Origin of the sequence: Butyrivibrio sp. YAB3001 (genome assembly GCF_900112195.1) — a bacterium.
Lineage (GTDB): Bacteria > Bacillota > Clostridia > Lachnospirales > Lachnospiraceae > Butyrivibrio.
The window spans coordinates 55,584-170,926 of the sequence record NZ_FOKR01000007.1 but is presented as its reverse complement, the minus strand read 5'-3'; the positions used below and the strand labels follow the sequence as shown (position 1 = coordinate 170,926).

The following is a 115,343-nucleotide window of genomic DNA, read 5'->3' as shown; positions in this document are numbered from 1 at the left end:
TGGCACAACTTTAGGAAGTACTTATGTAAAGCAACACCCCAAAAAGGTGCAGGCTTATATTGGCATAGGTCAGCTTGTATCGATAGAGGATGCTGATATATATAGCTATCATGATGCTATTGCTAGGGCTCAGTTGGTAGGAGATGACACAACTGAGATGGACAATGCTTTCAAGGACTTCTGCGATAACCCTGGTATTCCAACATTAATTGCGTTGAGAGGATATACTTCTAAATATCATCCTGTAGAAAATGAGTCAGGACAAGTAGGACTAGCATGGTTTTCGCCATATACAAACATTGACGATTTGAAGTGGTTTTCAAAGCAACTAGGAGATGTTGATAGCTTCGTAGAGCTAAACAAACCTTTATATGACACAATAATGACATTTAGCGTATATGATGATTCATTAGATTATGAAGTGCCAGTTTGTTTTGTTTCAGGCGCGGATGATTGGGTTTGCCCAACTGACAAGACTGCAGAATACTATGAAGCAATTACAGCTCCACAGAAAAAAATGTATGTAATTGATAAATGTGGTCACGATGTTCATTTTGCTAGTCCAGAGGAATTTGATGCGGATGTAAAGGAGTTTCTGGATTCAATAGAAGAGTAATGGATTGCGGTGGAAAGTTGATACTCCTTTGATGTGATATACTATCACATGGAGGAAATTTGAACCGCCTCCTACTCGATCGTTCAGCTTATGCGTATGTGCCCTCTGGAAAATCAAGCGTCTGAAAAAATGAGACTATAAAGACATCATCACTTACATTATTGTCTATAAAGAAGTCTTCAATGGCAACCTTATGTAATTGACCATTTTCATCTATCTGCTTTACAATACGCATCACTTTTCTTTCGCCACGATTATAAGCTTCAAGAAGACTTTTTCTATTAAAGGTATTCTGTACTTCTTCTCTTGACTCTGGAACTGTCATATTTACGACCTTTTCAAGACAGTCATCATATAATCCGGTTTCTGGGATGACAAGATCTAAGAAGTTTTCACGCTTCATGAATGTATATGAATTCTTACTTATGTTCACAAATTTAATAAGAGAGAACTTCATATATACAGAATCTATGAGCATCCTGACCTGTCCCAGAACTGATTGACTTGCGAATGGATCAATTTCACCAACTTCTACGGGTGCTTCTTCCATGCACATGTTCAAAAAATCATTCTTAGGAACGGGCTTTGAAAAAATAAATCCCTGTATATAATCACAGTCACATGTATTTATAAACTGGAGCTGCTCATTGGTTTCTACACCCTCGACTACAGTAACAAGCCTTAATCTATGAGCCATATAGAAAACTGATTCGAGCATCTGTCTTCCTTTATCCGACTGGCAATTATCATTAAGAAATGACCTGTCGATCTTAAGTACTCTTGCCGGTACATCTTTTACAAATGAAAGAGAAGACATACCTGAGCCAAAATCATCTATAGATACAGTATAGCCGGCTGCTTTAACATCGTTAACCAGTTTGATGACAGCATCTCTGCTTGTCGCAATATCAGACTCTGTTATTTCTATACCTAATAAGTCCTTGTTTATGCCATAGTGATTAACAAGACCATCCAGCATTTTTACAAAGTGTTCATTGTGAGCATGTTCTCTGCCAAAGTTAACACTGATCCTTACTGCCTTATCACCAAGACTAACAATCGTTTTACATGCTTCTTCTGCAATAAACCAGTCTACTACTGAGAGTTTGCCTTCAGCTTCCAAATATGGAATGAAGTCTTTGGGTAAAACAACAGTACCATCAGCTTTTACCCATCTAACCAGGGCTTCTGCGCCTCCAATAACACCTTTCTTTATGTTGTACTGAGGCTGATAATACGCCTGCAGTTCTCCGCTCTCCATAGCAGAGACTATTTCGTTAACCAAATTTCCGTGCATAAAATCCTCAAATCTAGCGTTTTTCACATCACAAAAACAGCTTTCAAATTATAGTATTGCGTTTTATTAGTGTCAATGAACTGAATACACTAATAAATTTTGGATACTGGCTTATAATTTGTTATTTTCAACAATAAGTCAGATTTTATGCACATTTGCTGTTTGGGTTTCAATGATCTCTCGGAATCTTGAGTGATCATGCCAGCTAAATTCTGGCAATTGAACTTTGACAAGTGAATATTACCCAAGATGAAAAAAAGATGCAAAACAGGGCATGAATAATAGACATAACACTGTTGCTATGCCTGAGAATGCTGTATGATATTTACGAGATCATGCTACATTACAAACCAACTTTCTCAGGGCGGATTCGTAAGGCAGATCCCATGCATCCAAATGTTGTAACATGAGGATGTGATAGAGGCGGCAGTACCACATCTTTGTTGAGCGGTGCCTGCCGCTTTCTAGTTTGAAGTCTATTTTCTCACGCTTGTTTGAGCGTTCAACAGAAGTTCTTGCATTATACTCGTTTTTCCATTCATCACTATCTCTTGGCGGTATGTTTATAAGGCGCGGATTATCTTTCATGGCCAAATGAACAGTACGACCATATTTGGAATTCGAGCATGGTTCACTACAGGAACATCCAAATTTTCTGCTTGCCAAGGGACAACGGAATTTAATGCGGTATTTGGAGCTTTCAACACCATCATGGTTCATTTTTCTTCCAGCCTTGCATACAGGAACACCATCTTTACCAATGGTGAAATCATTCTTGTATTGCACTTTTATGCCACGCTTTTCGTTTAGATCAATAAAAGGGGTTATGTGTTCCTTTTTACAGTATTCATAGTAAGGCATGGCATCATGAGCAGAATCCAGTAATAGTTTACGGACGTTATAATCCGGAAGAAATGATTTCATCCTGAAGAAGGAATGAAGAAAGCCATGCGAATCATGCATTGAGGCTGGATTTAAGAGCGGGAATACGGGGAGATCACTTTCTGAGTCTGACGCAACAATCATATATAGATCATATCCGTGATAGAAGCAGTCTCTGGAGGAATCCCATCCGATGTCACAATCAGGCTGAGAAAAGTATCTTTCACAGTCGCAGTCAGTAATACCTTTTTCGGCACAATCACAGATGCGATGTTTGCGTTCTCTTGCTGATGTGACAACAGGAGTTCCGTCGACGGCAATAGATAGATTAGAACTATTTATCAGACCTTTACGGACAGAGTTTTCCAGAAATTCTTTCTTAAAAAGTTCAAAGAGAGAACCATAAGGTTGATCCTTAATAGAGAACGTAGTTCCTTCGAGCTGCTTAAATAGTTCATCGACAGTAACTTTATCAATGGGTTTGGCTTTAGAACCTTTTTTACCAGGTTTTTTAACAGTGGCTTTTAGTTTATGCAGATGAGAAGACAGGTTATTATCATTCGAATCCCACAGCCTGGAAAAGAAATCATAGAAAGTTCCAATTCCGGGCGTATCACCTACTTCAAAACCGCTGAGAATGGCATAAAGAGGATTGATCTTTAATTGTGAAACCCATTCGGTAATAGAATCAACTTTGAAGTCAATGCTAAGAAGGTAAGAACGATGCATGCAGGAAGGAGTTCTGGGAGCAGGACCAAATTTAGAATACTTGGAGATCATGTTTTGATCAGTGTAGGAAAGATCAAGGTTCCAAAAGCGGTCTATGATATCCCAGGTGCTTTGAGATATAGCATCTGGATCAGGGTAATATTTGCGGAGATTTTCAACAACAAAGTTTTGGTAGTCGGCATGACTGCCACAATTAACAGGTAACATAAAATCGCCCTCCAATCAAAAAACTTACGGCCGCGCCGTAACGACACTTCCTTTTTAACAAGGGCGCGAAGCACCGCATTTTTGGAGGTAAATGTCAAGTGTTTTTTGATAAAAAAGTGGGGAATTTTAATAAAAAAAGAATCTGAAAGCCGCATTGTTACTGGCTTATAGATTCCGAGAGTATATGATGGTGAGTGGAGGTAATTACTATGTTTTTTGGAAAAAAATATAAGGATGTAAGACTGACAGATGGTCAGTACAAAAAACTCGTAGGCAGCATGAACAAGAAAGAGCGTAGAGAATTTGAACGCAGGCAGGAGGAACTTCGTCGCGGAAGGGAAGAAGACAGGCTCCTTGGATGGTTGGAGTTTGAAGATGAGCTTGATGATATGTAAGAAGGACGTGTTCCATGGGGACTAAAGAGCGGCCAAAATCCGATTGATTCAGATTTTAGCCGCTCGATTTTTCTTTTATATATACCACACAGGAACTATCAGGTTATTGCTGTCTACTGCTGACAGCTCAGGTCTAATGCATATAATCGCGCCAGAGCCTCTTGGTGTCGTTGCTTTGTCTAATACTGAGAAAGCACCTACCAGCTCAGTGCCGGGATTGACCGATCTTTTGACCTCTATTGGATGGAGCATTCCATCACTTTCAAGGATCATATCCACTTCTTTATTGTCTTTATCCCTGTAATACCAGAAGAGGCAGTCCTTGGCTGCGTTTTTATAGGATTTGATGATCTCCATGACAACGTAGTTTTCAAGGATATGTCCTGCCAGAGCGCCATTTGCAAGGATCTCCGGGGATGAATATTTTGTCAGGTAAGCCACAAGGCCGGTATCAAAGAAATACAGCTTTGGCGTCTTGATCGTTCTATGGAGCAGGTTGTTGCTGTATGGACGTAGCAGTGTGATGATCTCTGACTTTTCCAGTACCTGTAACCAGCGCTTTGCGGTATCATCGTTTATTCCGACGTCTCCTGCTATGGCATGTACATTAAGCACCTCGCCTATCCTTGATGCAGCTGACCTTATGAAGTCCTGAAATAAGAGCTTGTCTACTCCCTGGATCAGGTCGCTTACATCTCTTTCGATATATGTCTGGATGTAACTGCTGTAGTAAACATCCCTGTCAGTAAACTTTCCGCTGATAAGACCGGGCATTCCGCCCATCCAGATGCGTTCATATATTTCATCCAATGAAGCAGGCGCATGTGTCTTTTTACGTTTCTTAAGCGCGCTTAGATCAACAGAAAATGGACTGGAAACATCTTTTCCATATGCTTCGTGCTGCGAAAGAGGAGGGAGCCTGAGTATTGCAACTCTTCCGGCCAATGACTCCTGTGCCAGGTCCATGAGCTTGAAGGCCTGCGAACCTGTAAGCCAGAATGATCCCGGGGCAGCACCTTTGTCTATTGCGATCTTGATATATGAAAAGAGCTCCGGAGCATACTGTACTTCATCGATCATGACAGGAGGTTCATGGATCTGCAAAAACATTGCAGGATCTTTTTTGGCAAGAGCACGAGCCTCCAGGTCATCTAAGGTGACGATCTCTCTTTCTTCTCCCTGTTCTTTCATTATGGTTTCAAACAAAGTGCTCTTTCCAACCTGTCTTGCACCTGTGATCAGGATGGCAGAGTACTCTTTGTTAAGGTCTATTATCTTGGATTTAAGATCCCTTTCGATATGTCTCATGATAAATCCTTTCGGCTAAAATGTGATTCAATCATATTTTAGCCGAAAATGGTTGCCATATCAATAGGCTTGCGGAAATTAACAATTTCATGCGCAAAAATTTCCACATGCCTTCTTTTATCATGAAATCACAAGAACAGAAAACATAAGAGTTTATCAAAGATAGGAGCAGATGATATGGAGAATGTTAAATTTGTTCGTTCTGAAGAAAAAGGTAGAATCTTATATCTTTATTTTAAGATTCATGATAGAGTAGCCGACTTTATCAGGAAGCATATACATTATTATGAGACTCTGCTGAGCGATTTCTTGGATACAGAAGACTATGATCAGGGCCAGGTAGATCTTGAATGGTGGACGGCTCATTTCTTTATTTCACTTAACAATGTGATCTTTGATGATCCTTATCCAGATGGAGGAGGCGCTGGGGCTGTGCCTGAAGGGGCGTGCAATGTGGCAGCATCTTTTTCTGAAGTTTCGGATTTTCTCAAGATACTCAAGTCCATCGATAAGATAGTAGTTGTCGATGATGTAAGGAAGTATGGACCGGAAGAAATAAAGAAGCTACGTGATGAGCTAAAGGATGAGAGTACGGAAGACAAAGTGATTGTTATTGATGAAAGGAATAGGTGATGATATGCAGATATCTATGGGAATGTCGGTTTTAACACAAAAGAAGATTGAAAAGGCTGAATTTGACAAGCGTATGGAAGAGCATACTAAGTGGCTCAAAAACAATGAGGAAGGAAAGCGTGCAGATTTTAGCGATGTTGACCTCAGCGAGATGGATCTGTCTGGGATGGATTTTTCATATGCAGACATGATGGGGGTAAATCTTAGAAGCTCTAATCTTGCTGGAGCTAATTTGTCTAATGCAAACCTTTGGGGAGCTCATATGCACAATGCGGATTTGACGGGGGCTGTAATTGATGGCACCACTTTCTACAACGTAAACTTAACGCTCTCTAAGCTCAATGAGTGCAAAGGTAAAAAGGCATGTTTTAGCTTTTCTTGCATGTGGGACTGTGAGATAAAGAATGCTGTTTTAAAGAAGGCAAATTTCTTTGCGGCAGAAATCTGTGATTGTGATTTTTCAGGATCCGATCTGGAAGAAGCGCGCTTTTGCTGTGCTGACTTTGATGATTCAACCTTCGTGGATACGAGGCTCTGCAATGCCAATTTCGATTTCGCCAGAAGGACGTACTGGACCGATTTTACAAACTCTGATATGACGGGACTTAGCACTGCTGAAATAAATTTGAATCCTGACAATCTGAAGGGCGTAAAGGGACTTCATATGCCTATATTCTGTCCGGAAGAGGGATCGTTTATTGCATGGAAAAAGTGTAGGGAAGGGAAGATTGTGAAGTTACTGATCCCTGAGCATGCAAAGAGAAAGGGAAGTACTTTACATTCATGCCGAGCATCCGAAGCGGTTGTCTTGGATATCTTCGACAAAGAAGGAAATTCTGTCGATGAAGCTGTAAGCCGGGTAGACAAAGAATTCAAGTATATCAAAGGTACTAATGTTATTGCGAAGGAACTTGACCCTAAACGACATGGGGATGTTTCAGGAATATACTTCGAATTATCACGCAGGGAAGCTGAGGCACTTGCAGATAAGGATGAGGATGAAGAAGATAACAACTAATTCGAAATGGGTACTGTTATACATGCATGTTTCAAGATTCTTTATGATTTCTTAATTTGTCTATGTGGAAAAAATTGCCCATAATTGTTAGTAGAATGGTAGCTGATTAAGGAATGCACTTTCCGGTAAAAAAGGAGCTGACATGGGCACAAAACAATCAAAGAAACTGATGCTTTTTAATCTCTTAGACATACTCAGGAAATATACAGATGAGGATCACCGCTTAAGTCAGAAGGAAATAGAGGAGCGGCTTAAGGAAGAATATGGCATGGATGCTGACAGGAAGTCTATCAAGACAAACCTGATGAAGCTTGAAGAGTTCGGCTATGACATTGCTTATAGCGAGTCAATCCGTATGGTTAAGAACCCCAAGACCGGAGAGCTGGAAGAAAACTACATTCTTAGCGACTTCTATCTTGTAAGGGATTTTGAGGACAGTGAGCTGCGGCTTCTTATTGATGGACTTCTTTTTTCCAAGCATCTTCCATACAGTCAGTGCAAAGAGCTTGTTGAAAAGATAGAAAAGCTCTCAAATATCTACTTTAGGTCCAGGGTTAAGCATATTGCTACAATGCCAAAGGACAGGACAAATAATAAGCAGCTCTTTTTCAATATTGATGTGATAGATGAAGCTATAAATGAAAAGAAAAAGATTGCCTTCAAGTACGTGGAATATGGAACAGATCTTAAGCAGCATCCTAAGAAAGATGAGAATGGGAAGGACAGAGTATATGTTGTAAGTCCGTACCAGATGGCTGCAAAAGAAGGAAAATACTATCTTATCTGCAATTATGACAAGTACGAGGATATCTCAAATTACCGTGTGGACAGGATTGTAGATATTCAGAAGCTGGAAGAGACATCAAAGCCTTTTAGTAAGCTAAAGGGTGCAAATGGTCAGGCTCTGGATCTTTCAAAATATATGAAAGAGCACGTTTATATGTACAGCAGCGATACTTCCAGAGCCAAGCTCAGGATAGTTAATGAGATGATAAGCGACATTGTGGATATGTTTGGAAGCGATGTTCGATTCTACAATCAGGATGCTACCCACGTAAGTGTTGCTGTTAATGCCAATGAGACCTCTGTACTGCAGTTTGCCAAGAACTATGCTCCGGATGTTGTGATTCTGGAGCCGAAGGAGCTGAGGAATAGAGCGATTGAGGATTTGAAGAAGGGGCTAAAAGGATATGAATAATACTGCTATAGACTTTTTGACATATAGTTATTTGGGTGTTACACATGATCAATGTGATTGGGAGATGCTTCTAGCTAATTCTATAGATAGGGCATGTAAGGATGCCACTAATCAGGGGGCGTATAACACAAGAGTTAAGGAATATATGAGAAAAAAATCTGCAGAGCAGAAAGCGGAGTCTAAAAATGAATTGCAAGATATTTTCAGGGAATTGTTTTCTGACAAGAAGATGGTTTATGACGAGTGGCATAAAAAAGCATGTAGTAGGCTGCTAGAAGGATTTAAGGGGTTGCCATTTGAATATGGAAACGCTCAGAAATGGGTGAATATGACATCAAAATATCTCTATATAGCTTATAGCCTGGATTTGCTTAAGGGACACGAAAAAGATGTTTTGGAAAAGTACATGAGGGACTTCCATGTTCCGATTGATAGTTATATCCTGGAGGGCTTGAAGTACACGGATATAGATTGCCAGATTGAATCTAGTACCTGGAGTAGGTGGAAAGATTCTGGGAAATATTACGAATTACAGGATGTTCTTAGAAAGCGCTTTACAAGAAATGAAGGGACGGTTCTTGTCTGGGAGAACAAATTATGGACTGCAGTTGCGCAGTATAGGAAGACAACTGACAAGGCTTCGATAAAAGAAACAATCAAAGATCTGGTCCAATCGTCGGAGAGCGTAGAGGTGATTTGATGAAAACAGTTAAAATCGGAAGGTATCGTTTCAAAAAAAGCAGTATGGATATGAAAGCAATAACCAGGATTGTATTAAATGAGACATTAGAAGGGAAAATGCTTTTGATTAGTAAAAACTGCATTGATTCAATGCAGTACGGAGATGAAGACTACGAAAATGATAAGCTTGAATGGGAAAACAGTTATGTAAGAAACTGGTTAAATGATTATTTCTATCGGTTTGCATTTAGCAATAATGAATGCGAAAAGATGTATCCTATTCAAGTGCAAACTCAAGGGGGAAAAGTTTTAGAAGATATGGTAATTCTTTTTAGTGCAGAAGAAGTGGAAAAGTATCTGCCTAATATAGACGATCGCAAAGCTAAACCTAGTGGGTGGGCAAAGCATTCCTGGGAAGAGGACTCCTTATGTACAGAGAACGGATGCTGTGTCTGGTTGCTTAGAGATCCCTCATAACTATTTGAAGGGAACTGGACCGGCATTAGTCCATCAGGGGAATTAGATCTCGTTGGAGGAGATTTTTATCTGAGCGGAGTACAGGGTGTACGACCAGTGATAATGGTAGACAAGTCATATAAAGAAAGCATTCCTGTAGATTTTGATATAGATAAAGAACAGCTGGCTCCTAGTAAAAAGCCGAAAAAGATTGATGATGGGGCACTTGATGAACTGGCAGATTCAATTAGGGAGCATGGTAATTTGATTCTTATAGAGGTTTATGAAAAGGATGGAAGCTACATTCTTATTACTGGAGAACGTAGACTTAGAGCTGCACAGAAGGCAGGTGTGAAAAAGATTAGTACGATTATTCGGAGACAGAGCTAGTACATGAACAATATTCATACGTGGAACTACTGCTATAGAAGTGTTTTCTTGTGGGACGATGCGAAATGCATCGTCCCATTTTAGGTCAACCAAGCTGTTGTCGCGATACTCTGATAGTATCAGACAAAGGTTTGGGCATTGGGGATGCCGGAATGACCATGTTTTGCATGTACAAAAAATTCCGCATGCCTCTATCTATAATGACACTATAAGATAGCAGAAAGGCACTAAAACACTGGAGATATGGAATGTGTAAGGAAGGAATAAGAGGAGTGTTCTGGCTGGTAGAAGATGAGTTAATTATTTCCAGATATGAAGAGGGGATAATGGAAGGGCTATCCAAAGCAGGAAATAACTACAATCATGAGAAGTTGTGGGAGTCTGTGAAGCCAAAAGGCTGTAATAGGAAATACAACTACTATCCTCGTGGAAGAGTAGAAGTTTCGAACAAGGGGAAGCCGCTTGTTTATATGAGTCCCTATATAGGCCATGAGCAGGTACAGGCTGTTTTGGAGACCCTTGGTATAGATGCAGAGCCCATTATACATATAGATGGCAGCAAGCATTACCATTGTCACTTTGATGAGGAGAATTGAAGGCTTTACAGCAGGAGGTAAAGAGATGGTTTTTTATGAGTTTTTATATAGCTATACAAGAAGGGAAATAGTTGAAGAAGCTGAAGAAAACGTATCTAAAGCACGTAAGAATAAGCGGAACGAATTTGCGGATTTTGTGAGTGATTTAAATTCGCAGCTCGGGCCAGAATGCGGCTTAGAGGGTAATATATCTATGCTTATTGTTGCTGTAAATGAAAGTGAGCTGACCGTTCTTGCTGGTTGTAGCCTTGAAAATGTATCTCTGAAAAAATGTAAGGATTTTGTTAGCAAGAAAATAGCGGATTCTGATAAAGCTATTGAAAATGTGTCATTTAAATCGCAGAAAGAAATATGCCCTTATGAGGTCAATGAACTGTATAGGAAGGCCAATCGTCAGGATTTGATACCATGGCAATGTAGGAACTTTACTGATGAACTTCTTATAGACTATTTCCATGGTGCAAACAATTTCAATGTCAAAGAAAAGTGTATCAGTAAAAAAATGACGTATAAGCAGGCTGTAAAGAAAGCAGAAGAGCTGATGGCAGATGATACGCTGATAGAGGAATTGAAGAGGATATATTCGAACGATAATTCCAGGAAGTACTGCGGCAATCCTGTTCATTACAAAATCATTGTTGGCGATTACCAGGCTGCAGAATCAATCAGCGAGCTGCTTATCAGCGCACTTTGGTCAAATAACCGAGTTTTAGGTACAAGAATAGAAAAACTGACTTCCATTGGTGAACGGGCATATCGAAATGAAGATGAACTGGATAAGATTTTTCAGGTTGCACAGGGAAACGCTGTTTCAATCGATATGTCAGGTGATGATGGCATGCATGGTGTTTATGCATCTGCTTACGAGCAGGTTACAGAGCAACTTAACTCTTTTGTAAAAGAGTATGGACTGTATACATTATGCTTCTTTATTGAAAACACATCTAATCCTGGCTTCTCTAATGCTATGATTTCTAAGGCAGTTGAGAATATAAGTATCATAGAGCTAAAAGAAGGTGCGGGAGATTACGACAAGTCCTTCAGATTCTTTCAAAAGCTTGCAAAAGAACATGATAGCGTTGTGATGGAAGAAGACTTCTATAGCGTGCTTTCTAAGAAAAAGCTTTATACCGTTGCAGAAGTTTATAAGGCGTTCAATACCTGGTACGGAAGAAGCCTTAAGGAGCGGATTTATAAAGCCTATAAGGCTTGTGATGTGGTTAAGGTGGATAAAAAGGGACCTGAATCAGAACCATATAAAGAGCTTAAGGAAATGATAGGTCTTTCAGAAATCAAGAATGTTGTCGATCAGATAATCGATTCTGGAAAGGCTCGAAAGTTAAGGTCAAAGATGGGACTGGATACATATTCGAACTCTATGCATATGATATTTACCGGCAATCCTGGCAGCGCTAAGACTTCTGTAGCAAGACTTCTAGCCCAGATATTAAAGAAAGAAGGTGTCCTTGAGAGCGGAAATTATGTGGAAGTAGGACGTGCTGATCTTATTGCCAGGTATGTAGGATGGACAGCAAAGACTGTATGCGAGAAGTTTAGAGAAGCTAATGGAGGAATTCTCTTTATTGATGAAGCGTATTCTCTTGTTGATGGTTCAAATTCTTTTGGCGATGAGGCAATAAACACTATAGTACAGGAAATGGAAAACCACAGAGAAGATGTGATTGTGATTTTTGCTGGATATCCTGAAAAAATGAAAGAGTTCCTTGATAAGAATGAGGGCCTTAGAAGTAGGATTGCATTCCATCTTGACTTCCCGGATTATAAAGCTGATGAAATGTGGCAGATCCTGAAGCTAATGGCTGAAAAGAGAGGATTTAAGCTTTCTGAAGACGTTGAACCAAAATCTATGGAGATATTTAAGGAAGCATGTGCCCATGAGGAGTTTGGTAATGGACGATTTGTCCGTAATCTATTAGAACAGGCAGAAATGCGCCAGTCACAGAGACTCTTTAGGGAGAACAAGGGTAAAAAGATCTCTAAGGAGAAGATCATGCAGCTTAAGGCTGAGGATTTTGAAACAGTAGTCGGAAATCAGTTCAAGGAGAAAAAACAGGGAATTGGTTTTGCAGTATGACAGGTGGACATTTCTTGTCCTCACTGTATAGTAAAGTATTATAAGGCTTTTTAGGGGGCAATATGTCAACGTATGTGGTGGCAGATATACATGGACAATTGAATACGTTTCTTGCTGGACTTAAGGCTATCGAGTTTTCGTCAGAAGACTACCTATATGTCTTAGGGGATGCAGTAGACAGAGGCCCTGATGGGATCAAGATTCTCCAGAAGATTATGGCAGAGGCTAATATGGACCTGATCATAGGAAACCATGAGTTCATGATGCTAAATTCAGTAGATCCTGGCGGCAAGAATGTTTGGAACGGGAAGGACTGGGACCTTTGGCTATTTTACAATGGTGGCGACAAAACGTTCTCGCAGTATGAGACCTTGAAGAAAGCCGAAAGGAAAGAGCTTTTGAAATGGCTGGGCGACCGGTATGTCATGATGACAATGGATGTGGAAGGCAGAAAAATATGCCTTTCCCATTCATATTATAAGAAAGGTCTTGAGAACCTTAAGTACAAAGATATGAGCTACCAGGATGTTTGGAATATTGTCTGGACATCCATATATCGTGATGATTTTGAGACTAAAGGGGAGAACATATATGGTGACTATGATTATACATTTGTCACAGGTCACGTTCCGGTACAGAGAATCCGAAAATGGATTGAGGTTGAGGAAGACTTTGGGTGCCTGAAGTCTTTTCGGAAAGGAAATCTAATCGATATCGATGGAGGCTGTTCTTTCGGAGAGCTCGATGAGGTTGATAACGGATTGATATTCCTACGGCTCGAGGACATGGTGGAGTTTCCAGTTCCGTACGTTGGTTGATTAAAGCCAGGTTTCCCTGGCTTTAATGGTTTAGCTTGGCTTATGGAGTAAAAACTCTGGAATCTGCAGTTGGACAGGCATCGGCTTTGGTTTTGACTGAAGAGTAGAAACAGTCGGTATGCCTGATGCCTGTTTTGCATTCTTTAGGAAGTCCAGATTAGGATTTATCTGAGGAGTGGGCTCTTTAGGCGTGACAAGTACTTTTGAAGCAAATTCTTTTGGGTCAGGAGTTGAAGACTCCTGAACAGTGGAAACCTGCTTCATTCCTGTCGCAATAACTGTTACGACTATTTCCTCAGAAGTTGGATCGCCGCTTACAGTACCCCAGAAGATGTTAACATTGTCGCCAGCCTGTTCTCTTATGTAGGAAACAGCTTTATTAAGAGCAACAAGGTCGACTCTTCCGCTAGTGTTCAGAAGTATATTGGATGCTCCGGTTATTCTGGTGTCGAGAAGTTGAGAGCTGATGGCCTTTTCTACTGCATCAACTATTGTCTCGTCTCCAGAAGCTATTCCGATGCCGAATAAGCCATAACCTTTGTCTTTAAGCGTGGATCTGAGGTCGTTAAAGTCAAGGTTTATTGTTCCGTGATTGAAGATGATATTAGTGATGCCTTCGACTGTGTATCTCAGAACTGAATCACACAGGGTGAAGGCTTCATCAAGAAAAAACTGCTTATCAGTGATTGTGAGGAGCTTGTCATTTGGAATGACCAGCAGAGTGTCGATGTTCTGCTCAAGTTTTTTTAACCCCGTCTGAGCTGCATAGACTCTGGGCTTGCTCTCGAAAGAGAAGGGCATTGTAACTACTGCAACGGTAAGGATTCCCAGGTTTTTACAAATCTGAGCTACGACCGGAATGGCGCCGGTTCCAGTGCCGCCGCCCATTCCGCAGGTTAGGATTACCATATTTGCATCATGGACGAGCTCTGCTATATCTTCCTCGCTCTCTTTTGCGGCGGACTCCCCTACAGTAGGGTCGCCGCCGGCACCGAACCCTTGCGTGAGTTTTGTGCCGAGCTGAAGTCGTTTTGTGGCTGGACATTTATCCAGAGTCATGGAATCAGTGTTAAGTGCTGCGTATGTAACATAATCGGATGCCTTTTCAATCATCCTTGTTATGGCGTTGTTTCCCCCACCGCCAATGCCAATGACCATGACTTTTGGCATGGTTTTGCTGTTTGCAAATGATTCTTTTATTTCAAGCATATCTACCTCCCGTTTGCACAAGTGCAAGTGTGGCGTGAAAATGATTTGCATTTATGCAAATATTTTATGGTTTACAATATAGCGTTTATGCAAATCAATGTCAACAATAATTTGCATAAATGCAAATTTTGGTGTATGATGTAACACAGATGAGGTAACGCATATGCAAATTGGTGAAAGACTGAAAAACAAAAGAAAAGAACTGGGAATATCTGTAGAGAGTATTGCAGAGCAGCTTGGTGTGTCCTATACGACCATATATCGTTATGAGGCATCAAGTATAAGCAAGATTCCAGTGGAAACGTTTGATAAGATTTGCAAGATCTTAGGTGTCACACCGGCTGAACTGATGGGTAATGAAGAGGCCACTGACGCTGACAAAGAAGAGATTGCAAAGCTGCCAAACCACTTTGATAATCCGCAGGGAGCAATTGAATTTATTCTTAAAACACCGACGCTTGCTGCGTTTGGTGGTTATGACCCTAACCAGATGGATGAGGAGACAATCGTCGAATTTGCAAATGAGCTACTGGGCCATTTAAAAGTTATGAGTCATAGATATCAGACAAAGGGGGCTCCGGGGGATGAGAAAGCAGGAAATCGTTGATTTTGCAAATGGACTGAGGAATACATATCATACTAATGACCCATTTGAGCTAGCCAAGATTTGGGGAATAAGAATAATAGAGCGCAATCATGGATTCAAGGGCTTCAAAGCTCAGGCTGTTAAATTTCGTGGGTACGCGCCATACATAGCTATAAACTCTAATTACACGGAGGCATCAAAAAAGATCTTATGTGCTCATGAATTGGGACATATCTTTTTACATGATGAGACATTGAATTACTTCGCTGATATTGGCGGAAAGATAAATATGCAGTCAGAATATGAGGCAAACCTCTTTGTGCTGGCGCTTTTAGAGGACCAGGCAAGACTGAAGGTGGATATGACAGAGATTCCGCCGTATCTACTTCAGAATATTGTAGAACAGAGCATAGAGCTGAAAAAGTGAATATTTGCAAAGTCCTATCCGGGGCATGCGACAAAAAAGTCGCATGCCCCTTGTTATTGTGTGGAAAAGGGAAGAAACAACCAGGAGGAGTGAAGTGCAGAAAAAGCAGCCACCGTACTTGAAATATGTTCAAACCAGTTACTGGAGTCAGATCGATAACAAGGATAGATTTGAGGATACGCTTGTTATTTGCATTAAGAGTCAGCCTATTTCTCTGTCAGAATTATTGAAGATGGACTACTGGGCCATTGCTTATTTCATGTTTTGGACAGAACGTTATGCTGCAGAGTTCGATAAGGCCGAGGATTTTTTTGAAAGAATAGCGAATGAGGTTTTACCTGAGTATGATCTTGGCTATTGCTGCTTATCTGGAGGCGGTGGGTCGCATGAACCCATAATGGAGATAGATTTTAAGAGGAACTACGTTTATTACAAAGAGTACAGACTGGTTATGGTTATAGAAAAACGATTTACGCTAGTTCCGTTTGGCAGAAAGAAGAACGATGAAGATCCCCAATGTATCTATGCAAACGAGAAAAAGCTTAGAACATATGAGGACTTGGAGGCATATATAAGGGAGTGGCTTGCGAAGATAAAGAAAGATACGGACCCCTGTAAATCTGATAAAGAAGGATGCAACCATGAGGATAAAGAGGAAAAAGCGTAAGGTTAGGCAATTTACAATTCATATCCTTGCCGTTCCGGCATTTTCTGAGGATATGTTTGATGTCCCGCATAAACAGTGTGCGATTATTCTCCTCACGACTAGAACTACGCCTTTTCTTGATAGAATCGACATACCTAAGTTGGTCATCGATATCATTGATGTTGAAGATGAGAAGGAATATGGGGCCTTCAGGAGATACCATGCTAAAAAAGTTATTTCTTTTGTAAGGCATTTACCCAAAGAGGTTACCGATTTATATGTATCGTGTTCTAAAGGGGGCTCTCGGAGCCCCGGGTGTGCAGCCGCGATAATGCTAATGTCAGGGAGAAGCGACAAAGATGTTTGGCTGAATCCATTTTATACCCCCAATGTGCTAGTGTTTAAGGTCCTGTGCCGTGAATTCGGATTATTCATGCCTGATATACTGGTGGCAATAAGGCAACATATGAATGAACAGGCCTATAGAAAAGCGCAAAAGTTCAAGAATGCAGGTAAATATGAACGGTGGCAGATTCTGTGGTGATATCTTCAGCGTGAATCTAAAAGATTCACGCTGAAATTATGATGGCTTGTCATTTTCAATTGTATTTGCAATAGAACGGAAGCGCTCTTTAGTCATAAGTACTTGTATATGGTGGTTGCCAGCAGCAATGCTTACCACACCTGCTTCGCTAAGCTGATTCATGATTCTTTCAGCTCTTCTATAGCTAATCTTGAGCATTCTTTGCAGCATTCCTATAGACGCTCTTTGCCTTTCTGTGACAAGGACTCCGGCCTGTATAAAGTATTCATCCGGATCTGAGTTGTTATATATTGGCAAGTCAAGATAGTAGTCGCTCTCGTCAAAGTGGATTTTTTTGAGTTCCTGTTCTATGTCTTGGTCATATGGAGAGCAGAAAGCTTCTTTCTTTATAAACTCAGTAACATTCTTGATTTCTGTATCTGATACATATGCGCTTTGAATTCTCATCGAATGACCCAAAATACCTTGAAAACCTTGAGAAAATAGAATATCACCATTTCCTAAGAGTTTCTCAGCGCCATATTGATCTAAAATGGTGCAAGAATCAACTTTATTGGACACGGCAAAGGCTAGTTTGCATGGAATATTAGCTTTAATAAGGTCCGTAAGGACATCAATCGAAGGGTGCTGAGTTGCAATTATCAGGTGGATACCTGCTGCTTTTGCAAATGAAGTCAATCTATATATGGCGTTCTCGACTTCATAGGCGGATAACATCATAAGGTCAGCTAACTCATCTATTACGATTAGTATTCTTGGTATTGTTTTAATACTTAAGTTGTTACTTGCTCGAATATGATCGTTATATGCATTAATGTTTTTAACTCCTGAATTAGCAAATAATGTGCATCTTCTGACCATTTCACACACTGCCCAGCGCAAAACGTCAATTGCTTTAACTGGATCTGTAACTACAGGAAGTAAGAGATGAGGAATTCCATTATAGACTGAAAACTCGGCTATCTTAGGATCAATCAGTACCATCCGTATATCTTCAGGACTCGTACTAAAAAGAATACTCATGATTATTGTATTTATCCATATAGACTTTCCTGATCCTGTGGAGCCACCAACGAGAAGATGCTGCATAGAAGAAATGTCTGAAAACACGGCATTTCCAGCGGAATCCTTTCCTAAGGCAACGGTAAGTTCTGATGTGGAGTTCTTATGCTCAAGCAATTCTAATAGCTCTCGAAGTGCAACTATATGCTTTTTTTGATTGGGGATTTCAAGACCAATAGCAGCCTTTCCAGGAACAGGGATTTCCATTCTTATGTTTTCCGTAGCCAGATGAAGTTTTAATTCATCCTCCAAACTTAGAATTTCACTGATTCTAACGCCAGGTTCTGGTTTTAACTCAAAGCGTGTGACGGTCGGGCCTTGACTCATCTCTAAAATCCCCATCGGTATATTGAATGCTTTGAGTATGTCTTGTAGTTTATTTGCAGTTTCTATCAGCTCTTGTTTACTAGTAGGATTACTAACTTCTTTTCCTTTTTCTAGAAGGTCAAGAGGGGGATAAATATATTCATTACTCATTGTTGATTCTCCTTATGAATGCTATATGAATGAATACTAATTTATAGCATGCGACAAAAAAGCCGCATGCCCCTTGTTATTGTATAGAAAACGACAGAAACACTTAAAACGTATAAAGAAAAGAGAGGAGACATTCCATGATAAAGATGACATCTGCATATGCGAACAAGCTTATTAAGAAACTAAAGGAAGACAAGGGCTGTTTGTGTTAGGTTCAAATGTTAGTGACAATGATTATTCTGTTATTTGTTATTATGTATGGTTTATTGTTCAACAAACCCCTTCAGTATTTACAACTTCACTGCCTATGTGCCAAAAACTTCCTTCTTCGTGGAGGTGGCATGGAAGTTCGGTTATACATGCCAATTCTCATTACTGCATGGACAGCATTTGTCCGACAAGCATTCTATACTAATGCTTAGGAGACATGGATATATGAGGAAACTAATCAAATCAAAAGACAAATTCATTACCTGTTCATTAGAGAATCTGTCTCTAAGAGCAGTTTTAGGAAAGCACTTTGTTCTGGATGATGGCGTGTACAAGGTTTCGGACCCGCTGTTTAAGATCGTCCCTAGTACTTCTGAAATCTTAGATGGAAATCTGACACCATTGGATGTAGATCTTTTCATATATGGCGGTTACTCCTGGTACATTTCGTATTATGGAGAGATGGAATTATCTGAAAGTGGCTTTGATCCAAGAAAGGTTTATGCAATCTCCGCGTTCTATGAAGAGGAAGGCCATGGAAATAAGATGACATTTTTGGCGAGGAGAATTGTTGCTAAGGAAGAAAAAGACAGGCAGGCCAACATTAATCTTAAGGATGATGTAAGTAGAGCCCTGTATGAGCATCTTTCATATTTGAGGGATAAACGTGTAGGATGGATCGAGGCTACGGGTGACTTGGAAAAGTGCGTCAGCATGGTATATCCGCTAATGGATATCATTGATCCTGAGGATCTGATGTTTGAACGTGGCTTTGAGGAAATGCTTATTAGTCTGGATCAGTTTCATTATGATAGAACCTTAAGAAATGGCGACGTGGCCTCTTGGCTTATTGCCTATGGGAATAGAGGCTGAAGAAGAGGACCTGGATATGAGTAAAATCAAACGGGGAAATTCCTGCTTTGAAGAAACTACCCGGTATCAAAGGCTTCACGAAAAACCTACGAACAAGGTGAAGCGATGGATAAAAAATGCTAAACATGTTTATCAACGTGCCAAGTATGGCTTTTGCGAGGCTGATATCTGACAGTAGGCATGGAGAGCATCTTGATATTAGTTTTGAAACTCCTTGGGGATGGCTTCTATGCCCTGCAAAAAGAGGAAGTTGCAAAAACGGAAGAAGAAAAAAGAGTATGCGATATGCTCTATGCGGGCAAAGGCTATATAGATTGCATGCTCGCATCTACTATGTCCCATGATGAATTCCGGGATTTTTATTAGAGGCTGGGAGATTGGGAGGTTGCTCATTGCGGGAAATAGTTGTTGTGGATAAATGAACAATAGCACGTGAGGATTTTAATTGTTTTTTAATAATACAGAAAGACTATAAATAGTATGATTGTTGGTAGAAAGGATTGAGACATGAGCGTTAATAGCAATGATATCCTAAAAGGACTTAATCAAATATTTGATTTTCTTGGACCATACGGAGGGAGAATAACTATTGATGAGGACTGGGAATTTATCTGTAAGGTCTATATTGTAGATGGAATGTATGAGGTGAATATGTGGTCTTACGGTGGGGAAGAACACTGGAATCTTATAGATCCGTCTTTTAGAGCAGTACGGCAAAAAATAAGGACTCAATAAAAAGGTACTATATCATTCTGTATATATTTGTGGTAGTTTCAAATCAAGAACGAAGGATGCGTCACTTCCTATTCGAGGATCTGACCTGATACGAGTATTGAAAGGAGAACTGCCATGAAAAATATAAGATTGGTTCTAATCGGAGAAATGATACTGTTTATTGTGGTATTCATGATTAGTGTTCTGGGTGGTAGCTATGGAATGTCTGCTATCTACTGGTTCCTTGATCTTCCGTCGTTACTGCTTATAGTATTGATCCTTATTCCCGGATTACTTATCATGGGGGAATGGAAGAATTTCATAAAAGCTTTTTCTGTTGGCATCAAGCCATTTAGTCTGCTGGAACTTAAAAATATTATAGGGGCCGTGGTTGCGGCGCAGAAACTTACTGTACATGCAGCTCTTTTTGCAATAATCATATCAGGAATCCTTCTGATGGGGCATCTGGATACTCCGGAAACAATAGGCCCCAATCTGGCAGTGTGTTTTCTGGCCGGATTGTATGCGGTTATTATTGAGTTCCTGCTCCTTCCGCTAAGACTAAATGCTGAGCGAAAAATGAATGAAGAAATGGATCTTGGAGAATGATGGAAAATGAGATAACAAAACAGCATTATCTCAAAGTTGCTCAGAAATACGGCTTTACAAGACGTGAGCTGGAACTGGGCTTTCTAAAGTTGTCCGGATTCTCTAACAGAAGAATAGCATATATGCTTGGAATATCAGAACAGACCGTTAAGAACCATTTTACGCACATCTACGAGAAAGCGTGGGTCCCCGGAAGAAAGGAATTCCAGGAATTGTTTCTTAAAGATGATCAGGCCTGAAATGGATTAAAGAAATGAGCTCTGGTCTATATAAAGGTAATTCCACATAAAGAGGATTGTATATGGCCGGTAATGAGAAAAAAATCATTATTGTTTTGGCAATAACAAGTATCATTGCGATTATCGGAGCGCAGATTTATAGGACGGCGACTGCCTTTCATTATGAAGATCATCTGGATGAAGTTGTGATTTCTGTGGACGGCAACGATCTGACACTACGTGAATTTGGCTATTACATATACACCACCGAAGAATTTGTCCAGAAGCAGGCACTTTTATATGATCCCGAAGATCCGCTGCACTGGTGGAACACACATTTTTCAGCCGGACTGGATTCTCAGTTTATCAGTGAACTTGCTATGAAGACGGCGATAAATACGTATCTGTCCCATATCATCTACTACAATGAAGCTCAAAGGGCAGGAATGGCATTAAATACATCACAGGAAGAGACTGCCTTTAAAGAAGCCACTGAGTTATACAGTAAAATGAGCGACTTCAACCGGGAGAGAACAGGGCTTAACGAGGTTCTTATATATTCTGTGATCCGCAGGCGGGATCTTGGGGCAAAATATGCCGAATATTTGGCACTTAACATGGATTTTTCAGGATTTGATGATGAACCGGGCGCATTGCTTGCCGGGGATGGAGATTATTTCCAGAACGTTATTTTACCGCAGCACACAGTGGTGAAAAACGAAAAGCTGATTAAGCACTTGAAAATTGGAAGGATCACAGTGAATAACAGATAAAAATGGGAACAAAAAATAAGCCGTAAAAGCTGTAGAATAGCCTATATAGCTGTGATATCATAAGGCATGTACTTACTTTTCCAGTTCCTGCATGGAGCGTTATCTCTGAACATAAATGAAATAATGAATATTGATATTAATCCGAAATCGGACTATTATAATCGAAGTCTGATTTCGGATTATTTTATTTGGAGGGAAAGAATGCCTCACGAGAATAGTGAAAACCTGATGAAATTCATAAACCTGGACAAAGAGCTGAACAGTATTTATCAGAAGCAGTCCAAAAAGTTTGAAATGTCTGAGACAACAATAATGATTCTATATGCCATTAGAGCCTCAGAAAGTGGGTTTACACAGAAAGAAATAATAGATGAATATCTTTTGCCTAAGCAGACAGTGAATTCAGCTATGAAAAAGCTCCTGAATGAAGGCAAGGTGTTTGTTTCGGATAAAAACGGACGCGAAAAGAGATTTCTTCTGACAAAAGAGGGAATACAGATGGCGGGACAAAGTGCAGATCTTATTCTTGAGGCTGAGAGAAAGGCATTTTTCTCCTTTACAGAAAAAGAACAGGAAACACTTATCCGGCTGCTTGAAATGTATAACAGCAGACTTGAAGATGAAATGAATAAATTTTGAGGTTAGGTATGTTTTTGAGAAAAGAAAAGGATGTGATACAGCTTGCTGATCACTTTGATTATAAAAGATTACTGAGATACTGCTTCCCATCAATGACAATGGTAGTTTTTACTTCTATATATGGTGTTGTTGATGGACTGTTTGTTTCTAACTTTGTAGGGAAAAACGCATTTGCTGCCATAAATATCGTCATGCCGGCGCTTATGATCCTTGGAGCCTTGGGACTTATGTTTGGTTCAGGGGGAACAGCGCTTGTGGCGAAGACGCTTGGGGAAAAGAAAAATGATCTGGCCAATAAGTATTTCTCCATGATGATAGAGTTCCTTTTTGCTTGCATCAATGGCGTTGCCCAAGAAAGAAAAAAATAACGAATTGATCGAAATTACAAAAATCACGAAAATGCGTAATTATTATAACTGCTAATTGCATATTATATATTTTATTGGTATACTTCTTTTTGGTGATATCACTTCTGCCGGCGCTGTGATATTGCCTAAACTGACAATTAAGTATTGTAGAAGGGGTATATTATGTTCAAGAAAAAGAGTGTTTTGGTTTCGGCGTTATTAGTAGTAGCAATGTCTTTTAACATGATCTCATTCAATTCTTTTGCTGAAGAATTGCCCGGTGAAGAGAATGTTACAATCGCCCCCGATGAGGAGGACGCAGCAATTACTTCTGATGAGGAGAACGCAACTATCGATTCTGATGAGGAGGACGCAGCAATTACTTCTGATGAGGAGGACACAACTATCGTTCCTACTGAGGAGTCTAAAGTAACATACGTGCTGCCAGAAGCACCCGAAGAAGAGACGGAAGTTTTCCCTGAAGAGCCTGTTGTAGTAGAAGAACCTGTTGCAGCAGAAGAATCTGCAGATTCCGAATACAAGGTTACATTTGCTCTCCTTGAAGATTGGGGAGATGGATACAATGCAGGTGTTACTATCGAGAATACGAGCGATAGGGTTATCGAAGACTGGAAACTGAGCATGGCCTATGACGCTCCAGATTTTACAACAATCTGGAACGGCGTTGTAGAAAGCCATGAAAACGGCGTGTTTGTTATTAATAACTGCGGCTGGAATCAGGATATTCCGGTTGGCGGATCTGTATTCTTTGGGTTCAGCGTTGGTGCAGCTTTTAATGGCGAACCCACTGATTTTAAAAACCTGAATGCCAAGAAAGATACGCAAGAAGAAGACTACACAGTCACTTATGAAGTTATAGCAGACTGGGAGACAGGCTTCACAGGCCAGGTAACTATCACGAACAATACTGACAAGACTATTGAGGACTGGGGACTTGAATTTGATTTTGCCAACGAAATCACACAGATATGGAACGGCATTATCGAACAGCACGAGAACGGAAGATATGTTATAAAGAATGCAGTTTACAATCAGAATATTCCGGCAGGAGAATCTGTATCTTTCGGATTCAACGTAGTTGCTCCCTGGGATAATCCGGATGTTACAGTAGATTCCTCCGCGCAGATAAATGACTATGTGCTGACAAAGTATTCAGAAGAGGCTGAAGCAATTATTCTCGCAATCTATGGACGTGTTATAAATGCTGTAAAGGGATCTTCAATTGAAGGTGCTGTTGTAAGGCTTCGTGAAGGTAAAGACAATCAGGAAGGTGACTTCATTGCAGAAGCAGTCTCAACTGAAAATGGAGATGTACAGTTTGCTGTAAAGGAAGGAGATTACACTGCAGAAGTATCAATCGATGGTTTCATTACCGGATACTTTAACGTTACCGCAGTGGAGCAGGAATCAATAGAACCTGTAGTAATGGCTATTTCACCGGTGCTTCCTGAAGGACAGTACAGAATAGTACTCACATGGAATCCTACTCCCAAAGATCTGGATTCGCATCTGGATATTTATGGGGAGGATGGTGGAAAGGTCGCCACCGTTGACTACACAAAGAAAAAACTTAGCAGCAGCGGCGAAGTTGTAGTAACTTTAGATGTTGATAATACCCGCGGATTAGGACCGGAAACTATAACTATAGATATCGACAACGAATACTTTAAAGGAAAAACGCTTAAGTATGTTGCCTATAACTACAGCGGCACCCCTGTGATAGCAGAATCAGGAGCAACCGTCAACGCATACAAGGGAAGCGTTCTTGTGGACACATTTGAAGTTCCTACAAGCGGCAGCGGTAATGCATGGTATGTATTTGATATTGACGCAGATGGGCTTCATGAAGTGAACGAATTGATTCAATACAGTTATAGATAAGACTTTAAGGGGCTGTCGCACTAAACTATTAGTGCGCGGCCCTTTTGCGCTGTCTTGTTCTTCATAGTAGGCGTTGTTGATCTGAAATCTGAGACGGTTTAAGCTTGATATTCTGGGAACAGTCTACTTTGATGCAGGGTTGGACCATCTTAGTGATTATTATGGTACGTCTAAGAACAAAAAGGAATGTATTTGGCAGCGTATGATTCGAATCACGGATTGTACGCTGCTTTTACTATGTATATAATAATCCGTATCTTTATGATGATGAAATGGGCGCAGTTCCAAAGGAAAGACTTGTAGCAAAAATGGATACTATGATTTAAGATAAAATAAATATTGACTAAGGCGTTTGTTAGTATAGATAATCGAACTGATAGGATAAATAAAGGAAAGATAAACCCATGTCAGATAGAAAATACTTATATACGAAAAGGGCGCACTATATGTGTCCGAACATGCACTTTGGCATCGTGGCAGAGATTGGGGCAGAGTTTGGTGAGAACAGGATCATCGAGAGCATAGGTGTTCTAAAATCAGCTCATCCGCTTATGAGAAGTCTGATAGCCAAGGAGCAGGGAAGTTACAGGATATATTATGAGGAGCAATCGCAACTTGAAATCCCAGTAACGGTAAAAAAAGCAAACGATAACTGGCAGACTGATTACGAGGCGGTATCTTCAGCCGGTTGGAATGTTCAAAAGGAAGCATTGCTTAAGGCTTTTGCTTATCCTTCCGAGAGCGGAACGAGAGTTCTTTTTATAACTCATCATCTTCTATGTGACGGAAGAGGACTTCTTCAGCTAGTGCAGGAATATGCTCGATACATTCAATGTAAATTGGTAATGGGCTTGACCAATTTGATGCGGTGAAAAAACTAAATTATAAACTGAAGTATTAGGGGCTGAAAATTTGTGGGAATAAAACATTTCGAAGAAAAACAACGTTATGGGAATTGTGGATTTGAAAGGAGTAAGGATGCTTCACCGATGTTTATAACATCATTATGGACATAAAGAATAATTTAACTTTCAGTAGTGCGCCCATAACAAACGCAATTTTTCGGGATGAGTATTGGATTGAATTCTGGGGAAAAGAGGGGGGTAAGCCAAGAGAGTAGCATGAGATTATATCATTATTATGAAAGAGAAAAAGGTCCGTTTCGGAGTATATCTGATCTATCTGATGAGGATGGAGAAAAGGTTCTGGAACAGATTCGCAAGGATAAGCCGGATGTTTTTCTGGCCAAACGGCCATCCGATTATCTTCAGAAGCGGAGACGTTTTGAAGCAATCCTTCGAAACGAATTTATAAAAATCGGTGGAAGACCTGAGAGAGACACCCCGCATTATATGGTAGTGGAAGAAGTGCCGTTTTTTGAAAAATGGTATGAACATACCGCAAGCATTATAATTGATACCGATGAGTTAGATACGAGCATGCTCTCGTTCACTTACGGAGATTCCCACCCTACTTTCAGCGGTAATGTAAAGGATGGGAAAGAATATAGAAATAGGCTTTACAGTTTTGAAGAGATTCAGAATATCATAGACAAGTATGGGCTGCCTCAGGAATGGAATCCGGACTTTAAATATGGGCCGGAATGCTATGTAGAGGTTCAGGTCTGGACTGACCGTGGATTGGAGAAGTGGTTAGAATAAAATGGAAGAAATAAACGATTCAATAGTTATCAAATCAGCTGAAACTGATGAGGAGTTGTGCGGAAGAGGATACTACCATGCAGTACGTTATGGTTAAGCAGAGCAATGTGAAGATTTCTCATAAGAGATATATAGGATAGCATGTGATTACATAAAAGTCGTTTATGAAATGCTTGGCACTGTATTATCACATCCAAAATGCTGAACTACAGTATTTTTTCTATGTTTCAGAACGCCTGATGTTAAAGTATTAGTACACCAATTATTTTCTATAACTGCAAATTATTACAAGTTGGCCGTTAATTATTACAATTAGCGGCCTTATTTACTGCAGGAATGGTATAATTCCTTTGTGTGTTTATGCACTTATTATGCTGATGGGGGAGCTTATGAACACCTACAAAGTAGCTATATGTGATGATGAATCACTAACCTGCCAGGAAATTGAAAAGATACTAATTGAGAATTCACAACAGATTGGCGCCAAATTTCACGCTGAGATATTCTACACAGGGGAAGCACTGATAGAGAGTATAAGGTGTGGCTCGTCTTATGATTTCTTGATTCTTGATATAGAACTCGCCAGAATGAGCGGCATTGACGTTGGAAAGTTTCTGCGTGAGAAAAACAGAAACTTCCATACTCAGATCATATATGTTTCGTCAAAAGAAACTTATGCCATGAAACTTTTTTCTGTTCAGCCGCTGGACTTTCTTGTAAAACCAATCACTGAAGAATCCCTTTTTAAGGCATTGAAGCGCGGCTTTGAAATAATTGGAGAATCGGAAGACTATTTCTTTTGCAATGTAAAAAGAGAGAACATAACCATCAGCTGTAAGGACATATTATATCTTAGCAGCAACAAAAGAATAATCTCTGTAGTCTGCAGGGATGAAACCATAGAATATTACGGAAAACTTTCAGAAGAGATGAAACAGCTTCCAGATTATTTTGTGCAGATTCATAATTCATATGCGATCAATCTGAATGCACTTAAGAAGAGCGGAACTGATTATGTGATCATGAATAATGATGAGCAGATCAGTGTTAGCAGAAAATACGCAGATTCTTTTAAAGATAAAATCTTTTCCCGTTGGAAAAAAATGTGTTGTGAGGGCTAAATGGAATACTATCTGATAAATATTATTTGCAACTTTTTCTTGTTGCTTGTGATCAGACAATTTCTGGGGGATTTCCTCCAATTTGAAACAGGCAATAGAATAAAAAGAGCTGTCTTTTCCGTATGTTGGCTTGTGGGAACATTTGCAGTTAATGAACTGTTTCATGTGCCGGTTGTGAATCTTTTTACAAATGTTTTACTGATGCTGCTTATATCAAGTGTATATGAGGGCAAACTGATCAAGAAGCTGGCAGTTTGCATGATAATAGCAGTACTAGGCGCTGCCTGCGATATGTTGGCTTATGCGCTGACTATTCCTTTTTTGGGTGAGTCAGATTATTTCTATAGTATGGCACTGACAGTGGTTTTCTTACTCGTTATAGAAAGAGTTTTGAGAATTACAATCCGCAGAGGCAAGTCTTGGGATGTTGTTGGAAAAGAAATGTTGGTCCTTTCGGGATTCCCAATCCTGGCCGCAGTTCTTTTGTACTGCGTGACTGCGATGGAAGCTGGGATCTACAGACTGATTGCCTGCATAAGTGTTCTTGGAATATCTACATTATCTGTAATATTGTACAACAGGCTTGCCATCAACCTTGGAGACAGGATGAGGAAGATTTACCTGGAGCGAGAAGTGGAAGCCTACAAGCATGAGATGGAGCTGATGCGAATCTCCGATAGAAAAGAACAGAACCTGCGACATGATCTTAGGCATCACCTGTTTGAAATCGAAGGGCTTGCCAAACAGGGCGAGGATGAAAAGATCTGTACCTATATTGATGAGCTGCGGAGGACATTTGTTGATTCAAAGCAGATGGTACATACCGGAGAATATGAAACTGACAGCCTGATAAACTATCTTCTGGACAATGCAAAGAACCACCAGATTGATGTAACCTGCGACATCAAAATACCTGAAGACATAGATGTTTCAAGATGTAAGCTCAATGTTATAGTCGGAAACCTCTTGGAAAATGCTATTGAAGCTGCAGCTCAGGCTGATGAAAAGAGAATTGTGCTTACAATGCAGTTTTCCGCTGGAATTCTTTTCCTTCAGATCAAGAATACTTATAATGGCCCCGTCAGGGTTGAAGGAGGACATGTCCTAGGGAAAAAGAGCCAGAATAATCATGGGATTGGGCTTAGAAGCGTGCAGGATCTAGTAAGAGAGCAGAACGGAAGTCTTGATATATCAGTAACGGATCAGTTCTTTGTGGCAGAAGGAATGATTCCGGTGGGGTAAATTATTAGTGATTGGGAAGGAATAAATAAAAGTATGAGAAAACTTAAGGGGAGCTTGGGAATTATTTGCGCATTAGCTTTTATTTGCTGTGCGTGTGGAAAAACTGACTCAAATCTTGGAACGGCTTCATCATCACCTGTGAATGATAATACAGCCGAAGCAGAACATAATATTTACAACTTGAACGAAATAGAGTATGAAAAGCCAAAAGGGGCAAATATTTCTTATCTTTGTCAAAATGAGCAGGGAATATATGGATTGCAGTCTGTACACTTTGACAATGAGCCTACTACCTATAGTATTATCGCAATTTCAGGAGAAGAAGTAGGAAAAGAAATTACTCTAAAAGTAGATGAGGACGCGTGGTTTAATTCTCTTTCAGTGGATAATGATGGTAATTTCTATGTGATCGAAAGAGTATACAGCACGGCTCAGGATATAGATAAGGAACCGGAGATTGATGAAGGAGATACAGATGCTGATGCGGCTATCAGTGAAGAGACTACTGATAGTAATGCAGATATCAGCGAGGGGGCTTCATATGATTATTATGAGAATAAGCAGTACATAGTCAAATTCTCGCCTATGGGCGATGTCATCTGGAAGACGCTTGTAGAAGAGGAAATCAACGAGAATTACTACGGACTTGATTCACTTGTTTATGCCGAGAACGTTGGAGCAGTGACTTCATCAAGCAAGGGAATAATAGTATTTGATACAAAGTCCGGCGTGGCAGAGAGTATTAATAGTGAATTCGTAAAGGATTATTCCGGCGAAATGTTTTCAAGAAGACAGATTATTGCTCTGAGAGATGGCAATTTTTATTTGATAGATGCCGATATGACGGGCGAAAACTCTTTTTACAAATATGATACTTCCAAAAAGGATTTTGTAGATTTTACGGATAAGATTCCAAGCGGTATTCTAGAAGGATATTCTATTTATCCGGGAATCAGATATGATTTCCTGATAAATCAATATGATGGTCTCTGTGGGCTTAACATTGACGATAAAGAGGCTACGAAGATCTGCGATTATCTCTCCTCAGATATTACTGATAACTTTGATATCAGATACTTTTTTGAGGAAGATGACGAGAATATTTTTGTTGCCCAAAATGACCAAAACTATTATGGCTTTGTTTTTAGCAGATTGACAAAGGCTAAACCTGGTGAAAACCAGCAAAAGACACAGATTACACTTGCTGCTTATTTTGCTTCTGATAGTGTACGAAGAGCGGTTGCAGACTTCAACAAGGCAAATGATGAGTACAGAATTGTCCTCAAAGATTATGGTGATTACGTCCGCAATGAAGGCATAGATGGTCTTGAAAAGCTGGATCTTGATATCGTGTCGGGGGAGGCCCCTGATATTATTGAAATTTATGGGCAGATGATTCCTATTGACAAGTATTTGAATAAGGGCTTTTTTGAGCCTCTTGATGACTATTTTGCAGATGATAAAGAACTATCATCCGGCGAATACCTTCAAAATGTGCTTGACTGTGGAAAGAAAAAAGGCAAGCTCTACACTCTCATTCCGCAGTTCACAATCTACACAGGTATAGCATCTGCAGACCTTATGGGTGGAGAGACTTTGGACTGGTCCAATTACAAGGAAATCTGTGAAAAGAGAAATATAGATCCGGCTATTATGTTTGGTGTGTATTCAAAAGGAGAAGCACATAGTTTTTATTCCATTGCTGCAGAGGAATGCGTAGATAGGGAGAAGGGAACCTGTAATTTCAAGAATCAGGCCTTTTATAATCTGCTTGAGTACGTTGGGCTCCTCCCGGAAGAATATGACGATTCTTCGTCGGGCTCTTTATATAGGGAAAAAAAGGCGATTCTTTATCTACTGGCTGTCAACAGCATGGATGAATATGTTTTTGCAAAAGAGGGATATTTTGGCGGCGATGTTGTTTATAATGGTCTGCCTGGAATTTTGGGCGGAACTTCTTACATTGAACCTGCAACGCAGCTTGCTATGAGCAGCAATTGTAAGCATAAAGATGTTGCGTGGCAGTTTATGAGATATTTTCTGACAGATGAATATCAGGATAATATAGAGTTTTATATGCCGGTTAGCCAGAAAGCCTTCAATGCGGTTCTTGAGAAAGCTCAGGAAAATCCATTCTACATAGACGAAAATGGCGAAAAGCAAGAGGTGAGCAGCTACATGAGCATGGATGATATTGAAGTGGAGATCAAAGCCATTAGTGCGGCTGAGGCCAAGCAGTTCGAGGATCTTGTTAAGTCAACAACCATTCCTTATCAGGGAGATGAAACAATATGCAGCATTATTTCCGAAGAGGCTGAGGCTTTTTATGCAGGCCAAAAGAGCGTAGAAGAGGTTGCAGATATCATCCAGAGTAGGGTTTCACTATATATTAGCGAGAATTCATAAATAAAGAATGGCGAGATATTCACTATAACAAGAGAGCGGGAATGATAATAAAATCCTGTACCAGATGTGTAAGTACATTTGGTGCAGGATTTTGTTAATTATTACAATCTGGGCGTTAATTATTACATTTAAGGCTTATACTGCTGAGAACTGTATATAATTAGAAGCATAATAATTTGAAGGTTGCTTGAATATGAAACTTTACATAATTAGACATGGCGAAACATATTGGAATATTGAGGGCAGGCTGCAGGGTAGGACTGATATAGAACTTACACCAAGCGGAATAAGTATAGCTGATAGAAGCTCGCAAGGCATGAAAAACATTAGATTTGACTATATTTTTTCAAGCCCTTTAAAGAGAGCATATAAGACGGCGGAGATTATTAGAAGAGACAGAAATGTTCCGATAATCACTGATAATCGCTTGATAGAAGTTTGCTTTGGAAACTATGAGGGGATGGTTGTAGATAACAGAAAAGGGAATTAAAGCAAATGGAACTAAAGATTGATCCTAATGGAATATGGTATCATGGCTCAAACATGGTGTTTTCAGAAATGAAAAAAGGCAGTACTATTACTCAGTGGAAAGAACTTGCAGAGGCGTTTTCTCATAAACCAAGCCGATTGAGTTATGACGACAATGGAACAATTTATCATAACGGAACAGAAAAGGGATACCTATATACAATAGATGAACCTATTACAGTTGGAATTGATATTTATCAGCATCCGAGAACAGTTATGGATGAAAATGCTGAATTTTTAACGAAAAGACCAATAAAAGTAAAAATGGTTTGTGAACTGTAAATAGGGTTTTTATAGGATTGGGGACGGCACCCATTACAAAAAACAGCATCCTCATAAAATAATAATGCAGGGGAAGAAACCCATGGAAAAAAACGTAAGTGTTATTGATGAAACTGGTAAATTTATAGGAACCACCTACCCTAAAAGGGCTAGAGGATTGGTTAAAAGTGGTCGGGCACGTTATGTGTTCTGCGATTCAATGGATACAATATGCCTAACGTGTCCACCAGAAAAGAATGAAATATCTCTAGTCGTCGGTAAATGCCGATGACTAGAGATTTGTTATAAAACTATAACAAACAGTGGAGGAAAAACTTGATGGATGAAAAATATATTGAACTTGAGAAAAGAGTACAGGTTCTTGAAGGCCTATTAAAAGGCTTCTTGCAGTCAGAAGATAATAATATCAATCTGACATTGAAGGAATGCTCTGTTAATAATCTGAACACAGGAGATGAATGTGATGTCAGATTGGATAATTGCTCTGTTGGAAACTTAAGTGTTGGTGATGGATGCGATGTTAGACAGAACAATTGCCCTATTGGAACTATGATTCCAGGCGATATAGATACAGCTGATGGTCAGATAGACGATATAGAGAGCAGAATAGACGAATTGGATGATGCGGTAGATATGATTGAAAATAGGATTGATGCTGCAGAGAACAGGGCAGAGCATTTGAAAGAATCACTGGATTGACTGGTATAGTGTAATTGGGAGAAAAAATTGAAATAGCAGGGTAGAACTTACAATCTTAGGATTGAGAGACATGAAAAGAGTAATGGTGGGCGCACTGATATTGGCTTTTATATTGGGAGCTGTAGGATGTGGAGAAAAGAAAAATGATAACGCTTCATTAATCGGCGGCGCAGATGCTTTTGGGGCAGAAGAAATTATTGTTACACCACAAGGAGTACCGGAAGAGACAACACACGAATATAAGCCAGGTGAGGGTAAAATTGAAAATCAGCCAAATACTGAAGGACAAGAAGGCGAGTGGTTAGATATGGAATATGCATCTGTATCTGATTACTTTACGAATCCACATGAGCATGAATCCATGAAAGATGGCTATACTAAAGAGGCGGATCTTGACGGAGATGGAACTCCTGAGAAGATTGTGATTGAAGATTTGAAATATAATGGTGGAGATGGAGGCTATCTCCCTCATGTATATAGGGCAAATGGAGAAGAAATAAAACTGCCCATGGATACTGAAGTCAATCCTTATGCAGCGTTGTGGGGAGAGAAAAACGTAGAAATATTCCAGGAAGATGTTGGAATAGCAGCCTTAAGCTGGGATGAAGTAAAGCAGATATATCAAAGCAAAGGATATACTGAAGAAACATTTGAGGAACTTAGAAACAATCTAAGCAAAGACGCGTGGATACGGGGTGATTTTGCCAGTGGCTTTGTTATCAAAGACGGTGGGGAAAGGCCTGAACTGATAATCAAGTTTTATATGCAGGGCATGGGCGGTCATGCGGATACTTTTGGTTATATTCTTATGCATCTGACGCTTAATAGTGATGAAACCTGGAATCATGAGAAATCTGAGTTTGTATTGGATGAGTAATGGGTATGAAAAATAATGTATTTGTCATCGTTGGGATTTTTTTAATTATGTTTGTACTTTTATGCCCGTTGCCGCCTGTCTTGGGTGTGCAAGGGTTATTATGGAGATTGGTGATCGGTTTATTAGGATCCTGTGCAATTATCAAAGTGAAGAAAAAAGGACAGTAAACTTTATATCACTTGGGGGATGTATGAGAAAATATCAGTTTTGTTGAGTATGATTGCAGTATTTACAATCGGAACAGTGGTGGTAGCAGAAGATAATAGAGAATAATAATGTCAAATATGTTAAAATGGGTTTGTAACTGATAAACGCTTGTCTATGGAGAAATGATTATGGATATAGCTGTTGAGGATAAGAAGATAGCTGCCAGAGAACGCATTAAAGATCTTATAGCGCTTCAGAGAGAACTTCGTTCTATGTTTTCCGAAGATAAGTATAATGTATTCGTTTTTGGAAGCTATCCGACAGTGCGTTTTGAATATGGCAAGAGCGATGTTGATATCGCTGTATATGCTGATAGTTTGGATCTTTATAAAGGGATAGCTGTGAAAATTGAAGAGTTTTTCGAAGATCGAGGAATAAATGTAGATTTATTCTTTATTGATATTAGTGTCCCAGCTCCTGTATTTTTGGCACCATTACACGCTCAGATACAGTTTACGGATTATTATCCCGATAAGCTCCGTGAGTTTGAAGCTGAATGTGAAAAAGAACTTATCAAAATTAAAAGGAGCATCGCGGTATGAAATTGGATGACAGCATTATTGACCAGTTTAACTTAGAACCTGAAGATGATAGAGAACCGGTTAATGTAATGAAGGTACCTGAACTCCTTGACTTTTTAAAGGAAAGTGCTTCAAGAATAGTAAGTAAAAGTAAGCAGTACTTTAGCACAACAGACGCTGATATTCAGGCGGATTGTTTGGATATTGTTGCGATTAGGCTCAATGACTTTGCGCAGGCTTTCATTGATATAATAATCTTTATAAGAAAAGCAGAAGGCAGCTATAATGGTAAGTCATCTTCGCTCAGATATTGCGTAACAAGTTATGATACATTGGTAAGTAATCAAAAAGAGGAAGAAAAGCAATTTCTTGGCGAATTGCTGCTAAGGAATGAAATAACGCACGACTATTTCAATCGAGAAATACATTTAAGGAAGTTGATTGCTCTTATGCAGAATTATTCAGATGGGGCACTTGATGTATATGAGCAACTTACGAAAATTTGCCAAAACAAGGATCTTCTTGATAAATACGTTGATAAAAATGCAAAAGTATAAGTGATAAATCAGTAGAATAGCCACTTTTGCTATGATATCATAAGGCATGTGCTTACGTTTTATGTGAGTACGTGCCTTTATATTTTTGCGGGAAGGAAAAAGGAAATTGGAAATGTAATTGATAAGAACTATCGAAGCATGGGCATTGGGGGCGAAGTTTTAGAAAAAGTAATTACACAGATATACAAGGAATTCGGCATAAGACCTATAGCCCTCGGATGCCATAAAGATAACTTTAGAGCAGAAGAGTTTTATAAAAAGCACAGCTTTATCAAAACGGAGTATATGGAAGGGAATGATTACTATTTTCTCAGGTATCCGAGCAAATATGACCATCTGGAGTGCAAGACTCTTTAAGAAAATTGAGAAATGAGGTTTTAGTAACGTGAGGAACGTAGTAACAGTAACATCGGATATTGAAAAATATGCTGCATTTGCACGTAAGATTAACGCAGACAAAGATTATTCGCAGCCACTCCTAGATTCAAATTTGATAGAGGAGAAACTTGATAGGGCTCTCACAATCAAAAGAGGCCTATACTGAGCTGTTTGACTATTTGTCACAGTACTTTAACGGATACCAGATTGATTTTTCTCCATGGAAAGGAGTATTTGACTTCGGAAGAAATGCTGTGCTACTATTAACAAAAGGAAAGGGCGAATTTTCGCTAAGGTGAACGAATGATTATTAGATAATTTGATTTAGGTGAACATGTTGATCAGGCTGCTGTTTTACAGTGGCATTATGTGTGCGCTTAAATTGGATTATCATGCATTCGGAGCCTGTTTTTATATATGGGCCTTTTTTGTATGAGTCTATTATGCGTGCGCAGGATAGGCTTATTTTTGTTTTTCCAAAACAAAAATAACGCTCCGCTATGGATGCGCATCGGCGCGAAATGAAAATGATGCATACATGCATCCGCACCTCGCGCGATAATGTCGCGAGAGACATCCTTTTTATGCCGACAAAGGAGGATTATATATGGCAAGAAATTTATTGATAAAAGCAGAAAAGATCGTTCATTCCTATGGAGAGCAGACCGTACTTGATTTTGATAGATTCTATCTGTATGAGGGTGAGAAGGTAGGACTTGTTGGAATGAATGGCACAGGCAAGAGTACGCTTCTTAAGATTCTATCGGGTGGGTTGGAACCAACAACAGGAACAGTCTCAAGAAAATGCATCCCATTTTACTTTGAACAGTTTGGTTCGAACAGTGCATATTTTGAAACTGATTATGCAGAGGCTGGTAAGATGGGAGTTGCAGATCACATCTGGCAGGAAAATGTAAGTGGCGGCGAAGATACAAGGATAAGGCTGGCACAGCTCTTTTCCAGTCCCCATGCAGTTGCCTTTTTAGATGAACCTACGTCAAATCTTGATTATGATGGCGTGAAAATGCTGATAAAAAGACTAAAAGAAATAGATACATTGGTCATAATCAGTCATGACAGGGCAGTCCTCAATGAAGTATGCGACAGGATAGTTGAGATTTCTTTTGGCAAACTTCACAGCTATGACGGAAACTACGATGAATATGTGGCTCAGAAGGAAGAGCAGCTTAAAACTCAGCAGGCAGAATTCGAGAATTATCAGGCTGAGAAAAAGAGGCTTCAAAGTGTCTACATAGAGAAAAAAGCTAAGGCAAAAACGGTAGACAGGAAGCCAAAGAACATGTCGGCAAGTGAAGCGAAGGTGAGAGCATTTATCGGCAACAGAAAACCGGAGGACAAGGCTCGTGGAATAGAACGCAGTGCAACAAACGTACTTAAACGCCTTGAACATATGGAGGTAAAAGAAAAGCCCAAGGAAGAACCTACCGTCAGACCAGATTTCAGACTGACAAATCCGCCAAGGAATCCGATATTGATCCGCGGAGAGCATATTTCTTTTGCCTATGATGATCACATTATCCTCGATGATGCTGATTTCATGATAAAAAATGGAAGCAAGGTGGCTCTTCTGGGTGGAAATGGAGCAGGCAAGACGACCTTGCTTGAACTCATCAGCAGGAGGGAAGGAGTATACGTTGTCCCGGGAGCCAAGATAGGCTATGCAAGGCAAAATATGTCCCAGATTGATCTTGGGCAGACAGTCCTTGAAAATGTTCGCAGAGTCAGTATACAAAGTGAGAGTATATCAAGAATAGTTTTGGCCCGGCTTTTGCTTTCGGAAAGAGATATGAATAAAAAGGCAAAAGAACTTTCAGGTGGAGAGCGCATGAAACTGTCCTTTGCAATGCTGTTTGTATCGGACGTGAATCTCCTTATCCTTGATGAGCCCACTAATTATCTGGACATCCCATCTGTCGAAGCTCTGGAAAAAATGCTGGTGGAGTATGAAGGAACATTGGTATTTACATCTCATGACAAGACATTTGTAGACAGGATTGCCACAGAAAGGTTATACATCGACGATGCGAAGATAAGACACGAAAAGTAAGGCATGAAGACTTTGAAAAAAAGTTAGTAGGACAATAGGCTTATTTATACCTAAAGAAACTGCAAATTATTACAATCTGGCGGTTAATTATTACATTTAAGGCCCAAGGATGAAGAAACTGTATATAATCTGAGGCATAATAATCTTATTTTTTTAACCAATGCATGAGGATAGGACAGTTAAGAAGAGGGACGACAAAATGGGTTTTTTTATCAAGAAAATCAAATGTCCAAAATGCAAGAGTATCAATTATACCAAGATTGACATGGAGGATGGAAATGCTGGAGTAAGTGGTGTTTTGCTTAATGCTTTTGATGTCGGAGGCAGATCTCGCATGGCCAGCAGTACACCTGTCGTTAAGGGCAATTTTACAGAATACTTCAAATGCAACGATTGTGGAAAAGTATTTCCATATACAAGAGAAAAATAAACATTAGAGAACTAGAATAAGACTATATAACTTAGGAGAGGTTTGGGAAGTTCTTTTATGGAAAAAATACAGAAAATGATATCCGAAGCGAGGGCATTGTTTGATGATGAAAAATATGAAGATGCGCGGAAGTTGAGGAAATAATGAAATGATGAGATTGCTGGAATTTTATACATTGGAATCCTTGGACTTTTCGAAACTAATGGAAGTTTATCGTGAAAGCAATGAGGATAATGCTTCATATTTTTATCCAGAAGAGACTGATCTAGATAAGGGACGTCATCTTGTGGAGCAGAAGTTCTATGATTATTTGAAAACTGGATTTTACAATAAACCGGGAAATAGATATTATGCCATTGAAGACAATGGGGAATGGCTATCGGCTATCCGTCTTTTTCCCGTAGAAGGCAAAGACAATAATTTTTTTGCTGAGGCACTTGAGACTATGCCCTCTCAAAGGAGAAAGGGCTATGCAAGAAAAATGATGGAACTGTTATTTGAAAAACTTGGAAGTGAAGGTTTTTTCGAAATAACAGACACTGTAAATAAGAGTAACGAGGCCTCTTTGCGGTTCCACTTAAACTGCGGATTTGAAATATTTAAAGATCCAGCATGCTGTGTGCTGAACGGGAATGTAGATGAAAAAGCCTTTACCATGCGCTATGTGGGGAATTTAGTAGCAGTAACATCGGATATTGAAAAATATGCTGCATTTGCACGTAAGATTAACGCAGACAGAGATGTCGGACAAATTTGTCGATGGTGCTGTAGAGACAATAATGACGATAATTAAACCGATGATTGGATGAGGCGACACAGAATCTGCCATCAAGTACTATAAGAAAAAGAAACAGCTCCTTAAGACCGAATGGGGTGTAAAATATGGCAGAGAACTTGATGAAATCGATAAGACCATCGAGGAACTTAGCAAATAACATACATAAGGAACATTAACTAGCAATGAAGTATTTAAAGCAATACAAGAATTTAAGCAAAGAAATCTACGTCCTATTTTTTGGACGCATAGTAACAAGCATGGGTTCTCTTATCTGGCCCATAATGACACTGATTCTCAAGAATAAGCTTGGTTACAGTGCTACAACCATTGCAACTATAGATATGGTACTGGCAATATTCCAATTTCCAATTGTAATACTGGGTGGAAAGCTTGCCGACAGTGTTAGTAGAAAAAAGATTATAGTTTGTTGTGATATGGTAACTGTAATCTGCTATTTTATCAGCGGTTTGATTCCACTATCCTTTGTCAGTGTCGCTCTTTTCTATATTGCAGGTCTTTTTGCAGCGGTAGAAGGACCATCTTATGATGCGCTTATCGCTGACCTTAGTGATTCTGACAACAGAGAGCAGGCATATAGTCTTCAGTACCTTGGCATGAATCTGGGACTTGTGCTTGCACCTACGCTTGGCGGGTTATTATTTGAACACTATTTATGGCTTGCCTTTTTGATAACCTCAGTAGCGACGTTTTCTTCAACACTTTTAATTATTCTTTTTATCAAGAAGCTTAGTGTTGAAAAGAAAAATGTAAGTGAGTATGAGGAAAAACGCGAAGGAGCAAAGCTATTGGAAATCCTGAAGGAGCGTAAAATACTGCTTTTGTACATTGCTGCCTCGGGATTCTGTAATCTGGTTTACTCGCAGTTCAATTATCTTTTGCCGCTTCACATGGAGCACCTTTATGATGCTAAAGGTGCAACGATATTTGGACTACTAACCAGTACAAATGCGATAGTGGTTGTAATTGGAACTCCGCTTATAACAACGCTTCTTGCAAATATTATTGATGTCAGGAAATTCCTGATTGGCGAAGCCTTGATCGTAATTGGTCTTGTCAGCTTTAATTTCTTTGGCAGATGGATTCCTGTTTATTTCGTGCTGATGACAGTGTTTACGATAGGAGAAATCTTCTGTACCATAGCCAGCTCACCCTACATGACAAGGCGTGTGCCTTCAACACATTGGGGAAGGGTAAACTCAACAATCAATATCTTTTGTATGGCCATAACGTCTCTTGGAAATATCCTAATAGGAAAATTGTTTGATACATATGGCTTTAGTAGTGCCTGGCTTTTTGTTGCTGTAGTTGGTGTCATAGCAATTATGCTGATTTTACTACTGAATGTGTTTGATCGTGCAAGTTTCCCGCTTTTGTATAAGAAGGCAGACGAATAACGAGGACGGAGGCGTATACCATTGAATATTGGTAGGTATGAGAATAGTAATGTTGATGTCAAAATTAAAAGTATAGTTGCGACAATATTGGGAGATGGACTTTTTGAGGATATAACAAGAATCTGCGAGCGTTATAGTGAAGAAGAGGACGATTTTCGCGAATATGATGTTTATAAGATCAGGTCAGCAAATGGCATAAAAATCTTGAAAAAAACATCTGAAAGGGAAGTGACAAATTATGCAAACTATCTGCAGGGACATGGTTTTAAAGTTCCTGCATTCTATGGAAACTATAATGACGGGAAAGATATTTGGATCGTTATAGAAAGTATTGAGGGTGATGACCTTAGAGACATGACAAATGAACAGGCTATAGCAGCTGCAGATAGCTTGTCAGAAATACAGAACACATTCTGGAACTGCTCTGACACAGAGCGATTTGATGTTTCTGGTCACAAGTATTTTCCTTCTGAGATGCTGATGAATTTTATCGATGTAGCTGTAAACAGGATTGGAAGTCAGTTGGAAGAATTTGAATGCTATGCCTAAGTCATGGCTTATTGTAAATTGCAGTTTTATGTTGGAGGGAAATGAGTGGGAAAAATCGAAATAGAACCATTTCGAATGGATTATTTAGAAGATTATTTCAATGCGTTTACCGAGGAGATCACAAAGTATCAGTGGCCAGATCCGTTTGAAAGTTTAGAGGAAGCAAAAGATCTGCTGCAGAGTTTTCTTGATGAAGCTGAGCATGGAGAAACAATCTTGCTATCAGTAATATCTGAAGAGGGAAAGTTTGTCGGAAGTTCAGAAATACATGGCCTTTCAGAAGTGTGCCCTGAGGTTGGTGTATGGATTAAAGCATCTGAATGGAATAAAGGCTACGCATACGAAGCATTAAAGGTGGCACTTGACCGAGCTCGTGATAAATACGGGAAAACTGAGTTCTTTTACGAGGCTGACGTACGCAACATTGGCAGCATGAAGCTTCTTCGCAAGTTTGCAGATGATTATGAAATCATAGATCAGGGTATAGAGAAGATGACTACTGATTCCGGAAAAGAGCTGGAACTTCAGGGATTTGTACTCAAGGCTGTGAAATGATTATGATTGTAGGATTATCTTCCTGTATAGAAGGAGAATTGTAGTTTGAAATACATTTTATATTTTTTAATTGGATATATTGTTTTATATGCGGTTGTTTGGCTGCATGAAGTGGGTCATGCATTATGGTATCGCAAATATAATCTGAAAAATGATTGGTGGAGGGTACAGGTAAAGCCATACATATTCTTTTCGACACCAGGTGGTGTAGATGCTGAAGTGTGGGAAAATCTTAAACCAATCCAGTATGTGCTTAGCGCTTATGGAGGACTGATGGCAAATGCATTATTTGCTATAATCTCTGCCGGGATTATTAGGATTGTTGGAGAGGCTAATGAATTCTTCTGTATTGCGTTATGGCTATTTATGACGCTTCATATAGGGGAGATTGTGTCTTATCTTTTTGTGGGACCCATTTTTCTTGTCAGCGATATGGAACTTGTTAATCAGCATATGCCGAAATTAAGAATTCCCAATTTGCTTTTTGGATCCATACTTACAGTGGCATACGTTTATATGTTAACCCTTGTACCGGAAGAATTCCGTGTATTTGTTGTTATATGGAATATAGTTACAATCCTCTCGATGTGCGCTGGTCGAATGATCTTTACAGCTATAGCGAAGAGACGAACTCAATAAATACCACTTTATAAGGATGATGCGATAGTAAGTTATCTTACAGTAAAGTATACTATCGTAGGGGGAATGTATGAAAAAGGTATTTAGTAAGATTTTTGTAGTAATAGGAATTACGATAGTATCGATTCCAGCTCTGCTTTTATCTCTTTTTGTAGTAATAGAGGTAGTTGGATATATAGCCAATCATGCGGCAACAAACAAGCAGACAAAAGAGCTAACGGCATATATAGAGAAGTCTATAGAAGATGCAAGTATAGTTGATACATATTCTTTTACCGGAAACACTTCTGGAACAAGTAACTATGTTGAATGTCAATCCAAGGTCACATTTAATTCAAATATGCCTGAGGATGAGGCGGACAGCATATTTGAGGCACGATATGAGTATTATGCGTTGGAAAAGAATGATGGGAGTTATATTATAACTATTTATGGTGATGCACCTTTCCCAGACAACATTGAAGGGCATTAAAGTAAGCAATATATTGCAGGATAATCGACCAAGAAGAAAAGGATTAAAAAAGTCATATGACAAAAAAAGATCTTTTAATCAAAGCGGCACAGCTTTACGGATTCGATACTGCCTCAGCCAAGGAAGTCCACGGGCATGAGGGCGGCAGGAATTTGGTATTTATGATTGGAAATGATTCGGTTCTCAGAGTGTCTTCTCTTTCAGATAGAAGCATTGAGGATTATGAGGCGGAAATCGAGTATGTACATTATCTTTCTGAAGGTGGAGCCAGCGTGGCAGAATCCATCCCCTCAGGGAAAGGTAACCATATTGAAATTATCGATGAGAAGGTAGTAACCATGTTCGAGATTGCAAAAGGTGATCAGATAGCCGATCATGGTTACAAGTATATTGATGGAGTTTCGATAAACGAGTACTTCTATCTTACCGGCAAGGTTTTAGGGAAAATACATGCTCTTTCAAAGAACTATAGCCCGATTCATAAGCGTTTTGATTTCTTCGAGAAGTACAATGAAAACTATTTCGAGAGCCTTATCCCGGATGATTTCTGTTGTTTACATATGGAGATGGGGCGTCGGGTAAAAGACAGGCTGCATAAAATTTTGGAGGAACTGCGAAAACTTCCGCGGAGCTCTGAAAACTATGGAATGGTTCACTTTGACTATAGCGATGGAAACTATAACATTGAGTATGATACAGGGAAAATCAATGTATTTGATTTTGATAACTGCCGTACTTGCTGGTATTTATATGATATTGCCAATTTATGGTCTCATGGTCTTGGGTGGATTGCCTGGAATAATGACGTGAATGAAAGAAGGGCATATATGGAAAAATATATGCAGACGGTCATTAATGGATACCGGACTGAGTGTACCATAACCAATGAAGAACTTGAGCATCTGGAAATGATGGTCAATGCAGTATTGATGGAAAATATCATTGATGTCTTTGAGGTAAAGAAGGCTTCAGGCGAAGAATTCGTTTTTGATGAGGAAGAAAGCTACAATGTGAAGTGCCTTGTGGAGGGGCTTAGCTGGTTTGGTTTCTACAGTGATATTTTTGATGTTGAATCACCTTTTGAGGTAGAGATGTAAGATTCCGGTATATTGTACCACTTGCTTGGCACGAAAAGAGGTTTTTAGAAGAAATCACTTTAAAAAGTCTCTTTTTTATATGCCTTTTGGCATAGAATCATTATAGCTATGACAGCAGTTTACTAGTTTCAAGTAACGGGAGGAGACAATGAAAGTTCTTTTTATTGGAAACAGTCATACATATATGAATGATATGCCCGAGCTAACAAGACGTATGCTCGAGGACTCCACAGGGCAGCCTTGCCTTGTTACTATGTTAGCCTATTCTGGCAGATCTCTTAAATGGCACATGGAAGAGGAGTACTTTTCAGAGCGTTTTAGCATACTTCACGGCGGTTACGACTACTGCGTGATCCAGGAACAAGCCCATCCAATGGGAGATGAGCCGGATACTATAGCAAATGCTGGCAGGATTATAGAATTGTGCAAAAAAGTTGGGACAAAACCGGTCATCTTCGAAACCTGGGCTGAGAAGAGAAAGCCTGAAAACCAGCAAGAAATGAATCGAAGATACAGAGAACTGGCCGCAAGTCAAAATGTACTCCTAGCTCCAATAGGAGAAGTGTGGAGCGCAGCAATGGAGGAACATAATATTACATAATTATTGGAAAAAATATACCGGTCTTACCATTATGATTACAATGGTAAGACCTCTTTGTTTTATGGTGAAATATGTTTTGCCCGGTATTCCTTTGGAGTCATATGATACTGTTTTTCGAATAGAGAGTAAAAATGTGTCCGGTTGGAGAATTGCAGGTTCTGTGCAATTGAAGAGATGGATTCCTTTGTGTTTACAAGATCCATTGCTGCTTTTCGCAAGCAGAAGGTCATTCCATAGTCGTAAAGGCACATACCTGTAAATTTATTCACTATTCTATTAAGGTAATCTCCGCTGTAATTAAGTACTTTCTCAAGCTCTGAGCGGGTTACTCGTCCATTTCTTTCCGTCATAAGGTGTTCGACACGGCTAAACAGGAGCTGATCATTTCCCATACCCATTTCTACTTCGGTGCAGTGGTAATTGTCTGTGCTTGAAATAAAGTAAAGCAGTTCAGATAACAGGCTTCTCATCTTATATGAAGATCCAAAGTGAGGAAACATCATTGTGTTCAGCATTTCGGTTGAAAGATTCTTTAACTGCTCAAAGCCGGTAGCCTTTGCGAAAGCGGGTATCATATCCAGATATGCTTTCCGATCAGGATTATCGAGATCTGAAATGATAAAACTGTATAGGTTGCTCTTCATAAAATCCTTTTCAGAATGAAAAGAAGAGTGTTCTGCAACCGTAAACAGTTCACCAATCATACTGGTTGACAGTCCTACGAACAGGATGCTTGACTCTGTATCAAAATTTTCTGCATGTCGTATGCCTCTATTTATGAGACAGCATGTGCCGGCAGGGTATTTGTAGTCTATATCTTCTATGCGCTGCGTCACAGTTCCACTCAGAACTATCATGATTTCGTAATAATCGTGGAAATGAAGGGGATGATCATGAAATGCTTTGTCATGGCCTTGAAAAGAATCCCTGGCGTAAAAGAATTCATCTTCTGAAAATGTTATAGCGTTCATATAATCATCTTCTTCGGTACCGCTACAGAATTCATATGTGATCTGGTAGGGCAGCTTTAACTGATAATAGTTTGAATCGCTGCCAGTATTTATGCTGAATGACGCGTTTGGTTTTGCACTTGTTATATAGTCTTTGGATACTTCTCTTAACATAATTGTCTCCTAATCATTCCCATATATGTTACAAATTTTACCACCAAAGTCGTTTCGTGTCATTGTTTGTCCTTTTGACGAACGATAAAATCAAAACATATCAAAGAGCTTGAAACGCTGATATTACTGAATTTAGAAGGAGTTTGACCATGGGGAGAGGAGAATATCTGGTAAAAAATCTTAAACGGCACTGGATGTTATTACTGATGCTATTACCGGCACTCATATATGTTATAGTATTCAGCTATATTCCAATGACCGGCATAGTTATGGCATTTAAGAAGTATCAATATAACGGAGGAATATACTTTTCACCATGGAATGGGCTGAGTAATTTCAAGGCACTTTTTATTTCAGGGAAGCTTCTGCAGGTAACAAGGAACACGCTTTTGTACAATATAGCATTCATCTTTTTCGGAGTTGTATTCGAAATGGGAAGCGCCATCCTTCTGAATGAAATTATCAACAAACTGTTTAAGAAGACGGTGCAGTCCCTTATGTTTCTTCCATACTTCATCAGCTGGGTTGTGGCAGGAGCAATAATCTATAACGTCTTTAACTACGAGCGCGGCGTATTCAACAATATCGTAACATCTTTTGGAGGAACGCCCTTTGACCTTTATAACACGCCAGGGGCATGGCCCTTTGTCCTGATATTCCTTAAACTGTGGAAACAGACAGGATATGGCTCAGTAGTATATCTCGCAGCAATCACAGGAATGGATCAGGAAATGTTTGAAGCTGCATCAATCGATGGTGCTTCTGCATGGCAGAAGATCAAATACCTTACAATTCCTTCCCTCCGTCCTACGATGATGATCCTGGTACTCCTTGGTATCGGAAACATCTTCCGCGGTGATTTCGGGTTGTTCTACCAGACCGTAAAGAGCAGTGCACTCCTTCAGCCGATGACTGATGTTATCGACACCTATGTCTTCCGGTTGCTCATAGACAATGGAAATGTAGGAGTGTCTGCAGCGGCTGGGCTATACCAGTCAGTTCTTTGCTTTATCACGATTATGGTATGCAATAAGCTGGTGAAAAAAGCCAATCCGGATTATGCACTGTATTAAGGGAGGTAATAAATGTCTGCTGAAACCATCAGCCTTACCGAAGGCACAATAATTGAAGAACAGAAACTGTCGGATAAGACAGTGATAAGAAAGAAAAAGAAAATAAGCAGCGATCAGCTCTCAGTAAATATTGTGGGGGCACTTGCAGTAGGAATATTCGCACTTATATGTGTGATCCCTTTCTACTTGATAATAGTTGCGTCATTTACCAGTGAAACCTCACTGATAAGAGATGGATATCCTATTTTGCCAAGGCTTTCAGAACTTAGCCTGCAGAGCTACGCATTATGTTTAAAGAATCCTACAGCGATTCTTAAGGCATATGGGATGACAATAAGCGTTACGGTAATAGGAACTTTTCTTTCTGTGATGCTTGCTACGATGACGGGATATGTACTTAGCAGAAAGGATTTTCCGTGGAGAAACCAGTTTTCGTTTTTCTTCTTCTTCACAACATTGTTTAATGGTGGCCTCGTGCCATGGTACCTGATGTGCACACGTTATCTTAATTTCAAGAACAGTATTGTGGGGCTTATCCTTCCGCTGATGTTCTCTGTGTGGAACATGATCATTGCAAAATCATTTATGACAGGAATTCCTGCAGAGATTTCGGAATCCGCAAAGATAGATGGTGCAAATGACATAACCATATTTGCAAAACTTATATTGCCACTAAGTAAGCCCCTTATCGCAACGCTTTCTCTTTTTGCAGCACTGGCATACTGGAACGATTGGTACAACTGCATGCTGTTTGTGACAAATGAGGATATGTTTACATTGCAGTATTACCTTCAGAGAATCCTTGGAAGCGCAGAAGCGATGAGGATTGTTGCTGAAAAATCAGGTATTGCGCTTCCTTCAATTCCACTTGAGGGAATGAAAATGGCAATGACCATAATTGCGACAGGACCAATAGTACTTCTTTATCCGTTTGTGCAGAGGTACTTTGTCAAAGGACTTACCATCGGAGCTGTTAAAGGCTGATATTACGAAACTGAGTGTAACCCTTAGGGGAGAGTAATAGAGAATAAAAGGAGGATGTTCTAATGAAAAAGAAGGTATTATCAATTGTGCTGAGTATGGCAATGACAGCTACCATCCTTGCAGGATGTGGCTCAGCAACAGGCAATGCGCAGTCCGGAGCAAACACAGGGGATACAGTCATTGCTGATGAAGCAACAGCAACGGCAGGGGCTGTGTCACTTGAAGGACTCCCTGCGGCTATAGGAGAAGGTATCGTAAAAGCTACACCAGAAATGTATAAAGATGTGGATCTGTCTAAGCATAAGACTGTAAACATCACACTCATAGGAGATACTCCTACAGCTTGGAGTGATGTCCTTGCTAAAACAAATGAGTATCTTGAGCCATTTAATACTGATGTTGAGGTGAGTTTTCTAAGCTGGTCCGATTATCAGCAGATGTATTCACTTACACTTACAGGCGGGCAGGTTGACCTTATCTTTACTGCACCATGGTGCTTTATGTATACGGAAGCTGCAAAGGGATCTTTCTATGTTCTTGATAATGCCTTTGTAGCAAAGAACATGCCACTTACAAATAAATATCAGGCACCGGAAAGCTGGGATGAAACTACTATTTCAGGTCAGATGATAGCTGTTCCGTCAAACCAGGCTTCTCCAATGGGAAAGCTTGTTGCTATAAGACAGGATCTTGCAGATAAATATGGAATCAGTTCTCTTAATAACTGGAACGACTATATGAATTTTGCAAAGACCATCGCTGAAAAAGAGACACCTGAAAGCGGTATCTATGCTCTTGCAGCTGCCGGTGACAATAACGAGCTTTGGGATGTTTACAGACAGCAGGAGGATACATTCCTTGCTCTGGACAGTGATTACTTTGATCTTATCTACAATTATAAAAAAGGTGAATTACCTGATGCTTCAGATATAAAGCTTGTTTATGAGACAGAGCTTTTCAAAGAATATGCAAAAGATATGAAAGAACTTGCAGATGCTGGGGCATGGAGCAGAAGTGCACTTACAAATACGGTTACAGATGATGATGCATTCGGAAATCTTCAGGGCGCGTCAATCGCATGGAATACATCAGTATTTACCTACATCGAGCAGGCAGAGCAGACAGATGGCGTTGTAGGAGCAGCATATGATCTTACAAAGAACAACCTTGTGGGCTGTGAGAATTATTCAAATAATGACATGGCAATAGCTGCAGGAAGTGCTGACCCTGCAAGAGCTGCTATGGTACTTGATATTTTAAAGTGCGATACATATATAAATCATCTCTGGATACTTGGTGTTGAAGGCGAGCACTATACCGTAAATGACGCCGGAGAGTATACAGAAACAGATAAGGCAGGCGACTTTGCAGCATATGCAATATCTGCATCATGGGCTATCAAAAATGGAGACCTTAAAGAAGCTGGCGGAGACCCAAGAGCAACAGAAGTAACTGACAGCTGGGAAGAGAGAGTAGTAAGTAATCCTACAGTAACATTTGTTTTTGACGATTCAAATGTGGCAGATTATAAAGCTGCGGTAGGCACAGTACTTAAGGATTACGTTCCAATGCTTGAGCTTGGTCTTGTAGATGACGTTGATGCCACGATAGAAAAGATGATCAAGGAATGCTATGACTCCGGACTGCAGAATGTTCTTGATGAATTTGATGCTCAGTACGAGGCATGGAAAGCAACAAGATAAGATAAAAATGGGAAAAGCCGCTGTTAGATGCGGCTTTTCCAAATATAAAACATAAGGGATTATGCGTGATGAAAACTAAGTTTGCATATGGAGCAGACCTTGGCTGGATGACACAGCTTGAGGACAGGGGCTTTAAATGGATAAATGAAAAAGGAAAAACGGTATCATGCCTTGAAGCGGTCAAAGAGAAAGGAGCAGATTCAGTGAGATTCAGGATATTTGTAAACCCTCCTGAGAAAAGCTTTGTAGAAGAAAAAGACGGTACAATGGTAATGCTGGGGTACTGCGATGCCAAAAGAGTAGTGGAGGCAGCAAAGAGGGCAAAGCAGGCAGGTATGCGGATAATGCTGGACTTTCATTATTCTGATGAATTTGCGGATCCAAAGAAACAGTACATTCCTAAAGAATGGGAAGGTCTGTCTCATGAAGATCTTTGCCAAAAGGTAAGTGAGCATACAGAATATGTTCTTGGGATCATGAAAGAGCAGGATATATACCCTGAGTGGGTTCAGGTGGGCAATGAAATAAACCCCGGAATGATGCACCCCATGGGAGATTTAGAAAATCACCCGTTCCAGCTTGTTGAGTATATAAACAGCGGCTACCTCGCTGTAAAGAAAGTATTCCCAGACTGCAAGGTTGTTCTTCATCTGGCAAGCGGTCAACATCCAAACTGGGTAATGCCGTTTTTGGAGAACTTCTTTGAAAATGGTGGGATGACTGATGTTCTTGGCTTTTCCGATTATCCTTACTGGTGCGATCTCATAAACAAAGAAACTCCGGAAGAAAATGTTGATTCAAGCATAGACAATTGGACAAGGTGCTTGGATATGTACAGAAACAGATTCCATAAGCCTGTCATGATTGCTGAGATAGGTGGCCCTGAATACGAAGAGAAAGAAACAAGGCAGCTTATCGGGGACACAATAAGAATGCTAAAGCGTGTGCCTGAGGGTGAGGGGCTTGGGATATTCTACTGGGAACCGGAAGTATGTTCAGAAGTCCTTCCTGATGCGTATCCGCTTGGAGCATCAAGACTCGCTAAGAATTATACCCTTCAGCTAACGGAAGCACTGTCTGCATATAAGGATGCATAAATATGATCGTCATGTGTGAACTACGCAAATGATAATTGAAGATGCTATTGTATTTTTCGGGAGAGATTATATATGAAAATAAGAAATAGAATTATTAGTATTGAAAGCTATTAAAATATAGGGGTATGAATAAAGGAGAATCCAGATTCTATTTGAGGAAATGGGATCTTAACAGTGATTGATATGAGAAAAAAAGTAGTTGGGACACTGATGCAGCAAGAATGCTTGGAGTTAGTCGAAAAGCATTATCGGAGCTTGTTAATGAGAAAACGTCTCTAAGTCCTGAAATGGCGATTAGAAAAAGCAAGGCGACTAATACATCAGCAGAAAGCTGGATGAATATGCAGCAGAAACTGTCATTGTGGATTGCATATCAACACGAACCTTCAAATGTAATACCTTTTTTTAGAATGCAGTAGATGAGGGATAATATCTATAGCTCTGGAAATTCCAGGGCTATTTTATTTTCGTCTGGAACAAGGTATGATTATTCATAAGTTGTCTGAAATACATGATATGGGAGGAATACGGTATGTCATCATGGATGGTACATCATTAAGCACCATCATAAATTTTTATGATAATTCTTTTGGCTATGATGATTTTGAAAGAATAAGATTTCTGATGCCATGGATTGTGGAATTTAGTTTTGATGAGCTTGGAAATTGTGTGGACATCAAACGCCATTCTGTGTGATAGACAATAAGTGTACTAAGGGTGAGGACGTATTGTGAAGATATATTTTGCGAGACATGGACAAACAGATTGGAATATATTAGGAAAAGTTCAAGGTACGACTGATATTCCTTTGAATGAGAATGGAATAGCGCAGGCGCAACTTCTTTGCAAGAATCTTGAAGATAGAGATATTTCTTTTGAAAAGATATACACCAGCTATCAGGCTAGAGCTGTAAAAACTGCGCAGATAGTAGATGAGCATTTCCATACAGGATATGAAATAGTTAGAGGCTTGGAAGAAATGAATCTGGGATTGTTTGAAGGGCATACCTGGGATGAGATTCTTTCTTTATATGATGAAGAGCATAAGCTGTGGCTATCAAATAAAAGGTACAATCGTAGTCTTGGTGGTGAATCATACCAAATGGTAATGGAGAGATTATTCAATGCGCTGGATTATATTCTTGGGCAACATGATGCTTCTTCAGACAAAAACCTACTTATAATATCGCACGGTGCTGTCATTATGACGCTTCTTGCTATGAAAAGAAATATACCATTTGAGGAGTCGCATACGATAGAGGTTGATAATGCATCGCCTATAGAATTCAGTATCGAGGAACTGAAAGATATAAGAACACGGCTTTAATGGAGATGGTATGGCTGGCATCCTTCCGTAGATACATATGAAAAGTATTATAAAGAACAGGAGGATGGTAAAAGATTTGTTTTTATCGCAGAGTATGATGGCAGAGTCTCCGGGCAATGTACTCTGGTTCTGAATCCTATAGAAGGTCCTTGGGGGAATCAAGGCTATCCTGAAATTGAAGATCTGACAGTTTTCTTTGATGTTCATAATAAAGGTATTGGAAATAGGCTTTTTGCAGCGGTAGAAGGACCATCTTATGATGCGCTTATCGCTGACCTTAGTGATTCTGACAACAGAGAGCAGGCATATGGCTTTTTGTTGCTGTAGTTGGTAGCATGGCGATTATGCTGATTTTACTACTGAATGTGTTTGATCGTGCAAGTTTCCCGCTTTTGTATAAGAAGGCAGACGAATAACGAGGACGGAGGCGTATACCATTGAATATTGGTAGGTATGAGATTGGTAATGATCAACATTGACGTGCTACGGGTATTAAAATATCATTGGTATGCTTGCAAGTATTATATTCCAATTATTGGCTTGGGGAACTTGGGAAAGATGTTATTGACGCATACCAGGCTTCCAGCATATACTGGAACCAGGTTCATGGTTTTACTGCTGAGGATGTAAAGAAGGATCTTGAAGGGCTGCAGACAATGAGGAATCTTGCAAGGAATATGGCGTTCATGATAAAGGCATTTGCAGATGCGAAGGAGAAGTACGGCCTCCCGGGAGTGGAGAGAAATGCATTTACAAGTTTCCCAGATGGAAAATAATTGATTGAGGACAGCCAAAATGGAATTTAAAAAGGTAGTAATAATTGGTGCAGGAGCAGTGGGATGTTATATCCTTTGGGGGCTTTCTCAAAAGGAGAACATAGAGCTATCTGTGATTGCATCAGGCAAGCGTAAGGAACGATTTGAGAGAGACGGCTTTTTCATAAATGATGACCTATTCAAGCCGGTTGTAAAGACTCCATCAGAGGCATACGGAGCAGATCTTGTTATTGTGGCGGTTAAATATAACGCATTGCAGTCGGTGGTTTCAGATATAAAAGAGATTGTTACTGAGAATACTGTAGTAATGAGCCTTATGAATGGCGTTGACAGTGAAGAAGTGATAGCTTCTGCAATCGGCGAAAAGCATATTGTACCTGCTCTTATCAAAGTTGCTTCGGAAAGAAAAGAAAACAGAGTATTTTTTGATCCTGATTCTACAATAGGAATTGTATACGGAGAAAAAGACGGGAAAAGCACAGAAAGAACCGAGGCTCTGGCCAGACTATTTGAAGAGACAGGTCTTCATTACAGAGAAACAGATGTGATTTGGTCAGAAATATGGAGCAAGTTCAGGCTGAATGTGGGTAATAATCAGCCCCAGGCAATGCTCGGAGTTGGAGTAGGTGCGTACAGCGATAGTGAACACGTTGCAGCCATCAGGGAAGGACTTGTAAAAGAACTGGATGCTATTGCAGAAGCGAAGGAAATAGATATATCTAAAGCTGATTCTTCATCTTTCAGAGGATCGAAGGTTTCCAAGAGAGCGAGATATTCAACCCTGCAGGATCTGGATGCCGGGCGACATACAGAAGTCGATATGTTTTCCGGTACTCTTATACGCATGGGAAAGGAACTCGGAATCCCCACGCCCTATAATGAAATTACGTATCATATGATAAAGGCACTTGAAGAAAAGAATGATGGGTTCTTTGATTACGAATGACCATTTTATAAGACATCACTCCATTTGGGGAGAGGTGTCTTATTCTTTACCGCTTCACTGACCAGAGTGTAGAAGCGGTTTTTTTCTGTAGAGGCTCAAGACCGGCCTGCAGAGCTTCCATTGATTCAATGGTCTTTGCTTCCTGTGAAAGAAGCTGCTGAGATTCTGGATTGAAAAAGCTTTTGGAAAACAGGAATCAAACCCTGAGTTATGACAAAACAGTTACGGAAGGAGTATTAACTAATGCAGACAATTAACATAGCAAATGGACCTGAAAGTGCATCAAGACTGATTCTGGGATGTATGAGAATGCCTGCCCTCAGCACAGAGGCTGCAGCAAAAATGATCGAAACAGCCGTATCGCTGGGTATTAATTACATTGACCATGCTACCTGTTATGGCGATGGTGAGGCGGAGACCAGATTTGGCGATGCTATTGCGCTTACAGATGTGAAAAGAGAAGACCTGATCATCCAGTCAAAGTGCGGACTCAGATTCGACAAGCAGATATTTGACTGGAGGAAGTCAAATATCATAGAGAGCGTGGACGGGATTCTGAAGAGACTTAAGATGGAGTATATTGATGTGCTCCTTCTTCACAGACCGGATCTTCTCTATGACCCTGAGCAGATAGCGGAGGCCTTTGATGAGCTGGAAGCTGCAGGCAAGGTAAGATATTTCGGCGTGAGCAATACCATGCCGATGCAGATTGAGCTTTTGAAAAAGTATGTAAAGCAGCCTCTAAAGATCAACCAGCTGCAGCTCTCTCTGGAGCAGTCACAGCTCATTGATCAGGATCTTTACATGAATAATAAGACCACAGATATGTCTGTTATGCGCGATGGTGGGGCACTTGATTACTGCCGTTTAAGCGACATTACCATTCAGGCATGGTCTCCTCTGCAGCATGGAATGTTCAAGGGAATGTTCATTGATAATCCTGAGTTTCCTGAGCTGAACAAGGTATTGGGAGAACTGGCAGAGCAGTATGGTGTTACAAAAGCTGCAATTGCCATAGCCTGGATATTAAGACATCCTGCGAAAATGCAGGTAATAGCTGGAACCATGAACCCAGTGCATCTGACTGAGATGGCAGAAGCAGACAAGATTGAACTTACACACGAAGAGTGGTACAGACTGTACCTTTCTTCCGGGAAATTTTTACCATAACACAGAATAACAGGGTGGCTTTAACTATGAAAGAATGAAGCCCCAATACAAGCTTGCCATGAAGATGTTTGTGTCAGCTCTTAAGAACAAGAAAAATGCTACAGAGAAAGAAAAGGAAGCGGCTGAGATTATGTCTTCATCCTACGATATCTCCGATGTTAAGTACATAGAACCTATCGTAGAGTATCTTGGAGAAAAAGACAATGAAAAAGCTGTTTAAAACTTCTTTGAGATAGTAATTGACAAATGCATTTTTTAAGACATGATGGAGAAAAATATGGCTGGGACAATTAAAGACTACAGAAACATGGTAGAGCAGCCTTGGGGAAGGATGTTCTATGATTTGATTTATAGACAATTATATTTATAAAAATGCTATAAACCGCACATTTTCAAATTATAATAGTGATATAATGAACGAGCATGGGGATATATTCTATCTCCATGCTCATTTTTTATAGAATAGGAAATTTCTATTCAATAAAAAACGCTCCGCTATGGATGTGCACTCGCGCTCGGCGCGAGAATGTCGGCAATTGTTTTAATAAAGGATTTATGTATGGAATACATCAGTTTTCAAAATGTTACAAGACAATATACTATGGGCGAAGTCACCATCAAGGCAGTTGATGAAATCTCCTTCGAAATTAAAAAAGGAGAATTTGCAATAATTGTAGGGCCTTCCGGAGCAGGTAAGACCACTGTACTTAACATGCTTGGAGGCATGGACAAATGTGACAGCGGATATATATATGTGGACGATGTTCAGATATCTGGGATGAATGCAAGACAACTGACAAAATATCGCCGATATGACATTGGATTTGTGTTTCAGTTTTATAATCTGGTGCAAAATCTTACAGCTCTTGAAAATGTGGAACTTGCAGCCCAGATATGTAAAGACCCTTTACCGCCCAATGAAGTATTAGAACATGTGGGACTTGATAATCGCCAAAAAAATTTCCCGTCACAGCTTTCCGGAGGTGAACAGCAAAGAGTTGCGATTGCAAGAGCTCTAGCTAAAAATCCCAAACTATTGTTGTGCGATGAACCTACGGGAGCGTTGGACTATGTTACCGGCAAGCAGATATTAAAGCTTTTGCAGGATACCTGCAAAATGAAAGAAATGACCGTTATTGTTATCACTCATAACACAGCCCTGTGTCCGATGGCTGACCATGTTATTCACATTAAGAACGGTAAGGTGGATAAGGAAGAGTACAACGATAACCCAATGCCGGTAGAACAAATAGAATGGTAAAAGTCTAACCTATAGCCGTTTGCTTTATAAAGGATAATTCGTTGAAAAAAGCTTTAATAACAGATTTTTTTAGAGAAATTCATAAAAGCCGCAGAAAATTCTTTTCTCTGTTTGCTTTATCCGGATTGGCAGTAGCCTTTTTATCAGGACTTAGGGCTACCAAGCCGGATATGTGGTACAGCGCAGATAAGTATTTTAAGGATTATAATTTTATGGACATCCGTATACTATCTACCTTGGGGCTTACAGAGGATGATGTAACAGCTTTTGAAACTATAGAAGGAGTAAAAGAAGCTGAGGCGGTTAATTCCATTGATGCTATTGCTGATGGGCTGACAATTACTATTTTGTCTGAGCCTGACAGCATTAATATGCTGCGGCTTAAAGAAGGCCGCATGCCTTCCCAAAAGGGCGAATGTGTTACGGAGCAGAGCTTTTTGGATGAACTTGATCTGAAAATTGGAGACAGCTTTACAGTTGATCTTGCCGATCAGGAGGACATTCTGCTTGATCATACCTACACTATCGTAGGAATTGCCGACAATCCATTATATATATCTTTGATTAGGGGCTCATCTTCAATTGGGACGGGTTCTGTTTCTGCATGGGTTTGTGTTCCTAAGCAAGAGTTTGATTGTGACTACTGTACAGGAATTTATCTGACGCTGGATGGAACTGAAGACTTATATGCCTATGAAGATGCTTATGATGAGCTGATGGAAAAGATGGTTGATAAGATAGAGCCTATAGCTGAGGAAAGGCTTACTGTAAGACATGACGGCATTGTAAGTGATGCTCAGGCAGAGCTTGATGAGGCAAAAGAGGAATATAATGACGCCAAAGCAGAATCGGATAAAGAACTTGCTGATGCAAAGAAAGACTTGGATGACGCTGCAGCTGAAATTGATGATAATGAGGCAAAGCTTGAAGAAGCCTCTAAAACCATAGCAAGTAACAGAAATAAGCTGAATAACACTAAAAAGCAGCTTGATGAATCGGAAAGTACTTTAAATCAGACCAAAGAAAGCCTGGACGCATTACTGGTACAGATTGATAGTATACCTGAAGGCACTAATGATGCCATGAAGGCAGTGCTTCAGGCTCAGTATGCTGCCGGTATGCAGGAATATAATGCAGGTTTGGCACAGCTTGAAGAAGCTAAAGCTGCTTATAAATCCGGCATGTCACAATTGAATAAGGCACAAACTGAATATGAAGAAGGCATCGAACAGCTGGAGGAAGGAAAGAAAGATTATGAAAAGGGCTTAAAAGAATATGAAGATGCACGAGCCGATGCGGAAAAAGAGCTATCTGATGCCGAAAAGGAACTTGAGGATGCTCAGAATGAGATAGATGATATAGAAGATGGCGAAATATATGTTCTGGATAGGAATTCCAATATTGGTTATGTGGGGTTTGGTCAGGATTCAGGGAGAATGGGCAATCTTGCTAATGTCTTTCCGGTTATTTTCTTTTTGGTGGCAGCTTTGTCCTGCCTGACAACTGTAACAAGAATGATCGAAGAGATGCGAACTGAGATAGGAACCTTTAAGGCTCTTGGATATAGTAAACTGTCTATTTCAGTAAAATATATAGGGTATGCGGCTTTGGCTTCTCTTTTAGGAGGTATAACTGGTGCTGTTGTAGGCTGCATAGGAATTCCGTTTTTTATCTATACAGCATGGCTTATAATGTATTATCTCCCACCTATCAGCTACAAAGCTCAGTGGGACGTGGTAATACCTGCTATTTTGACCTCAGTGGGGGCGTTGTCAGTGACGGCAACTCTTGCATGTATGTCAACTTTGACCGATACACCTGCCAACCTTATGAGACCTAAGGCTCCCAAACCCGGTAAAAGAATATGGCTTGAAAGGATTGAGTTTATCTGGAAGCATATGCGTTTTACTCATAAAATTGCGTCCAGAAATCTTTTCAGGTATCAGCAAAGATTCTGGATGACAGTAGTGGGGATTGCAGGCTGTGCAGGACTTCTTGTAACAGGTTTTGGGCTCCATGACAGTATTTATGACATTTTGGATGATCAATTTAGCAAAATTAATCCTTATGATGCTTCAATAGGTCTTAGTGACAATATTTCCATGGCTCGCCTAGAAGCAATTACTAAAGAATTGGCTGAGAACGAGCTTGTAGAAGAATATGGAGCTTTTTACCAGGGAACCACTGACGTTTATTCAGAGGATGGTCTTGTGGAAAGTGTATACTTAATGCCTGTTACAGACATGGATAGCTTTAGCACCTTTTATAAACTGAGGCACAGACTGGATGAGGAAAAAGTGGCTTTTGATGACACTGGAGCCATATTAAATGAAAAGCTGGCAGACGAACTGGGGGTAAAGGCAGGAGATACTGTTTCCATAACTCTTAACAATGACAAAAGGGTGAGTATTAAGATAACGGATACCTTTGAGAATTATGTATATCATTATATTTTTATGACTGAGTCTTATTATAAGGAAATATCAGGAAGTGACGTTCCGGATAGCAATCTTATAATGATGAATCTCACAGAAGGGGCAAACCAGGACGAACTCTCTTCCAAACTTGTATCTATGAAGGGGGTATCCGCCTATACCAATGTCAGTGAAGTGGTAGATCGCTTTACAGACAGCTTTAACAGTGTCAATTATGCAGTAATGATAATTATTGTATCCGCAGCGGCGCTGGCATTCATAGTTTTGTATAACCTGATGAATATCAATATCACAGAAAGACTGAGGGAGCTGGCAACCCTTAAGGTTCTGGGCTTTACTGACGGGGAAACGGCAGCCTATACTTATCGTGAAAACATGGTGATGACAGCTATTGGAATAGTGGCTGGAATGATATTTGGTAAATATCTTCATGGATGGCTTATAACTACAATAGAAATAAATCAGGTCATGTTTGGAAGGCATATTCATACTGAGAGCTATGTAAAAGCAATAGGTTTAACCATAATATTCGCTTTAACAGTTAATGCCTTTGCGTTTATTGTAATAAGAACTATCAATATGGTCGAATCTCTTAAGAGTGCCGAGTGATATTCAGGATTTCATCACTGAAAATGAAGAAATCACCGGACAACTTTTATCCATGGAATGTCATAGAAATGGAAATTAAGAAAGAGGATTGGGCAAAATAACAATGCTTAAATACAGAGAAATGACAGCGGCTGACAATGCTGCAGTAGCTGCACTTGTCAGGAACAACCTGAAGCAGTTTAATCTTGATATTCCGGGAACGGTATACTTTGACGAAGGACTGGACCACCTTAGTGATTACTATGGCAATAATGAGCGTAAATACTATGTAATCGAGGGTGATAATGGTGAAGTTATAGGTGGAATCGGATTTGCCAGATTTGAACCGATGAAAGATACTGCTGAGTTACAAAAGCTCTATCTTACGGATGCGGCTAAAGGCTTAGGATTTGGTTCCGAATTGATAGACTATATTGAAGATAGGATGCGAGAAGCTGGGTATAAGGTTTCATATCTTGAAACTCATGACAATCTTCAGGCCGCAATTCATATCTATGAAAAGAAGGGATATAAAGAGATTGAGCGCCCGAAAGAGGTGGTTCATAGTACCATGAACAGATTCTTTAGGAAAGAGTTGTGAGGAAATATAAAGGCATCAACTAACAGAGGTGTATGGAAAATATATTAAAAGCATTGCTTATAAAATATGATTTGGGAGAACTTGTGGGTGATATTTCTCCTGTGTCAGGCGGCTTAATGCATCAGATGTATATAGTAGAAACAGATAAGACATGCACGGGATAAACTTAATGAAGCCAGAAAACTGCTTCCTCAGATGAGAGCAATAATTAATGATGACATGGATCCCAAGAATATCATGTGGGATAAGGGGGAACCTTTTGTAATTGATCTGGAATGCTTGGGCTATAGTAATCCGATTGCATCTAGTGTACTGCAGTGGGCAGGAACTGTTAATGAGAAATTCAATGCAGAGAGGGAGCGGAAGTTTGTGATACATTTTGGGGTGTAGAATATGGAATAATGGCTTGTGTAAAGACCTTCAGAAAGTCAGTTTTTCGAAGGTCTTTCTTAATGGCTGTTATCTCGATGGTTGTGGTTTGAAAATTTTTTTGATTTTAACCGCACATTTATGTGGACGAATCCGTTATATTACGTATAACGGTGTCCCTGTATCGGAAGAGAGCTACAGAGATGTATTGGGATATTTGCCACAGGATTTTGGCTATTACCCGGAGTTTTCCGGATGGGACTTTATGATGTATTTTTCTTCACTTAAGGGTTTGAGTAAGAGAGATGCTATAGCCAGATCAAGGGAATTATTAGAAATGGTCTCTCTTTCTGATGTTGCTAAAAAGAAAATCAAAACTTATTCCGGAGGAATGAAACAAAGATTGGGAATCGCGCAAGCACTTATTAACAGACCGGAGGTTCTGATATTGGATGAGCCGACAGCAGGTTTGGATCCCAAAGAACGTGTAAGATTCCGTAATCTAATCGAAGAAATAGGAAAGAGCAACATAGTACTTTTATCAACTCATATTGTGTCGGATGTTGAACATATTGCCGACAGAGTGATAATGATGAAATCAGGTCAAATCATCTGGCAAGGTAAGTGGGATGAGTCAGATGGAAGCTTGGAGGATTTGAATAGAATCAGCACAGTAAATGGTGCTAGGTTTTATGAAAATAGGGTTGAGAAGATTGATAAAGTCTTGAATGCTGATTACTCTTATGGCAATTATACTGACAAAGAAAAAGAATACTGGTTAGAAAAAGCTGAATCAATAAATACGCCATTTAAGTGGGGAAGCAGGGAAGCATGGGACAATATTTGGAAAAGTATTTGCTTTCTATGCTTTGAGTTAGTAGTCATCAGTGTTTGTATTGCCCCGGTATTCGCAGGTGAGATCTATGATCGAACAGATTCTTTGCTGTTTTGCTCAAAAAATGGCAGGACAAAACTGGTACATGCAAAAATAATAGTCGCCTTTGTCTTTACAGTATTTTATATGATGGCATGTTGCCTGACGGGATCGTTGATTCATGTTGCTATATTTGGAATAGATGGTTGGGATTTGCCGGTACAATTATGGAATACCATAATTCCGTATCAGTTGAATGCGGCGCAAGCATGTATGCTTAATCTGATTATCATTATTTTGCTGGCAGCATTATTAACTGGAATTTCTTTGTTTATCTCTGCGGCTTGTAAAAACCAAGTTGCAGTATTAGCGATTGATATGTTTGTCTTTTTTGGAACAGTATTTTTGCAATCATCAAAAACAAGCAGATTATGGAATCGTATTTGCTATTTATTCCCCCTGCATGTGGTAGATATGAGGGATGTATTAAAAACGTATAACAGTTATCAGATCGCAGGCCATGTTTATTCGTATATTGAGATGATAATTATTGTGTACATAGTTTTCACGGTGCTTTTTACAATATTTGCTGGACATATATTTAAGAAGCATCAAGTGGCATAGTTTTGAAGCACAGCACTATTTTTTGAAACCTAAAGAATTTGTTGGGATAAGGCGATAGTAAGATATCTTACAGTTTAAAATGGTTGTTATTTGCTTCACAAGCGGTGTATAATCTGCATAATAATTCATCCGGGCGCATTGCCCGGATATTTTTTCTGATAGCATATATACGCTTGCGTATATATAATTCTAAGTATATAATAAAGGTGGAAGGAGGATGCGACTATGTACATTAAGCAATATCTTGAAGACAACAGTATATCTATATATAAAGTGGCGAATAGCGCTCTGGTTGCTTATCCTACGGTTTTTAACATTGTTAATGGGAAGGTGGATATCCTTAACTGTGCTCTTGGCGTTGTGAAAAAGATAGCTGATGCTCTTAACCTCACAATAGATGAGCTTCTTACGTTGTGCGATAAGAATCATTCCTTCAACCTTTTCAGAAGTGAGCAGTGTCATCTAGTAAATCGTATTGGTGAGATAGATTACGTTATCGACCTTTTGGAAAAGAAAAAGATAGATTATTACTGGAAATTGGATATGAAAGCAGAAGCTTTTTATCTTCTTGCAATGCTTGATTATCTGAGCAAGCGGAACGACCTTCCAAAGTGTACTGAGTACGATGAAATCAGGAGGTATAAGTTGGAAAAGCCGGTTTTTCCCGCTGATACAGAGTTATCAGAAATGCTTTTGGGAAAAGATGCGCAACAAGAAGCTTTGAATCACGCAATTCCCGAGTTCCTTAATTTTAATATAGTAGAATGCGAGATTATAAATGGATAAGGTTTTATTTACGAAAGATAATATAGACAATCTGCTGTTCCAACTTGCAAAAGAGTATAAGAAGATCAATAGAAAAAATACACCGGCAGAGATTGTTATCATAGGTGGAGCAGCAATAGTGTCCAAATATGGCTTCCGGGCTTCTACAACGGATATTGATAGTTTGATTTTTGCCTCTTCTTCAATGAAGGATGCAATAAATACCGTAGGCGACAAAAATGGACTGCCAACAGGTTGGATCAATGAGGAATTCAGAAAAACAAGTTCATACACTGAGAAGATCAGGCAGTATTCCAAGCATTATAAGCTGTTTGCAAATATTCTGGAAGCGAGGATGCTTCCTTCCGAGTACGATGTAGCAATGAAACTTGCGTCATTGAGACCGTACAAGTATGATATGTCAGATGCTGTCGGTATCATAAAGTCAGAGAATATCACAAGAGAGCAGATAGAGAAAGCGGTCGTGGATTTTTATGGAGGATTTGAAAATCTGTCCCATCCTGATGAAGCAAAGAAACTACTTGAGAGTATCTTTGCTGCTCATAACCTAGATGAGCTATATGACAGTACCAGAACATCAGAATCGGATAACCGGGTAATTCTCAAGGATATCGATGATAATTATCCGAAACTTCTTAATGAAGGTAATCTGGCAAGCGTGCTAGAGGCTGCAAAAAGGAAGAAAGACAGTAAATAGTAATAGTCTCATGAAATTTTGAGACTATCATGAGACTGAGTTTTCTTAGGAGCTTCACTATGGGGCTCCTTTTCTTTTTGGATTCATTATAATGACCTCAGAAGGAGGTACATTACCTATGATGAATCAGGAAACTATTAACTTTATCTTGCAGAGAATGGTAGTATTTCTGGACAATGCTCAGATGCTCAAGCTAAAGGATATCTTGGACGAGATAGCCAGGCAGGAAGACACAACCCTGTTGACGAAGAGTTCTGAGGAGCTTCTGGAAATGTTCCTCGCTACCAAGAGGCTGGAGGGCAGGTCGGAAAACACACTTTTTCTCTACCGCTTCAATATAGGAAAAATGCTTGAAAAAGCCGAGAAGAATGTTTGTGTCATGAATACTGATGATGTGCGCAGTTATTTGTCTTCTTATCAGGAAAACAATGGTGTGAGTAAAGCTACAGTAGATAATGTAAGAAGAACTCTGTCCAGCTTTTTCAGATGGCTTGAAGATGAAAACTATATTTTCAAGAGTCCAATGCGCAGAATTCACAAGATAAAAACATCAGTTACGGTTAAGGAAACGTATTCGGATGAGGAACTGGAACGTCTACGGGATGAATGCAAAGCTCTCAGAAATCTTGCCATAATAGATATGCTAAACTCAACAGGGGTGCGCGTTAGCGAACTTGTTAATCTCGATATAGATGATATCGATTTTGAAGAGCGTGAGTGTGTTGTTTTGGGAAAAGGCGATAAAGAACGCATAGTCTATTTTGATGCAAGAACAAAGATACATCTTCAAAAGTATCTGAAGATGCGTAATGATCCAAACCCCGCACTGTTTGTCAGCACAAAGAGCCCACATCATAGATTGAAAGCGGGCGGAGTGGAAATAATGCTAAAGAAGATGGGGGATAAGACCAATGTAACCCACTGTTATCCACATAAGTTTCGAAGGACTATGGCTACAACTGCAATTGATAAAGGTATGCCGGTAGAACAGGTACAGAAATTACTTGGTCATGATCAGATCGATACAACCATGCAATACGCTATGGTAAAGCAGAGTAATGTAAAGCTGTCACATAAGAGATTTATCGGCTAACATATGTTTTTATAAGAATCGTCCATGAAAAGAGGAGCCATATAGCCTTGGAGTGCCGAAGCTAACGCAATATTTATAGATTTAGCAAAATAATAAGGAATTACACACCTGGTTTTGGAGATTTCTGAAACCAGGTCTTTTATTGCTTTAATTTCCCATGGAAAACTATTAAAATATAAGGGTATGAAAAAGGAGAATCCAGATTCTATTTGGGGAAATGGAATCTGAACAGTGACTGATATGAAAATTAAAGTAGTTGGGGCAATTCTTATTGGCATGCTCATAATGTCTGCATGCTCTTTTTCCAATTCAAAAGAAACAGAACAAAATTCAGTAGAGAATTCTTCAGAAGAAACTTCTGAGGTATTTATTTCACCTGATCAGGCTCCAGAAGATGAATTTAATCCTCAGATGCCGGTACATTCTGGAATATGGCAAGCTGTTGATTATGGCAGAACAAATTATTATTATGAGTTTTCTGAAGGATATATTGGCAGACGTCTTGGCGCAAATGCAGGAGATGTAGAAGAGTTTTCTTATGAAGTAAATGATGGCGATAATTTGGTAATACATTATGCAGACAGAGATGAATATGCCCATTATAGCTTTGGAGATGATGGAAAACATCTTGTACTTACCTATCAAGACTATCAGCAGAACCTTCAGTGGATGTCACACGGAACAATGGAGGACATGGGAGGTTTAGGCTTAACCTTTACAGTAAAAGATATAACCCCATTTGGATGTACTCTGCAATACACTCAGAGCGACGGATATGTCACCGGGGAAATTACTGCAGATAAATATTTTAGTCTGATTGTTCATTCTGAAGAAGATGATGATGAATGGGGAAGTACGGATTATTTTGGTACAGAAGGTCAGACATTCACTATTGAAAAAGACTCATCAGGGGAAATGCAGATTGATTGGACAAGTAAATTGGGAATGCTTGTACTGGGGGATTATGTATTGACTTTTCGGATACGGGATATCAGAAACATTGGTGGAGACTGGGATTCTTTTGACTATAGGGTTTGGTTTTCTGTTCTCGCAAATGATGGTGAAAGCCTTATAGAAAAAGTTGTTACAGAAGCCGGTGCTGATATTAGTGATGCCAGATACTCCGTTGTTTATGATTTTGACAATGATAGTGTCATGGAAGCTTTTGTATATATAGGAAATGCTCCGGATGAATATGCAACATCCGCTGGAGAGGTTTGGTATGTTGACGGCGATAGATGTGCGATGGTAAAAGAGTGTGATAATTTCTTTGTGCATGGGGATAAAGTAATAGACATGTATCCTACCGGGGATTCAGTGGTGGTTGAGCTTGAAGAAGCGTACACAACCAGCACGGTTTCGTATCTCTTCATGCTGGAGAATGGCGAGTGGAAAGAATCGGCCATCTCAGGCATGGGTTATTTCTTTAAACCTGATTATGTCAGTGATTATTGTGTATCAGTGAGTGCATACGATTACTGCGTGGATTATGAAGATGGTAAGGAAGATGATGCTTTATATACTGGTCACACTTGGAAAAACTATTATTTTTACTATGATGAGAAGGTAAGCGATTTCAAAGAGTATGTTGGAAAAGATATATCTGAAGGTGAGCTTAAGGCAGCTTGTGGCTTTGATCTTGCAGCTGAGATCAGAGAAGCGGGATATCAGGTAGATGATATTTTCAAAAGAGAAAATGGCATAATTAACGTCAATTATTCAAAAACAGAAAAAGGTGATGCCGGCACCGTTTATAAAGAATTCCATAACGTGACATATAATGAACTGAATCAGCGATATGCTGACGCTTGGGGAACAAATGGCAATTCCTGGCAGGACTCTGATTTTGGAGGAACATACCTAAAGGCCATTACAGAAAGATAATCATAAATGTTAGCTGGAGTGAGAAAGTGAAGAAGAAGGGAATAATCATATTTTCAGTTTTGGTGGCAATCTTAGCTGTATTAACGATTGCTTATGCTGTACTCAAACATAATGAGACGCCAAATCGTGTTCTCTATAATATTTACTCCGACATTGCTATGTGGGGCATTGTTGTTTGGCAGATTGTTGTTATTGCTTTTGGCATTCTGTTGTGGATAAAGGTGTTTAGGAATGTGCCAAGGCCTGCACTATACATTGGAAGAGGAATGACCGTTGTCTTTTGTTTGTGGGCGATATTGTTCCTTGCCGGGAAATGGCTTGCATTAGCTTTTGACGATACTGATTCGGTTGTTATGGAGCGGGACAGGCTTTTACTTGTAAAAAACATAGGGTATAACGACGAAATCAGCTACTCTATATGGTCAAAGGACGGATTCTTTTACAGAAAGCTAGAGATAGACATCGGGTATTATGCGGACTCGGTAGCAGAGGGCGTTTTTTATTCATATGTCAATGGATTCGCTGATAATACGGGCATTGATCTGAGTGCTTTCAATGAAGAGGAAGTCAAGACAGCGGAGACAAAGAAAAGAGAATATGAGCTTCTCAATAAGTTTATAGAGATAACAGAGGATACGTATCCTGAGAAATTTCAACGTGGTCTTTACTGGCAGGAAAAAGACTGTGCAGACAATAGTATTGGTACCACGCAGGTTCCGATAATTGATGAATATGGCACCCAGGATATGTCATGGTTCTGCGAAAATATCTGCGACTGGCTGAAAGAATGCCTTGAAAAAGTTCCGTACGAGGATGCACCATGGCTATATAAAGAGATATCCATTGCAATGCCATCTGTATCAGGATCATTTGATCCATCCCCTTATATAAGTGGAAAATATGACAGAGATGCTCTTTATGAAGCACTTTATGATTTTGTCGATGGTAAACTGACTTCTGCTGATTATCCTGTAAAGAATCAGAGCTATGGTATGCTGGAATTTGTAGATAATGGGGGAGATGAGTACCTGCAGAGTATAGAACCTGACTGTACATATACAACCAAGGATGGAATTATCTATGGAATGCTTCCTGTAGACAGAGCTGCTGGAAGTAACTATTACTGCTTGGTAGCTTATAAGAAAGTTGGCGGTAAACCATCAGAAGTAAACGAGAATCCTTTCAACGGAATGGGTGGAGAGGCAAAATGGATTGAGTTTATTGATGACACCAATCTTGGCTTTGCCTGCCTTACATACAGTGGTGGAGACGAGGGTATGCTATTTAGGACTGAAGATGGAGGAAAGTCTTTTGTCCAGGTTAATTATCCTTCTGCAAAAGTAAAGCTGTCTGATGGAACAATCTACAATCCGTTTGTAATCCCTGAAAAAGTCTGGGTGGAGGAAGGCAATCTGTACCTGCTCGCAGGTCAGAGCCCATGGTCAGGGGACTATTATAGCGAAGCACTGGGTAAGCACCCATCAGGATTATATGTTTCACATGATGACGGTATGAGTTTTGAGTATGTCGGGGAACAGTAAAAAGAAAAATTGACTTCGTCGTATTGAAAAACAATTAGTCCAGATAGGAATGAAATTGCTAAGACGTTGATCCAAAGAGGAAAGTAGGCTGAATTTGATAGCAGAAATTATTTTTTCAGATCTCTATAGGACAGTTTTGTTATGCATATTATCTGTTTGCATTTCATTCTTTGTGCGAAATGCTACTAAGAGAAAAAGAGTATTAGCATTGTTGGCATATGAAGTTATTATGCTTATGCCTTTCCTTTGGATATTAGTTCTAAGTATTGTTTTTACATACTATGGTGATGGCTCATGGATGTCTCTGGTTCCATGGGAATTGAAATGGATTCTATATTTTACAGCTATTACGATACTACAGTTTCTTGCATATCAATTATTGTGGAAAAAAAGTAAAGCTCTTAAGGCTATGACATTGTTGATGAGCATTATTATTGTTGTGGCTCCATTGTATATACTTGATTTTCAATAGCTAACTGGTGAAAGGTGACTCATGAATATTGAAGATAAAGATATGAGTGAAATTATTGATAGTAATTTTGATGAGCCTGACAAGAAGAATTGGCTGGTCTGGGTATTTACCATTCTATGCATTGCTATTGGTGCTACTGTGCTTATTAAGTTCATTCCTGCCATTACCTCATCTGATGATGCAGTTACTGTGGATTCTGATGAGGATATTGTTGAACTTCCTGTTTACTATGTAGAAAACATGGATGAGCTTCATCTTGATGATACTGATTTTGACATAGCAAACTACTATTTTAGAAATGAGTATGAGTATAATCACTATTATATTGATGATGATAATGTACTTTGGGGTGTGGGTGATAACAGTGAAGGACAGCTTGGCATCGGGAATCGTTCATCTTATGAAAGCACGCCGCAGAAGATGGCAGAGAATGTTATCCATGTTGATGGTGCGGCCTTCTTTGTGATTTATCTTACTGAAAACGGTGAATTATACGGAGCCGGGGCAAACCAAAATGGATTGATGGGATTAGAAAATCCGTATGGAAAAGAATGGATTTATTATGATGATATAGTTGCAGCAACCCCTGTATTGCTTATGTCCGACGTTAAATATGCCAGAGCAAGCCAAAGCGGAATCGTTGCCCTCAAAGATGATGGTTCAGTCTGGTGGTGGGGGCAAATTAGGACTACATCTGCAAAGCATCCTGACGACACAATTGGGTGCAGCTACTCGGAGCCTACGAAAATGCTTGATGATGCAATCTATGTTACCTGCGGTTCTTTCAGCATGGCTGCCATCAAAGAGGATGGTACATTGTGGACCTGGGGCAACAACACCTTTGGAAGCTGCGGATATGACAGTAAGAATCAGGATTTCATAGAAGAACCGGTAAAGGTATTGGATGATGTGAAAATGGTCTGGATGGATGAAGTCAGATTTGAAAATTCTGAGCCATATACCGAAGAAGATGATGAATATGACTATACATATGATACCTTTGCGGAGAAAAAAGACGGCTCATTATATGCATGTGGCAAGTATGTGGACGGCGAAGGAAGTAAGATCTGGGATTTCAAACTATATGGAGATACATTAAGAACTCCTGAAGAATATATGGATGATGGACTTCATGAGCCAGTAGAACTCGTGTATTCCGACAGATTTCAGAGGATACAGTTTAAAGAAAAGAAGGACTGAATATTTATTCGCTTTTTTCGAGTAAAACAGTATTTTGTTATATGTGCAGGAAAAGCATATCGTCTTTTATATACGAAGTATACTAAACACAGAAGAACACAGAATATATGCAACCAAGTTGGTTAATTGATAAATGGGCGGAACTTTCCTATCAGGAAAGTTTTGCTCTCCAAAATCCAACACTTAGTCTGTTATGTTTCGCTATCATGCCATTTAGAATAAGGATAACGAAAACAAACGTAAGTGAGGATGAGGAAATGAAGAAAAGTACGGGTTACAAAGCAATACTCAAAAATTACCAGTATATGAAATTGCTGGTTGCAGGAATAATCAATAGATTTGGGGATTCTATTGATGCAATCGCATCAGCATGGCTGGTGTACGAGCTTACCAGCAATGCTATGTGGTCAGCGATAATTTATGGAGTCAATAAGATTCCATCTGTGTTTATCCAGCCACTTGCCGGAGCCTGGGTTGAGGGAAAAAAGAAAAAGCCAATCATGGTTGTTACTGATCTTATTAGGGCTATCTGTGTGGCAGTAATTGCTACAGGATTCCTTTTTGGATTTCTTAATGCGTGGATACTTGTCATAACGACATTTGTCATCTCGACTGCAGAAGCATTCAGGCTTCCTGCTGGTTCTGCAGTTATCCCCAAGTTACTGAAAAAAGAAGAGATAGCCTACGGAACATCTTTATCCACAGCGATTTCTACAGTTGTTGAACTTATCGGAATGGGCGCTGCAGCCGGAATAATTGCGCTTATTGGCACTGCAGGCGCTATATACATTGATATGGCAACATTTCTTTTGTCAGCACTTATCATAGCTACAATAAAGATTTCTTCAGATGAGGCAAAAGATATCAATGGAAACTTCAAAGCCTATCTTGATACATTAAAGCAGGGCTTTTCTTATATAGCCCACAGCAAAGTGGCAATGTTTCTTGTTCTTTTCGCAGCGTTCCTAAACGGAATCCTGGTTCCGCTCAACAGCTTAATGGCACCACTTGCCAATGAAGTTATTGGCACAGGTGCTGAGACTATTTCAGTAATCAGCATTGCAATCACACTTGGAACGCTTTTGGGAACTGTGATTTATCCTGCTCTGAGCAAATTCATTGGAAAAGAAGTGTTTGTAATAAGTGGAGGTATCTGCATTGGTATTTACTATCTGGCTGTAATTCTTGGCAGACCGTTATACAATAACATAGTAATCACCTATTCATATGTGGCATTTATTAGTTTTACCATGGGAGTGTTTGTTTCGCTTCTTTCAGCCTTCCTGCAGGTGGTATTTATAGAGCTTATCGATGAGCAGTATTTTGCAAGGGCTGCTTCAATAATGAATGCCATGGGAAATGCCGCTATGCCTGTTATGTCTGTTATAGTAAGCCTTCTTGCAGCATGGCTTCCAACATCTGTCATATTCATGGTAGTTGGCGCAATTGATGTACTGGTATGCCTGTATTTAATACTTTCGCATACATTATCGGATATCCTTAGTGGCAAAAGAGATGAGGCTTCCGAAGTACCTTCCAAACTAGCAGAATGTGAGTGAAGGAAAGCATAGTAGTTTATATAGTAATAAGATTAGGTATAGGGGAACCTTAAAATGCAGCACAATTTGAATGAAAACATCAAGAAATACCGCAAAGAAATGAATCTCACCCAGGCAGACCTGGCAGAAGCCTTCGGCATAACAGAAGGCGCAGTCAGCAAATGGGAGAGTGGAAACACCGTTCCGGATATATCTATATTGATGGATCTCGCAGACTTTTTTGACATATCAGTAGATACACTGCTTGGATACAGCATTTCATCTAAGAGTATTGATAGCATCACGGATAGAATGAAAAAGTTTCTTGATGAAGGCAAATATGATGAAGCTATTTCTGTGGCAGAGAAGGCCGCAGTCCGTTATCCGGGGAATTTTAAGATCCTTTATAATTGCGCTTATACTTATGAAACAGTTCTTCCATACAAGAATGAAAAAGAGTATTGCCAAAGGGCTATTGAGCTTTATGAAGCAGCGCTTAGGTATCTATCTCAAAATGATGATCCTGATATAAATGAGTTCTCTATTAAAATGCGAATAGCTTATGCGAAAATTTGGGATGATACTGATGAGGCTTTAATGGATTTCGAAGTACTGAACTACATGGGAACATCCGATGTTCAGATAGCAAGGATCTTAATGAAAAAGGGAAAGACAGATGAAGCCCTTGATAAATACACCAAAACTATGGTGAGAACCCTTATTCAAGACCTTGATCTTGCGGCAGGCATGTACATTGCTCTTATCAGTACCGATAAAAACAAGGCTTTTTGCGAAGCCTCAGAGCTAATGGACTGGTACATGGCTATCATAAATGCTACCAGCAACGGAAAAATAAGCTATTTAACAAAGCTTAAGACTATAGTCCTGGTTTTCAAGGCTATGAGTTTATCCTGTGTCAAAGAGTATGACCTCATGAGAGAGTGTATAGATGAAGCTTATGAAATAGCCAAGGAATTTGATAAAAATCCATGCAATGACTTTAGCGGCAAGATTAAGTTCTGGCATGCCGCAAAGGATCACAACACATCAGTTTATGATGAAGTGGGCCATAGTGCAGTAGATGGCATTGGTAATCTTATGGACGAGATGATGCATAAGCCTACACCTGAAAAAGTAATAAAGAAAATGGAAGCGGCAAAGAAATACTGGGAGAGCATTAAAGAAAAATAATACAATTGGGAGAATGCAATGTATGAAGAAAAATAAGCCTAATGATGGTGCAAGATATGGTTAAGTTTACGTGGTTTAAGGACTTGCTTCCGGAACAGTTACCGGTAAAACAGGTCTATGGAATAGCATTTTCAAATGACAAACGAGTAGTTTTAAGAATTGAGGATGGTAAGTACAAATTGACCGGTGGAAAGCCTGAAAATGTTGAGACTTTTGAAGAAACATTGAAACGAGAATATATTGAAGAATTGAATATTGAACTTGAAGACATATATTACCTGGGGTATTTGTTGGTGGAGGAATATTCAGATAAGTATGCGCAGGTAAGAATGATAGCGAAAATAAAAGATATTCATGATAGTCATATTGATCCGGCTACAGGAAAAATATATGGGAGAGAGATGGTGGCGGCAGATAGGATTAAAGATTATTTAAACTATGCTGATCTTGCAGGTAATGAAATGATTGATGATGCGCTGCAACTTGCCATGAATAATTATTTTTGAAAAAATGGGAGAAGTCAGGATGATGAGAACACTTTTTATTGGTAACAGCCACACATATTTTAATGATATGCCAAAATTATTTAAGGATATATGCAAAGAAAATGGAATAGACATGCAGGTAACTATGCTTACAAAAGGCGGGATGGGACTCGATTATCATGTTGAAAACCAACAGACAAGGTTTAATATTCTCTTTGGTGAATATGATTTTATAATTCTCCAGCATGTAGCTCACCCCATGGGAGATTTTTCTGTTATGGAAGAAGCAGCTGACAAGTTGATGGAGTGGATAAGGATGACGCAATCCAAGCCATGTTTTTATATGACCTGGACCCAAGAAGGTGATGAGACTTCCCAAAAAGAAATGTCAAAGAGGTACAGGAAACTTGCGGAAAAATATGGATGCAAGGTTGCGCCTGTTGGAGAAAAGTGGTGGGAGTATATCCATGAACATCCTGAAGCAGATCTTTTCTATGAAGACAGGAAACATGCGTCATTAGAAGGGTCAAAGCTAATAGCAAGGACTATCTATGAAACTCTTAAGGATGATATGCAGTAAAAGGAATAAATAGTTGCTTTGGGAATAAAGGTGAGAGTATGAACAAATAGGGGATGCTGTACCGTGGCATATCAAAATGAACTATCAAAATACCTTATATTCGTGCTTAACATCAAATTTTTTTTCTATGGCATTCATCATGATATTCATAGTCAGATTGGCCTTCTTCTCAATATCATAATGGATAGTCTTAAGACCCTTGAAATAAATATGAGGATTATCTTCACCGGAAACTACAACCAGGTCCTTGCATTTGGCATTCTGACGGATTATCATTCCCAGCTGCACACCATAAACAAGGACCTTTTTGCCCTTTAGCATAGAATAGTCACTGCCTTCTAAATCTGAGAAAAAGAAAACATTTTCTCTTGGAAGATCTGCCAGCAGGTAATCGCAATATCTTTTATTGTTGTACTTATCAATAACAAGGCAGTAATCCTCACCCAAAATCTCTTTGGCCTGTGAAGCGATACTTTCCATATCAGTATGTATCTGATAAAAAAGAAAATCGTTGATCATCATGTCAAGGCATAGGATAGGAATAAAGTACTGTCCGGACATCTGCTTGAACACAGATTCTTCCAGGTCTATAGCTATTATTCCATCCAGACCATCTATGGGCTTCTGATATTCCGCTGTGGAATCAAGAGGAATGAGCTGGCAGTTGAATCCAATCCTGAAAAACCTGCCGGCCAAAAGATTTATAAGAGAGAGAATCTCTGCGTTTCTGGAGGGAGTATCCGCCATAAGCGTATACATGACGCCGATAGTATAGGCACCCTTTCTGGCATCTATATTCTTGTACTTCTCAGGAATACTGTAGTTGAGCAGATTTGCAACCTGCAATACTTTCTTTCTGGTTACATCACTTATCTTGGTATCCTTTTTGTCATTAAGTACATATGAAACTGTAGCTACCGATACACCGGCCTTAGCAGCAATATCCCGGACAGTAGCTTTCTTTTCGTTGGCCATGATTATACGTCCTCTATAATTAAATTCTAGGTTAACAAGTTAAGTTAATGATAGCAGAGCCATCAGATATTGACAAGAGAAATCTAAAGTGATATTACTAATTTAACAGTTAAGTTAACAAACTTAACATGATGATGCAACTGACAAAAACAAGCTAAATGCTTATGCAAACGGAGGACAAAGCATGAAAAAGAATGGATTTGCAGCAAGAGTTTTAACCAGTACGATGGCAACATTATTTATATTTTGCGGACTTGCAGGATGCGGAGAGAAAGAGGTGCAGGAGGCACCCAAGGAAGAAATTACTATTACTTTTATGAATCAGGATACGACTCTTGGTACAGTTAAAGCTGCAGCAGGTGAACTTTTGGATAAAGCTTCTTATGAAGCATTTGAACAGACAGAAGATGCTGAGTTTAATGGCTGGTTTGAAACTCCATCTTATCTTGAAACCAGCAAAAAAGACCTTTCTGTAGATGCTTTTGAGAAAGATACAACTCTTTACGGAGATTTTAGAGCTAATAGTGTTGCAGAAGATACAAGACACTGGTATATCGCAGGTTCATCCAAGAAAGGAACACTTGCGCTTAACAACTGGGCAGGAAGCCTGAGCGATGAAGAAAAAGCTACATTTGAACTGGTTCCAACCGGAAATGCAACTAATGAATTTGCTCTGACTATAGATCTTTTTGAGGGTGATGAATTTCAGATCATAGCAGACTGGTCATGGGATACACAGAAGGGCTTTGGTAAATTTACACAAATAGATGAGTCTCAGATGGAAAACGCCGGAGGCCTTGCCGGAACAGATGACAAAGCAAATGTTAAGGTTCTGACTGATGGTAACTATACAATTACTCTTACAACAAATCCTGATAATCAGGCGCAGGATACTCTTTCAATAGTAAGAAATTCTGATCCATTGACTGATGGAACAGAAAATCAGTAAAAGGAGCTGTTTAAATGAATCAGTTTGCACTTTTACACATTACAGATTCGGAATACTGTTTTCCTGTATCTGAAAATGAAATTGTCATAAGGCTTCGCACAGCTAAAAATGACATTGAAAGAGCATATATCATCTACGAGAGCAAATATGTTATTGGCAATAGTCAGCAAAAGCTTCAGATGAAAAAGGAACTTTCAGGAGAGCTTTACGACTATTACTCTATCAGGCTTAAACTGGAAGACACCAGACTTGCCTATGTCTTTTACCTTTATGATGGAAAAGAATATTACTATTTTTCTGAGGATGGCGCAACATTCACATATGATTTCACCAAGGGCTTTTACAATTTCTTCCAGTATCCCTACATTAACAGCGCCGATATCCTAAAAAAAGAAGAGTGGTTATCACAGGCCAGCTTTTATCAGATCTTCATCGACAGATTCTGCATGGCAGATGGAAACAAAGATAAGAACTATATTAACCTGAAGTGGGGCGACATTCCTAATGCCAAGAGTTTTGCGGGTGGCGATCTGAAAGGGATCATCTCCAAACTCGAATATATAAAGTCACTTGGATGTGATGCTCTTTACCTTACACCTATTTTCAAATCTCCGTCCAACCACAAGTATGACATTGTGGATTACTTTGAAGTAGATCCAAATTTTGGGGATGAGACAGATCTTACGAATCTGGTAAAAGAACTACATAACAGGGGAATGAAGCTGGTTCTGGACGCAGTTTTTAACCACGTAAGTGAGCTTAACGATAAATTCCAAGATGTAATATCAAAGGGAAAAGAGTCTGAGTATTACGACTGGTTTGTTATAAAAGGCGATTATCCTTATGCTTCGCCGCTGAACTATGAGGTTTTTGCAGGATGTACATATATGCCCAAGTGGAATACATCAAACGTCCAAGTTCAAGATTATCTTATCTCTATCGCCACCTATTATATCAGGGAGTTTGACATAGATGGGTGGAGACTGGATGTATCTGATGAAATCAGCCATGATTTTTGGAGAAGGTTTCGAAAAGAAATTAAAGCAGCCAAAGAATCGGCAGTGATCATAGGCGAAAACTGGCATAATGCAAGTAATTACCTTAGGGGCGATCAGTACGACAGCATCATGAATTATGCATTTACTAAGGCTGCCTTAGATTATTTTGCTTATGGACAGTTGGATGCTCAGGGAATGGCCAATAAACTTAACGATATCCTGGCCAGAAATACTGATACCGTTAATGACATGATGCTTAACCTCCTTGATAGTCATGACACAGACAGATTTTTTAGCGAAGTTCATGAGGATAGAAAGAAACTTAAGGCTGCGCTGGCTCTTTTGTATTTGTTTCCTGGTGCGCCATCGATTTTTTATGGAACGGAGTGCTATACTGTTGGAGGCTATGATCCGGACTGCAGAAGATGTATGGATTTTGCAAAAGATAAAGAGGATACTCTTAATGACTATATAAAACAGCTGGCTGATATAAGAAAAAAGTGCAGCTTCCAGTTTAGCGGCACCCATATTTTTGCTTCGGAGGATAAAAAGCTCTTTTGCCTAAAGAGGCAGGGCAGAAATGGTGACGTGATGCTGTATATAAATGAATCAGAAAGCATTGGAAAAGAAAAAGATATTCAGGTAGCACCTGGAGACTTCAGATTATTTGTTTGTGGAGGAGAAGTTTTATGAAAGGTTTAAAAAATGCGTTCGCACTGCTTTTAATATCATCACTTGGTGTTTGCATGACAGCGTGTGGAAGTGATAACGCCAAAGCAGCAGCTGATTCTGCAAATGGTGAGGTGATCACACTGCGTATTCTTGAAAATGATACTGCTAAGCAGGAGGGATACCTTGATGAACTCTTGTCCGCTTTTAATGAAGCGTATAAAGATAAAGGAATTCAGGCGGTTGATGCGAACATGGAGGAATATAGCAACCTTGCTGAAAACGGCCCTTATGGCTACGGCCCTGATGTGCTTTATCAAGCCAATGATAAGTTGATGGCCTACGCAGAAGATAAGCACATTCTGGCTCTTAACAGGGATGATTTTGAGTGTGCAAGCCTTATCCCGGAAGAAGCCTGGGATGCCTTTACCATAGCAGTTGATGGCAAACAGTACACTTGCGCCATTCCTGTTAATGTTCAGGAGCCCATGCTCTTTTATAGAAAAGATAAGCTGCCTGAAGACTGGGAATCACAGTGGGATGAGGATGGGGACAAGACTCCGGATTTCCTTCAGAACTGGAACAGTTTGTATCAGTATTCCCAGCAAATTGTGGAGACATCTGATGGCCAGAACTATGGACTTGTTGCCTCCTGCAAGGATCTTTATATGATGGCACAGTTTGATTTTTCCTATGGCGGATATGTTTTTGGAAAAGATGAAAATGGCCTTACAAATGCAGAGGATGTCGGCTTTGGTAAAGGTGATGCTGCCAAGGGGATGTTAGGTCTTCGCCAGTTTGCAGGCCTTATGAATGAAGAGTGCATTGATGATTCTATTTCTCAGAACAGATATGCCAAGGTAGCTGATGGTACATATTTTTGCTCTATTTCAACTCCGGATACATATGTTCTTTTCCATGACAGGCTTGCAGATGTATATAAAGCTGAGGGAAGTAGCGATGAAGAAGCTGACCAGAAAGCTACTGAGAATCTGGGAATGGTTGAACTTCCCAGGAAAATGCCGGCTGATGGGGACTTAAGTAAAAAAGGAGATACCGTTGATACTGTAGTAATGGGTGGCGTTAACGGCTATGGAATCAGTGCTTATACAGAACACAGAGAAGCCTGCATTGAGTTTGTAAACTTTGCTACAAGTAAAGAAATGATAAAGAGAAGAGCAGAGATTCTTGGAGTTGCACCAACAAGGTCAGATGTTGCGCAGGAAATGGGTGGAACAACAAGTATGATCTTTGAAAGTCTTAATGCCGGACATATAAGTCTTATGCCGTCTGTTAAGGCTGTTGATCAGATATGGGATCCGATGGGTACCCTTCTTAGTGATGTTGCCAAGGATGCCTTTAGAGAGAAAAAAGGTGAAACTGTCAAATATGCAGATGAAGCTTCAATGCAGGAAGCGCTGGACAAGGCATCAAAGAGTATCTACGATGCAATTTATACTTTGTCTAATTAAGGGAGCTCAACATGAATTCAAGAAATATTAAGACAAAATGCTCCTACGTTATAATGGGACTTGGGCAATTCCTGTACGGACAGAGAATAAAGGGAATGCTTTATATGTCAGTACTTGCCTTATATTTGTGGTATCTTTTTACCGTCGGATTTGGAGATATGGCAGGTTTTTTTACCCTTGGAACTGTGGAGGGTGATCCATGGCTTGGCACAAAGGGTGATGATTCTATCATCATGTTGTTAAGAGGAATACTGGCATTTCTGATACTTATTTCAGTAATCGTGTTTTATCTTTCTAACATAAAAGATGTTAAGAACACAGAAAAGCTAGTGGAGCAGGGCAAGCCTGTTCCCGGCTTTTTAGCATCATTGATGCTGTTTGTGGATAAAAAGTTTTATGTTGTGGCGCTGTTTCTTCCGGTTGCGGGAGTTGCACTGTTCAACGTGCTTCCTATAATTTTCATGATCCTTATTGCTTTTACTAATTATGGTGGGGATATCGTTCCTCCCAAGCTAGTGGACTGGATAGGATTTGGGAATTTTATACAGATCTTTTCCCTGTCAGGAATAAAGGATACCTTTCTAAAGATACTTAGATGGAATGTGATCTGGGCAGTGTGCGCAACGACTCTTAACTATTTTGGAGGATTATTTCTGGCACTTCTTCTGAATAAGAAATGTGTTAGGGGAAAGACCTTTTGGAGAGCCTTCCCTATTCTTGCATACGCCGTTCCAGGATTTATTACCCTTTTGGGATTCAAGTTCATGTTCTCTTATGGCGGACCTATCAATTACTACCTGAAAGTTATGGGACTTGCGCCGGTGGGATTTTTGGATATTGATGCCGGATGGAAAGCCAGAATTATAGGTCTTTTAGTTAATGCATGGATATCAATACCTACTTCAATGTTGCTGGCTACAGGAATACTTTCAAACATGAACAATGAACTCTATGAGGCTGCCAGCCTCGACGGAGCAGGAAGATGGAAGCAGTTTACAAAGCTCACACTTCCTTTTGTGGTGTTTTCCACAACGCCAACACTGATCACCAGCTTTGTAGGGAATTTCAACAACTTTGGTGTATTCTACTTTCTAAGGGGAGGCCTTTATTTGGATGATTATTTCCTTGCAAGTGATACAGACCTTCTCATTAACTGGCTCTATAACCTCTCTATTGACAATAATTACTATGGAATAGGCGCGGCAGTCAGCCTTATCATTTTCGTTATTACTTCGGTGATTTCTCTGGTAACATACGTTAATTCATCAGCATTTAAAAAGGAGGATACTTTCAGATGAAAAAAGAACGACTTTCAGAAGCTGTCGTTACACATATAGTACTTATCTTAGTATCCTTCATATTCTTTTTTCCGGTGTTGTGGCTTGTATTGGCTTCATTTTCAGCCTCTGGATCAATTTATGATTATGACGGATTTTTTCCAAAAAGCTATAGCCTTGGGACCTATCTCAAATTGTTTACGGATACACAGATGTATGACTATCCAAGCTGGCTTAGGAATACTCTTTTTGTGGCTGTTTTCTCCTGTGTACTGTCTACAGTACTGGTAATTCTGACAGCATATACCATGAGCAGATTCAGATTCAAAATGAGAAAACCGCTTATGAAGACCACCTTGGTACTTAGTATGTTCCCTAGCTTTATGGGAATGACGGCTGTGTATCTTATAATGATCAATTTCAATCTGATAAACAATCTGTGGAGCCTTATACTGGTCTATTCAGCAGGGGCACCTATGGGATATCTGGTTCAGAAGGGATATTTTGACACCATAAGCAATTCAATCTATGAAGCTGCTAGAATTGACGGCGCTTCCAACCCTGTGATTTTCTGGAAAGTCACAATGCCATTGTCCAAGCCGATACTGGTATATACTGCGCTGACTTCTTTTGCCTGGCCCTGGAGTGATTTCATTCTTCCTAATTTGCTGTTAAAAAATCGTGATCTATGGACTGTTGCTGTTGGGCTTACTCATTTAGGGGAAACTGAGTTCTCAAGATTTGCGGCAGGAGCTATTTTTATTGCGGTACCAATTGTTATCTTATATTTTTCTTTGTCAGGATTTCTTGTGGCAGGAGTATCTGATGGTGCTGTGAAGCAGTAACAGTTTATCTTTTTCTTAGATATTCAGGGGCTTCTTATCGGGGCGCTTTCCGGACTTGCACAGGCGGCAGGAATCCTTATAGGAAAAAGACTTGGTGAGAAGGAATATGACAAAGCTTATAGTGAATCCCAACAGCTATGTCTATATGGCTTTGCTGGTGCGGTGATATTGTCGACTCTTTTGGTTATTTCAAGGAGTCTGTATATCGGATTGTTCAAGGTGGACTTAGATGTCAGGGGAATTGGTGGGCAGCTTCTTTTGGCTTTTGCAATCCTTGCTCCGGTGAAAGTTATGAATATGATCCTTGGCGGTGGGATTATTCGAAGCGGAGGACGTACCAAGTATATTATGATAATCGACATGTTGGGAACCTGGCTTGTTGGAGTTCCACTTGGTTTGTATGCCGGACTGGTGCTTAAGCTGCCTATTGTGTGGACATATTTTATTTTGTCACAGGAAGAGCTGTTCAGGCTGGTTATTACTATATTTATGTTTAGAAGTAAGAAGTGGATGAATACTATTACATAATCACTATGGTAAGGATGGAAGTTCCATGCTGCGGAGGACTGCAGAGGGCCGCAGAGAATGATATTTGAATTTAAAACGTCGCCCTTACCTGTGCCAGAAATTTTTCTGCAATAGGTGTGAAGGTCTGGTACTTGTTCCAGATAAGATATAGCTTTGTTTCCTGCTTGGGAGAAAGTGGACGGAATACAAGGTCGCTTTCTTCGGAGCAGTCTATCAGATGCTCAAAGGTCAGAAGTATACCCAGGCCTTCCTTGGCAAACATTGATGCATTATAAGAAAGACGGAAGGAACCTTCCAGGTGGAGCTTGGAAAAATTCTCCCCGGCCCATTCCGGGATCTCGATATTCCAGCTTTGTTCAGAGCAGAAGAGTGGCTGTCCTATAAGGTCGGCTACTTTTATGCTCTTTTTCTTTGCCAGGGGATGACTCTTTAAGATAATAGCACCCCAGCGGTCAGTATCAGGGAATGTGACATAGTCATATTTATCTTTGTTAGGTGTTTCGCAGATTACGCCAAAATCCAGTAACCCCTTATCAAGCTTTTCTGTTACCTGCTCAGTATCACCGCTGGTGATGTGGTAGATGAAGGAAGGAAATCTGTCTTTTAGCTTTTTAATCTCTCGGGCAAGATGACAGATCTGATAGGATTCCGCCAGACCAAAGTATATGTCTCCACCTGTGATATCATCCAAGGAGACAAATTCCTGCTCGATCTTATCTGCCATTAAAACAAGATCCTCAGCACGGTCACGCAGTAGCATTCCTTCATCTGTGAGTTTGATGGAAAAACTATGCCTTGTGAATAGTTTTTTTCCAAGTTCTTCCTCAAGACTCTTTAATGCCTTGGAAAGAGTAGGCTGTGTGACATGGAGTAATTCTGCGGCTCGTGACATGTTCTCTTCTCTTGCGACGGCAAGAAAATATCTTAAATTCCTTATTTCCATAAGAATCCCCTTAAATAAAGTGATATGCCAAATGCGAATAGCATGATATTCATTATAACCATTAGCGAAGAGATTGTACATGGATTATAGTGAGGATGTCAGATGAAAACACAACACAAACAGGGAATAAAGAGATGGATACAGAAGCTATCGTTGAATGCCTCAGGCATCTTGGTATTGGAGATGAAACAGAAAAATACAGCAGCACTATTGAAAATAGAGTTAGTGTATGCTAACATTTGAGATAACTGATAATGATTTTCATGATATTAAATATCTATTAAAAGCTCGGTTAGTGCGGATTTTTCTTTTGAGGATTGGTTAGCTAAAACTAACACGATAATGTTTGGCTGGAAGTGATGGCATGATGAATAATGAGCAGATTGTTGAGGCTTTAAAAGAGAGCGGTATGAGAATAACCAGACAGAGAATGATAGTTGCAGATGTTATTGCTGAAAATGATGGGGCCAGCTGTAAGGATATCTGTTGCATTGTTCGAGGCAAAGATCCCTCTGTGGGAGTAGCTACTGTATATCGCATGATAAATAACAACGTGAAGGATGTGTTTTAAATGTTTGATAAACGGCTGATGGCCATGTGCCCGGAAAGCAAAAGATTTATAGTGGGGAACATCATCTGCCAATGGACAGAGCTTATGATGAACGCTTTGATGATCTTTATCATCGCAAACGCAGTCGGAAAACTGTACAGGAAAGAGATGACTGCAAATGAGATGCTTATTTCTATTGCGATACTTGCAGGAGTTCTCGTAGTCAGATTTTTCATGACAAAGAAAACGACAGAGATGAGCTATCTTGCATCGAAGACTGTAAAACGTGTCATGAGGGAGCAAATCTACAAAAAGATACTGAGACTTGGAAATACCTACAGGGAGCATGCGACAACCGCTGAACTTGTGCAGGAATCAGTGGAAGGAGTGGAACAGCTGGAGAGCTATTTTGGACAGTATGTACCGCAGTTCTTCTACGCATTTATAGCTCCGATCACGTTGTTTGTATTGTTTGGCATAGCAGGGAGTTTCAAGGTTGCAGGTGTACTCCTTATCTGCGTTCCGCTTATCCCCGGAGCCATCATGATGGTTCAGAAAATTGCCAAGAAACTTCTTTCCAAGTATTGGGACCAGTATGCAAAGCTTGGAAGCACCTTCCTTGAGAACCTTCAGGGTATGACAACTCTTAAGACATACAAAGCTGACGCGTATAAGAACGAGCAGATGAATGCAGAGTCTGAGAACTTCCGGCGGATCACCATGAAAGTCCTTACCATGCAGCTAAACTCCATTATCATCATGGACTTCTTTGCATATGGCGGGGCTTCGCTCGGTATCGCTTTTGCAGGTTTTACTTTTGAAACAATGTTAGCAAAGCCTAACATGCAAAAATGAGGAGAATAAAAATGGGAGACCAAATGCTGATAAGATTATGCTCGCCAACGTTGGCTGGGATAAAGACAGGGAACCTTTTCACTGTTGATATTGAGGATCGTGCGAAATTTACTATTGAAGTAAGAGAGTTCAATTGTCGGTTGTCAGGAAAAGGAATACGGATGATTCCAATCAAGTATTCCGATGGACATGTGCTTATTTACCTGTACAGGCCTGAATTTTTGAAAAGAGATCTTGCAAATGAAGAAGCTTGTCGGATCCTCAAGGAAAAGGGGTACTCATACAGAAATTTCGATTTATGTGTTGCTGAGCTCGCAAGACATTTGGCGAAGGATAAATCCTTCCCTCATGAGATAGGTCTTTTCCTGGGGTATCCTGTCGTAGATGTACTGGGATTCATGAAAAGCCCCGAGGAAGGCGTGAAGTACACAGGCTTTTGGAAAGTATATGGAGATATGGATTCGGCACTCAGGACGTTTGATAAGTATAAGAAGTGTACGGAAATCTACAGCAGAGCACACAGGAACGGAACATCGTTGGAGCAGCTTACTGTAGTAAGTTGAATATACTTCGGTCAGCAGGATAATAACGAGCAGATGTGATCCTTACCCATATTGGCAAAAAGGGCAAAAAGATAGGAAAGAAGTGATTGGGAATAGTATAATAACATGTAATGATGTTGCGTTTGTTATTTATTATGGTATTCGCATATGACAAAGGTGTTTAATATGGACTTTAAAGTAGGTGTAGGAAAGTCTGATTTCAGAGACATGAGAGAAGCAGCCACTTTTTGCAGTTATGTAAACTGTGAAGGGTGGCTGTATGTTTTGTAAAAATCTTCATTGACGTACTATGGGGATTAAAATATCATTGGTAAGTATGAATTATGATGAGGAGCAATACTATTATGAAAAAGTTGATAACACGTGGACTTGCCATTACAGCAGCTGTTATGGTACTTACAGGGTGCACAAGTGGTGCTGACGATGACAAGAGCAGTTCTATTTTTGAGACACAGCCGGATATTAAGGCATCTGAGAATGCCGATGATAATTCGGTCGTAGAGACTGAAAATGCAGATAGTCAGAATGAGGTTTCAGAATCTTCATCACAGATTGATGGAGTAAGCATCTGCGATGAAACAACAGAACTCGATTATGATCATAACTATGATGATGAGATCAGAGTCGCAGTCGAAAGAGCGGTTGCTGAGTCAAATTCTTTTGCAGAAGAGTTTTCCAAGATGGATGATATCCAGGATCATATTACATTACGCAGAAGTCAGGATCAGACACAGACTGAAATGAACATTGCATCATATTACTATTACAAAGTCTGGGACTGTGAGCTTAATAACCTGTGGAAGCGATTTACGGAAAAGGTTGATATGCAGACCAAGGAAAAATATCTTACAGATCAGCGAAACTGGATTGCTATGAAAGATGAAGCCGTGCTTGAGGCTCTTGGACCAAGGGAAGAGGGAGGCAGTATATATACGTCGGAAGTGCATTCCCTTCTTGAGGAGAGTACAAAGAGGCGTTGCTATTATCTTGCAAAAGAACTTGCGGCAGTTACCGGCGATTCATTTGAAATGCCGGAAAAATCTCTGCTCGGATTATATTTGGATAATCAGGGAACAGGTGATATATACAGCTCTCTTTATATGAAATCGGGCTGGGAGTCTGGAACTGATGCAGACATATCACTGTACAGAATCGGAGAACTCCATGGAACTATTGAAGATGATGAATCCGGAAATAAACTATTTGTTTCTGAAGACGGAAATGTAAAAGGAATCATAACTTATGGCTGGGATGGAGCAACCTTCAAAGTAACAGAAGTTACAGGTGATTCCATTGTCAGCGTTAACGATGTATATGAATTTCCTTTTGTATTCTAAAAAATTGATACGGTACAGTTTTTACCGTCAAGTAGTTTACTCATAATAGGGTAATCTGGCAATGAACAGTGGAAACGAAAATATGTGTTTTAGTTTTTCTATGATAGAAAGAAATCTTAATACAAAATATACCAAACTCATGTTCTAGAAAGTCCATATCTTGCGGTTGCAAAATCGAACAGCTGTTCATATAATGTAAGTATATCGAACAGCTGTTTGCATGATGAGATGCATTGTACATAACTTAAATGTAAACTTAAATGTAAGTTGCATTGTACATATGAAAGAGAGGACATTTGTATGGTATTGGCAGTTGATTTTGACGTAACGCTCAGTTTTGCTGGGGTCGTTGATTATGAGCTCATGAAAATGGACCATGTGAGGGTGTGTTATGAGCAGAATAGTAGATAAAGTGGATGTGATATGTGAGCATAAGTCAGATGGGAATGTGATTCCAATGAGGTTCCGTCTCATGAATGAAGATGGTATGTATGAGGTGTACACCATAAAGGGCTATAGGCAGTTATACAATAAAGAAACCTATACTACACCGGATGGAGTCTATGTCTGTAGCAAGGACCTTGTGTTTGAGTGCAGGGTAATGATTCTTGATATGTACAGGACCATACGCCTTTATTTTGACAAGGAAAAGGTATCCTGGAAGTTAGCGATATGAGATATCATTTTTTTACAGTTCCTATTTTTTCAATTAGCATCATATAATGATAGTAAAAGAAACAAAAACTGGGTTCTGGGGAACAGGATTTTTCCATTGAGTTTTTTATAAAGAGGTATAAGAACATGATACTTGTAACAGGCGCTACAGGATTTGTTGGTGGCAAAATAATGGAGCTATGTAAGGATACAGTTGCGGCACCCTCACTTAGAAATGTAACAGAGGAAGAGGTCAGGCGTTTCATTGATATTTCAGAGGTCTGACATACGTTAAAGAAGTTGCTGAAAACATGGAGAAGGTTATTGCACTACCTGGTGGCATTTATAACTTCGGCAGTGAAACCAATAAGAGCATGTTTGAAGTGACAAGTGATTTTTCAAAAGCGCTTGGATTGGATCTTTGTGTTGAGGAAATCGCCCCACTTCACAATCTTTGGATGGATTGCAGCAAGGCTAGAAAACATGGAGTTATTTTTAGTGAAGTATTTGAGGGGTTACTTCGTTGTGCCAGAGATTGTGGGCGGATAAGATATATAGACAAAAAATGTTAAACGGGATAAAATAATGACGAAATCTAACGCAATCTAACACGATTATTAAAATCTAACACAAACTAACACAGCTAAAAAATGCTAACACAGATTTACAGGAGTGATTTATGTCAAAGAATAATCCTTTTTGTCTTAGTTTTGGTAAAGAACCAGACAGATATGTAGAACGTGCAGACGCATATTCTAAAATAGCAGAAACCTTCAACAGCATATCTCCATCAAGCAACTGCTATTGCATTATGGGAGTAAGAGGGATTGGGAAAACAGTACTTTTATCGACAATATCCAATGATTTCAGGGAAGATAAAGATTGGGTTGTTGTCTCTTTGAATTCTGGTCGAAACCTGCTGGAGATGCTTGCTGCAGGACTATATGAGGATGCGAAGCTCCAGAAATACTTTGTGGAGGCTTCTTTAAATCTGTCCAAGTTTGGAATTGGATTAAACATAAAAAAGAATCCACCGATTTCTGATATTCAGATTGCTATTGAGAAAATGGTGAAGATTGTTAATGATAAGGGAATGCGAATTCTGATTACTATAGATGACGTAACCAAGAGCAAAGACGTTATAAGTTTTGCATGTGCATTTCAGGATCTTATTGGGAGGAGAATGCAGCTTTATCTGCTTATGACAGGTTTGTACGAAAATATTTACAATCTTCAGAGGGATAAACGTTGTTCATTTCTTTTGCGCGCAGAAAAAGTGAATATTGGACCGCTCAGCCTTATCGGCATGAAGAATCAGTATATGCAGACTTTCCAGTGTAGTGAGAAAGAAGCTCTTAAGATGGCTGCCTTCACGAAGGGATATTCTTATGCATTCCAGGTACTTGGCTATATCATGTGGGATAAGGATTGCTCTTTAGAAGAGGCAATTCCGTTTTTTGACGAAAAAATGGCAGGTTATTGTTATGAGAAAGTCTGGGATGATCTTTCTGAAAAAGAGAAGGAGATAATAACGCTTCTTGCAGAAAAAGGAGAGATGAAAACAAGGGATATTATTGCCAAGACTGGTTCTACAGATAAGGTTTTTTCTGTACAAAGAGACAGGTTGGTTAAAAAAGGCATTGTAGATGGTACCAGTCATGGAATTGTGCGGCTCGCTTTACCAAGATTTGAAGAGTTCGTAAAGATGACGATGCTCTGATATTGCTTTCTTTAGGGATGTCTTTTTTTGAGTTGTCGGATCAAGATACAAGTGCTTATTTCAAAGATAAAGTGATTTGGAAATGCGGTGAAAAGTATACAAAGCATCAAGGAAAGTATCTTCAGTGGGTTAAATAATCTTTCTGTAAATACCATCTTAGATGAGAAATATGATAATTTCTTTGGGTTTACATATCCTGAAGTAAAACAATTATTATCATATTATGGCGTTCTGGATATTCTGAGTAAGCGGAGGATTATATTTTCAACCTAGACATAATTATTCTGTGAGATTCATGGTTCAATATTTTCAATAAAAGTAAAAATGTAAGGGCTTACAATGAATATACTCCACGTGCTACGATTCAATTAGGTGATAATTACAAAACATTGTTCGGAAGACGCAAATCACAAGGAGGGAAAAGACGTATGAAGAATGCGATAGTGGGTCAGTCGGGCGGACCGACAGCAGTCATCAATTCAAGTCTTGCCGGGGTATATGAGGCTGCGGTCAGTCGTGGAGCAGAGCATGTATACGGTATGTGCAATGGAATCCAGGGATTATTAGAGGGAAGATATGTTGATCTTACAGAAGTCTTCGAGAAACCAATTGATATTGAGCTTCTTAAAAGGACTCCGTCAAGCTACCTTGGGAGCTGCCGATATAAGCTTCCGGAGCTTTCAGCTGAGGGAGCAGGGGAAGATTATGAGAAGATCATGAAGATACTTGGCGACCTTGACATCGGATATTTCTTTTATATTGGTGGAAATGACAGCATGGATACTATTGGTAAGCTTGCTGCCTATGGAGAAAAGGTGGGAAGTGATATACGATTCATCGGAGTTCCAAAGACTATTGATAATGATCTTACAGTGACAGATCATACTCCTGGCTATGGATCTGCAGCCAAGTACATAGGCGTAGTCATGAAAGAGATTATAAGAGATGCAACTGTTTATGGCACCAAATACGTGACTGTCGTTGAGATAATGGGACGGAATGCCGGATGGCTTACAGCGGCTGCTGCGCTGGCTAAGGATTATGACTGCGAGGGCGTTGATATGATCTGCCTTCCGGAGGTTCCATTTAATGTGGACAGATTTGTAGAGAAGGTCCGCAAAATGCAGGAGAAGAAGAGCAGCATTGTTATTGCTGTTTCAGAAGGCGTTAAGCTCGAGGATGGTAGATATGTATGCGAACTGTCAGATGATGTTCATACGGTTGATGCCTTCGGACATAAGGCCCTTACCGGTACATCAAGATTTTTGGCTAATGTCATAGCAAGAAATCTTGATACCAAGACAAGATGCATTGAGCTTTCAACTCTCCAGCGCTGTGCAGGACACCTCACAAGCCGTACTGACATAACTGAGGCTTATCAGGTTGGAGGAGCTGCTGTTAAGGCTGCCTTTGAAGGTCACACCGGAGAAATGGTTGCTTTAAAGAGGGTATCTAACTCACCTTACCAGTGCACAACTGAGCTTCACCCTATATCAGATATAGCTAATCTTGAGAAAAAAGTTCCTCTTGAGTGGGTCAGTGAAGACCACACCCAGATGAAGCAGGAGTTCATTGAATATGCGCATCCTCTGATCCAGGCAGAGCTTACCCCTATCTTTGTGGGAGGCCTTCCACAGCATATTTATTTGGGAGAACCAAGGGTATTCGAACACGATGGAGAAAATCGAGTGTACGTATATGGGTCACACGATATCGAAAGAGATAAATACTGTGGCAGAAATCTGCAAAAAAACGCATAAAATAGCCCTTTTCGGCATTTATAAAAATGTTATAAAACGCACATTTATAATGGCAAATAATGATATAATGAACGTGCATGGGGATATACTCTATCTCCATGCTCTTTTTTATTTCATAGAAATTGCTCCGCATTCCTATGAAATAAAAAACGCTCCGCTATGGATGTGCACTCGCGCGAGCGACATACGTTCTTGTTTCTGAATTTATTGAAGGATGGTGCACTGCATGACAGTGATGAAGAATATTAAGTTTTATACAGTCTTTTTTGTATGCATATTCACGCTTGTGTTTTGGGGAATAACGTCTGGGGCTGAAACAGGAAATGAGGGCACGGATGTTTTGGTAATTGGTGTCCCTTCAGACAGATGCCCTGTGTTCTATCTGGATCCTGATACAAAAGAAACAGTGGGAATAGGCGTTGATCTTATGCGCGCTGCAGCGGAAGAAGCTGGTTATAGTGCGTCTTTTAAGGTTATTACAGAAAAAACAAATAAAGAAGCACTTGATAATCAGGAATATGATATCATCATGCCCTTTGGCAGCGCTATAAAGAGTTCGTCTGGGAAGGAGTCTATAGTTACAGAAAATCTTATTCAGACACCATTTACTATGGTGACTAAGGACAATAAGCAGATTCCGGCTATTAATGAAATACATATTGGAATGCTCAGTTCCCTTGCGGGAGGTGCAGAAACTGTAAAGCAACTATATCCCGGAATTACTATTACTCTTTATGATTCGATGTCGGAATGTGTTAAGGCTCTCAGATATGGTGAAGTAGATGCGCTTATGCATAATTCATATGTGTGGAGTTATGTTTTACAGAAGCCATCTTATTCTGATCTGAAGGTACAGCCAACTACCATGTTTTCAATGGATTTTCGGGCAGGGACACTGGATACACCTGAAGGAAAAGAACTTGTAGATAGGCTGAATTCTGGAATTGAGAAGCTTAGTGATACTCGTAAGCAGGCGATTGTCCTGGATTATACATCAAGACGTCTGTATCAATTTGATTTTTGGGATTACGTCTATGAGTATAGATTTATTCTGATTGCTGGAACTTTGTTCTTTGTTCTGTTCATTATAGGCATTGTACACAAGCAGAGGGCAATGCATAGGAAACAGGAAGAAAAGATACGTGAGCTTAAAGAACGGGATCCGCTTACCGGAGTGTTGAATCTGGAAGGCTTTAAAAAGCGTGTAGAGGAACTGCTTCTTACACATCCGGAGAATCAGTATCTTATTTCATTCAGTAATATCAAGAATTTTAAGTTCATAAATGAAAGTATGGGCAGAGAAACCGGGGATGAACTTCTGCGTTTCTTCGTTCAGAGGTCAACTGCAACTTTCTCTGATGAGGAAGCAATGGGACGAATCACAGGGGACAGATTTGCAGTACTTCGTAAGTTTACAGATTTGGAGCAGATGAGCAGAGATGAAAAAGAGGTATTCGAGCCTCTGAAAAATTACTTTATAGATAGAGGTAAAGAAATCCAGCTTCAAATCTGCACAGGTGTTTATGCGATTACTTCAGAAGATTGCAAAAATATTGATGTCGACAGGATGCTTGATTATGCCAGAATGGCTGAGAAGAAAGTAAGGGAAACATTAAAGACAGGATATGAGTTTTACAACCCTGAACAGTGGGAAAAAGGCAAGCAGATACTTGATATAAGCGGGCATTTGCAAGCGGCTCTTCAGGCAGATGAAATACAAGTATGGTATCAGCCACAGGTGGATTACGTGACGGGTATAATTAGTGGAGCAGAAGCCCTTTGCCGTTGGAAACACGCAACACGTGGCTGGATTTCTCCTGGGGTTTTTATCCCTGTATTAGAAGAAACAGGATTGATTTTTGATCTGGATAGCTTCGTATGGGATAAAGTGTGTCAGGACCTTCATAGATGGAATCAGGAAGGAAAACGCCGATCTGTTTCAGTGAATCTTTCACGTTCAGATATAAGAGAAGACCGTAATATAGTAGGTATTTTCTATGACCTTATTCAAAAATATGATATTAATCCTGACCAACTTAGGATTGAAATAACAGAAACGGCATACGTTGAAAAAACCGACTATCTGATCAAAACTACTTCTGAACTTCGGGAGTATGGCTTCCAGGTAGAAATGGATGATTTTGGTAGTGGATATTCATCACTTCATATGCTTAAAGAAGTTCCTGTTGATCGTATTAAGATGGATCTCCATTTCCTTACAGGAGCCGGTGACATGGAAAAGGGGCGAATCATAATCACTCAGGTAATAAAACTGGTAGAACTGCTTGGAATGAAGATGATTGCGGAAGGTGTTGAGACCAAAGCTCAGGCTGATTTCTTAAAAGAAAGAGGTTGCCGGGAGATGCAGGGGTACTATTTCTACAAGCCGATGCCAGTGGGTGAGTTTGAAAAGGTATGGGATTCTTGAAGATAGCGATATGAAATGGCGTTTTTCTGTCAATTGATATGAGGGCTGCAGCATTGCTGAGTCCTTCATTTTTGTTTTCATAATTGTTTTCTGTATGCTAGAAGTGCAATAGGGAAAGCAAAACACCTGAAAGTATTCCGCAAATTATCGATTGCATATTGATAATTTGCGGAATTCTTCTTATAATATACGTAATTAATGCGGAACAGGAGTGTGCTATGAAAACATGCAAAGAGTTAGCTGCTGAGTGGGGAATTGCTGAACGCACTATAGTCAATATGTGTAAAACAGGTAAAATCCAGGGGGCTATGAAAGTTGGCAAACAGTGGCAAATACCTGATGATGCCAAAAGACCGGTCGATGGTCGTATTGTGACTGGGAAATATATAAAGATTACATCACGAGAAGATAAGAAATCTCTTCCTGTAGGTATATCAGAGTATGTGCGCGCCCAATCTGAATACTATTATGTTGATAAAACTCTCCTAATTAAAGAATTTCTTGATAACAAGCCGATGGTATCATTGTTTACGAGACCAAGGAGATTTGGAAAAACCCTGAATATGGATATGCTTAGGGTGTTTTTTGAGTTGTCGGATCAAGATACAAGTGCTTATTTCAAAGATAAAGCGATTTGGAAATGCGGTGAAAAGTATACAAAGCATCAAGGAAAGTATCCTGTTATTTTCTTGACTTTTAAGGATGTTAAGTATGAATCGTGGGAAGCTACATTGTCTAAGATTGCAGCACTATTGCGTATTGAGTTTGGAAGGCATAGTGAACTTGAAAACAGTCCTAAACTACCAGCTTTCGAAAAAGAATATTATAAAAAGGTTATAAATGGCAATCCTACAGAAGTGGATCTTTCATCAGCGTTAGAGAATCTTTCAAGAATGTTATATTTCCATCATGGGGTAAAGCCTATTATTATCATAGATGAATATGATACTCCCATTCAGGAAGGTTATTCGCAGAATTTCTATGATGAAATTATAGGATTTATGCGAAATTTCTTTTCCGGCGGTTTTAAGGATAACAAGAATCTGTCATATGGATTTCTTACTGGTATCCTCAGAATTGCGCAGGAAAGCATCTTCAGTGGGTTAAATAATCTTTCTGTAAATACCATCTTAAATGAGAAATATGATAATTTCTTTGGGTTTACTTATCCTGAAATAAAACAATTATTATCATATTATGGCGTTCTGGATAAGAAGGAAGAGTTAAAAGAATGGTATGACGGATATCGTTTTGGCAACGAAGAAATATATAATCCGTGGTCGGTGATCAATTATGTTGCAAATCAATGTCTGCCCCAGGCATATTGGGTTAATACCGGAAGAAACGAAATTATTGCAGATGTAATTAGGATTGCATCAGAAGATATTGTCGAAAAATTATATTCTCTTTTACAGGGGGAAATAGTTATCGCCAAAATCGAGCAGAACACGGTATACCGCGTTCTTACGGATGATCCGGCAAACATATATAGTCTTCTTATGGTAGCAGGCTATTTGAAAGCAAATAAGAAAACATTGCAGGATGATGGAAGTTTTCTCTGTGAAGTTGCTATACCGAATAAGGAAATAGCCGCTGTATACAAGACCGAGATCCTGTCGTATTTGATGGAAGTAGGTGCAATCACCAATGCGACTGCCAATAAAATAGCAGAGAGTTTATATTCTAATGATACAGCGAAGCTTCAAAAAGCAATCAGTGAATATATGATGAAGTCCATGAGTTTTTACGATGCAGGTGCGGAGGGCTTCTATCATGGTCTGTTTCTTGGTCTTATCGTATTAATGGATAATCAATACAAAATAAGATCCAATCGTGAATCCGGCGACGGAAGATATGATGTCAGCATGTTTCCAAAAAAGAAGGAACTCCCAGGAATTATTATTGAGGTCAAATGGGATAATGACCTTGATGACAAAGCGTTAGATAAACTTGCAGAAAAGGCTTTGGAGCAGATTGACGATAAGAATTATGAGACTGAAATGCGTGATGACGGAATAACTGACATTATAAAATTTGGAATGGCTTTTTCCGGGAAGCATGTTTTGATCAAGACGAGATAGTAATTTCTATCAGAACCTAATGAAAACTTACTTGCAGGTAAAGATGTTACTGTGGTAGATGGATTAAAGGATATCATTCCAAAGACATATGTAATCGGTGATTGCTCAAATGTGGGAGGCACACTTTGGCAATCAGTTCGTTCTGGCTTTGAAATGGCAGAGGTATTTCTCTGCCATTTTGCGTATTATAACGAAGATAATATCAGAATCCGGAAAATATCCTTTTAAAGTAGCTCCTTTAATGTTGGTTTTGTCAACAATCATTTGTTATACTAAAAAAATAAATAGAGCTGCTTTTGATCATATATACACCTAAAAGAAGTAGTTTACTCGAAGGAAGCAGTCTGTTGTTTGAAAAGGAATAAGATTTATGATTTATGAAAAATATGAATTAAAGGAAGAAGGTTCACTTGAAGAAAGTAGCCTAACAGTATATATACAGGAGACTTCATCTCCGAAAATGAAAATTAAGAAAAGGCCGTTGGTTATTGTATGTCCTGGTGGAGGGTATAGATATACTTCCGACAGGGAAGCGGAACCATTAGCACTTTCTTTTCTGGCAAAGGGATTTCATGTTGCGGTTCTGAGATACTCGTGTTTCCCAGCGCATTATCCTACTGCACTTATTGAGCTGGCAAGGTCAGTTTTGATAGTAAGAAAACATGCTGATGAATGGTACATTGATAGTGATGCTATTATTATACAAGGTTCTTCAGCAGGCGGGCATCTGGCGGCTAGTTTCGCATGCTTTTGGCATGATGACTTCCTAACAGAAAAACTCATGATAAATAATACCGCTTCATGTAAAGAGATGCTAAGACCTAATGGCCTAATACTTAGCTATCCCGTTATTACTTCCGGAGAATATGCGCACAAGGATTCTTTTGTAAATCTTCTCGGAGATGAGCTTAATGAACTTAAAGAAAAAATGTCGCTTGAAAATGCAGTGAACGATAATGTCCCTGCCACCTTCATCTGGGCAACATATACAGATGAATCCGTACCTGTAGAGAATTCTCTTCTATTTGCTTTGGCTCTAAAAAAGCAAAACATCAACACGGAACTTCATGTTTTCTGTGAAGGTGGTCACGGACTTTCGTTGGCTAACCATCTAACAGAAGGACCTTCAGAAAAAGAAAATGTTCCTTCGTGTGAGGTGTGGATTGATCTTGCTTGCACATGGCTTAAGAATAAGTATTGCAATTGGTAGTGAGTAATGATGATAAAGATTGGGCTGAGTATGATATAAGTCCATGGAATCAGGAGGGTGAGTGAGACTTGTGCGGTAGATACTATTTCAGCGACAAAACTGCATATGAAGTAGAGGATGACTTAAATCTTTCCAGGGGAGCATTTGTTACCAGGGCAGGAGATATCACTCCTGGGATGATAACTCCAGGGATTATATGGAATAAAAGTACCAATAAAGATTTTGTGCTGTCAGATCTATTCTGGGGCATAACATCCAGAAATAAAAAGCTCATTATAAATGCCAGAGCTGAATCAGTAACAGAAAAATCGATGTTTGCTGAGAGTATTATGAATAGAAGATGCATCCTCCCTGCAGCGGGTTTTTATGAGTGGGATGCACGTAAGACAAAGTTCATGTTTAAAAGAACTGATGATAAGCCTATTTATCTCGCTGGATTTTATGATTTGAGTGAGAACAGGGACTCTTTTGTGATACTTACAACTGTGGCAAATGATTCAATGAAGCCTGTTCACGACAGAATGCCTGTAATGATAGATAGAGGTAATATCAGGGAGTATCTCAAAGATCCATCTGCAGCGATGAAAATGGTAACAGAGCCTATGCCGGAGCTGGATAGGCACAGTGATTATGAACAGCTTAGTCTGTTTTGAAATAGAATAATACGGCAGGATGACAAAAGAACTGACACATCACTTGAATAAACCAAGGAAAAATAAGACTGATGGAGGGAATTTATGAAGACATATATAAAAGGTGCAAATCCATATATGCCACTTTGGGAGCATGTTCCGGATGGAGAACCTAGGGTGTTCGAGCATGATGGAGAAAAGCGAGTGTATGTATATGGGTCACACGATATTGAAAGAGATAAATACTGTGGCAGAAACTACGTTGTGTGGTCGGCTCCCGTGAATGATCTTGCTGACTGGCATTGCCATGGTGTAGCCTATGAGACACATTATGACTCTGTTTTGTATGCGCCTGATGTTGTAAAGCGTGGTGATACTTATTACATGTATGCTGCAGAATGCTGTGGAAGCCTTATCGTGGTTGCAAGTTCAAAGACTCCCTGGGGACCATTTGAGAATCCAGTTCCGACAAAGCTTGGTTTTGATCCTGGTATTCTTGTTGATGATGACGATAAAGTCTATGCATACTGGGGTGGCTGTGCGGCACCTTGCTATATAGCTGAACTTAAAGATGACATGGCAACTATAAAGGAAGGTACGCTTGTTGAGAACCCATTGGGGCATTCTACCTGTCCATGGAATCCGGTTGATGATGGCCATATATCGCTTATAGATGGTTTCTTTGAAGCTTCAAGCCCGAGAAAGGTACATGGTAAATACGTCTATATTTACTCCAAGAGATACGAAAAACCAGTGCCTGAGCTTGGTGTTTTTACGCCGAATAATGGTTTTCTTTCCTATAGGTTCAGTGATTCTCCATTTGGACCGTTTCATGATGGTGGAGATATAAGCTTTAATGGAGGGGAAATTTTGCATGACTCCGAAGGTGTAGGTACTATGACTTACCAGTGGGGCAATAATCACGGCTCAATTATGGAAGTTGATGGCATGTGGTATGTATTTTACCACCGTCAGACAGGTTTAAACGAATACTCGAGACAGGCAATGATAGAGCCTGTTGATGTTGCATTTGGTATGGATGGGAAGCTGTATATCGGAGATATAAAGTACTTAAATGGCGAGCCTGTTTCATCAAAACCGGTTGAAATGACTTCGCAGGGAGCTCAGATAAATGGACTTGATGCCTATTCATGGATTTCAGCAGGGTATTCATGCCATATTTTTGGAAGCAAAAAACGTGCTTATATAAGACCTTGTTATGAACAAAAGGAAGATATCTCGACACCTGTTGTTGATATCACGGATGGTACAACGGTCGGATTCCGTTATGTTCAGTTTGGAGAGAATACTCCTAAAACAGTTACTGTTTGCCTTGAAGCTGCAAAGAAAGTAATAGTGAAGGTTCGAATTGATTCTTACAGAGGCCGTGTTGTAGCTGATCTTTCCTTTATTGGTGATAGCAAGGAGATGGTAGCACCACTTACTACTGGCATTGTTGGAAAGCATGCAGTGTATTTTGAGTTTTTGGCGGAAGACGTAGAAGAAAGCTTTAGTTTTGACAGATTTACTTTTGACAGGTGACTGTAGGTATGAGTGTACAGTGTCTGTGTACTAAGAAAGAAGATAGAGAATGATTAGAAAAAATAATGATTGTTTATGTATTTAATGAAAGACTGTGGAAATGCTCATGCGGCATTATCCACGGTCTTTTGATCTGAATTATTATCTTTTGAACCAAAGGTAATGAAGAATAACATCATAAAGATGAGCCCGAAACCTATTGCGTCATAGATGGTGAAGGCACTTTTTAAGACAAATGTTGAGATGAGGGCAGCGGTTATTGGTTCAGCAAAACTATAAAGAATTGCCTTTTGAGGTCCAATCTTTGATACGCCGCTTATGTATAAAGTAAAGGCACAAATATTGCCGATAACGACTACAAAGAGTATTCCCAATGTACCCATAAGATTTGGAACATAGTGAATTTTCCAGCTTCTAAAAGCTATTCCCAAGAAAATACCTCCGAGTAAAAAAGACCAGCCCTGAGCTACTATGACGGGAACAATAGCAGTAATCTTTGGAGCGAGCACATTGTAGACCATTACACAGAATGCACTACCGATACCTGCGACAAGAGCTGGAAGAGGTAGTGAGATATGCCTAAAATCACCATGCGTTGTTAATAGGAAGACTCCGGATATTGCTAAAAGAATGGATATGATCTCAAATGATCTTGGTAATCTCTTTGCAGTTATGCAAGTAAAAGCCAGTATAAATATTGGAGCAAGATCCTGCAGTATTGTTCCCATTGCAGCATTTGAAAGCTCGATCGTAAGAAAATACAGGAACTGGCATGTGCTCACTCCGGCGATTCCGTATATGAGTATCCATTTGGCAAGCTTAGCTGATTTCCAGGGCTTAAATACAGGGTCCGGATGTTTGATGAGGCAATATAAGAGGATAAGAATGCCAGCAAGACCAAGTCTTATCGGCACCAACCATTTACTATCCATCTGCTGTACGGTGAACAGGTATTGCCCCATTGATCCGGATAAACCCCAGCATGTTGCCCCAAGTAGCGTATATATAATTCCTTTTAAGTTGTTTTTCATCGAATTACTACTCCTTAACAGAAGAAATATATAGCATATTTTAAGATTGTTTTCAATTTTTTTATTGCATCTTTGAAATCTCTTTGAAATAAAAGTGGTTGACAAGTTGCTCTTGAGACCGTAAAATTTTTATCAAGTTAATAATTTAAACCGATGAAGCGGAGATAAAGGCTTTTATGCCTTCACAGAGAGTCCGGGGTGGTGAGAGCCGGATAAGAAACAGATTGTCAAATGGACCGCTGAGGGCACAGTTAAATGTTCATAGGAACAGAGTATTCTGTGACGGAAGACTCCCGTAAGCAGTCAGGGATATGTTGGTATCCTGTAGAGAGCGTAGTGTAAGCTATGAATGCAAGGTGGCACCGCGGATAAGATTATTATTCGTCCTTGACAGAAGAAATTCTGTCCGGGACGTTTTTTCGTTTTGAAAAGAGTTTCGCTAATGATGCACATTTGAATGACATTCTGATTTATGATCTCTCGGAATCTTGAGTGATCATGCTAGCTAAACTCTGGCAATTGAACTTTGACAAGTAAATATTACCCAAGATGCTAAAGATGAGTATGACAAATAGACATAGCACTGTTCCTATGCCTGAGAATGCTGTATGATATTTACGAGATCATGCTACATTACAAACCAACTTTCTCATGGCGGATTCGTAAGGCAGATCCCATGCATCCAAATGTTGTAACATGAGGATGTGATAGAGGCGGCAGTACCACATCTTTGTTGAGCGGTGTCTGCCGCTTTCTAGCATGAAGTCTATTTTCTCACGCTTGTTTGAGCGTTCTACAGAGGTTCTTGCATTATACTCGGTTTTCCATTCTTCGCTATCTCTTGGAGGTATGTTTATAAGGCGTGGGTTATCTTTCATTGCCAAATGGACAGAACGTCCATATTTAGAGTTCGAGCATGGTTCATCACAGGAACATTCATGTTTTCTGCTTGCTAAGGGACACCTGAATTTAATGCGGTATTTGGATCTTTCAACACCATCATGGTTCATTTTTCTTCCTGCCCTGCAGACAGGAACACCATCTTTTCCAATAGTGAAATCATTCTTGTATTGAACCTTTATGCCACGCTTTTCATTTAGATCAATAAAAGGAGTTATGTGTTCCTTTTTACAGTATTCATAGTAAGGCATGGCATCATGAGCAGAATCCAGCAATAGTTTACGGACGTTATAATCTGGGAGAAATGATTTCATCCTGAAGAAGGAATGAAGAAAGCCATGGGAATCATGCATTGATGCGGGATTAAAGAGCGGGAATACAGGAAGATCACTTTCTGAGTCTGACGCAACCATCATATAAAGGTCATATCCGTGATAGAAGCAATCTCTGGATGAATCCCATCCGATGTCACAATCAGGCTGAGAAAAGTACCTTTCACAATCACAGTCAGTAATGCCTTTTTCTGCGCAGTCACAGACACGATGCTTGCGCTCTCTTGCTGAGGTAACAACAGGAGTCCCATCGCCGGCAATAGACAGATGAGAATTGTTTATCAGGCCTTTCTGAACAGATTTTTCCAGAAATTCTTTCTTAAAGAGTTCAAAGAGAGAGCCATAAGGCTGATCCTTGATTGAGAACGTAGTTCCTTCGAGATGCTTAAAGAGTTCTTCTACAGTAACTTTATCAATGGGTTTGGCTTTAGAACCCTTTTTAACTGGCTTTTTTACAGTAGATTTTAATTTATGCAGATGGGAAGACGGGTTATTATCATCCGAATCCCACAGTCTGGAAAAGAAATCATAGAAAGTTCCAATTCCTGGAGTATCACCTACTTCAAAACCGCTGAGAAAGGCATAGAGTGGATTGAGCTTCAATTGAGAAACCCATTCGGTAATAGAATTAACTTTGAAGTCAATGCTAAGAAGATAAGAACGTTGCATGCAGGAAGGAGTTCTAGGAGCATGATCAAATTTAGAATACTTATCGATCATGCTTTGGGCGGTGTAGGAAAGATCAAGATTCCAAAAACGGTCAATGATATCCCAGGTATTTTGTGATATAGAGTCAGGATTAGGGTAATATTTGCGAAGATTATCAACAACAAAGGTTTGGTAGTCAGTATGACTGCCACAATTAACAGGTAACATAAAATCGCCCTCCAATCAAAAAAACTTACGTCGCGCCGTAACGACATTTTCTTGTTAACAAGGGCGCGAAGCGCCGCATTTTTGGAGGAAAATGTCAAGTGTTTTTTGATAAAAAAGTGGGGGATTTTAATAAAAAAAGAATCTGAAAGCCGCATTGTTACTGGCTTAGAGATTCCGAGAGTTTATTTATAAGTATTGGGAGGAAACTATTGTCAGGAATCTTACCGGAGATGTTTTAGAGATTCTTCCTGGGGATATAATGCAGATGCCAAACGGAGAGATATGGCATTTGAAATAACGTCTAAGTACCATTTTGGTGCGAAAAAATGTAAATTAAGAGTGTTTATCTTTCTGTTATTAGCCTATAACCCAAATCCGGCGTGTATTATTCTATTTTTGTAAGACATAGTTCTTACAGAAATGGAGAAGGTATGAAAAATATCAAATTAGAAACATTTATTGTGTTGGTTTTGGCTGTAGTATGTATTGGTGTTGTAATTGCAACCGGAAAGATTGCTTTGTTAGGTTCTGTAGCTGCATTGCTTGGCTTAGGAGCTCTTTTGCTTAAGAAGGATGAAGCAAAAGAAGAAAGAGGAAGATGATATGATCTTTTTAGCCATTTGTTTTGCACCTATACTATTTTTAGGTTGGTGCTTTGTAAAGACCATCGAAATAATAGCAGGTTTTTTAAGATTTGATCTGAGTTGTTCGGCAGTTAAAAAGAAGAATCCGGAGTTGTACAGGCAGATGAAGGAAGAGGCATTTAGAATGACAAATGGCGGGAACTCTGCATATTGGGTTATATATCACGTGAATAAATCAGGGAAAAAATAATGAATAAAAGAGCCTTGATTGCTGTAAATGTTGTTATTATGGTTTATGAAAAGTTTAAATTAAAGGAAGAAGGTTCACTTGAAGAAAGTGTGAAGGAGCAATAAATTATGGGTATTTCATATGATAAATATCATTATTTTGGAATGGAACATACAGATGGTGGAGCAGAGAACTGGGATCGTGACCACGATGGAGATTTAGATTTTTTGGAAGAGAGCTCCAGAATGGCATATGATAGGATTTTATATGATAAAATACATGGTGAGGATGAGCTGAAAACTGATGAGGAAGAGGAACTCCTTGATGATATAGAATTTATGGATGCACATGAACGAAGAGAAGTTATTGAGGAAGCGGGCTTTGATCCCGATTTTTTTGATGATGAGTTTTAGTTTTCATTATAAAGAGGATACAAATATGAGGACATGCTTGGGAAAGGTTGGTTTTGCAAATACAATATTTGCTCTACTGTTGGCGCTTTCTTTAGGGATGTCTTCTTTTTTGTTCTGCAATGTTAAGACTCATGCAGAGGAAGAAATCCCCTCATATAGCGGTAGCGCTTCAGTGGAGTTAAATGAGAATGTACCGGAGTTTACAGCTGATGAAATCACAACAAATTCCTATGAGTATTATGGTGATTTGGATGATAAAGGGCGCTGTACACTTGCAATGGCTTGTCTTGGAAAAGACCTTATGCCTACTAAGGAACGTCAGTCAATCAGCATGGTAAAGCCTACCGGATGGAAACAGAACAAGTACCCTGGCCTGGTAGATTCAGATCCTCCGTATCTCTATAACAGATGCCACATGATTGGATTTCAGCTTACAGGAGAGAATGCTAATGAGCAGAATCTAATTACAGGCACTCGCTACATGAATGTAGAAGGCATGCTGCCTTATGAAAATGAGGTTGCTGATTATGTTCGCAGCACTGGCAACCATGTAATGTACAGAGTTATTCCTGTGTTTGAAGACAAAAACCTTCTTTGCAGCGGTGTTCAGATAGAAGGCTATTCGGTAGAGGATAAGGGAAAAGGGATTTCTTTTAACGTATACTGCTACAACGTGCAGCCAGGAGTAATCATCAATTATACCAATGGCAGTAACAAGGCAGATCCGAACTATAAGAAGAGTGTAAGTGCAGATGAATTTGTAGTTACAGGCGATAATATCGGAACATCTGTAGACAGATCTGCTCCTGCGCAGAGTGATACTACTGTTCCTGCTGGAACAACATATGTTGTTAACAAGAATTCCAAGAAATTTCATAATCCTTCCTGCGACAGCGTGAAAGATATGAAAGAAAAGAATAAAATGTATTATGAAGGTACAAGGGCTGCGCTAATACAACAGGGGTATGATCCTTGCAAAAGATGCAATCCCTGACTTATGAATCTGAGGATAGCAAAGCAGTTCTGTGAAGACGATGCAGAGTATATATACTGATGAAGTAGAAAATATTATAAAGGAGAAGGACTATGCCATTTATTTCAACAAAGACAAACGTTACATTATCAAAGGAAAAAGAGACACAGCTTAAAGAGCGTCTTGGCCAGGCTATTTCAATTATACCTGGAAAGAGTGAGAATTGGCTCATGCTGGCAATCGAGGGTGACATTCCTATGTATTTCAGAGGTGATGATTCTCAGCCTACAGCATTCATTGAAGTTAAGATCTATGGTAATGCATCTTCTGATGTATACGGCAGGATGACAAAAGAACTGACAGGAATATATGGGGACATTCTTGGAATTGCTCCGGACCATATGTACATCCGTTACTTCGGATCAGATGATTGGGGATGGAATGGAAACAATTTCTAATAAAGTGTATGTATTCAGCTCATTAAAAGAGGCTGTTTCATTAGCCGGTTACACAGAGGTTTCGATAGAGAGAAAGCATATAATGTTATGAGCGAATATTGCCAAAACTGTAAATAGTTGTAAATCAAATATAAGGGTATAATTAGTTGTAAATACCTGTAAGAAGTTGTAAAATATGTAAAACGTGTAAATACTTGTAATGGAGGAAGCGCAAAATGAAAAATCCATTTACACATACTCCGGGAAGGTCAGGAGATGCAAATATTCCAACTGGGTTAGAAGAGCAGGTATATGAAAACTTCAGATATAATCCGCCTTCTGAGCATGTATTTAAAATCATTGGTGTCAGAGGCTCTGGAAAGACAGTATTATATGGTAACATCCTGCGACATTACAGAGAGCAAGAGAAAAAAGATGGAGGATGGCTTGTATATGACCTTTCTTCTGCAAGGAACCCTATAAACACAATACTTTCTTATTTGGAGCTAGAAACAGAAATAAAGAGGGCACTTATCTCGGAAAAAACAAAATTCAGCGCTTCTGTGCCCATAATCGGGATAAATGCAAGCTACAATGCAGAAATAAATTATGACGCAGAAGTAAGGCTTGAACAGCTCATAGGCATACTTATAAATAATAAAAAGAAAATAATGATAGGCATTGATGATATAGCTAAAACAGAAGCGATGACACAGTTCTGTTCAGTATATGCAAAACTGATCCGAAATGAAACAGAAGATGGCATACCCTGGCCCGTATTTCTTATCTGTTCCGGTGTGTATCAGAATTTTTATGAACTGGGAGAAGTAGACAATCTTACATTCTTTAAGAGGGCATATGAAATAAAAACAGAACCCTTTGCGACACCAGCCATGGCTAGAGTATATGAAGATAAACTCGATATGCAGGAAGAAGATGCTATCCGTTTTGCACAGGATACGAAGGGATTTGCGTATGCATACCAGGTCCTTGGAAGTGCATACTTCATTCATAAGGAAAAAGGGATGGATTATGTCATAAAGCAGGCAAAGTCAGAACTGTTCGCTCAGTGTTATGAAAAGATCTGGAAAGAAATACCGGAAGGCGGACGGGAAATATTAAGGATTGTATGCAATGGCCCAAAGAAAAGAAAGGAAATTGTCTCTCAGATGAAGAACGGTGGAAGTTATCAGGTATACAGCACCGCTCTTAAGAAAATGGGTATACTGAAAGACAGTGACGAATCATACGGAACAGCTGAGATTGCCCTGCCATTCTTTGGAGAATATGTAAAAAAATATTGTTAAAAAGTGGTGTTTACAGTTGTTGAGGGGCTAATGAGACTTTTGCATCAGGCATTACTGCTCTTTCCGGTCTTATTTGCCTATGCAGACTTGATTCATTTAAGGAAATGGTGACTGACATGCAGCTATTTATCGAACAACGCCCATACTTGGTGATAATTTATGCAGTCATAGCACTTAGCTGTTCATATTTTATAAAGTATTATTATAATGGTATATTATTACTGTTATCTGTAGTTTTTAAACTGTATTATTGCTTGTAGAGACTTGGATTTTTCCAGGGCTTTTTTTCTTAGCAGAGTCAAGGCTCATATTATCGGCCTTGGCTCTTTTCGTATATATAAACTTTACAAAACATACAATATTTACAAATAGCGACTTTAAATCATTTCAAAGTAAACTGGAGGAAAACCAGTATGGCAAAAGTATTAAGAAGGCTTCTTAACGAAGCAAAAGCCAAAATGACAGATGAGGATTTCTTTACTTCAAAGGTAATGAAACAGCACTTTGAAAGCATTATCGAAGGAGTATGTAAAACTTTCAAACGTCACATTGCAACATCCAAGATGCTCCTAATAATCTCTTATGGACTTCCCGCAGCTGTGGGATGTGGCGAAGAACTAGGCAAACGTGACTGCCAGGAAGTTGTGAAACGATATAAGAAAAAAATAATACCATTACCATGGATATGCGTCCTATAAAGGTGCATAAATAGTATACAACGGACTCTAGATGTTAAAAAACTACAATTAAAATATGGTCTAGTGCCAGTTTTTTGATACCTATTATTGTAAAGGACAATAAATGTCCAAACTGTTTTGTAATATGAAAATATAAACAGGATATATGCTCAAATTAGTCAAATTAGTGGGGGGAATAAAATCCAAATGTACCAGTTGTGAAAGGATGGTAGACATTATGAAAAGATCGGTATTTTGGATAAAGAATTGTACTTTGGATGATGATCGAGGAAGCAAATCTTTCTGTGATAATTGTCCGTACTATAATCAGTGTAGAATGGATGCAATTAAGATTGTTGATTTATGCTTTTATTGAGTGGCTTCTTCGCGCTAAATGATAAGGAGAAATATGGGAAGAAAAGAGAATATCAGTATCTTTGAAGATACTGAATTAATGTGTAAAACAAATCTGAAATTATCGGCGAATATTGCAAGATCCAGACGCAAACAGGCAATTGTTCTAGAAACTGATAGACCTGATTGTCGTAATGCTACTGTATATGAAAAATATGCAAAAGTCATCGTGTCAAAAAAGAGGACCTTAGAGGCGGCATCTTATTATAAGGACTACAAGACGGCTGTTCTTAACTTTGCATCTGCATCAAATCCAGGTGGCGGAGTAGTTCATGGCTCATCAGCGCAGGAAGAGTGCCTTTGCAGATGTTCTACCTTGTACTTTTGCCTAGATACGCCAGAGATGTGGAATGGCTTTTATACTCCACATCGTAAAGCACAGGATCCAATTCATAATGATGACATTATTTATACTCCTGATGTTACAGTATTTAAGAAGGATACTGATAGGCCTGAAACTATGCCGGAAGCAGACTGGTATAACGTAGATGTCATTACATGTGCCGCTCCGAACCTGAAGACAAATCCTACAAACTTTTTCAATCCGGAAGACGGAGCTGCACCTGTAACAATTTCAGATGTGGATCTATTAGCGCTTCATGAAAATCGGTTACGTAGAATACTGGATGTGGCAAAAGCAAACCAGATTGAAGTCATTATTCTTGGTGCATTTGGTTGCGGAGCTTTTAAAAACAAGCCTGAGGTAGTGGCACTTGCTGCCAAGAATGTACTGAAAGACTATCTTAGTAACTTTAAATTCATTGAGTACGCGATATATAGCAGAGGAAATAATAATTATCAGATTTTTGAAAGAACACTTAAGCCTTTAACGAGGTGAAGAGAATGAGAAAAATGACACTATGTACCTATGCTGATAATGTTGATAGCACTGATCTTTATCAAAGTGTTTTACATGTAGTGGGCACATATGGTCAGATGGTGGCTATGTCATATCTTATAAGTAATATATAAGGACATTTATTTGGCGTGATTGTCTGTATGGAGGGTCTTGGATGATAGGTGCGATTATTGGTGACATGGTAGGAAGTATATATGAATTTAATAATATCAAAGATAAACGTTTTTTTCTCCTTACTAAATGCAGCACTATTACAGATGATAGTTTTATGACAATGGCGATTTCAAGGGCGCTTCTTGATTGTGATGAGGATATTAAAGAAAAACGGGATGGTTATGAGCAGAAGTTATATGATAAGTGCATAGAATACATGGTATATTATGGCAGAAGGTTTCCAGATGCCGGATACGGCAGTCGTTTTGCTAAGTGGCTAAAAGATGAAAGCAGAAAACCATATGGCAGCTATGGAAATGGCTCAGCTATGAGAGTTTCACCAGTGGGATGGTTTTGTGATTCCCTTGAGGATACTCTCCGTATTGCAGTGATAACCGCTTCTCCCTCACATAATCATGAAGAAGGCATCAAGGGAGCTCAGGCCATTGCGGCAGGGATTTATCTTTTACGGACGGGAAGTAGTAAGGATGAGTTTAAAAAGTACATAACTGATACATTTGGCTATAACCTTGACAGGAAACTTGATGATATTCGGCCAGATTATTCATTCCATGTATCATGTGAGAAATCTGTTCCGGAAGCAATTATTGCATTTTTAGAAGGAGAGTCTTTTGAGGATGTTATCAGAAACGCAGTTTCTTTGGGTGGGGACAGTGATACGATTGCTTGCATGGCAGGAGCATTAGCTGAAGCTATATATGAGATTCCAGAAGAAATTAGAGCCTCTGTAAAAGAAAACCTTATTGAACAACGCGAGGTTACACGAAAGGATTTTGATTTTTATAACCTTGTTGTGATCGGTAAGAAAAGCAAAGCATTTGGTGAACAGAGCTTTAATATGCCAAATCCCTGGGAATATCCTCTAGATCATTCTATTGAAGAGTTTTACAAAGGATTTCACGATAGATTAAGAGACCAGGTGGAGATAAATTTTGAAAATGGCAAACGGGTTGGAACAATTGAGCTTATGAAGGAGTTGTATGAGGAAATAAAAGTATTGGAACCAGGAAAAGGATGTGATAAGAGGTTATTGGAAATTGCAGAGTATTTTGGTTATATAAAGCGTTATTCAACCTGTATGAAAATATGCGACAGCATTATAGAAAGTGGAGCAGATGCAGAAACCGGAAAGAAAGCAAATCAGCTAAAAGAAGACTTGCGTACATTTTATTTTATATCCCGTGGAATCATTAGCTGGGATCGTTGAATGTGAAATCGCCGAAAATACAAACAAACCTTCGGTGCTTACATCACAGGGATTCAATCTGAAAAGCATCAAAATCAGATAGTTTCGGACTAATTCAGGGGATTTGACAGTGATTTTGAGAAAGTTCTAAGGACTGTTGCGATGACGAATAACCATATGGATAATAATGTTAATTTAATAAATAACATCCGTGATTATATAATATATAGGACCGACGGTGGTATAATAAGAAGTGGGGATTCCTTGTGGAATTCCCGTTTTTTTATATCTTATGACATTTGCAATAAAGGTCAACATGTGTCCAATGTAGTTGCTACTATTAAAACAAAAACAGGTGTGGAAATGCTAGAAGAACGAGAGGGAAAAAGCAGTAGAGCTTTGTCAATCTATTCAAGGCTCATGAATGGAAGAATTATCTATAAAGCAGAAGAAGCAGCACGCTTTGGAGTGTCAGAAAAGAGCATTCAAAGAGACATCGAACAGATTAGGCTGTTTCTCGATAACCAGGCTGTGACAGATGGTATTCCGAACAATCTGATTTATGACTATTCCATAAAAGGATACCGGATAGAACAGGCGGACAACCTTAAACTAACAAATGATGAAATTATTGCAATATGTAAAATTATCCTGAGCAGTAGAGCTTTTTCAAAAAAAGAAATGGGTAACATCCTGGATCGACTAATAGAGTGCTGCGTTCCAATAAAGAATCAAAAACAAGTAACTGATCTCATGAGGAATGAGCGGTTCCATTATGTTGAGCTGACCAATAAACAAAAGGTTCTGGATAAGATGATGCTCCTTGGAAATGCAATATCTTCCCAATATGTAATTGAGTTTGATTATCAAGGAGTTCAAGGGCATACACCAAAGCATAGGGAAGTAGAGCCATTGGCAATCATGTTCTCCGAATTTTATTTCTATCTTGCAGGCCGAATCAGGAACATCAATAGGGAAGAAGCTTTTGCAGATCCAAACGATGCTTTTCCTACAATATATAGGATTGATAGAATCCGTAAACTCAGCATAACAGACGAGCATTTTAGCACTCCTTACAGAAATAAGTTTGAGGAAGGCGAATATAGGAAACGCATTCAGTTCATGTATGGCGGTAAGCTGAGAAAAGTAAAGTTTGAATATACCGGTTATGCAGTCGAGGCAGTGCTTGATCGGCTACCTACAGCAAAAATCATTAGTGAAGACGAAGGGAAGTATGTCATTGAGGCAGAAGTATTTGGCGATGGAATTGATATGTGGTTGAGAAGCCAGGGAGACAGGATAAAAGTACTCTAACTAACAAGATATAGAATATGAATTGCTATCACTGAATAATCTTCTTAGTATGTGTAGTAGACCTTTTATGGAACAATGCACTTGGCTTAAGAGGTGGTTATGGAATATAAATATCAGAATTCGGTTGATGATTTTAGGGTGAAGTATACTTTAGTAATACCTGATGATGCAGAAGCTAAAAATCCACTTACTGAGAAAGAACAGAAATTTTTAGACGATCTTAATGACGCATATGATGAAATTGAGAATTTGACAAATCAAGCAGATGGATATGATTATGCACTTGCTGTTAGTAGCGGAATAATCGCTGGTCTCATAGATTCTTTTTGGGTTGGGGAATGGGATTTTCGAAAGGCTAAAGGAAAAGCAAGCGAAGAGATAGCCAAAAAGATAGTTGCATACGCAAAAAAACATTCAGGTTATGCTAAGTGGTGTGATGGTGTGGATAAGACAGGAAAGTGGATAAAAAGAAAGCCCGACAGCCATATTTCCGCTGTTGAATTCCTTGAAGAATTATATGTGTTACCAGGAGATACTGGCTGGAATTTTGCAGGGTCCGGGGTGAGTCCAACTTCTCATCGCTTGGATGATTTTTGCCATCACCCTACGCTTGTAGGAATGATTAGTTGCATTATTGTTCAGTTTACTGGAACTGCAAAGTATCATCCTTCATCTGGGGAAATAATCACATTACCAGTTACGGTTAATAAATATGGAAACTTTGTAAGTGATAAAGCCTTTGGGAAGGTTTTTGCAGGAATTATAAATTGGTTTTTTAATGTTGCGAAGACCCTAAAGAATCGAAAAGGACATTTGATAAGCGATATGGCGGGGAGCATATCTTCCGTAAAGGTGGGAAATGATGGTGCTGGCATTCCTGGTACGGTTATGTCAACACTAAAGGAATTATCTGCACTGCCTTGCTTTCAAGACACTGCATTTGCAGAAAACTTGAGAAAAGCTTTTCAGAACGGAATTGGTTCGGGGAAGAGCCAATTGGATTTAGGGGTGTTCAATAATCTATTTGATGGAGCGAGCAGTAAATTTGACATGAGGACTGAGTTGGCCATAAAGAAGGAACTTAAACGTCAGGCGATTCCAGTAGTAATTAATGAAATTGTTGTTAGGGCTTTCTTTTTTATACGCAGATTCATAGAGCAAATGCGTGTTAAGCGGTCTCTTATGGAAATAGAGTGGAAACGCCTTTTACCAGTTAACAATCGCACAATTGTTAGAATGATGACGGTGGCTTCCGGAACATTTTGCGCAGTTGATATAGGGGATGCTGCTATTAGAGCAGGAATTGAGTCATGTGGGAATGTTGCTGCTTTTGGAGGGAAGTTTATTTTAAGGGTAAATTTTGTCGGTATTGGCCGGTTCACTATTGCTGTGGGAGCTGATTTATATATGGCAGCAAGAAAAGGTAGAATGGAATTAGCGATTGCCAGTGGAGAAGTTGCTAATACAGCTTTATTGGAAAAGAAAATCATACAAGAAGTCGCCGAAATTAATGACAACACAGATACAAAAATTGAGAAAATGAAGGCTGCTACTGCAGATGTTAGCAATCTAAAATTCTGAAAGGTGGAAACGTTATGGTTGAGTACAATGCCGAATTGATGTCTGATAAGGATTTAATAGAAGCTGCAAATATAGTTTTTTCAGCTCAAGAGAAGGATTTTGAGAAGATTAAAACGGAAAAATGGTACCATACATTCTTTCATGCAATTACTTTAAATCAGGATGGGACGAAGTATGCAGTTCGAGGCATTAAGTCGTTGGCAAAATTGCAGCAACTTTTCATGAATGTTTATGTTAAGAACTATAGAAAATCTCATGAGCAGCTTGATGATGTTATAGCTGCTGTAACCAAAAACAGTGAGGCTATAAAAAAACTGTATGGAAAATGTGTCTTGTGTCTTGAGGAACAAAGCTCCTTAGAGCAACTTGATGATTTTGATGCGAAAATATTAGCTTTGTTTTTGGGCGAATATAGGGATGAAAATGGATTGGTTCCCCAATCAGTTCAGGGGTACAATAAAGGAGTTTTGCTTGCATTAAATCAAAAAGTTCCATCTGGAGCGCTGGATAACCATCAGCTTAGTAAGTTAAATGCACCGAAGGTAGTATATAGATGTTTTATGGAACAATGCGCTGTAGATGGAACTATAGATACACAAGAATGGTGTGACAAGATATATGAAGATATTAGAGATTTTGAATTGAGTGACAATTCGAAACGTGAGATTAAAGAATCTGTAAAGCGTGAGGTTGAAACTGCGGGAGTAGATTATCTTCTTGAAAAATACAATAAAGATGATGGAATAACTGATTCAGATTTTATTATTCAAATTGAAGGCAATAATCAAGACTACCAGCCTAAAATACAAAATTCTCAAGTTGGTAAACCATGTGATGAACACTCATTGTATATGGCAGCAGTTGAATTTGATCGTTTTTTCATAGATGCTTCCTATACAGTGATGCAGGCATGGAACTATGGCTTCTTAGCCAACCTTGTAACAATTCAAATATTAAATAAAGAAATTACAGATGATACTGATTTCATGACTATATCAAACAAACTTTTACATGGAAGTGTGCTACATTCTAAATCTAGAGAGAACGGATTTGTCATTGGTATTAAAATCGAAGAAATGTATGACAATGGTGAAGAACACAGTGAGTATTTTCTTATTTTAACAAATGATGCATATTTTGTATTTATCGATGGATTAATTGCAGTTGTTCCTATTGACAAAGTAAAATTCGCTACCGAGAATGAATTTGGATTAGAAATATGTGCATACAATGTCGAATGGTTTAATGAAGCTGGAAATAAGGTAAACGGTGACGATAATGTCAAAATAAAGCGGATTGATAAAAATAAACACTGTATTCGAGCGTTTAGAAAAGGCTTGGAGAACTTTATTAATGAGTTAGGGGGCTATAATACATCAACAGAATATGAAATTGAGAGAATAATCGGAGAATATATTGATGAGATACGTCGTGGGTCTGATTCAGCTTATATGGTTAAGGACTTTGGAACCGATTATGAGATTAAACATAAGAAACTGAAAAATGCTTTGGCAAAATATGCTGTTAAAGTGCGCGAAAAAGATGTAATTGGCTTTATTGATACTTCTATTCGTCAAAATGGGAGTGCAGGATATGTGTTCACAACTGAGGGGATGTCATTTAATTATGCATTTGAAAAAGTATTTGTTTATTATGGGGAAATAGAACAAATGACTTATGACCCTAAGACGAAAAATCTAACAATGCGTGGTTTCTTCTCTGAAAGAAAGAATAATGATACAAAAATACTGATTCCATTAGAGGAATCTAGAAATGTGGCTTGGATAAAAATGATCCAAGAAATTCAATGTGTTATTTAACTGCGAAGTTTCAGTTATTTAATTGTAAACTCGTAGGTACTATGTTATTTAAGTTGTCGTATATGAAATTCTGAATGGATAAGAGAGATAGCGGGTGGCATCTGTACGATACACTTTGAAAAGGCGGCGGTAAAAACCACCGCCCTCTAGAGTAGTTGTTTGAGCATGAGACTTTCAGGATGTTTACAATATCAACTAAATTTTGAAAGCATTGTTGATAATCTAGCTCCAATTGACTTTACTTCTTGATCACTAAAGTACTTTTGGAGAGTGCTATCGTTTGTTAACAATCTAAACTTGTTAAATGCTTGTTGAACATCCGATTTTTTAAGAGTTCCTTGCTCGGATTCTTTATCTAAGTGCTTAAACAAGTCGATAAATGAAGCAACATCTTTTTCCATATGGTAAATGCCTCCTTTCCTGATGAAAAATTTGCAGTGGAGAAAAAGGGATAGCTTTAGATATCTATTAGCTTTTTTAGGCAAAAATGCTTTCAAAGTGCCTACTTCATAGATTTAGAATATAATCTCTTTGTCTGATGATAATTGTTAGAGCGTAATGGTTTTTTAGCATGAAGAATTATGTTTTTATATATCATATGTTATTTTACCGCGATATATGTAACAATGCAACAGTAATTGAAGGATGAAATGATAAGATATGTGTTCACTAAACTATCTGGTTTCATTGAAAGAATACTATGGAATAGTTTTATGCGGCATGTGACAGCCTTTTTATTCATGATAATAAGCTTAGTACTTTCTGAATAGATTATAAAGGGACATATTATTATGGATAACAAACAAATTTGGTTTTTAGTATAATGACTCATTGGTACCAAAAACCACAAAAAGAGGTAAGCATAGGCTCGGATTCTTATCTTGCCCTTTTATAATAGAGAAAAAGAAGGCTACTATGGCAGATGTTAGTAAACTAAAATTCTGAAAGGTGGTAAAAATGATTGAGTACAATGCTGAACTGATGTCAGATAAGGATTTAATAGAAGCTGCAAATGAAGTTTTTTCCGCTCAAGAGAAAGATTTTGAGAAAATAAAGACAGAAAAATGGTATAAGACGTTCTTTCATGCTATTACCTTAAATCAAGACGGAAAGAAGTATTTAGTTAGGGGCATTAAATCATTGGCTAAGTTACAACAGCTTTTTATGTCTGTTTATGTTAAGAACTATCGGAAATCTCACGAGCAACTAGATGCTGTTATAGATGCGGTTACGAAGAATAGTAATGCTATAAAAAATCTATATAGGATGTGCGTCTTAGATTTAGAGGAACAAAGTGCTCTAGAACAAATAGATGACTATGATGGTGAGATTCTTGCCTTGTTTTTAGGTGAATACAGAAATGAAAATGGAAATGTTCCAAGTAAGGTCCGGGATTATAACAGGGGTGTTCTGATCGCGTTAAACCAGAAAATTCCATCCGGATCATTAGAGAATCATCAGATTAGTAAATTGAAGGCTCCTAAAGTAGTTTATAGATGCTTTATGGAACAATGCGCTGTAGATGGAACAATAGACACACAGGAGTGGTCTGACAAAATATATCAGGACATTGATGATTTTGAACTTAGTAATAATACTAAATTGGAGATAAAAGAATCCGTAAAGCGTGAAGTCGAAATTGCAGGAGTTGATTATCTTCTTGTCAAATATACAAAAAACAACAGTGGTGTATTGGATACGGATTTTGTCATTGAATTGGAAGAAAAAGAGTCTATCATAAATCATTCAGTAGATGATTATGATATTAAAGATGCTGAGCAAAAACTTCTTGATTGTAAAATAATCGAAGCGCTTGTGATGTTTAACAAACTTGCAGAATCCGGAAATCCAAGAGCAATGTATCATCTTGAAGAACTATATACTCATGGATCCGCTGTGAATTTAAAGGATCGAGAAAAAGCTATACATTGGCGAAAAAAGGGAACTGCACTAGGTGATCCTTTATGCAAATTGAACACAGCATACACTTATAAAAAGAATTCTGATAAACGTATTAGTATTATTACAGAGGTAATCAATGAGGTTCATTTCATGGCAAATGAAGGTGACTTATTTGCACAAAATGAATTGTCGGAGTTATATAAAAACGGTGAGGTGGTTGAAAAAAATGAACATATACGGCTTGAGTGGTTAAAAAAATCCGCAAATGGAGGGTGTTTTCGGGCTATTGAAAAGTTGGGGGGATATTATATCAATAAAAATGATATTGATACCGCCATTATTTGGTATAAAAAAGGCGCAGAGAGAGAGGATGCGGCATCATATCATAGATTAGGGGATATCTATAAAGACACCAAGTCTTTGTATAAAATGGCATTTGACTGTTATGTTAGAGCAAGTGAACTAGGGGATATTTATGCGCCAATTGAAGTGGGGGCTTTTTATGATGGCGAATGGGGAAATGGCATAGTACCAATGAATTATGATGAGGCATTTAAATGGTATAATATCGGAGCTGAAAGAGGAGATAGCGAAGCATTAGTGCTTTTGGGAACCATGTATATGGAAGGTCATGGAACTCAGATAAACTATGAATCTGCAATGGCTTGCTTTGAAAAGGCCTATGAAGAAGGAGAGAGCGAAGCTGCATTATGGATGGGGGATATTTATAATGAGAATAAGAATTTTGAAGAAGCTATTAAGTGGTACGAAAAGGCCTATGAGGAAGGAGAGAGTGAAGCTGCAATTCTCGTGGGGCATATCTATTATGAGAATAAGAATTTTGAAGAAGCTATTAAGTGGTTCGAAATAGCGTATGAGGCAGGTGCAGGTGAGGCTGATGTACCTTATATATTAGGCGTATTATATGAAGAAAGGAATAATTTAGAGGAAGCAATTAAGTGGTATAAAAAAGGCGCAGAGAGAGATGATGCGGCATCATATCATAAATTAGGGGATATCTATAAAGACACCAAGTCTTTGTATAAAATGGCATTTGACTGTTATGTTAGAGCAAGCGAACTAGGGGATATTTATGCGCCAATTGAAGTGGGGGCTTTTTATGATGGCGAATGGGGAAATGGCATAGTACCAGTGAATTATGATGAGGCATTTAAATGGTATAATATCGGAGCTGAAAGAGGAGATAGTGAAGCATTAGTGCTTTTGGGAATCATGTATATGGAAGGTCATGGAACTCAGATAAACTATGAATCTGCAATGGCTTGCTTTGAAAAGGCCTATGAGGAAGGAAATAGTGGAGCTGCATTATGGATGGGGGATATTTATAATAAGAATAATAATTTTGAAGAAGCTATTAAGTGGTTTGAAATAGCGTATGAGGCAGGTGATGCTTTTGCGCCAAATATTTTAGGCGGAATATATGAAGAAAGGAATAATATAGAGGAAGCAATTAAGTGGTATAAAAACGGAGACGAACGCAACAATAAGCGTTCGCAGCTTCAACTAGGTGAGTTATTTGAAATGGGTAAAGGCGTAAACAAGGATCTTTCCTTGGCATTTGATTATTATTTAAAGGCAGCAATGCAGGGAAATAAATACGCTGAGTATAATGTTGGTAGATTTTACTATTGTGGTCTTACTGGAGAAAAAAACATAAACAAGGCAAAAGAATGGCTTGCTGCATCTGCATCACAGGGAGTGGAAGAAGCTAAACAACTATTAGAAAAAATCAAATAAAATGAAGAAATTTTCATCATCATAATGAAGGTATAAGATATTTGTTCCTATGACCCAGTGACCCTTAAAAGATTACACTATAAATTTTGGATTATTATCGATATCAGTGTCTAATATGCATTGGTTTAAATCTACCTGACGAATATGCACATTCCGAATATACGCTTATCTTAAAGGGGGCGAATGAAAAAGCAAAAACTAATGCAGCACAGGGGCTGCCAGAACTTATTAAAACAGCTACCAAAGAGAACTCCAAAGCAAAGCAAAACAAAAAAGAAACGAGCAACCTTTTCCAGCCCGAAGACCTTACTCAGTAAAAAAAACATTTCTTGATTCTTTTCATAAAGAGATTTATTTTGGCTGTCAACAATTATTTTTGAGAATTTCGTTATAATGTCAAAGAACTGAAGTGAAAAATTACTATATGGATATTGAATCTTTGAAATAAAAGTGGTTGACAAGTTGCTCTTGAGACCGTAAAATTTTTATCAAGTTAATAATTTAAACCGATGAAGCGGAGATAAAGGCTTT

The 115,343-nt window shown here is 39.2% G+C and carries 120 protein-coding genes, 3 pseudogenes and 1 other annotated feature (1 of these 124 only partly in view); of the genes and pseudogenes, 112 read left to right on the top strand and 11 right to left on the bottom strand.

The window, feature by feature from the left end; translation table 11 throughout:
- On the top strand, positions 1-616 hold the 3' portion of the coding sequence (locus BM086_RS09840) for an alpha/beta fold hydrolase (protein WP_092325849.1). Its footprint begins 482 nt before the window's first position; only the last 616 of its 1,098 coding nucleotides appear in the window; the start codon falls outside the window, past its left edge; its stop codon occupies positions 614-616.
- Positions 617-704: 88 nt separating this feature from the next.
- Here BM086_RS09840 and BM086_RS09835 read toward each other — a convergent pair whose 3' ends face one another.
- Together BM086_RS09835 and BM086_RS09830 are read right to left on the bottom strand one after the other, a co-directional pair.
- Positions 705-1,913 carry an EAL domain-containing protein gene (locus BM086_RS09835; protein WP_092325848.1) on the bottom strand — a complete coding sequence of 403 codons (1,209 nt, stop codon included), beginning with the start codon at positions 1,911-1,913 and terminating at the stop codon, positions 705-707.
- A gap of 333 nt (positions 1,914-2,246) precedes the next feature.
- A complete protein-coding gene (locus BM086_RS09830; protein WP_092325847.1) occupies positions 2,247-3,731 on the bottom strand; it encodes a transposase in 1,485 nt (494 codons plus the stop codon).
- A gap of 209 nt (positions 3,732-3,940) precedes the next feature.
- On the opposite strand from BM086_RS09830, the gene BM086_RS09825 reads away from it, so the two are divergent.
- Entirely contained in the window at positions 3,941-4,126 is a 186-nt protein-coding gene (locus BM086_RS09825; RefSeq protein WP_092325846.1) for a hypothetical protein, read from the top strand.
- Positions 4,127-4,201: 75 nt separating this feature from the next.
- On the opposite strand, the gene BM086_RS09820 is transcribed toward BM086_RS09825, so the two are convergent.
- Entirely contained in the window at positions 4,202-5,434 is a 1,233-nt protein-coding gene (locus tag BM086_RS09820) for an ATP-binding protein (RefSeq protein WP_092325845.1), read from the bottom strand.
- Between the two features lie 177 nt (positions 5,435-5,611).
- Between BM086_RS09820 and BM086_RS09815 the strand changes: the two genes are divergently transcribed.
- The 9 genes from BM086_RS09815 to BM086_RS09775 all read left to right on the top strand — a co-directional run bounded on the left by BM086_RS09815 (position 5,612) and on the right by BM086_RS09775 (position 13,319).
- Positions 5,612-6,067, top strand: coding sequence for a hypothetical protein (locus BM086_RS09815; RefSeq protein WP_092325844.1), 456 nt, complete (start codon positions 5,612-5,614; stop codon positions 6,065-6,067).
- On the top strand, positions 6,051-7,085 hold the full coding sequence (locus BM086_RS09810; protein WP_092325843.1) for a pentapeptide repeat-containing protein: 1,035 nt from the start codon (positions 6,051-6,053) through the stop codon (positions 7,083-7,085). Before BM086_RS09815 ends, BM086_RS09810 begins: the two co-directional genes overlap by 17 nt.
- Positions 7,086-7,227: 142 nt before the next feature.
- The gene (locus BM086_RS09805) at positions 7,228-8,283 is read left to right on the top strand and encodes a helix-turn-helix transcriptional regulator (RefSeq protein ID WP_092325842.1); all 1,056 of its coding nucleotides are present in this window, start codon (positions 7,228-7,230) and stop codon (positions 8,281-8,283) included.
- Positions 8,276-8,983 carry a hypothetical protein gene (locus tag BM086_RS09800; RefSeq protein ID WP_092325841.1) on the top strand — a complete coding sequence of 236 codons (708 nt, stop codon included), beginning with the start codon at positions 8,276-8,278 and terminating at the stop codon, positions 8,981-8,983. Before BM086_RS09805 ends, BM086_RS09800 begins: the two co-directional genes overlap by 8 nt.
- A complete protein-coding gene (locus BM086_RS09795) occupies positions 8,983-9,441 on the top strand; it encodes a DUF6273 domain-containing protein (RefSeq protein WP_092325840.1) in 459 nt (152 codons plus the stop codon). The genes BM086_RS09800 and BM086_RS09795 overlap by 1 nt, the downstream gene beginning before the upstream one ends.
- Positions 9,442-9,543: 102 nt before the next feature.
- Positions 9,544-9,810, top strand: a complete 267-nt coding sequence (locus tag BM086_RS09790) for a ParB N-terminal domain-containing protein (protein ID WP_092325878.1) — start codon at positions 9,544-9,546, stop codon at positions 9,808-9,810.
- 248 nt (positions 9,811-10,058) lie between these two features.
- The gene (locus tag BM086_RS09785; RefSeq protein WP_092325839.1) at positions 10,059-10,406 is read left to right on the top strand and encodes a hypothetical protein; all 348 of its coding nucleotides are present in this window, start codon (positions 10,059-10,061) and stop codon (positions 10,404-10,406) included.
- A gap of 25 nt (positions 10,407-10,431) precedes the next feature.
- A complete protein-coding gene (locus BM086_RS09780) occupies positions 10,432-12,501 on the top strand; it encodes an AAA family ATPase (protein ID WP_175560199.1) in 2,070 nt (689 codons plus the stop codon).
- A 62-nt stretch (positions 12,502-12,563) separates the two neighbouring features.
- Positions 12,564-13,319, top strand: a complete 756-nt coding sequence (locus tag BM086_RS09775) for a metallophosphoesterase (RefSeq protein ID WP_092325837.1) — start codon at positions 12,564-12,566, stop codon at positions 13,317-13,319.
- 30 nt (positions 13,320-13,349) lie between these two features.
- On the opposite strand, the gene ftsZ is transcribed toward BM086_RS09775, so the two are convergent.
- The gene (ftsZ, locus tag BM086_RS09770; protein WP_175560198.1) at positions 13,350-14,528 is read right to left on the bottom strand and encodes a cell division protein FtsZ; all 1,179 of its coding nucleotides are present in this window, start codon (positions 14,526-14,528) and stop codon (positions 13,350-13,352) included.
- A 163-nt stretch (positions 14,529-14,691) separates the two neighbouring features.
- Between ftsZ and BM086_RS09765 the strand changes: the two genes are divergently transcribed.
- From BM086_RS09765 to BM086_RS09750, 4 genes are all read left to right on the top strand, one after another.
- Positions 14,692-15,135, top strand: a complete 444-nt coding sequence (locus tag BM086_RS09765) for a helix-turn-helix domain-containing protein (RefSeq protein WP_092325835.1) — start codon at positions 14,692-14,694, stop codon at positions 15,133-15,135.
- On the top strand, positions 15,113-15,541 hold the full coding sequence (locus BM086_RS09760; protein ID WP_092325834.1) for an ImmA/IrrE family metallo-endopeptidase: 429 nt from the start codon (positions 15,113-15,115) through the stop codon (positions 15,539-15,541). Before BM086_RS09765 ends, BM086_RS09760 begins: the two co-directional genes overlap by 23 nt.
- Before the next feature lie 94 nt (positions 15,542-15,635).
- Positions 15,636-16,208: a hypothetical protein gene (locus tag BM086_RS09755; protein ID WP_092325833.1), complete on the top strand. Its 573-nt coding sequence runs from the start codon at positions 15,636-15,638 to the stop codon at positions 16,206-16,208.
- On the top strand, positions 16,183-16,731 hold the full coding sequence (locus BM086_RS09750; protein WP_092325832.1) for a hypothetical protein: 549 nt from the start codon (positions 16,183-16,185) through the stop codon (positions 16,729-16,731). Before BM086_RS09755 ends, BM086_RS09750 begins: the two co-directional genes overlap by 26 nt.
- Positions 16,732-16,767: 36 nt before the next feature.
- Here BM086_RS09750 and BM086_RS09745 read toward each other — a convergent pair whose 3' ends face one another.
- The gene (locus tag BM086_RS09745) at positions 16,768-18,270 is read right to left on the bottom strand and encodes a DNA translocase FtsK (RefSeq protein ID WP_092325831.1); all 1,503 of its coding nucleotides are present in this window, start codon (positions 18,268-18,270) and stop codon (positions 16,768-16,770) included.
- Between the two features lie 435 nt (positions 18,271-18,705).
- Between BM086_RS09745 and BM086_RS09735 the strand changes: the two genes are divergently transcribed.
- From BM086_RS09735 to BM086_RS09585, 32 genes are all read left to right on the top strand, one after another.
- Positions 18,706-19,353 carry a hypothetical protein gene (locus tag BM086_RS09735; protein WP_092325829.1) on the top strand — a complete coding sequence of 216 codons (648 nt, stop codon included), beginning with the start codon at positions 18,706-18,708 and terminating at the stop codon, positions 19,351-19,353.
- A gap of 192 nt (positions 19,354-19,545) precedes the next feature.
- Positions 19,546-19,719 (top strand): hypothetical protein, encoded by a 174-nt coding sequence (locus BM086_RS20895; RefSeq protein WP_175560197.1) that lies wholly within the window; start codon positions 19,546-19,548, stop codon positions 19,717-19,719.
- Positions 19,720-19,860: 141 nt separating this feature from the next.
- Entirely contained in the window at positions 19,861-20,088 is a 228-nt protein-coding gene (locus BM086_RS09730) for a hypothetical protein (RefSeq protein ID WP_092325828.1), read from the top strand.
- A 114-nt stretch (positions 20,089-20,202) separates the two neighbouring features.
- The gene (locus BM086_RS09725; protein WP_092325827.1) at positions 20,203-20,676 is read left to right on the top strand and encodes a hypothetical protein; all 474 of its coding nucleotides are present in this window, start codon (positions 20,203-20,205) and stop codon (positions 20,674-20,676) included.
- Positions 20,673-20,915: a helix-turn-helix transcriptional regulator gene (locus BM086_RS09720; RefSeq protein WP_092325826.1), complete on the top strand. Its 243-nt coding sequence runs from the start codon at positions 20,673-20,675 to the stop codon at positions 20,913-20,915. Before BM086_RS09725 ends, BM086_RS09720 begins: the two co-directional genes overlap by 4 nt.
- A 62-nt stretch (positions 20,916-20,977) precedes the next feature.
- Positions 20,978-21,667, top strand: coding sequence for a hypothetical protein (locus BM086_RS09715; protein WP_092325825.1), 690 nt, complete (start codon positions 20,978-20,980; stop codon positions 21,665-21,667).
- Positions 21,668-21,868: 201 nt separating this feature from the next.
- Positions 21,869-22,306 carry a MarR family winged helix-turn-helix transcriptional regulator gene (locus BM086_RS09710; RefSeq protein ID WP_092325824.1) on the top strand — a complete coding sequence of 146 codons (438 nt, stop codon included), beginning with the start codon at positions 21,869-21,871 and terminating at the stop codon, positions 22,304-22,306.
- 8 nt (positions 22,307-22,314) lie between these two features.
- Entirely contained in the window at positions 22,315-22,674 is a 360-nt protein-coding gene (locus tag BM086_RS09705) for an MATE family efflux transporter (protein WP_092325823.1), read from the top strand.
- Between the two features lie 162 nt (positions 22,675-22,836).
- Positions 22,837-24,555, top strand: a complete 1,719-nt coding sequence (locus tag BM086_RS09700) for a cellulose binding domain-containing protein (protein WP_092325822.1) — start codon at positions 22,837-22,839, stop codon at positions 24,553-24,555.
- Between the two features lie 404 nt (positions 24,556-24,959).
- The gene (locus BM086_RS09695) at positions 24,960-25,427 is read left to right on the top strand and encodes a hypothetical protein (RefSeq protein WP_092325821.1); all 468 of its coding nucleotides are present in this window, start codon (positions 24,960-24,962) and stop codon (positions 25,425-25,427) included.
- 249 nt (positions 25,428-25,676) lie between these two features.
- Positions 25,677-26,216, top strand: coding sequence for a hypothetical protein (locus BM086_RS09690; RefSeq protein WP_013283029.1), 540 nt, complete (start codon positions 25,677-25,679; stop codon positions 26,214-26,216).
- 389 nt (positions 26,217-26,605) lie between these two features.
- Entirely contained in the window at positions 26,606-27,337 is a 732-nt protein-coding gene (locus BM086_RS09685) for a LytR/AlgR family response regulator transcription factor (protein WP_175560196.1), read from the top strand.
- Positions 27,338-28,579 carry a sensor histidine kinase gene (locus BM086_RS09680; protein WP_092325819.1) on the top strand — a complete coding sequence of 414 codons (1,242 nt, stop codon included), beginning with the start codon at positions 27,338-27,340 and terminating at the stop codon, positions 28,577-28,579.
- A gap of 33 nt (positions 28,580-28,612) precedes the next feature.
- Positions 28,613-30,985 (top strand): ABC transporter substrate-binding protein, encoded by a 2,373-nt coding sequence (locus BM086_RS09675; protein WP_092325818.1) that lies wholly within the window; start codon positions 28,613-28,615, stop codon positions 30,983-30,985.
- Positions 30,986-31,178: 193 nt separating this feature from the next.
- The gene (locus BM086_RS09670; RefSeq protein WP_092325817.1) at positions 31,179-31,475 is read left to right on the top strand and encodes a histidine phosphatase family protein; all 297 of its coding nucleotides are present in this window, start codon (positions 31,179-31,181) and stop codon (positions 31,473-31,475) included.
- 5 nt (positions 31,476-31,480) lie between these two features.
- A complete protein-coding gene (locus tag BM086_RS09665) occupies positions 31,481-31,795 on the top strand; it encodes a hypothetical protein (RefSeq protein WP_092325816.1) in 315 nt (104 codons plus the stop codon).
- 318 nt (positions 31,796-32,113) lie between these two features.
- Positions 32,114-32,494 carry a hypothetical protein gene (locus BM086_RS09655; RefSeq protein WP_092325814.1) on the top strand — a complete coding sequence of 127 codons (381 nt, stop codon included), beginning with the start codon at positions 32,114-32,116 and terminating at the stop codon, positions 32,492-32,494.
- 70 nt (positions 32,495-32,564) lie between these two features.
- Positions 32,565-33,371, top strand: coding sequence for a hypothetical protein (locus tag BM086_RS09650; protein WP_092325813.1), 807 nt, complete (start codon positions 32,565-32,567; stop codon positions 33,369-33,371).
- A 335-nt stretch (positions 33,372-33,706) separates the two neighbouring features.
- Positions 33,707-34,120: a nucleotidyltransferase domain-containing protein gene (locus BM086_RS09645; RefSeq protein WP_175560195.1), complete on the top strand. Its 414-nt coding sequence runs from the start codon at positions 33,707-33,709 to the stop codon at positions 34,118-34,120.
- Positions 34,117-34,656 (top strand): hypothetical protein, encoded by a 540-nt coding sequence (locus BM086_RS09640; protein ID WP_092325811.1) that lies wholly within the window; start codon positions 34,117-34,119, stop codon positions 34,654-34,656. Before BM086_RS09645 ends, BM086_RS09640 begins: the two co-directional genes overlap by 4 nt.
- Before the next feature lie 63 nt (positions 34,657-34,719).
- Entirely contained in the window at positions 34,720-35,013 is a 294-nt protein-coding gene (locus BM086_RS09635) for a GNAT family N-acetyltransferase (protein ID WP_207650977.1), read from the top strand.
- Positions 35,014-35,041: 28 nt separating this feature from the next.
- The gene (locus BM086_RS20890; RefSeq protein ID WP_175560194.1) at positions 35,042-35,200 is read left to right on the top strand and encodes a hypothetical protein; all 159 of its coding nucleotides are present in this window, start codon (positions 35,042-35,044) and stop codon (positions 35,198-35,200) included.
- Between the two features lie 441 nt (positions 35,201-35,641).
- Positions 35,642-37,102, top strand: a complete 1,461-nt coding sequence (gene abc-f / locus BM086_RS09630) for a ribosomal protection-like ABC-F family protein (RefSeq protein ID WP_092325810.1) — start codon at positions 35,642-35,644, stop codon at positions 37,100-37,102.
- 199 nt (positions 37,103-37,301) lie between these two features.
- The gene (locus BM086_RS09625) at positions 37,302-37,532 is read left to right on the top strand and encodes a hypothetical protein (RefSeq protein ID WP_092325809.1); all 231 of its coding nucleotides are present in this window, start codon (positions 37,302-37,304) and stop codon (positions 37,530-37,532) included.
- A 148-nt stretch (positions 37,533-37,680) separates the two neighbouring features.
- A complete protein-coding gene (locus BM086_RS09620; protein WP_092325808.1) occupies positions 37,681-38,325 on the top strand; it encodes a GNAT family N-acetyltransferase in 645 nt (214 codons plus the stop codon).
- Positions 38,326-38,492: 167 nt separating this feature from the next.
- Positions 38,493-39,725 (top strand): MFS transporter, encoded by a 1,233-nt coding sequence (locus tag BM086_RS09615; protein ID WP_092325807.1) that lies wholly within the window; start codon positions 38,493-38,495, stop codon positions 39,723-39,725.
- 21 nt (positions 39,726-39,746) lie between these two features.
- On the top strand, positions 39,747-40,274 hold the full coding sequence (locus tag BM086_RS09610; RefSeq protein ID WP_092325806.1) for a hypothetical protein: 528 nt from the start codon (positions 39,747-39,749) through the stop codon (positions 40,272-40,274).
- A gap of 45 nt (positions 40,275-40,319) precedes the next feature.
- Positions 40,320-40,829 (top strand): GNAT family N-acetyltransferase, encoded by a 510-nt coding sequence (locus BM086_RS09605; protein ID WP_092325805.1) that lies wholly within the window; start codon positions 40,320-40,322, stop codon positions 40,827-40,829.
- A 45-nt stretch (positions 40,830-40,874) separates the two neighbouring features.
- Positions 40,875-41,468 carry a hypothetical protein gene (locus BM086_RS09600; RefSeq protein WP_092325804.1) on the top strand — a complete coding sequence of 198 codons (594 nt, stop codon included), beginning with the start codon at positions 40,875-40,877 and terminating at the stop codon, positions 41,466-41,468.
- A 70-nt stretch (positions 41,469-41,538) separates the two neighbouring features.
- The gene (locus BM086_RS09595) at positions 41,539-41,940 is read left to right on the top strand and encodes a hypothetical protein (RefSeq protein ID WP_092325803.1); all 402 of its coding nucleotides are present in this window, start codon (positions 41,539-41,541) and stop codon (positions 41,938-41,940) included.
- 56 nt (positions 41,941-41,996) lie between these two features.
- Positions 41,997-43,037: a phosphotransferase enzyme family protein gene (locus BM086_RS09590; RefSeq protein ID WP_092325802.1), complete on the top strand. Its 1,041-nt coding sequence runs from the start codon at positions 41,997-41,999 to the stop codon at positions 43,035-43,037.
- A 148-nt stretch (positions 43,038-43,185) separates the two neighbouring features.
- Entirely contained in the window at positions 43,186-43,638 is a 453-nt protein-coding gene (locus BM086_RS09585) for a hypothetical protein (protein ID WP_175560193.1), read from the top strand.
- A 59-nt stretch (positions 43,639-43,697) separates the two neighbouring features.
- On the opposite strand, the gene BM086_RS09580 is transcribed toward BM086_RS09585, so the two are convergent.
- Positions 43,698-44,762, bottom strand: a complete 1,065-nt coding sequence (locus BM086_RS09580; protein ID WP_092325801.1) for an AraC family transcriptional regulator — start codon at positions 44,760-44,762, stop codon at positions 43,698-43,700.
- 149 nt (positions 44,763-44,911) lie between these two features.
- Between BM086_RS09580 and BM086_RS09575 the strand changes: the two genes are divergently transcribed.
- The 29 genes and pseudogenes from BM086_RS09575 to BM086_RS09445 all read left to right on the top strand — a co-directional run bounded on the left by BM086_RS09575 (position 44,912) and on the right by BM086_RS09445 (position 72,057).
- Positions 44,912-45,835 (top strand): ABC transporter permease, encoded by a 924-nt coding sequence (locus BM086_RS09575; RefSeq protein WP_092325800.1) that lies wholly within the window; start codon positions 44,912-44,914, stop codon positions 45,833-45,835.
- A gap of 12 nt (positions 45,836-45,847) precedes the next feature.
- Positions 45,848-46,819 (top strand): carbohydrate ABC transporter permease, encoded by a 972-nt coding sequence (locus BM086_RS09570; protein ID WP_092325799.1) that lies wholly within the window; start codon positions 45,848-45,850, stop codon positions 46,817-46,819.
- A 62-nt stretch (positions 46,820-46,881) separates the two neighbouring features.
- Positions 46,882-48,522 (top strand): ABC transporter substrate-binding protein, encoded by a 1,641-nt coding sequence (locus BM086_RS09565; protein WP_092325798.1) that lies wholly within the window; start codon positions 46,882-46,884, stop codon positions 48,520-48,522.
- Positions 48,523-48,590: 68 nt separating this feature from the next.
- Complete coding sequence (locus BM086_RS09560) at positions 48,591-49,619, top strand: glycosyl hydrolase 53 family protein (RefSeq protein ID WP_092325797.1); 1,029 nt, start codon at positions 48,591-48,593, stop codon at positions 49,617-49,619.
- Between the two features lie 218 nt (positions 49,620-49,837).
- Positions 49,838-50,038: pseudogene (locus BM086_RS21915) on the top strand (HigA family addiction module antitoxin); the annotation flags it as partial.
- Positions 50,039-50,102: 64 nt separating this feature from the next.
- Positions 50,103-50,315, top strand: coding sequence for a hypothetical protein (locus BM086_RS20510; protein ID WP_141107725.1), 213 nt, complete (start codon positions 50,103-50,105; stop codon positions 50,313-50,315).
- A 34-nt stretch (positions 50,316-50,349) separates the two neighbouring features.
- Positions 50,350-50,946: a histidine phosphatase family protein gene (locus BM086_RS09550; protein WP_092325795.1), complete on the top strand. Its 597-nt coding sequence runs from the start codon at positions 50,350-50,352 to the stop codon at positions 50,944-50,946.
- 45 nt (positions 50,947-50,991) lie between these two features.
- A pseudogene (locus BM086_RS21910) lies at positions 50,992-51,273 on the top strand (GNAT family N-acetyltransferase); the annotation flags it as partial.
- A 185-nt stretch (positions 51,274-51,458) separates the two neighbouring features.
- Entirely contained in the window at positions 51,459-51,722 is a 264-nt protein-coding gene (locus tag BM086_RS09545; RefSeq protein WP_175560192.1) for a hypothetical protein, read from the top strand.
- A gap of 19 nt (positions 51,723-51,741) precedes the next feature.
- The gene (locus BM086_RS09540; protein ID WP_092325794.1) at positions 51,742-52,668 is read left to right on the top strand and encodes a ketopantoate reductase family protein; all 927 of its coding nucleotides are present in this window, start codon (positions 51,742-51,744) and stop codon (positions 52,666-52,668) included.
- Between the two features lie 243 nt (positions 52,669-52,911).
- A complete protein-coding gene (locus tag BM086_RS09535) occupies positions 52,912-53,838 on the top strand; it encodes an aldo/keto reductase (protein ID WP_092325793.1) in 927 nt (308 codons plus the stop codon).
- Positions 53,839-53,872: 34 nt separating this feature from the next.
- Positions 53,873-54,058: a hypothetical protein gene (locus BM086_RS09530; protein WP_175560191.1), complete on the top strand. Its 186-nt coding sequence runs from the start codon at positions 53,873-53,875 to the stop codon at positions 54,056-54,058.
- Between the two features lie 339 nt (positions 54,059-54,397).
- A complete protein-coding gene (locus tag BM086_RS09525; RefSeq protein WP_092325792.1) occupies positions 54,398-55,099 on the top strand; it encodes an ABC transporter ATP-binding protein in 702 nt (233 codons plus the stop codon).
- A 41-nt stretch (positions 55,100-55,140) separates the two neighbouring features.
- On the top strand, positions 55,141-58,143 hold the full coding sequence (locus BM086_RS09520) for an ABC transporter permease (protein ID WP_092325791.1): 3,003 nt from the start codon (positions 55,141-55,143) through the stop codon (positions 58,141-58,143).
- 103 nt (positions 58,144-58,246) lie between these two features.
- Positions 58,247-58,723 carry a GNAT family N-acetyltransferase gene (locus BM086_RS09515; RefSeq protein WP_092325790.1) on the top strand — a complete coding sequence of 159 codons (477 nt, stop codon included), beginning with the start codon at positions 58,247-58,249 and terminating at the stop codon, positions 58,721-58,723.
- A 32-nt stretch (positions 58,724-58,755) separates the two neighbouring features.
- A complete protein-coding gene (locus tag BM086_RS21600) occupies positions 58,756-58,887 on the top strand; it encodes a hypothetical protein (protein WP_255367798.1) in 132 nt (43 codons plus the stop codon).
- A 31-nt stretch (positions 58,888-58,918) separates the two neighbouring features.
- On the top strand, positions 58,919-59,113 hold the full coding sequence (locus BM086_RS09510) for a hypothetical protein (RefSeq protein ID WP_092325789.1): 195 nt from the start codon (positions 58,919-58,921) through the stop codon (positions 59,111-59,113).
- Between the two features lie 139 nt (positions 59,114-59,252).
- Positions 59,253-59,714, top strand: a pseudogene (locus BM086_RS21905) (ATP-binding cassette domain-containing protein); the annotation flags it as partial.
- 1,101 nt (positions 59,715-60,815) lie between these two features.
- A complete protein-coding gene (locus BM086_RS09500; protein WP_026657270.1) occupies positions 60,816-61,376 on the top strand; it encodes a helix-turn-helix domain-containing protein in 561 nt (186 codons plus the stop codon).
- Positions 61,369-62,073: a DUF6036 family nucleotidyltransferase gene (locus BM086_RS09495; protein ID WP_026657271.1), complete on the top strand. Its 705-nt coding sequence runs from the start codon at positions 61,369-61,371 to the stop codon at positions 62,071-62,073. The genes BM086_RS09500 and BM086_RS09495 overlap by 8 nt, the downstream gene beginning before the upstream one ends.
- 121 nt (positions 62,074-62,194) lie before the next feature.
- Complete coding sequence (xerA, locus tag BM086_RS09490) at positions 62,195-63,166, top strand: site-specific tyrosine recombinase/integron integrase (protein WP_092325876.1); 972 nt, start codon at positions 62,195-62,197, stop codon at positions 63,164-63,166.
- 240 nt (positions 63,167-63,406) lie between these two features.
- Positions 63,407-65,050 carry a hypothetical protein gene (locus BM086_RS09480; protein WP_092325786.1) on the top strand — a complete coding sequence of 548 codons (1,644 nt, stop codon included), beginning with the start codon at positions 63,407-63,409 and terminating at the stop codon, positions 65,048-65,050.
- Positions 65,051-65,076: 26 nt separating this feature from the next.
- On the top strand, positions 65,077-66,591 hold the full coding sequence (locus tag BM086_RS09475) for a hypothetical protein (protein WP_092325785.1): 1,515 nt from the start codon (positions 65,077-65,079) through the stop codon (positions 66,589-66,591).
- A gap of 94 nt (positions 66,592-66,685) precedes the next feature.
- The gene (locus BM086_RS20505; RefSeq protein WP_141107724.1) at positions 66,686-67,063 is read left to right on the top strand and encodes a hypothetical protein; all 378 of its coding nucleotides are present in this window, start codon (positions 66,686-66,688) and stop codon (positions 67,061-67,063) included.
- Positions 67,064-67,105: 42 nt separating this feature from the next.
- Positions 67,106-68,263: an RCC1 domain-containing protein gene (locus BM086_RS09465; RefSeq protein ID WP_175560190.1), complete on the top strand. Its 1,158-nt coding sequence runs from the start codon at positions 67,106-67,108 to the stop codon at positions 68,261-68,263.
- A gap of 257 nt (positions 68,264-68,520) precedes the next feature.
- Entirely contained in the window at positions 68,521-69,822 is a 1,302-nt protein-coding gene (locus tag BM086_RS09460) for an MFS transporter (RefSeq protein ID WP_092325782.1), read from the top strand.
- 54 nt (positions 69,823-69,876) lie between these two features.
- Positions 69,877-70,992: a helix-turn-helix domain-containing protein gene (locus tag BM086_RS09455; protein WP_092325781.1), complete on the top strand. Its 1,116-nt coding sequence runs from the start codon at positions 69,877-69,879 to the stop codon at positions 70,990-70,992.
- A 56-nt stretch (positions 70,993-71,048) separates the two neighbouring features.
- Entirely contained in the window at positions 71,049-71,498 is a 450-nt protein-coding gene (locus BM086_RS09450) for an NUDIX domain-containing protein (RefSeq protein WP_175560189.1), read from the top strand.
- A gap of 19 nt (positions 71,499-71,517) precedes the next feature.
- A complete protein-coding gene (locus BM086_RS09445) occupies positions 71,518-72,057 on the top strand; it encodes a hypothetical protein (RefSeq protein WP_092325779.1) in 540 nt (179 codons plus the stop codon).
- An 84-nt stretch (positions 72,058-72,141) separates the two neighbouring features.
- On the opposite strand, the gene BM086_RS09440 is transcribed toward BM086_RS09445, so the two are convergent.
- Positions 72,142-73,032 (bottom strand): LacI family DNA-binding transcriptional regulator, encoded by an 891-nt coding sequence (locus BM086_RS09440; protein WP_092325778.1) that lies wholly within the window; start codon positions 73,030-73,032, stop codon positions 72,142-72,144.
- 184 nt (positions 73,033-73,216) lie between these two features.
- On the opposite strand from BM086_RS09440, the gene BM086_RS09435 reads away from it, so the two are divergent.
- The 6 genes from BM086_RS09435 to BM086_RS09410 are packed head-to-tail and all read left to right on the top strand — an operon-like array spanning position 73,217 to position 79,770.
- Positions 73,217-73,981 carry a hypothetical protein gene (locus BM086_RS09435; RefSeq protein WP_092325777.1) on the top strand — a complete coding sequence of 255 codons (765 nt, stop codon included), beginning with the start codon at positions 73,217-73,219 and terminating at the stop codon, positions 73,979-73,981.
- Positions 73,982-73,995: 14 nt separating this feature from the next.
- Positions 73,996-75,672 (top strand): glycoside hydrolase family 13 protein, encoded by a 1,677-nt coding sequence (locus BM086_RS09430; RefSeq protein WP_092325776.1) that lies wholly within the window; start codon positions 73,996-73,998, stop codon positions 75,670-75,672.
- Entirely contained in the window at positions 75,669-77,120 is a 1,452-nt protein-coding gene (locus tag BM086_RS09425; RefSeq protein ID WP_092325775.1) for a sugar ABC transporter substrate-binding protein, read from the top strand. Before BM086_RS09430 ends, BM086_RS09425 begins: the two co-directional genes overlap by 4 nt.
- A gap of 11 nt (positions 77,121-77,131) precedes the next feature.
- Positions 77,132-78,418: a carbohydrate ABC transporter permease gene (locus BM086_RS09420; RefSeq protein ID WP_092325774.1), complete on the top strand. Its 1,287-nt coding sequence runs from the start codon at positions 77,132-77,134 to the stop codon at positions 78,416-78,418.
- Positions 78,415-79,242 carry a sugar ABC transporter permease gene (locus tag BM086_RS09415; protein WP_092325773.1) on the top strand — a complete coding sequence of 276 codons (828 nt, stop codon included), beginning with the start codon at positions 78,415-78,417 and terminating at the stop codon, positions 79,240-79,242. The genes BM086_RS09420 and BM086_RS09415 overlap by 4 nt, the downstream gene beginning before the upstream one ends.
- Positions 79,243-79,248: 6 nt before the next feature.
- The gene (locus BM086_RS09410) at positions 79,249-79,770 is read left to right on the top strand and encodes an MATE family efflux transporter (protein WP_092325772.1); all 522 of its coding nucleotides are present in this window, start codon (positions 79,249-79,251) and stop codon (positions 79,768-79,770) included.
- A 70-nt stretch (positions 79,771-79,840) separates the two neighbouring features.
- Here the strand turns inward: BM086_RS09410 and BM086_RS09405 are convergent, their stop codons facing one another.
- Positions 79,841-80,713 carry a LysR family transcriptional regulator gene (locus tag BM086_RS09405; RefSeq protein WP_092325771.1) on the bottom strand — a complete coding sequence of 291 codons (873 nt, stop codon included), beginning with the start codon at positions 80,711-80,713 and terminating at the stop codon, positions 79,841-79,843.
- A gap of 95 nt (positions 80,714-80,808) precedes the next feature.
- Between BM086_RS09405 and BM086_RS20885 the strand changes: the two genes are divergently transcribed.
- The 16 genes from BM086_RS20885 to BM086_RS09340 all read left to right on the top strand — a co-directional run bounded on the left by BM086_RS20885 (position 80,809) and on the right by BM086_RS09340 (position 96,045).
- Positions 80,809-80,949: a hypothetical protein gene (locus BM086_RS20885; protein ID WP_175560188.1), complete on the top strand. Its 141-nt coding sequence runs from the start codon at positions 80,809-80,811 to the stop codon at positions 80,947-80,949.
- Between the two features lie 128 nt (positions 80,950-81,077).
- Positions 81,078-81,284, top strand: coding sequence for a Fur family transcriptional regulator (locus BM086_RS09400; RefSeq protein ID WP_242952163.1), 207 nt, complete (start codon positions 81,078-81,080; stop codon positions 81,282-81,284).
- On the top strand, positions 81,285-82,118 hold the full coding sequence (locus tag BM086_RS09395; protein WP_242952162.1) for an ABC transporter transmembrane domain-containing protein: 834 nt from the start codon (positions 81,285-81,287) through the stop codon (positions 82,116-82,118).
- An 11-nt stretch (positions 82,119-82,129) separates the two neighbouring features.
- Positions 82,130-82,681: a DUF3793 family protein gene (locus BM086_RS09390; RefSeq protein ID WP_092325770.1), complete on the top strand. Its 552-nt coding sequence runs from the start codon at positions 82,130-82,132 to the stop codon at positions 82,679-82,681.
- 344 nt (positions 82,682-83,025) lie between these two features.
- Positions 83,026-84,018 (top strand): lysozyme inhibitor LprI family protein, encoded by a 993-nt coding sequence (locus tag BM086_RS09385; protein WP_175560187.1) that lies wholly within the window; start codon positions 83,026-83,028, stop codon positions 84,016-84,018.
- A 391-nt stretch (positions 84,019-84,409) separates the two neighbouring features.
- Complete coding sequence (locus tag BM086_RS09380; protein ID WP_092325768.1) at positions 84,410-84,694, top strand: hypothetical protein; 285 nt, start codon at positions 84,410-84,412, stop codon at positions 84,692-84,694.
- A 125-nt stretch (positions 84,695-84,819) separates the two neighbouring features.
- Positions 84,820-84,957, top strand: a complete 138-nt coding sequence (locus BM086_RS20880) for a hypothetical protein (RefSeq protein ID WP_175560186.1) — start codon at positions 84,820-84,822, stop codon at positions 84,955-84,957.
- Between the two features lie 26 nt (positions 84,958-84,983).
- Positions 84,984-85,244: a hypothetical protein gene (locus BM086_RS09375; RefSeq protein ID WP_092325767.1), complete on the top strand. Its 261-nt coding sequence runs from the start codon at positions 84,984-84,986 to the stop codon at positions 85,242-85,244.
- Between the two features lie 107 nt (positions 85,245-85,351).
- Positions 85,352-86,392 carry an ATP-binding protein gene (locus tag BM086_RS09370; protein WP_092325766.1) on the top strand — a complete coding sequence of 347 codons (1,041 nt, stop codon included), beginning with the start codon at positions 85,352-85,354 and terminating at the stop codon, positions 86,390-86,392.
- Between the two features lie 428 nt (positions 86,393-86,820).
- Positions 86,821-88,152 (top strand): 6-phosphofructokinase, encoded by a 1,332-nt coding sequence (locus BM086_RS09365; protein WP_092325765.1) that lies wholly within the window; start codon positions 86,821-86,823, stop codon positions 88,150-88,152.
- Positions 88,153-88,378: 226 nt separating this feature from the next.
- Positions 88,379-90,580 carry an EAL domain-containing protein gene (locus BM086_RS09360; protein ID WP_092325764.1) on the top strand — a complete coding sequence of 734 codons (2,202 nt, stop codon included), beginning with the start codon at positions 88,379-88,381 and terminating at the stop codon, positions 90,578-90,580.
- A gap of 218 nt (positions 90,581-90,798) precedes the next feature.
- A complete protein-coding gene (locus BM086_RS09355) occupies positions 90,799-92,661 on the top strand; it encodes an AAA family ATPase (RefSeq protein WP_092325763.1) in 1,863 nt (620 codons plus the stop codon).
- A gap of 51 nt (positions 92,662-92,712) precedes the next feature.
- On the top strand, positions 92,713-92,889 hold the full coding sequence (locus tag BM086_RS20875) for a hypothetical protein (RefSeq protein WP_175560185.1): 177 nt from the start codon (positions 92,713-92,715) through the stop codon (positions 92,887-92,889).
- A gap of 232 nt (positions 92,890-93,121) precedes the next feature.
- Complete coding sequence (locus tag BM086_RS09350; RefSeq protein ID WP_242952161.1) at positions 93,122-93,871, top strand: alpha/beta hydrolase; 750 nt, start codon at positions 93,122-93,124, stop codon at positions 93,869-93,871.
- Between the two features lie 68 nt (positions 93,872-93,939).
- Positions 93,940-94,524, top strand: a complete 585-nt coding sequence (locus BM086_RS09345) for an SOS response-associated peptidase (protein WP_092325761.1) — start codon at positions 93,940-93,942, stop codon at positions 94,522-94,524.
- An 84-nt stretch (positions 94,525-94,608) separates the two neighbouring features.
- The gene (locus BM086_RS09340) at positions 94,609-96,045 is read left to right on the top strand and encodes a family 43 glycosylhydrolase (RefSeq protein ID WP_092325760.1); all 1,437 of its coding nucleotides are present in this window, start codon (positions 94,609-94,611) and stop codon (positions 96,043-96,045) included.
- Between the two features lie 104 nt (positions 96,046-96,149).
- Here BM086_RS09340 and BM086_RS09335 read toward each other — a convergent pair whose 3' ends face one another.
- Together BM086_RS09335 and BM086_RS09330 are read right to left on the bottom strand one after the other, a co-directional pair.
- Positions 96,150-97,076, bottom strand: coding sequence for a DMT family transporter (locus tag BM086_RS09335; protein WP_092325759.1), 927 nt, complete (start codon positions 97,074-97,076; stop codon positions 96,150-96,152).
- Positions 97,077-97,220: 144 nt separating this feature from the next.
- Positions 97,221-97,468, top strand: a binding site (T-box leader).
- Between the two features lie 231 nt (positions 97,469-97,699).
- Entirely contained in the window at positions 97,700-99,184 is a 1,485-nt protein-coding gene (locus tag BM086_RS09330) for a hypothetical protein (RefSeq protein WP_092325758.1), read from the bottom strand.
- Between the two features lie 431 nt (positions 99,185-99,615).
- Between BM086_RS09330 and BM086_RS20870 the strand changes: the two genes are divergently transcribed.
- The 13 genes from BM086_RS20870 to BM086_RS09275 all read left to right on the top strand — a co-directional run bounded on the left by BM086_RS20870 (position 99,616) and on the right by BM086_RS09275 (position 111,152).
- Complete coding sequence (locus BM086_RS20870; RefSeq protein WP_175560184.1) at positions 99,616-99,786, top strand: hypothetical protein; 171 nt, start codon at positions 99,616-99,618, stop codon at positions 99,784-99,786.
- Positions 99,758-100,018 (top strand): hypothetical protein, encoded by a 261-nt coding sequence (locus tag BM086_RS09325; RefSeq protein ID WP_175560183.1) that lies wholly within the window; start codon positions 99,758-99,760, stop codon positions 100,016-100,018. The genes BM086_RS20870 and BM086_RS09325 overlap by 29 nt, the downstream gene beginning before the upstream one ends.
- 107 nt (positions 100,019-100,125) lie before the next feature.
- Positions 100,126-100,410 carry a hypothetical protein gene (locus BM086_RS09320; RefSeq protein WP_092325756.1) on the top strand — a complete coding sequence of 95 codons (285 nt, stop codon included), beginning with the start codon at positions 100,126-100,128 and terminating at the stop codon, positions 100,408-100,410.
- 25 nt (positions 100,411-100,435) lie between these two features.
- Complete coding sequence (locus BM086_RS09315) at positions 100,436-101,404, top strand: DNA/RNA non-specific endonuclease (RefSeq protein WP_092325755.1); 969 nt, start codon at positions 100,436-100,438, stop codon at positions 101,402-101,404.
- Between the two features lie 92 nt (positions 101,405-101,496).
- Entirely contained in the window at positions 101,497-101,841 is a 345-nt protein-coding gene (locus BM086_RS09310) for a phenylpyruvate tautomerase MIF-related protein (protein ID WP_092325754.1), read from the top strand.
- Between the two features lie 215 nt (positions 101,842-102,056).
- Positions 102,057-103,127: a hypothetical protein gene (locus BM086_RS09305; RefSeq protein WP_092325753.1), complete on the top strand. Its 1,071-nt coding sequence runs from the start codon at positions 102,057-102,059 to the stop codon at positions 103,125-103,127.
- 413 nt (positions 103,128-103,540) lie between these two features.
- On the top strand, positions 103,541-103,825 hold the full coding sequence (locus tag BM086_RS09300) for a hypothetical protein (RefSeq protein WP_092325752.1): 285 nt from the start codon (positions 103,541-103,543) through the stop codon (positions 103,823-103,825).
- A gap of 388 nt (positions 103,826-104,213) precedes the next feature.
- The gene (locus BM086_RS09295) at positions 104,214-105,056 is read left to right on the top strand and encodes a TIGR02452 family protein (protein WP_092325751.1); all 843 of its coding nucleotides are present in this window, start codon (positions 104,214-104,216) and stop codon (positions 105,054-105,056) included.
- A gap of 5 nt (positions 105,057-105,061) precedes the next feature.
- Positions 105,062-105,190: a hypothetical protein gene (locus BM086_RS21590; protein ID WP_255367795.1), complete on the top strand. Its 129-nt coding sequence runs from the start codon at positions 105,062-105,064 to the stop codon at positions 105,188-105,190.
- Positions 105,191-105,231: 41 nt separating this feature from the next.
- Positions 105,232-106,458: an ADP-ribosylglycohydrolase family protein gene (locus BM086_RS09290; RefSeq protein WP_092325750.1), complete on the top strand. Its 1,227-nt coding sequence runs from the start codon at positions 105,232-105,234 to the stop codon at positions 106,456-106,458.
- A 342-nt stretch (positions 106,459-106,800) separates the two neighbouring features.
- Positions 106,801-107,751, top strand: coding sequence for a helix-turn-helix transcriptional regulator (locus tag BM086_RS09285; RefSeq protein ID WP_092325874.1), 951 nt, complete (start codon positions 106,801-106,803; stop codon positions 107,749-107,751).
- A gap of 99 nt (positions 107,752-107,850) precedes the next feature.
- A complete protein-coding gene (locus tag BM086_RS09280; protein WP_092325749.1) occupies positions 107,851-109,332 on the top strand; it encodes a hypothetical protein in 1,482 nt (493 codons plus the stop codon).
- A 14-nt stretch (positions 109,333-109,346) separates the two neighbouring features.
- Positions 109,347-111,152 carry a hypothetical protein gene (locus BM086_RS09275; RefSeq protein WP_092325748.1) on the top strand — a complete coding sequence of 602 codons (1,806 nt, stop codon included), beginning with the start codon at positions 109,347-109,349 and terminating at the stop codon, positions 111,150-111,152.
- A 191-nt stretch (positions 111,153-111,343) separates the two neighbouring features.
- On the opposite strand, the gene BM086_RS09270 is transcribed toward BM086_RS09275, so the two are convergent.
- Positions 111,344-111,553 (bottom strand): hypothetical protein, encoded by a 210-nt coding sequence (locus tag BM086_RS09270; RefSeq protein WP_092325747.1) that lies wholly within the window; start codon positions 111,551-111,553, stop codon positions 111,344-111,346.
- 556 nt (positions 111,554-112,109) lie between these two features.
- Here BM086_RS09270 and BM086_RS09265 point away from each other — a divergent pair.
- A complete protein-coding gene (locus BM086_RS09265) occupies positions 112,110-114,812 on the top strand; it encodes a tetratricopeptide repeat protein (protein WP_092325746.1) in 2,703 nt (900 codons plus the stop codon).
- The last annotated feature ends 531 nt before the right edge of the window (positions 114,813-115,343 follow it).

Excerpts from the sequence above, each read along its gene's own strand:
- BM086_RS09810 (WP_092325843.1), top strand. The coding sequence starts at position 6,051 with ATGAAAGGAATAGGTGATGATATGCAGATATCTATGGGAATGTCGGTT.
- BM086_RS09650 (WP_092325813.1), top strand. The coding sequence starts at position 32,565 with ATGAAAAGAGTAATGGTGGGCGCACTGATATTGGCTTTTATATTGGGA.
- BM086_RS09430 (WP_092325776.1), top strand. The coding sequence starts at position 73,996 with ATGAATCAGTTTGCACTTTTACACATTACAGATTCGGAATACTGTTTT.
- BM086_RS09355 (WP_092325763.1), top strand. The coding sequence starts at position 90,799 with ATGAAAACATGCAAAGAGTTAGCTGCTGAGTGGGGAATTGCTGAACGC.
- BM086_RS09790 (WP_092325878.1), top strand. The coding sequence starts at position 9,544 with ATGGTAGACAAGTCATATAAAGAAAGCATTCCTGTAGATTTTGATATA.
- BM086_RS09680 (WP_092325819.1), top strand. The coding sequence starts at position 27,338 with ATGGAATACTATCTGATAAATATTATTTGCAACTTTTTCTTGTTGCTT.
- BM086_RS09310 (WP_092325754.1), top strand. The coding sequence starts at position 101,497 with ATGCCATTTATTTCAACAAAGACAAACGTTACATTATCAAAGGAAAAA.
- BM086_RS09335 (WP_092325759.1), bottom strand. The coding sequence starts at position 97,076 with ATGAAAAACAACTTAAAAGGAATTATATATACGCTACTTGGGGCAACA.
- BM086_RS20880 (WP_175560186.1), top strand. The coding sequence starts at position 84,820 with ATGATACTTGTAACAGGCGCTACAGGATTTGTTGGTGGCAAAATAATG.
- BM086_RS09500 (WP_026657270.1), top strand. The coding sequence starts at position 60,816 with ATGTACATTAAGCAATATCTTGAAGACAACAGTATATCTATATATAAA.
- BM086_RS09815 (WP_092325844.1), top strand. The coding sequence starts at position 5,612 with ATGGAGAATGTTAAATTTGTTCGTTCTGAAGAAAAAGGTAGAATCTTA.
- BM086_RS09495 (WP_026657271.1), top strand. The coding sequence starts at position 61,369 with ATGGATAAGGTTTTATTTACGAAAGATAATATAGACAATCTGCTGTTC.
- BM086_RS09525 (WP_092325792.1), top strand. The coding sequence starts at position 54,398 with ATGGAATACATCAGTTTTCAAAATGTTACAAGACAATATACTATGGGC.
- BM086_RS09670 (WP_092325817.1), top strand. The coding sequence starts at position 31,179 with ATGAAACTTTACATAATTAGACATGGCGAAACATATTGGAATATTGAG.
- BM086_RS09750 (WP_092325832.1), top strand. The coding sequence starts at position 16,183 with ATGAGGATAAAGAGGAAAAAGCGTAAGGTTAGGCAATTTACAATTCAT.
- BM086_RS09320 (WP_092325756.1), top strand. The coding sequence starts at position 100,126 with ATGGGTATTTCATATGATAAATATCATTATTTTGGAATGGAACATACA.
- BM086_RS20870 (WP_175560184.1), top strand. The coding sequence starts at position 99,616 with ATGAAAAATATCAAATTAGAAACATTTATTGTGTTGGTTTTGGCTGTA.
- BM086_RS09515 (WP_092325790.1), top strand. The coding sequence starts at position 58,247 with ATGCTTAAATACAGAGAAATGACAGCGGCTGACAATGCTGCAGTAGCT.
- BM086_RS09405 (WP_092325771.1), bottom strand. The coding sequence starts at position 80,713 with ATGGAAATAAGGAATTTAAGATATTTTCTTGCCGTCGCAAGAGAAGAG.
- BM086_RS09760 (WP_092325834.1), top strand. The coding sequence starts at position 15,113 with ATGAGAAAGCAGGAAATCGTTGATTTTGCAAATGGACTGAGGAATACA.
- BM086_RS09510 (WP_092325789.1), top strand. The coding sequence starts at position 58,919 with ATGAGAGCAATAATTAATGATGACATGGATCCCAAGAATATCATGTGG.
- BM086_RS09375 (WP_092325767.1), top strand. The coding sequence starts at position 84,984 with ATGGAGAAGGTTATTGCACTACCTGGTGGCATTTATAACTTCGGCAGT.
- BM086_RS09440 (WP_092325778.1), bottom strand. The coding sequence starts at position 73,032 with ATGGCCAACGAAAAGAAAGCTACTGTCCGGGATATTGCTGCTAAGGCC.
- BM086_RS09270 (WP_092325747.1), bottom strand. The coding sequence starts at position 111,553 with ATGGAAAAAGATGTTGCTTCATTTATCGACTTGTTTAAGCACTTAGAT.
- BM086_RS09800 (WP_092325841.1), top strand. The coding sequence starts at position 8,276 with ATGAATAATACTGCTATAGACTTTTTGACATATAGTTATTTGGGTGTT.
- BM086_RS09560 (WP_092325797.1), top strand. The coding sequence starts at position 48,591 with ATGAAAACTAAGTTTGCATATGGAGCAGACCTTGGCTGGATGACACAG.
- BM086_RS09675 (WP_092325818.1), top strand. The coding sequence starts at position 28,613 with ATGAGAAAACTTAAGGGGAGCTTGGGAATTATTTGCGCATTAGCTTTT.
- BM086_RS09765 (WP_092325835.1), top strand. The coding sequence starts at position 14,692 with ATGCAAATTGGTGAAAGACTGAAAAACAAAAGAAAAGAACTGGGAATA.
- BM086_RS09370 (WP_092325766.1), top strand. The coding sequence starts at position 85,352 with ATGTCAAAGAATAATCCTTTTTGTCTTAGTTTTGGTAAAGAACCAGAC.
- BM086_RS09390 (WP_092325770.1), top strand. The coding sequence starts at position 82,130 with ATGGGAGACCAAATGCTGATAAGATTATGCTCGCCAACGTTGGCTGGG.
- BM086_RS09535 (WP_092325793.1), top strand. The coding sequence starts at position 52,912 with ATGCAGACAATTAACATAGCAAATGGACCTGAAAGTGCATCAAGACTG.
- BM086_RS09830 (WP_092325847.1), bottom strand. The coding sequence starts at position 3,731 with ATGTTACCTGTTAATTGTGGCAGTCATGCCGACTACCAAAACTTTGTT.
- BM086_RS09715 (WP_092325825.1), top strand. The coding sequence starts at position 20,978 with ATGGCCGGTAATGAGAAAAAAATCATTATTGTTTTGGCAATAACAAGT.
- BM086_RS21590 (WP_255367795.1), top strand. The coding sequence starts at position 105,062 with ATGAGAAAAATGACACTATGTACCTATGCTGATAATGTTGATAGCACT.
- BM086_RS09285 (WP_092325874.1), top strand. The coding sequence starts at position 106,801 with ATGCTAGAAGAACGAGAGGGAAAAAGCAGTAGAGCTTTGTCAATCTAT.
- BM086_RS09585 (WP_175560193.1), top strand. The coding sequence starts at position 43,186 with ATGAAAGTTCTTTTTATTGGAAACAGTCATACATATATGAATGATATG.
- BM086_RS09295 (WP_092325751.1), top strand. The coding sequence starts at position 104,214 with ATGGGAAGAAAAGAGAATATCAGTATCTTTGAAGATACTGAATTAATG.
- BM086_RS09665 (WP_092325816.1), top strand. The coding sequence starts at position 31,481 with ATGGAACTAAAGATTGATCCTAATGGAATATGGTATCATGGCTCAAAC.
- BM086_RS09275 (WP_092325748.1), top strand. The coding sequence starts at position 109,347 with ATGGTTGAGTACAATGCCGAATTGATGTCTGATAAGGATTTAATAGAA.
- BM086_RS09365 (WP_092325765.1), top strand. The coding sequence starts at position 86,821 with ATGAAGAATGCGATAGTGGGTCAGTCGGGCGGACCGACAGCAGTCATC.
- BM086_RS09780 (WP_175560199.1), top strand. The coding sequence starts at position 10,432 with ATGGTTTTTTATGAGTTTTTATATAGCTATACAAGAAGGGAAATAGTT.
- BM086_RS09625 (WP_092325809.1), top strand. The coding sequence starts at position 37,302 with ATGGGTTTTTTTATCAAGAAAATCAAATGTCCAAAATGCAAGAGTATC.
- BM086_RS09425 (WP_092325775.1), top strand. The coding sequence starts at position 75,669 with ATGAAAGGTTTAAAAAATGCGTTCGCACTGCTTTTAATATCATCACTT.
- BM086_RS09825 (WP_092325846.1), top strand. The coding sequence starts at position 3,941 with ATGTTTTTTGGAAAAAAATATAAGGATGTAAGACTGACAGATGGTCAG.
- BM086_RS09435 (WP_092325777.1), top strand. The coding sequence starts at position 73,217 with ATGAAAAAGAATGGATTTGCAGCAAGAGTTTTAACCAGTACGATGGCA.
- BM086_RS20510 (WP_141107725.1), top strand. The coding sequence starts at position 50,103 with ATGATTATTCATAAGTTGTCTGAAATACATGATATGGGAGGAATACGG.
- BM086_RS09795 (WP_092325840.1), top strand. The coding sequence starts at position 8,983 with ATGAAAACAGTTAAAATCGGAAGGTATCGTTTCAAAAAAAGCAGTATG.
- BM086_RS09710 (WP_092325824.1), top strand. The coding sequence starts at position 21,869 with ATGCCTCACGAGAATAGTGAAAACCTGATGAAATTCATAAACCTGGAC.
- BM086_RS09305 (WP_092325753.1), top strand. The coding sequence starts at position 102,057 with ATGAAAAATCCATTTACACATACTCCGGGAAGGTCAGGAGATGCAAAT.
- BM086_RS09565 (WP_092325798.1), top strand. The coding sequence starts at position 46,882 with ATGAAAAAGAAGGTATTATCAATTGTGCTGAGTATGGCAATGACAGCT.
- BM086_RS09745 (WP_092325831.1), bottom strand. The coding sequence starts at position 18,270 with ATGAGTAATGAATATATTTATCCCCCTCTTGACCTTCTAGAAAAAGGA.
- BM086_RS09775 (WP_092325837.1), top strand. The coding sequence starts at position 12,564 with ATGTCAACGTATGTGGTGGCAGATATACATGGACAATTGAATACGTTT.
- BM086_RS21600 (WP_255367798.1), top strand. The coding sequence starts at position 58,756 with ATGGAAAATATATTAAAAGCATTGCTTATAAAATATGATTTGGGAGAA.
- BM086_RS09460 (WP_092325782.1), top strand. The coding sequence starts at position 68,521 with ATGAAGAAAAGTACGGGTTACAAAGCAATACTCAAAAATTACCAGTAT.
- BM086_RS09300 (WP_092325752.1), top strand. The coding sequence starts at position 103,541 with ATGGCAAAAGTATTAAGAAGGCTTCTTAACGAAGCAAAAGCCAAAATG.
- BM086_RS09820 (WP_092325845.1), bottom strand. The coding sequence starts at position 5,434 with ATGAGACATATCGAAAGGGATCTTAAATCCAAGATAATAGACCTTAAC.
- BM086_RS09735 (WP_092325829.1), top strand. The coding sequence starts at position 18,706 with ATGAGGAAACTAATCAAATCAAAAGACAAATTCATTACCTGTTCATTA.
- BM086_RS09330 (WP_092325758.1), bottom strand. The coding sequence starts at position 99,184 with ATGTTACCTGTTAATTGTGGCAGTCATACTGACTACCAAACCTTTGTT.
- ftsZ (WP_175560198.1), bottom strand. The coding sequence starts at position 14,528 with ATGCTTGAAATAAAAGAATCATTTGCAAACAGCAAAACCATGCCAAAA.
- BM086_RS09590 (WP_092325802.1), top strand. The coding sequence starts at position 41,997 with ATGACAAAAAAAGATCTTTTAATCAAAGCGGCACAGCTTTACGGATTC.
- BM086_RS09700 (WP_092325822.1), top strand. The coding sequence starts at position 22,837 with ATGTTCAAGAAAAAGAGTGTTTTGGTTTCGGCGTTATTAGTAGTAGCA.
- BM086_RS09350 (WP_242952161.1), top strand. The coding sequence starts at position 93,122 with ATGAAAATTAAGAAAAGGCCGTTGGTTATTGTATGTCCTGGTGGAGGG.
- xerA (WP_092325876.1), top strand. The coding sequence starts at position 62,195 with ATGAATCAGGAAACTATTAACTTTATCTTGCAGAGAATGGTAGTATTT.
- BM086_RS09400 (WP_242952163.1), top strand. The coding sequence starts at position 81,078 with ATGATGAATAATGAGCAGATTGTTGAGGCTTTAAAAGAGAGCGGTATG.
- BM086_RS09645 (WP_175560195.1), top strand. The coding sequence starts at position 33,707 with ATGGATATAGCTGTTGAGGATAAGAAGATAGCTGCCAGAGAACGCATT.
- BM086_RS09415 (WP_092325773.1), top strand. The coding sequence starts at position 78,415 with ATGAAAAAAGAACGACTTTCAGAAGCTGTCGTTACACATATAGTACTT.
- BM086_RS09570 (WP_092325799.1), top strand. The coding sequence starts at position 45,848 with ATGTCTGCTGAAACCATCAGCCTTACCGAAGGCACAATAATTGAAGAA.
- BM086_RS20885 (WP_175560188.1), top strand. The coding sequence starts at position 80,809 with ATGTCAGATGAAAACACAACACAAACAGGGAATAAAGAGATGGATACA.
- BM086_RS09445 (WP_092325779.1), top strand. The coding sequence starts at position 71,518 with ATGATGAGAACACTTTTTATTGGTAACAGCCACACATATTTTAATGAT.
- BM086_RS09695 (WP_092325821.1), top strand. The coding sequence starts at position 24,960 with ATGTCAGATAGAAAATACTTATATACGAAAAGGGCGCACTATATGTGT.
- BM086_RS09725 (WP_092325827.1), top strand. The coding sequence starts at position 20,203 with ATGAAAAATATAAGATTGGTTCTAATCGGAGAAATGATACTGTTTATT.
- BM086_RS09455 (WP_092325781.1), top strand. The coding sequence starts at position 69,877 with ATGCAGCACAATTTGAATGAAAACATCAAGAAATACCGCAAAGAAATG.
- BM086_RS09340 (WP_092325760.1), top strand. The coding sequence starts at position 94,609 with ATGAAGACATATATAAAAGGTGCAAATCCATATATGCCACTTTGGGAG.
- BM086_RS09540 (WP_092325794.1), top strand. The coding sequence starts at position 51,742 with ATGGAATTTAAAAAGGTAGTAATAATTGGTGCAGGAGCAGTGGGATGT.
- BM086_RS09655 (WP_092325814.1), top strand. The coding sequence starts at position 32,114 with ATGGATGAAAAATATATTGAACTTGAGAAAAGAGTACAGGTTCTTGAA.
- BM086_RS09690 (WP_013283029.1), top strand. The coding sequence starts at position 25,677 with ATGAGATTATATCATTATTATGAAAGAGAAAAAGGTCCGTTTCGGAGT.
- BM086_RS09575 (WP_092325800.1), top strand. The coding sequence starts at position 44,912 with ATGGGGAGAGGAGAATATCTGGTAAAAAATCTTAAACGGCACTGGATG.
- BM086_RS09465 (WP_175560190.1), top strand. The coding sequence starts at position 67,106 with ATGAGTGAAATTATTGATAGTAATTTTGATGAGCCTGACAAGAAGAAT.
- BM086_RS09685 (WP_175560196.1), top strand. The coding sequence starts at position 26,606 with ATGAACACCTACAAAGTAGCTATATGTGATGATGAATCACTAACCTGC.
- BM086_RS09805 (WP_092325842.1), top strand. The coding sequence starts at position 7,228 with ATGGGCACAAAACAATCAAAGAAACTGATGCTTTTTAATCTCTTAGAC.
- BM086_RS09480 (WP_092325786.1), top strand. The coding sequence starts at position 63,407 with ATGAAAATTAAAGTAGTTGGGGCAATTCTTATTGGCATGCTCATAATG.
- BM086_RS09530 (WP_175560191.1), top strand. The coding sequence starts at position 53,873 with ATGAAGCCCCAATACAAGCTTGCCATGAAGATGTTTGTGTCAGCTCTT.
- BM086_RS09720 (WP_092325826.1), top strand. The coding sequence starts at position 20,673 with ATGATGGAAAATGAGATAACAAAACAGCATTATCTCAAAGTTGCTCAG.
- BM086_RS09360 (WP_092325764.1), top strand. The coding sequence starts at position 88,379 with ATGACAGTGATGAAGAATATTAAGTTTTATACAGTCTTTTTTGTATGC.
- BM086_RS09595 (WP_092325803.1), top strand. The coding sequence starts at position 41,539 with ATGAAAAAGGTATTTAGTAAGATTTTTGTAGTAATAGGAATTACGATA.
- BM086_RS09705 (WP_092325823.1), top strand. The coding sequence starts at position 22,315 with ATGTTTTTGAGAAAAGAAAAGGATGTGATACAGCTTGCTGATCACTTT.
- BM086_RS09580 (WP_092325801.1), bottom strand. The coding sequence starts at position 44,762 with ATGTTAAGAGAAGTATCCAAAGACTATATAACAAGTGCAAAACCAAAC.
- BM086_RS09785 (WP_092325839.1), top strand. The coding sequence starts at position 10,059 with ATGTGTAAGGAAGGAATAAGAGGAGTGTTCTGGCTGGTAGAAGATGAG.
- abc-f (WP_092325810.1), top strand. The coding sequence starts at position 35,642 with ATGGCAAGAAATTTATTGATAAAAGCAGAAAAGATCGTTCATTCCTAT.
- BM086_RS09290 (WP_092325750.1), top strand. The coding sequence starts at position 105,232 with ATGATAGGTGCGATTATTGGTGACATGGTAGGAAGTATATATGAATTT.
- BM086_RS09395 (WP_242952162.1), top strand. The coding sequence starts at position 81,285 with ATGTTTGATAAACGGCTGATGGCCATGTGCCCGGAAAGCAAAAGATTT.
- BM086_RS09620 (WP_092325808.1), top strand. The coding sequence starts at position 37,681 with ATGATGAGATTGCTGGAATTTTATACATTGGAATCCTTGGACTTTTCG.
- BM086_RS09835 (WP_092325848.1), bottom strand. The coding sequence starts at position 1,913 with ATGCACGGAAATTTGGTTAACGAAATAGTCTCTGCTATGGAGAGCGGA.
- BM086_RS09265 (WP_092325746.1), top strand. The coding sequence starts at position 112,110 with ATGATTGAGTACAATGCTGAACTGATGTCAGATAAGGATTTAATAGAA.
- BM086_RS09615 (WP_092325807.1), top strand. The coding sequence starts at position 38,493 with ATGAAGTATTTAAAGCAATACAAGAATTTAAGCAAAGAAATCTACGTC.
- BM086_RS09385 (WP_175560187.1), top strand. The coding sequence starts at position 83,026 with ATGAAAAAGTTGATAACACGTGGACTTGCCATTACAGCAGCTGTTATG.
- BM086_RS09380 (WP_092325768.1), top strand. The coding sequence starts at position 84,410 with ATGAGCAGAATAGTAGATAAAGTGGATGTGATATGTGAGCATAAGTCA.
- BM086_RS09640 (WP_092325811.1), top strand. The coding sequence starts at position 34,117 with ATGAAATTGGATGACAGCATTATTGACCAGTTTAACTTAGAACCTGAA.
- BM086_RS09325 (WP_175560183.1), top strand. The coding sequence starts at position 99,758 with ATGAAGCAAAAGAAGAAAGAGGAAGATGATATGATCTTTTTAGCCATT.
- BM086_RS09315 (WP_092325755.1), top strand. The coding sequence starts at position 100,436 with ATGAGGACATGCTTGGGAAAGGTTGGTTTTGCAAATACAATATTTGCT.
- BM086_RS09420 (WP_092325774.1), top strand. The coding sequence starts at position 77,132 with ATGAATTCAAGAAATATTAAGACAAAATGCTCCTACGTTATAATGGGA.
- BM086_RS09280 (WP_092325749.1), top strand. The coding sequence starts at position 107,851 with ATGGAATATAAATATCAGAATTCGGTTGATGATTTTAGGGTGAAGTAT.
- BM086_RS09450 (WP_175560189.1), top strand. The coding sequence starts at position 71,049 with ATGGTTAAGTTTACGTGGTTTAAGGACTTGCTTCCGGAACAGTTACCG.
- BM086_RS09730 (WP_092325828.1), top strand. The coding sequence starts at position 19,861 with ATGAGCGTTAATAGCAATGATATCCTAAAAGGACTTAATCAAATATTT.